This window comes from Pontiella desulfatans, assembly GCF_900890425.1.
GTDB lineage: Bacteria > Verrucomicrobiota > Kiritimatiellia > Kiritimatiellales > Pontiellaceae > Pontiella > Pontiella desulfatans.
The window spans coordinates 230687-346029 of record NZ_CAAHFG010000004.1; the positions used below are offsets into that span (position 1 = coordinate 230687).

Sequence of the window (115343 nt, forward strand, 5' to 3'; positions counted from 1 at the left end):
ATCTTTATGTCACTGTGGCTCAGTGCCAATCTTATCATTCTCCATTCCACATCCGCCCACCTAGCTCACATAGGCATCGATGCCGCATCGGCTTTATCTGTTTGCATTCCAACAACATTCCAGTTGCTTCGCCTTACGATCAAGTTTCCCGAATACTCTTGGAGATCGGTGCTGACCAGGTGCCATAAGCAAATTCTTTTCAATATTATTACCGTTGCAGTCTGCTTCACGCCCTCATTCAGCCAATCAGTCATTCTTCCCGAACCAGGCGAACCGGGGCTGGTTCAACCAGTATATGGACCAGCCTTTCTCGTTTTCCTCGTATACATGCTTTCTTCCATAGCAGTGCTTGGATGCGGGGTTTTTAAAGACAGAAAACAAATTAGGGGAACACAACGACTAGAACTGGAATTCCTCCTATTCGCCTGTCTGGCAGGTCTTAGCGTAGGCATCTTCCTAGGGACGGTTGTTTCACTGATCTCAAAATCATACAACTCAATCCCAATTGCAAATTCTGCAAGCGTTTTCACAGTATCCATCATCGTTGCGTATGGCATAGCCATGCATAAAATCCTGACCGTTTCGACGCTCTTACGCAGATTCACCGCCTATGCCCTGATCACGGTCTACCTAAGTGTGGTATATTTTATAACAGCAAGCATAATGCGATTCGCCTGTGAAGCACTTGAAATATCCATGACATTCCCCATTCATTTAACTTCGGCTCTTGCCGTAGCTTTTTCCATGCTTCCGGCCAGATCACGAATGCAGAAAGCAACAGACCTTCTATTTGGAGGAACAAACTACTTTAATGTCCAGGACACGGTTCGAAAAGCCAGCGACATCTTCCAATCCGTTACAACAATAACCTCTCTGCTTGATCATTTCTCAAACTTACTCGTTAGTGCTTTCGGAACGGAGCGCGTTATAATTCTTACCGCTACCGACGGTGGATATAAGCAACAATACCCCTACCCTCTTGATAATGCTGTTTTCTTTTCTGAAAATAGTGCCTTGGTAGGAATGCTGGAAAGAAACCGAGATCCCGTCTGTGCAGAAAGCCTGCTACGTATCCGGGAGACCTCGGAAATCCATGACACGATCAAGAATCTCAAATCTTCTGATGCAAACATAGCGACAGGTGTTTTCTCAAAATCAAAATTGAATGGCATTGTTTTATTCGGAACGCGACACAAAGGCCGTATTTACGACAAAACCGAGCAGGATGCGATTCAAATCCTCTGCAACCAATTTGCCGTGGCCTTTGAAAACGCCCAGCTTTATACCGAAATGCAGGATAGCAAAATCCGCAACGAAATCATGCTCGATCAGCTCGTGAGTGGTGTGATTGTTGCCAGCCCTGACCGGAAAATCACCCTGTTCAACCATGAAGCACAACGCATAACCGGCATCGTCGAGTCGGAAGCGATCGGCCAGAACATCGACATTCTTCCCAAAGCCATTGCCATGGCTCTGGAAGAAACGTTGGAAGACAAAACCGGGCTCCGCAATATCGATGCATCCCTCTATTCACCGGAAGTGAGGGAGGAAAGCGTAAGCATCCGGATGGGTTCCGCCTTCCTGTTCGGCCACGACGATAAACCCATGGGAGCCTTGCTCGTTTTCACCGACACTACCGAGTTGAAGGGCCTGGAAGAACAAGTCCGGCGCTCCGACCAGTTATCCAGCGTCGGTACGCTGGCCGCCGGCATGGCGCATGAAATCAAGAATCCGCTCGTCACCATCAAAACCTTCACCCAGCTGCTGCCCAAACGATACGACGACGAAGATTTCAGACAGGAGTTTTCCAGCCTGGTTGCCCACGAAGTCTCGCGTATCGACGGCATCGTGAACGAGCTGCTCAGTTTCTCCAAACCGGCCAAACCGCACCTGGTCCCGATGAAACTCCAGCATACGATCGATCAGATCCTCAAGCTGACCCATGAGCAGATGGTGCAAAGCAACATCCAGCTCAAGAACAAATGCACTGCCGAAAACGACATGATCTTCGGCGATGCCAAGTTGCTTTCCCAAGCATTGATCAACCTCAACCTGAATGCGGCAGAGGCCATTGGCGAGGGCGGGACGATCACCGTTGGAACCCTCAATTGCACCTACCGGTTTGCCAATGGCGACTCTCCGGAGCATGCCAAAACCAAGCACTGCATCCGGCTGCAGATCACCGACACCGGCAAGGGCATCGAGCGCAAGGATCTCCAAAAAATCTTCGATCCATTCTTCACTAGCAAGAGCGAGGGCACCGGCATGGGGCTTTCCGTCGCCCATGGCATCATCAACGAACATCACGGGGTGATCGAGGTGGAGAGCGAACCCGGACTTGGCACCACGTTCTACGTCTACATCCCCTTGCTTGAGGAGGGTATTGCTTCATGAAAACCCTACCGTCATGCATCCTATACAGCCGCGACGACGAACTCACCGGACGCCTGATCCGCATCTCGACCTCCGTCGTCGCCCTCCAGCTTATCGAGGAACCGGTCGACCTTGAACAGTGGATCGCCCAATTTGGCGATACGGTGCTGCTTGCCGATCTACGGGCAACCAACTGCCTCGACATGCTTGCATCCATCCGGAAGGAAAAGCCGGCAACCATCATCATTCCCATTGGAGCCGACCGGTCCGACCCAATGCTCGCGGTTGAGTGGCTCGAGCCCTTTGCCACCTTATCGCTCGAACCCGACCGCCGCGAATTCCAGACCCTGCTAAAACAGGCCGTCGAATGCCTGGCCCTCCGCCAGAAAAACAAGGTGCTCGAGGAGGAGCTGGCGACCTTGAACGCCCGCAAGGTCGAGCAACGCCCCCAACCGCGCACCCTCTTCTCCGCCCCGCTGCAGAACTTTTCCAAAGCACAGCGGAATTTCGACAACATCGACATGCTGTTCGACAGTGTTGTCGAAGGCCTTGTTGCGACGGCACGCGTATCGCGCGCGGGCATTTTCATCAAGCCCGATTCGGGCGACGCATATCTCTACAAGGCCGGAACCCGCTGCCTGGCAACCACGGAAAAACTGCGAGTCCGGCCGGACAGTCCGTTCGTGCGCTGGCTGGAAATGAACACGCATCTGGTATCGCGCAAGACGCTCGAAAACGTTGCCGACCCCCAGGAACGCGCAATGCTCAAGCAGATGCTCGACTCGCTCGGCGCGGAAATCATCATCCCCCTATACGCAACCGGATGCATCAAGGGCTGGATCTTCGTCGGCCAGCGCTCCACCGGCATCCCGTTCGATATCGCCGACCTCGAAGACATGACCGGCCTGGCCGACCACATTTCCACCACGCTCGAAAAGGCGCTCAAGTACGAGGAAACCGCACTCCAGAAAGCCCTCGCCGAAACGGTGCTGCACACCATTCCGTTCGGCATCATCGCCTGCGACGAACATGCCATCCTGCGCTGGTTCAACACCACCGCGCGCGAAATCCTCAAACCGCAAAGCGAAGTCGTCATCGGCCAGCGCGCCGAAGTGCTGGGCAGCCGGATTGCAGACATGCTCCGAAGCGCCGTCGGCGGCCAGCACATGCCCTGCACCAAGGAATGGACCGACAACCGCACCAAACTAACACTCGCCGCAGAAACACACTGCCTAACGGATGGCGGCTCCTGCGTCGGCGCCATGGTCATGCTACGCGATGTCACTGGCGTTAAGCTGCTCAAGGAAAAGGAAGAGCAGGTTGAGCGCGCCACCTTCTGGAACGAACTCGCCTCGAGCATGAGCCACGAAATCCGCAACCCCCTCGTGGCCATCAAGACCTTCTCGCAGTTGCTGCCTCAGCGATACGAAGATCCCGATTTCCGCGCCGAATTCAGCAAACAGGTCACCACCGAGGTCGACCAACTCAACCAAATCATCGACAAGATCAACGAGTTCGCCAATCCGCCCAAACCCATCTTCCAACCCCTCGATATCCGCAAGCCCATCGAGCACGCCGTCACACGGATCCAATCTGAACTCAACCACGACAATCTCAAAATCCACCTCTCGGCCGACGAAACCGCCCTCCAGATCAATGGCGACACCACATCCATGGAGGAATGCATCTACCACCTGCTCAAGAACGCGGCGGAAAACCTCGCCAACAAACCCGGCTCGCGCATCAACGTCACGGTCAAAGGGCGCTCCCCCGAGAAGGGATCCGGGAACATCTACATCATGGTCACCGACAACGGCAGCGGGATCGACCCTTCGTTGCGCGACAAGATATTCTCGCCCTTCATCACCATCAAGGCGCTCGGCTTCGGCCTCGGCCTGCCGATCGCCAAACGCGCGGTCATCGACCACAACGGACAGATGGACATCGAAAGCAGCTCCGGCGGAACCACTGTATCCATCACCCTCCCCGCCTCGGAGGAACAGGAATGAAAACGCCCAAGGATATCCAGAATGCAGAGGGCCCAATCAACCTCGAAGAAGCCGTCGGGGATTTCGAACGCAACCTGATCGAGCAGGCGCTCGAAAAATGCAACGGCATCCAAACCCGGGCCGCGGAACACCTTGGCACCACCCGCCGCATCCTCCGCTACCGCATGGACAAACTCGGCATCAGGCCCCAGCGCGGCAAACATCCATAACCCATTCTTGCCAAACGCCCGGCTTGGACTACAATAGCTTCACCGAACCAAGGAGGCCTCCATGGAAAACCTTTTAGCCGCCGTTGATTTCTCACAAACCACCGATACCGTCATTGAACAGGCCACACTCCTCGCCAATGCGCTCGGCTCAAAGCTCTGGATCCTGCACGTCACTTCCGACGAAACGCAGGCCATGGTCTACGAAGCCACCCAGGTCACCGGCTACTCCCCCGAATTCGTCAGCATGCCCGGCGATGTCCAGCTGGCCCGCGACCTCAGCGCCGAGGAAATCAAACGCGAGCACAAGGAGCTGCAGGGCATCTCCTCCAAACTCCGGGCAGAGGGCGTCGATGCCCAGGCCCTGTTGCTCAAGGGCGATGCCGCCAAAACCATCGTCGAAAAGGCGAAGGAACTCCGGTCTGGAATAATCATCCTCGGCTCGCACGGCCATGGCCTGTTGCATAAGGCCTTGCTGGGCAGCGTCTCCGAGGCCGTGATGCACCACGCCAAATGCAACGTCCTCGTCGTTCCTCGGGCCGGGAAATAGGCCTCTCTACCATGCAATTCGTATGGCGTATGGCTTGACCTCCCCTTCGGTCGAGCTACTCTCCACACGCATTACGAAATCACAAGACGAAGGCCTCCCATGTTGCAGACCATCATAGAAAAAGCCGTTGCCGGAACCGGATGCACGCCTGAAGACGCTCCTGGGCTGATCGAAGCCAACGAAGCCGACCTCTTTGCCGGCGCCACGCAAATCCGCGAAGCCCACTTCGGCAACACCATCCAGCTCTGCTGCATCATCAACGCCAAAAGCGGCAAGTGCGACATGGACTGCCGCTTCTGCTCCCAGAGCGGGCACAACTCCACCGAAATCGAAGTCTACCCCTTCATGGAAACCGTGGATCTACAAAACCAAATCCACGAAAACATCAAGAACGGCGACCGCATGTGCGGCGTCGTCACCAGCGGCGGAAAACTCTCAACCGCGGAACTCAAGCAACTCGCCGAAACCGTCAAGCGGATTGGCGGCGGCGAACAGGCTCCCATCTGCGGCTCCCTCGGACGGCTCCCCCCCGAAGACCTCTCCATGCTCAAGCAATCCGGCGTCACCCGCTTCCACCACAACCTCGAAACCTCCGAAAACCACTATCCGCAAATCTGCTCCACCCAGGAATGGTCGCAACGGCTCGAAACCGTCAAAGCCGCCCAGGCCGCCGGACTCAAGGTGTGCAGTGGCGGGCTCTTCGGCCTCGGCGAAAGCTGGCACGATCGCATCGACCTCGCCCTCACCCTGCGCGAACTCGGCGTCGATAGCGTCCCCATCAACTTCCTCTACGCCCATCCCGGCACCCCCTTGAAAGACCGGCAGCAACTCTCCCCGGCGGAAGCCCTGCGCATCATCGCCCTCTACCGCTTCCTCTTGCCAACCGTCACCCTGCGCATCTGCGGCGGACGCTCCCACATTCTCGCCCATCGCCAGGCCGACATCTTCGCCGCCGGAGCCAACGGCCTCATGACCGGCAACTACCTCACCGTCGCCGGCAGCCAATACGAATCCGACCTCCAATTGATCCAATCCCTCGGCCTCGAAATCGCCCCCCCCCAATCCCCGCCTCCGTCACGCCCGCGCTCACGATCGTGAGCACAGACGTGCCCCCCCTTTCGCCTGCCGAAATCGTTAGACACGGCTAAAAAAGCGAGTAGTCTGAAACACCATGGAATCACCATCCATAGTACCGAGCGATGTCATCCTCGAAAGCATATCCGACGGCGTGTTCACGGTTGGAAACGACTGGCGCATCGCCTCGTTCAACCGGGCGGCGGAACAGATAACCGGCGTTCCGCGCAAGGAGGCCATTGGACGGCTCTGCTCGGAAGTATTCCGCTCCAGCATGTGTGAAGGCGCCTGCGCACTGCGCAAAACCCTCGAGACCGGCCAACCGCTCATTGCCCACGCCTGCTACATCGTCAACGCCGATGGCGAGCGCATCCCCGCAAGCGTCTCGACCGCCGTGCTCAAAGATGAAGCCGGCAACATGATCGGGGGGGCCGAAACCTTCCGCGACCTCAGCGAAATCGAAACCCTGCGCAAACAAATCTCCGGCCGCTACACCCTTGGCGACCTCATCAGCCACAGCCACGCCATGCAGCCGGTCTACGAGATGACCTCCTCCGTCGCCAATTCCAACATCACCGCCCTCATCCATGGCGAAACCGGCACCGGCAAGGAGTTGCTCGCCAGAGCCATCCACGGCATGAGCCCCCGCTCCGCCAAACCCTTCGTCGCCATCAACTGTGCCGCCCTGCCCGACACCCTGCTCGAATCCGAACTCTTCGGCTATAAAAAGGGCGCCTTCACCGGCGCCGTGCAGGATCGCGAAGGCAGATTTGCCCAGGCCAGGGACGGCACGGTCTTCCTTGATGAAATCGGCGAAATCAGCCCCGCCCTGCAGGTGCGGCTGCTTCGCGTCTTGCAGGAACACACCTACGAACCGCTCGGCAGCAACGAAACCCGGCGCACCGAGGCCCGCATCATTGCCGCCACGCACCGCGATCTCTCCGCGTTGGTTGAAAGCGGCGAATTTCGCGAAGACCTCTTCTACCGCATCAATGTCATCCGCATCGACCTCCCCCCCCTGCGCAGCCGCAAGGAAGACCTTCCCCTGCTCATCGACCACTTCATTGAACGCTTCAACCGCATTCACAACAAAAACATTGCCGGGCTATCCAACGGGGCCAACTCGTTGCTCATGGCCCACGACTGGCCGGGCAATGTCCGCGAGCTCGAAAACATCGTCGAGCGCGCCTTTGTCCTATGCAATGGCACGCAGATTGAAATACGCCACCTCCCCCCGGTGGGCAGCCGAGCCCCCGCCACCCCGAACATCTACCCGACATCGGCACCGCCCGCCGTAGCGCCGAAGCCCGGACTATTTTGAAAACCCTCGAAAAAAACAACTTCAACCGCCTTGCCACCGCCCACGAACTCGGTATCCACAAAACCACCCTATACCGAAAAATTAAGGCACTCGGACTCTCCCTTCCCCACTAAGGTATATCATCCAACCACCACGATCGTGGTGGTTGGATGATATACTTTCATGCGGACTTGGGTTGCTAAAATGCAACCCTGGCCACCGATATGGTTGCATTTTAGCTACCCTCCCACCTCATCGCCCCCACACGTTGTATTACGCAAGAGGCTTTCTGTTATGGACTTGCGAATCCGATGCCCCGGCATCCGCCGCTGGCACCGTTGTTGCTATAGGGGTGGCAGATGAAAGCTGCACTCACAGATTGGCAAGGACGCATTGCCCCCGTATTCGACGTGGCGGGGAATGTTCTGATCGTCGGCCAGGATGGCCGGGAGCAATCCATGGCCCTGCCGGCTGATTATCCCGAGAGCAAGCTGGCCTTTCTTAAGGAGCAGCAGGTCGATGTCTTGATTTGCGGTGCGATCTCGCGCCGGGTGCAGAAATATGCGGAGGAACTCGGAATCCGGGTGAACCCCTTCGTCTCCGGCGAAGTCCGGGAGGTTTGGGAGGCGTGGAAAAGCGGCCAGCTCGACGAAGCCTGCTATTCGATGCCCGGCTGCCGCCGATGCCGCAGACGCAACGGACAGTGCAATTAACAAGGAGGCATAACATGCCACGAGGAAACGGAACAGGGCCGGTTGGTGCCGGCCCCATGACAGGAAAAGGCGTGGGATACTGCGCCGGCAACCATGCGCCGGGATGGCAAACATCCGGCGGCGGAGGAATGCAACGCGGATTGCGCCGAAACGGGAAGCCGCGCGGCTTTTTCCGCAACCATGCCCAGCATGCCGTCGCATCGGCCGATGCCATGCTGTTGCAGGAAGGGATCGATGCCCTGCACGCAAAGCTTGCATCGCTCGAACAACAACTCGCCGGACTCGGCGGACAACAGGAAGACTGAAATGAAAATCGCCATTACCACCGCCGGGGACAATCTGGACGCCGCGGTCGACACCCGATTCGGGCGCGCACCGCAGTTCCTGATCTACCATTCCAAAACCGGCTCATTCACCATTAGGAAAAACACGCAGAACCTGAACGCCGCGCAAGGTGCGGGCATCCAGTCGGCCGTCAACCTGACCGATGAGCAAGTCGATTGCGTCATTACCGGAAACTGCGGCCCGAAGGCCTATGCCACGCTCGATGCCGCCGGGATCAAGGTTTACACCTGCTCCGGCACCACCGTTGGCGAGGCCATCGAAATGCTCAAGCGCAACGAGTTGAAGCCGTCCGCAGAAGCCAACGTGGAAGGTCATTGGGCGTAAGTAGCAAAAGCTACCGGTCAAAAGCCGAAAGTCCCAAGGTCTAGCGTCTGACCTTCGGCCTTCGGCTTTCCGACCTCCGACCACAAAACCATCATGCAAACCTACACCGAATGCATTCCCTGTTTTGTTCGCCAGGCGCACGACGCGTTGCGGCAGGTTGCAAAGGAAGACGAGGAGCTCGTGCTCCGTACGCTTCAGCGCGTATTGCGCGAAGCCGCCGAGTTTCCGCTTTCGAGCACGCCGCCCGCCATGGCCCAGGCCACCCATCGCATTATCCGCGAGGAATCGGGCAATCCCGATCCCTATGCGGAAATCAAGGCCGAATCCACCCGGTTGGCACTCGGGCTGGCCAGCGAGGCGCGCAAGGTGATTTCCTCCGCCATCGATCCGTTCAAGATGGCGGTGCGATTCTCCATTGCCGGCAACATCATGGATTTTGCGCTAATGGCCAACTGGGATAAACTCGACCTCGACAACTTTATTGAACAGACCCGCCTGCAGCCCGTTGACGATGAGGCGCTTGAAAAACTACGGAACGCCGTGCGCCAAGCGCGTTCGATCCTGGTTCTGGGCGACAATGCCGGGGAGGCGGTCTTCGACAAGCTGTTGATCGAGCACCTTGGCGGTGCAGACATGTTCTATGCGGTCAAAGGTTCGCCGGTGATCAACGATGTCACGTTGGAGGATGCCAAAGCCTCCGGCCTTGATGAGGTTGCCACGCTGGTTGAAAACGGCTCCGATGCCCCGGGCACGATCCTCGAAGACTGCAACACCACATTCCGCGGACTGTTTCATGAAGTCGGGCTCGTGATTGCCAAGGGGCAGGCCAACTATGAAACACTGAGCCGTTGCCCCCGTCCGCTCTTTTTCTTGACGCAGGTCAAATGCCCGGTCATCGGAAGAGATCTCGACGAACCGGTCGGCACCTGGGTGGTGCGCGAACACAAAGGAACGAAACGATGAAAATTGCAATTGCATCCGGCAAAGGGGGAACGGGGAAAACCACCCTCTCCTGCGCTATGGCGCTCTCCGTGTCGGAGGAAGTGTTCCTGCTCGACTGCGATGTCGAGGAGCCGAACAGCCACTTCTTCATCCGCCCGACCATCGGGCGGACGGAAAAAACATACAGCCTCGTTCCCGAGGTCGATGCGGAAACGTGCACCGGCTGCGGGGAGTGCGGGCGTGTTTGCCAGTTCAGCGCCATTGTGTCGCTCGGGAAAAAAACCATGGTCTTCAACGAGCTGTGCCACAGCTGCGGCGCCTGCAGCCGCATCTGCCCCTCCGGGGCCATCCGGGAGACCCCGAAGAAGACCGGGCTGCTGACCATTGGGCGGAGAGACCACATCACGTTTGTATCCGGTCGTCTCGATGTTGGCCAGGCCATGTCGCCGCCGGTCATCCGCGAGACCTTGAAACACGCAAGCAAGGACGGACTGACCATCGTGGATTGCCCTCCCGGCACCTCGTGCCCGTTCGTGACGGCGGTCAAGGGGTGCGATGCCGTGCTGCTTGTCACGGAGCCGACGCCTTTCGGCCTGCACGACTTGAAGCTCGCCGTCGAGACGATCCGCGAGCTGGGCATCCCGTTCGCGGTGGTCGTCAACCGCTCAAACGGCGAGCGCAACCGCATCAGTGAATATTGCGAGATGGAAGGCATTGAGCTTCTGCTGCAGATTCCCGAAGACCGCCGCGTCGCCGAGGCCTATTCCCGCGGCGCCGCCCTCACCACCGCCCTGCCCGAACTAAAGGAAACCATTGCTTCGCTTCCGGAAAAAATGAAGGCTCTTGCATGAAAGAACTCGTGATCATCAGCGGGAAGGGTGGTACGGGGAAGACGAGCATCACCGCCTCGTTCGCGGCTTTGGCCGAGTTTGCCGTGCTGGCCGACTGCGATGTCGATGCCGCCGACCTGCATCTTGTCCTGAGCCCCAACATTCAAACCAGCACGACCTTCACCAGCGGCCACGCCGCCGAAATCCGCGCGGCCGACTGTACGCAGTGCGGTCTATGCGAAGAGCTCTGCCGTTTCGATGCCATCCGTAATTTCCAGGTCGATCCGTTGAGCTGCGAAGGGTGCGGGGCCTGCGTCGAATTCTGCCCGGTCAAGGCGATCGACTTTCCGGAGCAGGATTGCGGCGAATGGCATGTTTCGGCCACGCGCAACGGCGAGATGGTGCATGCGCGCATGCATCCCGGCGCGGAAAACTCCGGCAAGCTCGTCAGCCTCGTCCGGCAGGAGGCGCGCAAGATCGCCATCCGGCAAAACAGCGCATTTCTTCTGGTGGACGGCCCGCCCGGCATCGGTTGCCCGGTGATCGCCTCCATTACGGGCGCCGATGCCGTGCTGGTTGTCTCGGAGCCGACGCTCTCCGGCGAGCACGACCTGAAGCGCGTGCTGGAGCTGGCCAACCATTTCAAGATTCCGGCGATGGTCTGCATCAACAAGTGGGACATCAACGCAGTGATGACGCAGCGGATCGAGCAAACCGCCCGGGAACTGGGGGCGACGCCCGTCGGGCGCATTCCATATGACCCGGCGGTGACCACCGCGCAGATCAACGCCCGGGCGTTGGTCGAGGATTCCGACGGCGAGGCCGCCCGGGCCGTTCGCGAAACCTGGAGCACCGTATGTTCGACGATATGATGGCTGCCATCGAAGAGCGCGCGAAATATTTTGGCCCGATGCGGGATGCCAATGCCTATGCCAAGGTGCATGGCGAGTGCAACGACACGGCGGAGGTCTGGCTGCGCATCGACGGGGGGCGGGTCCGGAAGGGTTCGTTCATGACCGACGGATGCGGCTATTCCAAGCATTGCTGCGCGACCGCCGTCAAACTGGCCGAGGGCATGAAAACGGAGGACGCCGCGGCCATGACGCAGGAGCAAGTGCTCGAAGCCACCGGCCCGCTGCCGGAAGACCACCGGCATTGCGCCCTGCTCGCGGCCAACACGGTTCGGCAAGCCATCGACAACTTCCAAAACGCAACCCCGAAGGTTCCGTTGAGCGAACGGCTGAAACAACTTTTGGACAAGGAGCGTGGCCATGCCTGAAAACGAACACCGCAACTGCCTGCTCTGCGGCGATCTTAATCCGCGGTCGCTCGGCCTCCGGTTCGAGCCCCATGGAGACGATGGCGTTCGTGCGGAATTCCAGGGGCACGAGGATTTGCAGGGCTACGACGGTATCCTGCACGGCGGAATCATTGCCTCGTTGCTGGATTCGGCCATGACCCACTGCCTGTTCCACCGCAAGGTGCGGGCGGTGACCGGTGACCTTCAAATCCGCTACAAGCACTCCATCCCCTGCAACTCAACGGTCGATGTGCAGGCCAAGCTGGTGGAGAGCCACCCTCCGCTCCACCGCCTCAAGGCCCGAATCCTGATGGGCCGCAAAACCATGGCGCGGGGCGAGGCGCGATTCATGGAAATCGACAAGAAAGCAGCGCCATGACTACCGTCCTGAAAATCATCGTCGATAACCATGCGGCAAAGGGCCTGGCCGCTGAGCATGGGCTTTCCATGCTGATCGAATCCGGTGGCAGGAGAATCCTTTTCGATGCCGGCCAGGGGGATGCGCTGGAAAACAATTCGAGGCAGCTGGGGCTCGACCTCAAACACATCGATGCCCTGGTGCTGAGCCACGGCCACTACGACCATACCGGGGCCGTCGATTTCGTGATGCAGGAGAATCCGGAAGTGCAGGTCTACGCGCACCCGGCCATCTTTAGCGAACGCTACAGCATTTATCCGGGCAAGGATGCCAAGGATATCTCGATGCCTTCGGAAGAGCGGCTCATTGTGGGCAACCTGCCCGATTCGCAGCTCAACTGGGTCAAGGCACCGACGCAAATCGCCCCCGGCGTCTGGCTGACTGGCCCCATTCCGCGCCTGCATCCGCTCGAAGACACCGGCGGCCCCTTCTTCGAGGATCCTGAAGGGCAAATCCCCGACCCAATCGCCGACGACATGGCCATGTGGATCGAAACCAAAGCAGGCCTGGTGGTCGTTTGCGGGTGTTGCCATTCGGGAATCATCAACACGCTCGGCCATATCCTCGCCGCGAGTGGCTCAAGCCGGATCCGGGGCATCATCGGCGGGCTTCACCTGCGAAACTCTTCCGACGAGCGGTTGCATGCCACCGTTGATGTGCTCCGTGCGTATGCGCCCGAATTCATGGTGCCGTGCCACTGCACCGGCACCCTCGCCACCGATTTTTTCAAGCAAAACCTAAAAACCGAAATACACCCCGGCTACGCCGGATTTGAACTTAAGACAGGAGAACCATCATGAGCGAATGTGCAGCCCACCCCCCGGTGAATCCGGAAGAGGACCAGAAAAAAATCAATGCGCGGATGGCGCAGGTGAAACATAAGATATGCGTACTGTCCGGCAAGGGCGGCGTTGGCAAGAGCACCGTGGCCGTCAACCTCGCTACGGCACTGGCGGATGCAGGGAAGCAGGTTGGTCTGTTGGATATCGATATCCACGGCCCGAGCGTCCCGACCATGCTCGGCCTCGGCACCACCCCGCTGGTTTCGAATGCGGATTCGGTCGATCCGATCCATGTCGGCAACCTGAAGGTGATGTCGGTCGGCTTCCTTTCCCAGAACGAAGACGAAGCGTTCATCTGGCGCGGCCCGATGAAGATGGGCGTCATCAAGCAGTTCCTCGGCGACGTTGAATGGGGCGAACTGGACTACCTGATCGTCGACTGCCCTCCCGGCACGGGCGACGAACCGCTTTCGATCTGCCAGTTGATCGAAGAGCCCGACGGCGCGGTGATTGTGACCACCCCGCAGCAGGTGGCGACGGTTGACGTTCGGAAATCCCTGACCTTCTGCAACAAGCTATCGATGCCGGTGCTGGGCATTGTGGAAAACATGAGCGGCTTCGCCTGCCCGAAATGCGGCGAGGTGGTGGAGATCTTCAACACCGGCGGCGGCGAAAAGATGGCCGCCGACTTCCGCGTCCCGTTCCTCGGCAAGCTGCCGATCGATCCCGCCATTGGCAAGGCGTGCGATGCCGGCCTGCCCTTCATCCAGAGCCACGCCGCCACCGAAACCGCGCACATGCTGCGCGAGATCATCAGACCCTTTCTTGAAACCGATAAACCCCAACCCAAGGAAACCGAAACCATGAAAATCGCCATCCCAACCGCCGACGGAAAGTTAAACCTGCACTTTGGCCACTGCGCTGCATTCACCCTGCTGGACATCGATCCAGGTAGCAAAACCATCACCGCCTCCACCGAAATCGAGGCCCCGCCGCATGAACCGGGCCTGCTTCCGCCCTGGCTCGCGGAACGCGGCGTGAACCTGATTATCGCCGGGGGCATGGGCCAACGGGCGCAATCGCTGTTCACCGCGCAGAATATCGAGGTCATCGTCGGAGCCCCGTCCGAAACCCCGGAAACACTGGTGAAGGCCTACATGGCCGGTGCGCTCGAAACCGGCACCAATGCCTGCGACCACTAGGCCGCTATTTTTTACAGACCCTTGAAAAATCTTATGGGTCGACCTAGGCAGGATTGTCCAAACGCCCATTATTTGGGCGTTTCTTTGCTGTTTCCAGTCCAGAACGGCGTTAGGATTATCGCTCCTACTAAAAAGGCACTATTATGCATGAAGATATTGTGAAAATGAACGAGCGCTACCAGGCGGAGAGCGAAGTGCTCCAGCAGGTGCGCGACGAAGTGGCCAAGGTGATCATCGGCCAGGAAGACCTGATCGAGGCGCTGCTGCTCGCGCTGCTCTGCAACGGGCACGTGCTGATTGAAGGGATTCCCGGCTTGGCCAAGACGCTGGCCGTCACAACGCTCTCGCAGACGTTGCATGCCGGGTTCAACCGCATCCAGTTCACGCCCGACCTGCTGCCCGGCGACTTGATCGGCACCATGATGTACAACCCCAAGACCAACGAGTTCACTCCGCACATGGGGCCGATCTTCGCCAACATTATCCTCGCCGACGAAATCAACCGCTCGCCGGCCAAGGTGCAGAGCGCGCTGCTCGAAGCCATGCAGGAGCACCAGGTTTCCATCGGCGACACGACCTACAAGCTCGACGAACCGTTCCTGGTGCTGGCCACCCAGAACCCGGTCGAGCAGGAGGGCACCTATCACCTGCCCGAAGCGCAGGTCGACCGCTTCATGTTCAAGCTCGACGTCGTATACCCCACCAAGGAAGAGGAGCACCGCATCCTCAAGCGCATGGGCAAGACCAAGGTCGATCTCGGCGTCAACGCCGTGATGGAAGTGGCCGACATCAACCGTCTCCGCGCCATGGTGGACGATGTCTTCATGGACGAAAAGCTCGAGCACTACATCCTCGATCTCGTCCAGGCCACCCGCGATCCCAAGCGCTTCGGGCTCGATTGCGCCGATATGATCCGCTACGGCGCCTCGCCGCGCGCCACCATCTTCCTTTCCGTTGCCGCGCGCGGCCGCGCCATGCTCAACGGCCGCGGCTACGTGGTCCCGCAGGACGTCAAGGACGTTGCCCTCGACGTGCTCCGCCACCGCGTGCTGCTCACCTACGAAGCCGCCGCCGAGGAGAAGAGTTCGGAGGATATCCTGAAGCAGATCCTCGACACCGTCGAAGTCCCCTAGGAATGAAGAATTCTTAATTTCGATGCCCGATCCCAAGTCACAGAATCTCCTGAAAAAGGTCCGCGAAATCCAGATCGTCAGCCGCAAGGTGGTGAACGAGCTGCTGGGCGGGGAATATAAGAGCGCCTTCAAGGGGCGCGGCATGGAGTTCGACGAAGTGCGCGAATACATGCCCGGCGACGAGGTGCGGACGATCGACTGGAACGTGACCGCCCGCACCGGCAAGCCGTTCGTCAAGCGCTTCATCGAAGAACGCGAACAGGCGCTCTTTTTCCTGGTCGACATGTCGGCATCGGGTTCGTTCGGTTCAACCCCCAAATCGAAGAACGAAATCGCCGCCGAGTTGTGCGGGCTGCTGGCGTTTTCCGCCATCAAGAACAACGACAAGGTGGGGCTGATCATCTTCACCGACGAGATCGAACTGTTTGTTCCGCCCGACAAGGGGCAGCTGCACGTGCTGCACCTGATCCGCGAAATCCTCAGCTTCGAGCCCAAGCGAAAGGGAACCTGCATTGCCTGCGCGCTCGACTATCTCGGCAAGATGGTTAAAAAGAAGTGCGTGACATTCTTGATTTCAGATTTCCAGGACGCGGATTACGACAAGCAGCTCAAGCTTGCCGCCCTCCACTACGACCTGGTGGCCATCACCATCACCGATCCGCGCGAGCTGGAGCTGCCCAACGCCGGACTGGTGGAACTGACCGACGCCGAAACCGGCGAGCAGATCCTGGTCGATACCGCCAGCAGCACCGCCCGTAAAAAATTCAACGTGGCGGCCCGCGCGCGCCATCTCGAAATCAAGGATTCGCTCACGCGGCTCAACATCGACCAGATCGACGTGCAGACCAACCAGGACTACATGCGCAGTCTCATCCGCTTTTTCCAGACCCGCGACCGGAGGCAGACGCTGTGACGTTTTGGAAGGTCAAAGGTCGGACGGTCGAAGGTCGAAGGTCGGCGAAGGGGTCGGCCCTATATTTTAATGTTTTATGGCTGATGGCTTTGTTCCTGTTGGCGGGTTGCAAGGAGGAGGCGGTTCGGCAGGAATTCTCGGAGCCGGTCTATTCGGCGCAATACCGCCAGGCCTCGACCACCGTGATTGTTTCGTTGAGCGCGACGAATATTGCGAGCTCCGGGCAAATCCGGATGATGATCGATGTGCATGCGCCGGAGGGATCCGACGTGGTGGTTCCCGAGCTCGGCGGCCTGGTTGTACCGTTTAGCGTGGGCGATGGCTATTCCGAACCTGTCCAGTTCCTGCCGAATGGAAAGTTGCTGCACCGCCGGGTCTGGATACTGCTGCCCGGATTGCCCGGCGAGACGGTTTTCCAACCGGTCGAAATCCAGGTGGGAAGCGACGCGGTGAAAACCAAGGCGGTCAATGTTTCGGTTTCCTCGCTGCTGCCGGCGGGGATCGAAAAGCCGGAGATCAAGGATATCGTCGCGCCGGTGGAATTGTTGCCGGAGGAAAAGAAGCGGCAGCAGATTAAATATATCCTGCTTGCGTTTTCGGGAAGCGTGGCGTTTCTGGCGCTGGTTCTGCACTGGATGAGCCGTCCGAAAAGGAGGGTTGTTCTGGCACCCGACGAGGCGGCGCTGCAGGCGCTTGGCACGCTACCAGAGGATGCGCTCGCGCGGATCGACGAAACCCGGCGCATCCTAATCGAATACCTTGAACGCCAGTTCGAGATTCGGACCGCCGGGAAAACCACCGGTGAAATCATTCGCAACATTCCAAAATACCCCTTGCTCGGACGCCGCATCAGGCTGGTCAACGAGCTGACCACCAACGACCTCATCCGTTTTTCGAACCGGATTCCGGAGCGATATACGGAGGAGTTCGCGGACTATGTGCGCTGGTTCGTTGAGGAAACAACGGAGGCCTTGTGCGAATAGCACTACCATGGGCGTTGCTGTTCCTGTTGCCGGTTCTGAAAATGATAATCGATCATTTCCGGAAATCCGGGGGGGAGGGCGTGCAGTTTTCTTCGCTCTCCTCGTTCAAGAAGGTTCCGCAAACCACCCGACAGCGGTTCATGCCGCTGCTCTTCTGGCTACAGGTACTGGCCCTGGTGCTGCTCACGTTTGCCTGCGCCAAGCCGCAGGTGAAGGACATGACCCAGGGCATCCCCAAGGAGGGGGTCGCGATCGAGATGGTGGTGGACATTTCGAGCTCTATGGATATCTCGATGCCTTTCCAGGACACCACCATGAGCCGCATGGAAGTCACCAAGAAGGTCGTGGAGCAATTCGCCTCCGAGCGCCCGAACGACCTGCTCGGCCTCATCACCTTCGCGCGCTACGCCGACACCGTCTGTCCATTGACGCTCAGCCACGATTCGCTGCTCTACTTCATCCAAGACCTTGAAATCGAATCGCGCCCGAACGAGGATGGCACCGCCTTCGGCGACGCGGTCACGCTGGCCGCCGCGCGCCTGAAAACCGCGGAGGAGCGCTATGTTGCCGAAGCGAACGAGGAGGCCGGCTACGAGATCAAGAGCAAGGTGATCATCCTGCTGACCGACGGCAACAACAACTGCGGCCGACACTTGCCGATGGAGGGCGCGGCGCTGGCCGAACACTGGGGCATCCGCCTGCATACGATCGCCATCACCGATCCTCCGGAAATGAAAACCATCCAGACGCCGGAAGGCCCGGTGCAAATCGAGGAGGAGCCGCTGGTGCAGGAGCGCATCCTGGAAAAGATGGCCGAAACCACCGGCGGCATCTACCGCCGCGCCACCGACGAAGCCTCGCTGCGCGATGTCTATGAAGAGATCAACGCCATGGAAACCTCCGAGATCGAGTCGGACTGCTACCATACCTATAAGGACGTGTTCCAGCCCTTCGCCGCATTGGGGCTCTTGCTGCTGGTCGGACACTCCGTGCTGACCACCACGTGGTTGAGGAGGATTCCATGAGTGCGTATTGCATATTACGTATTTCGTATTGCTTGCAGGGAACGGAAGCAACCGAAGTCCCACGCACTTGCAATACGCAATACGCAATACGGAATAGCAAGGAGGTTTCCTCCTAATGCCGATCTATTTCTATAATCCCAACGTGCTGCTTTGGCTTTGGTTGGTTCCGGCCGCGGCCGGGCTGTTCATCTATGCCGCGGTGAAGCGGAAGCAGGCCATCCGGGCCTTCGGCGCGGGCGCCCTGTTCATTAGCCGCAAGCGCGAGGCGGCGGGCAGCTGCCTGGCCATCGCCTTGGTGGTGTTCGCGCTCGCCCAACCCGCCTGGAACCTGCAGGAGCAGGAACTGCAGGAGAGCGGGCGCGATGTGGTTTTCCTGCTCGACGTTTCGCGCAGCATGCTGGCCGAAGACATGCACCCCAACCGGCTGGAAAATGCCAAGACCGCCATCCTTGATTGTGTCGAAGGGTTGTCGGGCGACCGCGTGGGGCTGGTGCTGTTCGCCGGATCGGCCGAAATCCGCTGCCCGTTGACGGTGGACTACGACTATTTCCGCATGGCGCTGCGGCAGGCCTCGCCCAACAGCGTTTCGGCGGGCGGCACGATGATCGGGCACGCCGTGGAACGCACGCTCGAAAAGCTGCTCGATCCGGAGAAGGCCGGCATGCAGGATTTGATTTTGATTACCGACGGGGAAGACCTGGTGGATGGCCCCGATGAGGTTGAGGCGGTCAAGAAGCTGGAGGAGGCCGGCGTGCGGCTCATTGCCATCGGCATTGGCGACCGTTCGCGCGGTAGCCGCATTGCGCTGGAGGACGAAGAGAGCGGCACCCGGTCCTATATGAAGCACGGCAAGACCGAGGTCTGGACCAAGCTGCACTCGGAGACCCTCCGCCAAATGACCGCCGCCGTTGCGGACGGCATCTATTTCGATGTGGCCAACGGCCCGTTCGACCTGGCGCGCATCTACCGCCAGATCATGGAGCACGCCCAGCTCTCCTCCACCGATTCCCAGGTAATGGAACGCTACGAGGAACAGTTCCACCTCTTTCTCGGGTCCGCCGTCATCGTTCTACTCGCCTCGAACCGATGGAGGAAAAAACGATGAGGGTCAAAGGTCGAAAGGTCGAAAGTCGAAGGTCACCCCGACCGTTCGTGCGGCGGCCCGGGAGGAACCGGGCCCTCCAACTTTTCTTGCTACTCGTTGCCGCAACAGCCAACGCCAACCCGGCGAAGCTGTTCACGGCGGGGAACGCGGCGCTGGCGGAGAGCCGGTTCGAAGATGCAATCAACGCCTATCAAGAGGCGCTGGCCGAGGCGCCAGAGTCGGCCGAGATTGTGTTCAACCTCGGCACGGCGCAGTATCGGGCGGGAACGTTCGAGGAGGCGGTGGTGTCGTTCGAATATGCCGCATCGATGGCGGAAACCGACGCGATGCGCAGCCAGTGCTGGTATAACATCGGCAACTGCATGGTGAAGACCGGCGAGGGCCTGCGCGAGATGGACCCGCATGCCATGGTGGGCTATTGCCAGCAGGCGGCGTGGTTCTACCGCATGGCGCTGGGCTACGACATCAACTTTGAAAACGCGGCCTACAACCTGGAGATCTCCCAGCTGATTGCGGCGGAGATCGAGGAGGAGATCCGCGAGCAGGAAGAGAAGGAACAGCAGGAAAACGAGCTGATCACCTACATCCGCGAAAAACTGCAGGAGTTCATCGGGCGCCAAACGCAATTGCTTGAAACCCAGGATACCGGCGAACCGCAAACGCGTCTCGCAGCGGAGACGCGCGAGCTGGCGAAGGTGATGGAGGCTTCCGGCCTGCATGCGGACATCCCGATGCCGGATGGAGCAACGGTGCCGGGGCCGCTGAAGGAAACCTGGGAACATACGCTCAAGGCGGCGGGCGCCATGGCCCTGCCGGACCAGCCGACGGCGTTGGCCGAGCTGGTTGCCGCGCTCGGCGCCGCACCCGAAGACCCGAACCAGCAGGACGGCGAATCGGATGAGGAGGGCGAGGACTACGAAGACTACGACATGGAGTATGAGGAGTCGGACGAGGATGCGGACATGTATGAGGAGGCCGACCCGTTCGGCGACTTCTCGGAATACGAGGAAATCCGCGGCGTGCCGCCCCCGAACCAGACCGAGATGGACATCCTTGCGGAGGAAGTGCGCAACCAGGAACGGCGCAAGGAAAAGAAGGCCGGCGAATACAAAGCGGTCGAGAAGGATTGGTAAAATGAAGCAGAGGAAACGACGGATTGATTGCCACAAGAGAACGCAAAGACCGCAGAGCCTTTACATGCTGCTCTTTGGTGTTTTCTGTGCTCTTTCGTGGCCAACCAAAGCGGGGGCGGAAACCAATTCCTATGCCCAGGCAACGGCGACGGAAACGAACGTTTTCCTGGGGCAGGTATTCAACCTGGATGTGATCGTGAAGGCCGGGGAAAAGCCGGATGCGCCGGATGTGGGGAGCATCGCCGATTTCAATGCAACCGTACTGGATGCCGGTAAACCCACCAGCACAACCAACACCTGGCTCTACCGCTTCGCCCTGCGCGCCAAGCGCGAGGGCGAGCTCTCGGTTCCGGCGCTGCGCTTTGGCAGCGTTTATACGAAGCCTGTCGGCATTAGGGCCAACAAACCCGAAGCCACCGACCGGATGAGGCTTGAGCAACAACTCTCGGCCAAGGCCGTCTATGTGGGTGAACCGGTCCTGCTGACCACCACCTGGGACAGCACCTACCAGTTCGGAGCGATCAAGGCGGTGGATTTCCACTTCCCGATTCTGAACGACAAACGGTTCCAGACGCTGGAGCTCCACGAACCGGACAAGGAAAAGCAGGCCAACGCCACCGGCCTCCCGGTGCACGGCACGCGCGTGCTGGCCACCCGCAACAGCTATCAGGCCGAGGGCGCGCAGCACCAGGCGCTTTCGTTCAGCAAGGTTTTGATTCCGAAGAAGAGCGGCACGATGGCCATTCCCCCGGCCACCCTGCTCTGCGCGGCGGAAAAGGAGAAGGATACGAACAATCCGAAAACACGCCGCTCGGCCTTCCAATATCCGGCCTACTTCGACAACACCTTCTTCGACCAGAACGTGACGGGCCAGAGCTGGACGCGGATCTTCACCGAATCGGAGCCGCTGGAGCTGGAGGTTAAGCCGTTGCCCGCCGAGGGGCGGCCCGACCTGTTCAACGGCATGGTCGGCGAGTATGGAATCGAGGTTGAGGCGGAACCGACTGACGTGCGCGTGGGTGAGCCGATTACCCTGACGATCAAGGTGACGGCCACCCACTTCATGGAGAACATTTTCCTGCAGCCGTTGCGCTACCAGCCCTACCTCGTTAACCGCTTCGAGATTCCGACCGACCGCTCCCTGCCGCAGCTCATTGGGAAATCGAAAATCTACACGCAGACCATCCGCCCGCTTTCCACCAGCAACACCGAAATCCCGCCGATTCAACTGGCCTACTTCAGCCCCGCTTCGAACGCCTACCTGACGGCGCAGTCCGCCACGATCCCGATCCGCGTTTCGCCCGCGGAGGAGATCGGCGTGTTTGGCCGGGGCAACTTCCAAAACCGGTTGCGTGCGGTGGAAGAGGGCATCCGGCACAACTATGAAAACCCGGACATGCTGAAGAGCAAGCGGCTCCCGCTGCTGGGCTGGGCGCATGCCTATGCCGTCCTGGGGATCCTCCTCCTGCCCCCGCTGCTCCTTGGCGGAGCATCGCTGGTTTCGTTGTTTGGCGAAAAGCGGCACCACATCCACCGTACGGCCAAGGCGGCCCGCGCCTACAAGGTGTTCCGGAAAAACGCGGCGCACATCCGCACCCACAAGATGAAAACCGAAATCTACGGGGATCTCGACCGGGTGTTGCGCGCCTATCTCGGCGACCGCCTGCACCTCAACCCCGGCGCGCTCTCCTTCCGCGATGCAGAGATGCGTTTGATGGATGCCGGCGCCGATATCCAAACGCTGGAAGAGCTTAAGAACCTGTTTGCCCTTTGCGAAGCCTATCGCTTCACCAACGAGTATGACGAGCAAGGCGATAGCAAGCAGATCATCCGCGAAGCAAACCGTATTGTTAAGACGGTTGAGAGGAATTTAAAATGATATTCGAAATTGGAAATTGGAAATTTGGAGAATAGTCATGATGCCGGTCTACGAACTCGATGTTTATCAGCTTTCAGAAAAACTATCCGACATGGTCTGGTTCGATTTCGACGGGTGGGCGCCCAAGGCACAGAAAACCATCGGCTATCAAGTGATCCGGTCTTCTGACAGCATTGCGGCCAATCTGGCGGAAGGCTATGGCAGGTACACGCCGGCAGACCGGAAAAAGTTCTACCGCTATTCCAGAGGTTCACTGGAAGAGACTAAGGCATGGCTGCGCAAAGCCACTCGGAGAACGGTCATCTCGAAAGAACGAGCAAACGAGTACAAGCCCATTATTGATGAACTTGGCCCAAAATTGAACGCATTCATAAAGAGTACAAAGTAGATGAAATCCAAATTTCCAATTTCCATTTTCAAATTTCTGGCGTTGCTGACTCTTGGATCTCAAACAGCTCTTGCAATCGATTATCGCCTAACCACCCTCGAAACGGCGCAAGGCATGTTCCGCTCGGCGACGAACTCGGCGATGTATGCCGAGGCGGCCCGGCAGTTTGATTTCCTGGTCCATGAGGAGGGCATCCGCAATGGGCACCTGTTCTACACCGTGGGCAATTGCTGGTTCATGGCGAACGATGTCGGCCGGGCGATCCTGAACTATCGGCGGGCGGAACAATACATGCCGAACCATGCAGACCTGAAGCACAACCTGATGTCGGCGCTGGAGCTGCGCACCGACCTGATTCCGGAAAAGGAACCGCACCCGCTCGCGGCCAACCTGCTGGGCTGGCACATCAACACCCCGACCACGCTGCGCTGGTGGCTGTTCGCGTTTTGCTGGCTGCTGTTCTGGGGGGCGTGGTTCTGGATGGAGCGCTCCACCAAAAAGGAAGCCCGCGTGACGGCACTGGCCACCGGCCTCCTTTCGGCCATCCTGCTGGCCTCGTTGTTGACGGAAACCTTCGTGGAACGCCGGGCCAAACCGGGCGTTGTGGTGGCGAAGGAAGTGCTGGCGCGAAAGGGCGACGGCAACATGTACGCCCCCGCCTTCCTGGAGCCCTTGCATTCAGGCACCGAGTTCAAGGTGGTTGAAGACCGCCAGAAATGGTGGCACATCCAACTGGCCGACGGACAAACCTGCTGGATTCCCGCCAACGCGGCGGAGACGGTCGCGCTGAAGTAGGCTGAAACGCTCCGCACGCGCGCCTACGACAGCAGCTCGCGAACCTTGGCGACCACCTTGTCGGGCGTGAAGGGTTTTTCCAGCACGGCGGCATCCGCCGGAACGCCTTCTTCCACCAGCTGGGAGCGGGAGTAGCCGGACATGAAGAGCACTTCGATTTCCGGATAGAGTTCCTTCGCGGCAACGGCCAGCTCGGCGCCGCCGAGACCGGGCATCACGACATCGGTGAACAGCAGGTCGATCTTCCCCTTGTACTGGCGGGCCACCTTTACGCCTTCCCAGCCCTCTTCGGCCAGCAATACGGTGAAGTCCTGCATTTCCAGGGTTTGGGCAACGAGCGTGCGGATCATGGGATCGTCTTCAACGAGCAGGATGGTTGCACCGCCAACCGGTTCGGCAGAGGTCTGCGGCTCCTTTTTCTCTTTTGGAGCTTCCTCCGGGGTTCCGGTACAAAGCTTATCCTTGTGGTAAATGTCGTCGGCAAGGTTCATGACGGGGAGATAGATGAAGAAGGTGGTTCCGCTACCCACCTTGCTGGCGACTTCGATGAAGCCATCGTTTTCCTTCATGATGCTTTTGACGATGGAGAGGCCCAAGCCCGTCCCCTTGCCGGATTCCTTGGTGGTGAAGAAGGCCTCGAAGATTTTGCCGATGATTTCTTCGTCAATGCCAACGCCGGTGTCGTGCACGGAGATCTCGGCATACGGCCCGGCGGATAGCTTGCCGGGCTTGTTGCACTCGCCGTCCTCGACCTGCCGACTGCCCACCTTGATGGTGATGCGCCCGCCGTTGGGCATGGCATCGCGCGCATTGACGGCCAGGTTCATGAGCACCTGGCCCATCTGGACGGGGTCGGCCTTGACGTAGATCGGCTCATGGTAGGACTTGGTGACGAGCGTGATTCTCTCGCCAATCAGGCGGTTGAGCATTTTGTCGGTATCCTGCAAGGTGCTGTTCAAGTCCAGGGTAACGGGTTCGGTTTTTTCCTTTTGGCTGAAGCTGAGCAATTTTCGGGTGATGAAGGAGGCCTTGCGCGCGGCATCGATGACCTCCTTGGCATACTGCCCGGTTTCTTCCCCGCGGGGGTCGGCGACAATAAGGCTGGAGTAACCATCGATGATGGTGAGCAGGTTGTTGAAGTCGTGCGCAATGCTGCCAGCGAGCCGGCCAACCGCTTCCATTTTCTGGGAATGGTGCAGCTGTTCGTTGAGCATCGCGCGCTCGTTCTCGAGCATTTCGCGCTCGACGGCGGGCATGATGATGTTCTTTCCCAGCAGAATGTTGAGCAGGACTAGCAAGAACAGGACGCTCAGCATATAGAGCGCGATTGCAAAAGAAACCGATGCCGTGATTCCGGCGTCGCCAAAGGATACATGCCCCATCATCTTCAAGAGAAAGATCAGCAGGCCCCCGGTCGCGATCGCCGAAACGATTGAAGCAACAAACAGGATGAGTAGTATTTTGCTTTTCAGGCTCTTGCTGTTGAGTGGCATGTTTCCCCCGCAATAATGATGCATTGCAAGCAAGATAGCATCTCGCGTTGGCGGCACACGTCTAAAATGCGTTGAATCCAACAACGAATGGATGAATTATTGCACCTCTGCCCAGTTCCAGAAGTTCTTCAACATGCACAAGCCAACCGCCTGCGATTTTTCCGGATGGAACTGGGTGGCGAACACGTTGTCTTTCCAAACACTGGTGCAGTATTCAATGCCGTATTCGGTTTTTCCGGCAACGATCGATTCGTCTTGGGGGCAGACATAGAACGAGTGGACGAGATAGAAAAAGGAACCATTGTCGATGCCCTCGAACATGGGGCAATCCGGCTGGGTTTCTTCCATGCGGTTCCACCCGATCTGAGGAACCTTCAGCTCCTTTGGCAGGTCGAACCGCTTAACCGTGCCAGCGAAAATGCCAAGGCCTTCAACGCCTGGGGATTCCTCGGAGCTTTCGAACAAGGCTTGAAGTCCCAGGCAAATGCCCATCATGGGCTTGCCGGCCTGCACCCAGCCTTCTATGGCATCGACGAAATCGTGCTCGACCAAATGCGCCATGCAATCGCCGAACGCCCCCACCCCCGGCAGGATGAGCGCCCGGCAGTCGGCCAGCTCCTGGTTGCGTGTTACGATCTTCGCGTCGAGTTCGAGGAAACGGAAGGCGTTCGTGACGCTTCCGAGGTTTCCCATGCCATAGTCGATAATGCCAATCATATTCCGTTTCCTTTTAAAAGAGCGAACAGTGTATCCACCGCACCCGCCATGGGAACACAAAAAAGCCGGGAATTCACCGCGGCAACCGGCAAGACTTAAAATAGTATTTTTTGCTAGGAAATTTTTGTGGCGAGTTTATGTCCATGCATCTATCATTGCAGCGTTCATTAAGTGAGGACACCATGGAAGCAAACGTACCACTCGACACGCTGAACAAAGCCACCAAATGCAAACACAACTGTGTTTGCCAGACGGAGGGCGGCAAACCGTATTGCCAAATCAGCGAGACGGTCAACGGTACTGTTTTCTTTGTGAATTCCCGCCATCCAAACGGGTGCTCCTACCAGCATGCGTTCGGCAGCGTGTTCATGTGCACCTGCCCCGTGCGGCAGGAAATCTATACCAAGCTGCACATCTGATCCGGGGGGCCCGCCATCAACGCAGCGTTTTATTATTCCCCCCTTGCGGCCGATGTATTAAGACGGTAGGCGCTTTGCGCAATGAATCCGTTGCACGGACATGGTTCGGGTGTATTCGTTGCATTGCATAAAATGCATAACCATAGATAATGGATTGAAGGAGAAAACAACATGACCAAGCAAATACCTGCCATCGTACTCGCCATAGCCTGCCTCGCCCTGGTCTTCGGGCTCTACGGATCCAAGAAGGAAAACGCCAATCTCCGGCAGCAAATAGCCGAGTTGGCCACCGGTATCGAAGCGTGGGCACTCGACGATTTCGCCGCCGGGATGCCTCCCGAAACGGAACCGGCCATGGTTGTGCAAAACCCGGCACAACTTGACGTTGTGGCTCCGGAGGTTCCGGAAGCACCCGAAGAGAAGGAACCCGCCAGCCAGCGGATGATGAGCAGCCTTTCCAAGATGATGGAAAACCCCACCATGAACAAGGTGATGGTGGCCAGCCAGCGCGGGGCGGTGGGCGCGCTCTATTCCGACTTGGTCGAATATCTCGGCCTCAACAAGGAAGAGACCGACTATTTCATGGACTTGCTGATGTTCCGCCAAATGAAGCAGATGGACCTCGGAATGAAAATGATGGCCGGCGACCTGGACGAGGAGCAGAAGCAACAAATGGGGAAAGAGCTGCAGGAGGCCGGGGAAACCGTTAAAACCGAAATGGAAAAGTTCCTCAACAACCCGGACGACTTTGCCGAATTCGAATTCTATGAAAAAACCATGGGCGAACGCATGATGCTTTCGCAGATGGATCAGAAACTGTCCTCAACGGAAACCGCGCTTCCCGACGAAACCTACCGCGAGCTACTGGGCATGATGAGCGACGAAAAGAAAAACTATGATTTCAGCTCCGACCTGCACGACGAAAAGAACATGGACATGAGCCCGGAACGCTTTTCCAAGGATAACATCCAGAAGTTTTCCGCCGACATGGATGCCCTCAACGGGAACATCATCGCAAAAGCGGAAGGCATGCTGACCCCCGAACAGTTCGAAGCCTTCAAAGACGCCATCAAAACCACGGCGGAACTGCAGAAGTCGCAGTTGGAGATGGCCTCGCAAATGTTCGGCGGCGGCAAATAATCCGATCCGGCGGAAGCGAAACCATGCTGGGGTAAAATAGGCAAAATGATTGGGGCAGAATCTTGTCCCCATTTAGTTCCGGCTTTGCCGGGGCGGGGCAACATGGTGGAAAGAAAATTTGAGAAAACTATGAATATTTCCATGGGCCGGGTGTTTAGTAGGCATGAATGGAGATAGGAAATGACTGAAACAGCCCAACAGAAGTTTGTCGATCATCCTGCGCCCAGCACAGGGCTCTTCTCTATCTTTCTTTTCAGCATTGCCGCCCTTCTTGCCAGCCTTCCGCTTGTAGCCGCAGACCTACCTCCAGACGAGATAGGAAGAAACATATCCATTGGTGCATTTGCCACCATAGGCATATCAATCGCTATTCTGTGTTTCTACTTCTGGCCCCTCTTCACAACGTACTACACGATGGATGCCCATGGCATCGTGGTGAAGTATGGCCCATGGATCCGTAGGTTCCCATGGGATGAGTTTACAACTGCCTATTGGCAGAAGGGAATGTTCGCGACCCGTATCGGGTGGCCATCCACCACACCATGTGTACGGCTGTCAAATGGCGTAGTCCTGAAGAGAAAGAAGAAATGGGGATTGTACCTGACCCCAAATTCTCCCGAAGCATTCCTTCAGAAGCTCGATATGCTTGCGCCGGAATTGACCCATGAAATGATAAAAGAGCATTGTGCAAACGGCGGTTGAAAAGGGGCGGGGCGTTTCAGGCTCCGCATGCATGGCGTAAATAAGGAGAAATGCAATGGAATCAAGCCTCGCTCTTGGCATAAGCAATATAGCCGTTGGCACAATGTTCATGCTCCTGAGCATACCGCTGATCCAATGCAAGGTATCCATGAACAAGGTCTATGGTGTACGAATCAGGAAGGCCTTCGAATCGGAAGATCTTTGGTACAAGATCAATGCATATGGAGGGCGGCAGCTCATGCTATGGTCTATTCTTCTTGTCTTGATAGGGATCGCAACCTTCTTCCTATCTCTCGCCGGCAATGGTCCTCTGATCATGGTAATGGCTTGTATGCCGCTAATCATCCTCATTCCGGCACTTGTGGCCATCTTGCGATTTGCCAAGAAACTATAGGAAGCAAACTCATCGTTGAAGCATACACTGAAAACACCGGGCGATGATCAAAGCCAATCTGCACCGCCGCCCACGCTTAAGGTATAAGAACCGATGAATGAAAGCCGCGCCATAGAATTGTGCATCAAGCATCGTGATCCCGCCGGATTTGAATATCTTTTCAAACAATTCCGGAGGGAAGCCTATGGTCACGCTTTTGCGTTCCTCAACAACCATGATGAAGCGATGGATGCTTGCCAGGAATGCTTCAGTAAGGCCTATGGATCGATGCCGCGCCTAAAAGAGCTGAAGAGCTTTTATCCTTGGTTCTACAGCATCCTGCGCAACCATTGCATGAACGTTCTACGAAAACAGAAAAGGGTTCGCCAGCATCTCGATAACGAGGTGGCAGACCCCGTTAGGCAGGTCGAAACAGCGACGCCCGAATTTCTTGCGGTAAAGCATGAAGAATACCTGCAGACATGGAAAACGTTGGAACAACTGGATGTCGCTTTCCGCGAGATCCTTCAGCTCAAATATGTTGAAGACAAAAGCTACAATGAAATCGCGGCGCTCTTGGCCCTACCCCGGGGAACCGTGATGAGCCGGCTGTATCACGCCCGCAAGGCGTTTCGCGCAGAATACATTAAACGGGAGTCCGGGAAAGGAGGCTGCCATGGATCGCTGTGAAGAGTTTCATCCATTGATTGTCGGCTTGCTTGATGGGGAGCTTACGCCAGAGGAAACCCAGAGGATAAACACCCATCTTAGCCGTTGCGAACATTGCAGAAAGGAGTTCGATGAAATGAGGGAAATAACCGGGAAATTAAAAGTACCCCCGTTCCATGAAGTTGAAGACGAAGAGCTTGAACGCATCTGGAATAGTCCGCATAGCCGGTTGGTTCGGAACAGTGGTCTCGTGATGATGGTTGGCGGGTATCTTACGCTCATCCTATTCGCCCTGTACGAATTCTTCATGAGCAACGACGACGAAGTCCTTCCAAAGTTCGCTGTGGCAGCAATGATTATTGGTTTCGGCATCACGCTTGGTGCCGTGATTCTAGCGCGGCTGAAATCCTACAAACACGATAAATATACGGAGGTCGAACGATGAACGTTTTTACGAGTGAAGCCATTGCAGGCAAGAAGGTCATCAAAACCTTTGGGCTGGTTCGGGGCAATACCATCCGGGCTCGCCATATTGGCCACGATATCGTTGCTGGGTTGAAAAACCTAGTGGGCGGCGAGATTAGTGAATACACAAAGCTAATGGCTCAATCGCGCGAACAGGCGCTCGATCGCATGATTGACGAGGCGGATCGGTTGGGGTGTAAACGCCGGTTGAAAAGTGCACCGGGCGGCGGGGCGGTCTAAAAGTGTAACACTCCAACTAAAACTTCCGGATTTCCGGACGGATCGGGCAACGTGGTTGCCTAACCGTTTCGGAACCGGGAGGTAAAGGAGTGTACATAGACATGCAATGGTGGACCGATATCAGACGAAAGGTGCTTGTTGAAGGCGTCAGCAAGCGACAGGTTAAGGCCGAGTACAGGATTCACACCAAGACGCTGGAGAAGATTCTGGCGCACCCCAAGCCTCCGGGATACCGGATGGCCCAGCCGAGGCCGAAGCCCATGATCGGGCCGTTTCTCGGTCGGATCGACGAGATTCTCCGGCAGGACCGGGAGTTGCCAAAAAAGCAACGGCATACGGCCAAGCGGATTTTTGATCGCCTGAAAGAGGAAGGATACACCGGCGGGTATACGCAGGTGAAAGATGCCGTGCGCAACGCCCGGGTGCGTCTGAAGGATGTCTACATTCCGCTGGCCCATCGGCCCGGAGAGGCGCAGATGGATTTCGGCTATGCCCTCGCTAAAATAAACGGCCAGCTTCGGAAGGTCGCATTTTTTGTGATGAGCCTGCCGTATTCGGATGCGGTTTATGTGCAGGCCTACGAAAAGATCTGCACGGAGGTTTTCTGGGATGGGCATGTGAGGGCCTTCACCTTTTTCGATGGCGTACCCTGCCGTATCAGCTACGACAACGAGCGGGTGATGGTGGCCAAGGTGATGAAGCGCCACCAACGCAAGCTCACCGACGGGTTCCTCCAGCTCCAGAGCCACTATCTGTTCAAGGAACACTTCTGCAACGTGGCCCGAGGTAACGAAAAGGGCGTGGTCGAATCGATGGTGCGCTATACTCGTTCCAACTTCATGGTTCCGGTGCCGGAGGTTCGTAGCTTTGATGAGCTCAACCGCATGCTTGAAGAGCGTTGCCGGGAGGAGCTTGGGCGTAAACTGCGGGGCAAGGACGGAACGAAGGGGCAGTTGCTGGCCGATGAGCGTGGCCGTTTTATTGATCTGCCGGTCGTGCCGTTCGAGTCCTGCCGGGTGCGAACCTGCACCGCCAGCTCCTTGTCGCTCGTGCGTTTCGACGGCAACGATTATTCGGTGCCCGTGCGCTACGCCCACTACGAAACGGTGGTCAAGGGCTATATCGACCGGATTGTGGTCTGCCGGGGCGATGAATGCATCGCCGAACATCCCCGGTTGTGGGGCAAGGCCGGCGTCCATTTCAACCCCGTGCACTATCTCGCACTGCTCGAACGCAAGCCCGGCGGGCTCGACCACGCCCGGCCATTGGAAGACTGGAAACTGCCATCCTGCTTTCGGGATCTGCGCAGCAGGCTGGAGGCCGATCTCGATGGCGAAGGAACCCGGGAGTACATCAAGGTGCTGCGTCTGCTCGAAAAGCATTCACCCAAGGAACTGGCCCGGGCCGTTGAGCAGGGGCTGCGTTGCGGGGCCTCCTCCCGAGACGCCATTGCCCAGTTCCTCATTCCCCGGCCGGAATGGCGATGCACCCGGTTCAACCTGGATGGACACGAGCATCTACGCCACGTGCAGGTCGCCAGCGCAGATGTGGCCGATTACAATCGCCTGCTCGGACAGGAGGTGGGCGCATGAGTGCACAGACCTCGTCACACGTACTGCTGGAGCACTACCTCAAAACGCTCAAGCTGCCGAGTATCCTGCGGGAGCACCGCAAGATGGCCTCGGTCTGCCAGGCCGAAGGGGCCGACTACTCGACCTACCTGCTGCGGCTCATCGAACAGGAGATTCATGACCGGGAACAACGGGCCGCCGAACGCCGGCTCAAGTCCGCCCGTTTCCCCGTCGTGAAAACCCTCGATAGCTTCCGGTTCGAGGAGCAGCCATCGATCAACCAGCCGCTAGTGCGGGAGCTTGCCCACGGCGAGTTTATCAAGGAGCGGGAGAACGTATTGCTGATCGGCAACAGCGGAACCGGAAAAACCCACCTCGCCACCGCCTTGGCGTTCGCCGCCTGCCAGATGGGCTTCAAGGTGCGGTTCTTCGGCGTCACCGCCCTGGTCACGCAGTTGCTCGAACGCCGGGAGGAAAGGCAGCTTGACCGGTTCTTCAAGCAACTCGAGCGCTCCGACCTGCTCGTTCTCGATGAACTCGGCTACGTTCCGTTCTCCAAGCTGGGGGCTGAACTGCTTTTCGAAGTCGTCAGCCGGGCCTACGAACGCACCAGCCTCGTGGTGACCACGAACCTGCCCTTCGAATCATGGACGGAGGTGCTGGGCTCCCAGCGGCTTACCGGAGCCTTGCTCGACCGCCTGACCCACCGGGTCCATATCCTCGAGGCCAATGGTGAAAGCTTCAGGTTGCAGGACTCATTGCGCCGCCGGGGACAGCGGCAGAAAACAAAGAAACCGTAGGAGCAATTGACACCCGCAAGGAAGCGGGGTAATTAACGAAAAAGTGTTACACTTTTGGGCCGCCGCCCGGTGCACTTTTCAACCGGCGTTTACAGTTGGGGGCAAATGCCATCGTATCCGTGCGCTTTACCACTTCAATGCTGATGGGTGGTGCCGCCGAGCTACTGGTTTATGGTACGGCGGTCGTTGTTGAAGACGAAGAACAGCAACTCTCCTAAAGCGCCTTGAGGATCAGGGTGACCGAGGTGATCAGCAGCACGGCATAGATCAGGATCGTGTAGTGCTTCTGTTCCGTTTTATGGGTGAGCCACCAGCCCAGCGCCACCCCCAGCGGAACCACCGGCAGCAACACGCCGCCCAGCTTCAGGTTGTCGGGTTGGATTCGGCCGAGCATGGCGAACGGGATTAGCTTGATCAGGTTGAGCATCCAGAAAAAGGCACAGCTGGTTCCGGCGAACTTTTTCTTCTCCAGCTGCTGGGGCAGCAAATACATCTGCATCACCGGCCCGGCGGCATGCGCCAGGGTGGAGGTGATGCCCGCCGCGAATCCGAACACCGCCCCCTTGCCCCACGTGGGTTCCGAGGCATGGATGTGCCGCAGAATCCATTTCTTGGTCGCGAAGTAGATCACAAAAACAATGCCCAGCGCGCCGATCAGGATTTTCAGCGCCTTGTCGGATACCGCAATCATGGCGGAATCCGAAACAAACAGGTAGCTCGCCACCACCACGCCCAGAACCGTGGCAGGCATCAGGTAGACCAAACGTCCCCATTGCACCTTGCGCCAATAGAAGAATAGCGCCACGAGATCCATCAGGCACAGCATCGGAAGCATGAACCCAACGGCGGCACGCGCCGCCTGCGCCTGAGCCGGCCAAACCAGGATCAGGATCGGCAGGGCCACCGCCCCGACCGGAAACCCGCCCTTGCTCATCCCAATGAGAAAGAGACTCAGCCCGATCCAGAACAGGTCGAGGAAACTGTAGGCATTCAGGAATTCCATGGATCAAGCCCCGATGCGGCCTTTGCTCGACGGGATGAGGTCGAGGGCGCGGGGATCGGAATCGCACGCGACGCGCAGGGCGCGGGCGGCGGACTTGAAGACAGCCTCGATGCAGTGGTGCAGGTCTTCACCGAACTTGAGTTCAATGTGCAGGTTCATTTTGGCGGAGTCGCAGAACGAGCGCCAGAAATGCTTGATGATGGTAACATCGAAATCGCGGATATATTTTTGCTCGTGCTCCATCTTGTAGACGAAGAAGGGGCGTCCGCCCAGATCGAGGCAGACCTCGGCCTGGGCCTGTGCCTCATCCATCGGCAGCACCCAGAAGCCGTAGCGGTTGATGCCCTTGCGGTCGCCGAGCGCTTCGTTGAAGGCTTCGCCCAGAACAATGCCGACGTCTTCGACCAGATGGTGGTAGTCCACGTCGATGTCGCCGGTGGCCTTGATCTTGAGGTCGAGCAGGGCATGCTTGGCCAGCAGGTCGAGCATGTGGTCGAAAAACGGAACCCCGGTGGAAATGTCATAGTTCGCCTTCCCGTCGATGTTCAACGAGAGGTCGATCTGCGTTTCCTTGGTGTTGCGTTCAATGTGGGAGGTGCGGGACTGTTCCATCTTGGTTCCTTTGGTTCGCGATAACCTAAAGGTGCGCCCAAGCCCCATCAAGCCAGAAAACAAAACACCCCCATCCAAAGGATGCGGGTGCCACGCTGTTCTACGCCAGAGGCTATTCGGCAACCGGCGTGTTGATGCCTGTTGCGGAGGTGTCGGGTGCAAGAATTTCGATCGGCTCATCCAGGTTGACCGGGGCGTTCGAGGTTGAATGCCAGCCGCCGTTCTTCAGCGATTCGATCGCCGCGTTGGCGCTGTCGGCAATCGTCTGGTAGTGGGCAATCATGACGCCTTCGTAGAGCTTGTCGAATTTCATCAAGAGCTCCATAGCGGCCGCATCCGCCTCGGTGTTTTTCTGAACCTGCACGTCGAGATCCGCCACTTTCACGGTATTGGCCGCGCTCATCACCTTGGAGGCTTCGGCATACCCCTTGATAATTTTGAGCTGTGTAATGATGTCGCCAAGCTGCACCTCTAGACTCGCCAGGGCTTCTCCGTTGGTCTTGCTTTTTTCAAGGCCGGTCATGGCGGATTTCTTGAGCACCTCGATGGAGGCATCGTGCGATTCCGCCTTGGTTAAATAGTCTTGGTGGGAGGCATCGATCATCTCCTGAACCTGCGACGACGTTGCGCACCCGGCCAGCACTGCGGCCAGGCCCAAGAATAGTAGCGTATTTCCTGTTTTCATTTTCATGCCTCCTTCTGTTGGCTATTCCCATCCTCCAAGCCGGTTGAACGCTAGAACCTCCAACCAGCCCGGTCAATGCATATATCTATCAGTATTCATGCCATGAGGTTGCCATTCTCCGACAATTCGCTACCTTTTGCTTCCCCAACAGGACTGGAACCATGAACAACGAATTCAAAGTGCTGCCGAAATGGCTCATCAACCTCTTTTTATGGATCGGGCTTTGCGCCGGCATTGCCGTACGATCCCTGATGCTTCTCAACCGCGCAAATCCCGAAGCCGCCGTCTGGGTGTGGCGCTTCGCGATGTTCAGCTACTTCATCTTTTTCGCCTACCGCTACATCATCGGGCGCCGTCGCAAGGGCGTTGTTACACGCCATGGCTTGATCGAAAAAATCCAGGCCGCGGAACAACTGGACGAAACCACGCGCGATGCAACCACCTACATCCTGCGCTCCATCGTCCGCTCCAAGGAGCTGTTCAACTACGCATTCATCTGTGCGCTCAGTTTGATCGCCTTGGTCCTCGATTTTTTTGCCGACTAAAAATCGTGGTTTTACTGGGTTTTTTTAGCTTCGCCCCATTTAGGACTATTTTTGTCCTTGATTAATTCCAGTCCGTCCCTACACTCGCGGCAGTTTTTAAAACAAAGGAAAAAAAATGGCTTCAATCACTTTAAAGGGAAATCCGTTCAGCACCGTTGGCGACCTGCCTGCTGTTGGTAGCGCTGCTCCGGCCTTCACCGCAGTAAAAACCGATCTTTCCGAATGTGACCTGTCCGATCTGGCGGGCAAGAAAGTTGTTCTGAACATTTTCCCCAGCATCGATACCGGTGTATGCGCCGCCTCCACCCACCGCTTCAACAAAGAAGCCGGCGCGCTGGAAAACACGGTGGTCGTCTGCGTATCGGTCGACCTCCCCTTTGCCCTGGGGCGCTTCTGCGGAGCAGAAGGTCTTGAGGATGTTGTTCCCGTCTCCGTTTTCCGCAACCCGGAATTTGGAAGCGGCTATGGCGTAACCATAGCCGACGGCCCCTTGGCCGGCCTGCTTTCCCGCTCGGTCGTCGTCATCGACGAAGCCGGCAAAGTGGTCTACACCGAACAGGTGCCCGAAACCACCGACGAACCCAACTACGAGGCCGCACTGGCAGCGTTATAAACAGTTTCCCCTAGAAACACACCCCACCCCAACAGAACGGGCCGCCTCTTCCCCCTTGGCGGCCCGTTCACCTTTTCAAACGGCGCTCCATCCGGAGCGCCGTTTTTCTTTCCAATTGTGTTCATCCATTTAAATGCCTATGCTCTTCCCATATTTCAGGCGGGGTGATGGAAATGGAGTACTTGGATGATCTGGGCATACTGCTCTACGGGGCAACCATTCTTTTCGCACTGGCGATCTATTTCGTCAAAAGAAGAAAACCCGGTCGGACGATTCTAAAAATAAACCTCGGATTGCTTGTCATCGCCAGCGTGCTGACGATCGGCGGAAACCATTACATATATTTCGGATCTACCGATCCCTCCTCCTGGAAATACTATCTTCGGTCTTTCATCTATGAATCCGTAGATACGCTTCTCTTTTCAACAGGCATGTTGGTCTTTATCTGTACTGGGTTTCTGATCTCGAAAAGAAGGTCGCTGGCCTCGGAAACACCGGCTCGTCGTGAATTCAAGGGTTGGATTCCATCAGAAGCCGTTGATCCGGGCCCAGCGTTCAACCTTATGAGAGTATCCTGTATTTTTCTGATCAGTTGTCTGTGCATCGCTGTGATTGCCTTTGGAAAGGGTGTTACCGAGGAACGCTATTGGCACGGGCCACCCATCCAGCTGGCGGAAGCCTGGTATGGTGCAAGTGTAAGCTATTACTGTGAAAACATGATGATCACGTTGGACGAGGATGGGAGTCTATACACTAGGTCAGGAAAAGTCAGCTTATCTCAGTTAGACACAGTCATCGCCAACCGCACTGCGGATAAGCCCCGTTCCATTGAAGACCGTATTAATGCCGAAGGGCAAATATCCAAAGTGGAATTTATCCACGACATGGTCGTCCATTTACGCGTGAACGAACACTGCCGTTTTGAACAGGTGCGGGAACTTCTGCGACTGCTGGAGAAACACAAAATTCAACATGGTTATTTCAGTGTCGCGGATTATTAGCAAAACGGCGCTCCATCCGGAGCGCCGTTTTTCGTGCTTGTTTAGGAGTTGGGTGCTTAACGCCTAGTGCTCCGTATTACCTAAAACTTCGGTAAGATTTACCACAGAGGGCACGGAGGCACAGAGCACTATGACCTCTGTGTCTCTGTGCGCTCTAACGAAGTGGGTGGTTAAATATTCCTTTAGCATGCGAAGGTTTATGTTTTTCACTGTACTAGGCTTTCACCTCGATTCTTCGAGGTTCCGGTTTCTTGGCCTCGGGTTTTTTCGGCAGGGTGAGGGTCAGCACGCCGTTTTCATAACCGGCCTTGATCGCTTCCTGATCCACCGTATCCGGCAGCTTGAACTTGCGCTCGAACGAACCGTAGCGGCGCTCGCTGAAGAGATAGCTCTTTTCTTCCGTCCTCTCTTCGGCCTTCTTTTCGCCCTTGACCGTCAGGACATTCTCGTCCACCACGATCTCGACGTTTTCCTTGCCGATGCCCGGCAGCTCCGCAACCACCGTGTAGTGATCGTCCGTCTCCACAATCTCAAACTGCGGTGCAAGCCTGGCCGGCGCCGGCTTGCAGCGGTTGGCATCTCCGAAAAAGGATTCGAAGATATGGTTGAACGGATCGGCGTAGACCACGTTGTTTCTTTTAACCGGTGTGAACATTTCATACCTCCATGTGTTTGATGTTTAGTTCATTCAGTTAACGCCACCCCTTATTGCAACGACCATGCCATCGCCATAACCCGTTCATGGGCAACGAATGCAAGTTTTTCGGCCCCGGAAACTGCGCCACTCCTGCCCGATTCCGTGGCGCAGATGGGACAGATGCGCACGCTCCAATTAATCGGTGTTTATCCGTGTTGTTCCGTGGCTCATTTTCTATTTTGGGTTTTTGAAGTTGGAGAAACCCAATGACGCGATGCAAACATTGCCAGACCAAGGCGGAACCTCTGAAGGGATTGTGCCCGGTTTGCGGGATCGTGCAGGACAAACCATTTGGCAACCTGTCGCCCGCTGAAAAAAGGATACGCTTCCATGCGCACGGCATCCGGCTGGTGGCCATGTTCCACTTGATTGGCGCCGGGGCGGGGCTCGTCATGCTTCCCTACTATCCCACGCCCGCCGCCCTCGCCGTGCTGGCGCTGATCAATATCCTGCTGGCCTTCGGGCTCTCGAACTATTCGCTCATCGCCTACAAAGGGGCCACGGTCTACTATTTCCTGATCGGGATGGTGAACGTGATTTCCGTTCAGCAGGGGGTCGAGCATCTCGGGGGAATCGCCCTCGCGCTCATTGCCCTCTACCTCATCGGCAACGGCACGTCCAAGGCGATCTTTGAGCGCAGGTTGCCGGAATAAGGTTCTGGAGTGCACCGGGAACTGAAAGGCCACGGCGCCCTTCGGTTGCGACCGCACTCCATATTTTTCAAAAGCGCCGGCTGTCGTAGGCCCAGTGCAGCAGCGCCTGCCGCTGCTTCGGGCGGCAACTCAAATCCCCGCGTTCGCAATTCTTCACCACCTGCGCAATGTGGCGGGTCATGTTTTTCCAACGCTTGATCTGGCGCTCGTCGTCCGGGTGGCGCCGCCCCATGTGGTAGCGGCAATACCATTGGAACCAGCCGCGCGGGTCGTCGGGGTGGATCCAATCCTTCTCGATCCAATAGCTGAGCGGCTTGGAGGCGTTGATGCCGAAAAAATTTAGTTTCGGATCATGCCGTTCCGGACAGAGCTTGGCGTTCTTGAACCAACTGGCCGGAAACTCGTTCCGGCAATCGGTCATGTACCTGCCACCGAAGACGCCCATTTCAAGCATTTGCTTCGGCGACAGCTCCGGATCGAAATCCGGATGGAAGTTGCGACCGGACGGTTCCGTCAGCAGGTAGGTGTAGCCCTGCTGCATCCGGTCGTTAACGATGATTTCCTTCGGTTTCATTATTTAACAGAAGAGCGCAAAGGTCGCGAAGCATCTGCCCCACCTTTGCGCTCTTTGCGTCCTTCTGTTGGAATAAACTATCTCTGATCCATCGGCGTGTAGGCGCGGAGCGTTTCGCCGGTGTAGATCTGGCGCGGGCGGCTGATGCGCAGGCTCTGCTGATGCATCTCGCGCCAGTTGGCGATCCAGCCCGGCATGCGGCCAATGGCAAAAAGCACGGTGAACATGTCCACCGGAATGCCGATCGCGCGCAGCAGGATGCCGCTGTAGAAATCGACGTTGGGGTAGAGGTTGCGTTCCTTGAAGTAGTCCTCGGAACGCGCCATCTCCTCAAGTTCGTAGGCAATGTCGAGCAATGGATCGCTGACGTTCAGTGCCTTGAGCACGTTGTCGACCTGCCCCTTCAGGATCTTGGCGCGGGGGTCGAAACTCTTGTAGACGCGGTGGCCGAAACCCATCAGCTTTTCAGGCGAGTTTTTGTCCTTCGCCTTTTCCACAAAGTCGTGCGGGCTGATGCCGTCCTGATGGATATGGGTCAGCATCTTGATCACTTCGCAGTTGGCGCCGCCGTGCAGCGGGCCCCATAGCGCACCGACCCCGGCGGAAACCGCGCTGAACAGACTGGCGTGCGAGCTGCCGACCATGCGCACGGTGGAGGTGGAGCAGTTTTGCTCGTGGTCGGCGTGCAGGATCAGGAAGAGATCGAGCGCGCGCTCCACTTCGGGCAACGGCTCATACATGTCGAACGTCTGCGAAAACATCAGGTGCAGGAAGTTGCCGCTGTAGCTGAGGTCGGGGCGCGGCGGCATGAAGGGCTTGCCCTTCGACGTGCGGTAGGCCCAGGCCGCGATCGCCCGCACCTTGGAGATGATCTTCGCCGCGGGCTCGGTGAACTTCGGCCCCTCCGTGGCGGTGGTCAGCAGGTCGGTGTTGTAGCACGAAAGAATGTTGAGCATGGCCGAAAGCACGGCCATCGGCGGCGCATTGTCCGGGAACCCTTCGAAGTGGCTCTTCATGCCGTAGTGCAGATACGCCTCGCCCGAGATCTCTTTTTCGAAGGCGGACAGCTGCGCCTGGGTCGGCAACTGGCCATACAGCACGAGGTAGGCGGTTTCCATGAAGGTCGATTTCTCGGCCAGCTCCTCGATCGCATAGCCGCGGTATTGCAGAATGCCTTTTTCACCATTGATGAAGGTGATGTCGGACGTGCACGACCCGGTGTTGCCATAGCCCGGATCCAGCGTGATCATGCCGGTCTTCGCGCGCAACTGGGTGATGTCGATCCCCACTTCGCCTTCGCTACCGGTGATTGTATCCAGTTCCAGTTCCTTGCCGTTGTATTTCAGGATTGCTTTTTCATTCATAGTTCAACTCCGATTTCTATGTGTTTTAATGCGCTCTTTACGGCCCGCCCAATATCGGCCGGCGACTCGACAACATGGATTCCGCACTCGGCCATAAGTTTCTTCTTTGCGGCGGCGGATTCGTCCGCCCCCGAAACAATGGCCCCGGCATGCCCCATGCGTCGGCCCGGCGGCGCGGTCTGCCCCGCAATGAAGCCGATCACCGGCTTGCTGACATTCGACCGCGCAAACTTGGCCGCCTCGATCTCCATCGAGCCACCGATCTCCCCGATCATCACAACCGCATCGGTTTCCGGATCGTGCTCGAACATGTCCAGCAGCTCCTTCATCGTGGTTCCGATGATCGGGTCTCCGCCGATGCCGATGCAGGTCGACTGGCCGTAGCCTTCCTTCACCAGCTGGTCGACCGCCTCGTAGGTCAGCGTGCCGGATTTCGAGATGACTCCGATCCGCCCCTTCTTCGCAATGAAGCCCGGCATGATGCCCACCTTCGCCTCGCCCGGCGTGAGGATGCCCGGGCAGTTGGGGCCAATGAAACGGGAGCCGGTCTGGTCGACGAAGGCCTTCACCTCGACCATCTGCGCAACCGGAATGCCTTCCGTAATGCAGACGATCAGTTCGATGCCTGCGGCGGCGGCTTCCATGATGGCGTCGGCCGCGAACGGCGGCGGAACAAAAATGAGCGAGACGTTGGCGCCGGTCGCCTTGCGCGCCTCCGCACAGCTGTTGAATACCGGAACCTTGCCCTCGAGCGCGGTCTGGCCACCTTTCCCTGGCGTCACCCCGCCCACCACGTTGCCGCCGTATTCCAGGCACTGCCCCGCATGGAAACCCCCTTCGGAGCCCGTGATGCCCTGCACGATGATCTTCGAACCTTTATTAACCAAAATAGCCATAACCCAATCCTTTTTCTTCAACCACGAAATACACGAAGGAAATGCCCCACTTCTGGTTTTCGTGTGTTACGTGTATTTCGTGGTTCAATTTTATCCTTTTGCGGCTTCCACAACCTTGATGGCGGCATCTTCGAACGAGTCCGCCGAAATGAGATCCACCCCCGACTTCGCCAGCAACTCTTTCGCCACCTCGGCATTGGTGCCGGCGAGACGAACCACCACCGGCACATTCAGGTCGAGCTCCTTGACCGCCTCGATGATGCCGTTGGCGATGCGGTCGCAGCGGACGATGCCGCCGAAAATATTGATCAGCACGGCCTTCACATTCGGGTCGGAGAGGATGATGCGGAACCCGTTTTTCACGGTCTCGACATTCGCGCCGCCGCCGACATCCAGGAAGTTGGCCGGCGATCCGCCGCGCTGCTTGATGATGTCCATGGTCGCCATTGCAAGTCCGGCGCCGTTAACCATGCAGCCGACGTTGCCATCGAGTTTGATATAGTTGAGGTTGGATTCCGCGGCTTCCACTTCGGAAGGGTCCTCTTCGTCGAGGTCGCGCATTGCGGCAACCTCCTTGTGCAGGTAGAGCGCGTTGTCGTCGAAGTTGATCTTGGCATCGAGCGCAACCAGGTCGCCCTGCCCGGTCACCACCAGCGGATTGATTTCCACAATGGAGCAGTCGAGCTCGCGGTAAAGCTTGTAGAGTTTCTGGAACATGCCGATCGCCTGCTTGGCGGCGTTGCCTTCCAGCCCCAGCGCCATCACCAGCGCCCTGGCTTGGAATGGACGGAGGCCGAAACCGGGAACCACCCATTCCTTTACAATCTTTTCCGGCGACGTCCTGGCAACCTCTTCGATCTCCATGCCGCCCTCGGACGAAACCATGAAGACATCCATGCCCTTGGCGCGGTCGAGCGTGATCGCCGCATAGAATTCCTTGGCGATGTCGAGCGCCTGCGCAACCAACACCTTCTTGACCAACCGCCCTTCGGCGCCGGTCTGGTGGGTGATGAGCGTCATGCCCAGAATGTTCTGGATGTTTTCGAGCGCGGTCTCGCGGTTGGCCGAAAACTTGACGCCGCCACCTTTTCCGCGCCCACCCGCATGGATCTGCGCCTTGATGACAAACTGTTCGGCGCCGAGCTCGGCGCCGACTTGGTCGACCGCGGCTTCGGCCTGCGCCACATCCTCGATGGTCACGCCATCCTGAATCGGGATGCCGTAACCCTTCAGAAGCTCCTTGGCTTGGTATTCATGTATTTTCATAGTGTGTAATCCGTAATTCGCAATTTCATACTTCCTGTTCCTAATTCACCAACGAGCAATTACGCATTACTCGTCACGCGTTACGTCTTTCTTTTTTTCAACCTGTTCCACGGTATCGTGGATAAAGCGCAGGATCTGGCGGATGGTCACCAACCCAAAGCCGCCGTCCTTCAACCGGATCGGCACATGCCGGTGCCCGCTGATCGAGAGAATGTTGATGACGTCGCCGATTGAATTCGACTCGTCCATGATCTCATAGACCGGCCGCATGATCGCGGAGATCGGCATGCGGTCGCGGTCGATGGAGGTGAGCACGACGTTCTGGATGATGTCGCGTTCGGAGAGAATGCCGTAGAGACGCTTGGCATCGCCAACGAGGATGCACTCGATTCGCGCCGCCTTGAAGTGGGCGATGGCCGTGGCGATGCTGTCGCGCGGGGAAAGCATTTTCGAACGCTTGTAGTCGTAGTCGTAGAAAATCCTGCCGACGGTGGTCTTCAGGCTGGCGGTCAGCGGGTCGGTGGACTTGAGCAGCGTGTGGATCTGCTCGTCCATCACCTGCGACTCATCATTGTCCAGCGAGCTAATGCTACTGGAGCGCTTGATGGTTTTGCCCTGGCTCGAAACCGTCCAATATTCGGACCCGCGCAAGAGCGCCTGAAGGTTGCGCCGCCCCTTGAGCGCGGTCACTTCCTTGATCTGCTGCTCGAGCTCCTCTTCATAGACCGGCTTCTTGACCGCGTGGAAGATGCCGACCGGCAGCGGGAAGTCGGGATAGTCCATCTTGGTCAGCATCGAGGCATAGACCGGGTCTTCGCGGAACATGTCGTGCTTCACCAGATCCTTCTTGGTGATCCCCTGCTCGCCGATCGTGACGACAACGGGATCGGTGCCGCGCAGGACGATGCCCTTGTTGCGCTTTTCGCCGAAGATCAGCGGCTTGCCCTGCTCCAGGTAGAGCAGGCGGTCTTCGCGGGTGGATCGGTCGGAAATTTCCGCCCAGGCCTTCTTGTTGAAGATCACGCAGCTTTGCAGGATTTCCGTGAACGCCGTGCCCGAATGCTCCGCTCCGGCCTTGAGCACTTCGCTCATATGCTTCGGGTCGGTGTCGAGCGCGCGGGCAATGAAGGTCGCCTCGGAAGCCAGCGCAATGCGCAGCGGATTGATCGGCTCGTCGATCACGCCGTATGGACTGGTCTTGGTGATCTGCCCCTTCACCGACGTGGGGCTGTACTGCCCCTTGGTCAAGCCGTAGATGCGGTTGTTGAGCAGGATAATGTTCATGTCGAGATTGCGGCGCAACGCGTGGATCAGGTGGTTTCCGCCAATGCTCAGTCCATCGCCATCGCCGGTGATCACCCAGACCGACAGCTCGGGATTCGCCACCTTGATGCCGGTGGCGATGGTCGGCGCGCGGCCGTGGATCGAGTGGAAGCCGAACGTATCCATGTAGTACGGGAAGCGGCTGGAGCAGCCAATGCCGCTGACGAACACAAACTTTTCCTTCGGGATGCCCAGTTGCGGCAGAACGGTCTGCACCGAGTTGAGCACGGCATAGTCGCCACAACCGGGGCACCAGCGCACCTCGGAGGAGGAGACGAAATCCTTACGGGTCAAATATTCCTTCAAACCTTCCATCGTTCCCTCCTTCCTACAAATAGTCCGAGATGGCTTCAACGAGTTCCGCGATTTGGAACATGCGCCCCTGCACCTTGCTGATCGACTTCACATCGACCAAAAATTCGGCGCGGAGCACCAGCGAGAGTTGCCCGAGGTTCATTTCGGGGACCACGACGGTTTCAAATTGCTTCATCAGATCGCCGAGGCCGTGCGGCAACGGGTTGAGGTGGCGCAGGTGGATATAGCCCACGGCCTTCCCCTCCTTCCGGAGCCGCTCGACCGCCATGCTGATGGCGCCGCGCGTACTGCCCCAGCCAACCACGAGCACCTTGCCACGTTGTTCGCCGAGCACGTCCGGCAACGCAATGTCGTTGGCGATGCCCTTCACCTTTTGCGCGCGCAGGCGGCACATCTTTTCATGGTTTTCGGCATCGTAGCTAACGAGGCCCACCTCGGTTTTTTCCAGTCCGCCGATGCGGTGCTCGAAGCCGGGGCGGCCCGGCACGGCCAGCCGGCGGGCGAGCGTTTTGGGATCGCGCTGGTAGGGAACATAGTTCTCGCCATGCTTGATCGGCTCCACGGAAATATCGGGGATATCGGTCACTTCCGGAACCTTCCACGGTTCGGAGCCGTTGGCCAGGTAGGTGTCGGTGAGCATGACGACCGGGGTGCGGTATTTCAGCGCAATGCGCGCCGCCTCGATGGCGCAGTTGAAACAATCTGAAGGCGAGTCCGCGGCGATGGCCACCACCGGCGATTCCCCGTTGCGGCCATAGAGGGTTTGCAGCAGGTCGGCCTGTTCGGTCTTGGTCGGCAGGCCGGTGCTCGGCCCGGCGCGCTGCACGTTCACCACCACCAGCGGAAGCTCGGTGATGACCGCCAGCCCGAGCGCCTCGGATTTGAGGCAAAGGCCGGGGCCGCTGGTGGTTGTTACGGCCAGCGCCCCGGCGAAGGCCGCTCCGATCGCGACGCCGATCGCCGCAATCTCATCCTCGGCCTGCACCGTCTTGACGTTGAAGTTGCGGTGCTTGGAAAGCGTTTCCAGGATGGGCGTGGCCGGGGTGATGGGATAGCTGCCCAGCACGAGATCGCGCCAGCTGTTTTCCGCGGCGGCGATCAGCCCCAGCGCCGTGGCTTCGTTGCCGGTGATCTTGCGGTAGATGCCGTCTTCGAGCATGCGCTTGTGAACGGTGTACTGCGGTATGTCGACGTCCTTGTTTTCGCCGACGATGTAGCCGGTCTTCAGCGCCAGGCTGTTGGCATCGGCCATCATCGGCAGGTGCTCGCGCCACTTGGTTTCGATCCACTCCAGCGTCATGTCGAGCGGGCGCGAAAAGACCCAGTAGGTGATGCCCAGCGCAAAGAAGTTCTTGCAGCGGGCGCGCAGGGCCGGCTTGAGCGGCATCTCCTTGAGCGCCTCGTTGGTCAGGGCGTTGATGTCGACCTTGATCAGGCGGAACTCCTCTTCCAGCGCGGGATCGTCGAGTGGATTGGTTTCGTAGTTCGCCTTTTTCAGGTTGGCCGCCGTGAACGAACCGGTGTTGACGATCAGCAGCCCCTTGGGTTCGAGCTCGCGCAGGTTGACCTTCAGCGCGGCGGGATTCATCACCACCAGGGCATCGGCCTTGTCGCCGGGCGTCATCACGCTGGTTGCCCCGAAATGAACCTGGAACCCCGACACGCCCGGCAATGAACCGGCCGGCGCGCGAATTTCGGAGGGGTAGTCCGGGAAGGTGACGATCGCATCGCCCAGCAGGGCGCTCGCATCGGCAAACAACTCGCCGACCGTCTGCATGCCATCGCCGGAGTCGCCCGCAAAACGCACGACGACCGAGTCTTTTTCCATGAGGGTGTTGGTGGATTCGGCCATGGCTTATTCCCCCGAAGCCCTGGATGCAATCAAGCTGCTGTCCGGCGGAAGATTCATGACTTCCAGCGGCAGGTGCTCGCTGATGAAGGTCATGAGCCCGCGGATCGAAAGAATGCCATCCACTTTGCCGGCGTTGAGAATCGGCATGTGGCGGAACGGGTTGGAGTGAAAGATTTCCAGCGCTTCCTTCACGGTCAGCTCGGGCGAACCCGTGAAAGGATTCTGGGTCATGATGACATCGACGGTGGTATCGCCGGGCAGCGTCGAGCCGACAAACTCGTGCATCAGGTCGCCGTTGCTGAGGATGCCGATGAGCTCGCGCTGGGCGTTTTCCACCAATACGCAACCGATCTGGTTGTATTTCATCTCCTTGACCGCATCGATGATCGCGGTGCCCGAGGGAACCACCGCCACACGCTGCAGATCGACCTTGCCGATCGGCTCAGACCAGAACGATTCAACTTTCCTTGCTGCTGCCATGGGGGGCTCCCTTCGTATTGCGTACTACGTATTTCGTATTGCCTGTTCTGGAATACGCAATACGCAGTACGTAGTACGCATCACTTTTCACTCATCATGCTCGCTTTAATGAACTCCCGGTTCAGCCGTGCGATATTCTTCACGTCGATGCCCTTGGGGCAGGCGACGGCGCATTCGTATTCGTTGGAGCAATTGCCGAAGCCGAGCTCGTCCATCTTCGAAACCATGTTCTTGACGCGCTGGGCGCGTTCGGGGTGGCCTTGCGGCAACAGCGCATATTGCGAAACCTTGGCGGAGGTGAAGAGCATCGCCGCGCCGTTCGGGCAGGCCGCCACGCAGGCGCCGCAGCCGATGCACTCGGCCGCATCCATGGCCGCTTCGGCCATTTCCTTTTTGATCGGCGTGGTCGAGGCTTCCGGCGCATTGCCGGTCTTAACGGAAACATAGCCGCCTTCGGCAATGATGGCGTCGAGGCCGGAGCGGTCGACGATCAGGTCCTTGATGACCGGGAAGGCCGTGGCGCGGAAGGGCTCGATCACCACCGTTTGGCCATTTTCGAAGTGGCGCATGTGCAGCTGGCAAAGCGTGGTGCGTTCGTGCGAGCCGTGGGTCTTGCCGTTCACCGTGGAGCCGCAGCACCCGCAGATGCCCTCGCGGCAGTCGTGCTCGAACGCGATGGGTTCAACGCCCTTGAGCGTCAGCTCGTCGTTGACGATGTCGAGCATTTCGAGGAACGACGCATCGGTGTCGATGTTGTTCGCCTCGTAGTCCTCGAAGCGCCCCGCTTCGCCCCGGTTCTGGCGCCATACTTTCAACGTTAGATTGATCTGCTTCGACATGCCTGTTTTCCTTTTTTAACAGGACTATTGATGACAGGACTATTTTCCTTCCGACGGTAAAACAAGTGTCCTGTTATAAATCGTCCTGTGAATCCTATTTGTATGACCGTTGTGAAAGGTGGACTTCCTCGAACTCGAGCTCTTCCTTGTGGAGCACCGGCTCGTTTTCCAACCCCGTGAATTCCCAGGCGGCGACATGGCAGAACGCGTCGTCCTTGCGCAGGGCTTCGCCCTCCTCCGTCTGGCTCTCCTCGCGGAAATGGCCGCCGCAGGATTCCGCGCGCTCGAGCGCGTCCTTCACCATCAGCTCGGCGAACTCCATGAAGTCGGCCACGCGGTTGGCCTTTTCGAGCGCCTGGTTCAAGTCGTCGGCGGAGCCGGGCACATTCACATCGCGCCAGAATTCCTCGCGGATTTTCGGAATCGTTTCGAGCGCTTCCTTTAGGCCCTTCTCGTTGCGCGCCATGCCGCAGTTTTCCCACAGCAGGTGGCCGAGCTCCTTGTGGAAGTCGTCGACGGTGCGGCTGCCGTTGACGGCGAGCAGGCGGTCGAGCTTGTCCTTGGCGGCGTTCTCCGCTTCGGCAAACGCTTCGTGGTCGGTCGAGACCTTCTCCAGCTTGTTGGAGGCGAGGTAGTCGTTGATGGTGTTGGGGATGACGAAGTAGCCATCGGCCAACCCCTGCATGAGGGCGGAGGCGCCAAGGCGGTTGGCGCCGTGGTCGGAAAAGTTGCACTCGCCGATGGCGTAGAGGCCGGGCAGCGTGGTCATCAGGTTATAGTCCACCCAAAGGCCGCCCATGGTGTAGTGGACGGCGGGATAGATCATCATGGGCGTCGTGTAGGGATCTTCGTCGGTGATGCGGTTGTACATCTCGAACAGGTTGCCATATTTCGCTTCGATGTTGTCGCGCCCGAGGCGCCCGATGGCTTCGGCAAAGTCGAGGTAGACGGCGTTGCCGGTCGGGCCGACGCCGCGTCCTTCGTCGCAGACCTGCTTGGCGTTGCGTGAGGCGAGGTCGCGCGGGACGAGGTTGCCGAAGCTCGGATATTTGCGCTCGAGATAATAGTCGCGCTCGTCTTCCGGAATGTCGTTGGCGGGTCGTTTGTCGCCCACCTTCTTGGGCACCCAGATGCGGCCGTCGTTGCGGAGCGATTCGGACATGAGGGTGAGCTTGGATTGGTATTCGCCGTGCACCGGGATGCAGGTCGGGTGGATCTGCGTGTAGCAGGGGTTGGCGAAGGCCGCACCCTTTTTATAGGCGCGCCATGCGGCGCTGGCGTTGCAGTTCATGGCGTTGGTGGAGAGGAAAAAGACGTTGCCGTAGCCGCCGGTGGCGAGCACGACGGCATCGGCCTCGTGGCGGGTCAGCTCGCCTGTGACGAGGTTGCGGGAAATGATGCCGCGCGCCTGGCCTTCGATCACGACGACATCGATGACCTCCTCGCGGGTGTACATCTTGACTCCGCCCGTTTTGATCTCTTTGGAGAGTGCGCCATAGGCGCCGAGCAGCAGCTGCTGGCCGGTTTGGCCGCGGGCGTAGAAGGTGCGCGAAACCTGGGCGCCGCCGAACGAGCGGTTGTCGAGGTAGCCGCCGTATTCGCGGGCGAAGGGAATGCCCTGCGCAACGCAGTGGTCGATGATCAGGTTGGAGCATTCCGCCAAGCGATGCACGTTGGCCTCGCGGGAACGGAAGTCGCCGCCCTTGACGGTATCGTAGAAGAGGCGGTAGACGGAGTCGCCGTCGTTGGGATAGTTCTTGGCGGCGTTGATGCCGCCCTGCGCGGCGATGGAGTGCGCGCGGCGCGGGGAATCGGAATAGGTGAAGCAGTGCACCTTGTAGCCGAGCTCCGACATCGTTGCGGCGGCGGAGGCGCCGGCGAGACCGGAACCGACCACGATCACCTTGTGTTTGCGTTTGTTGGCCGGATTGACCAGCTTGACCTTGAACTTGTGGTTCGTCCACTTTTCGGCCATCGGGCCTTCGGGAATCTTGGCGTCGAGTTTCATTTTTCTATTCCTTAAAGGCGGTTAACGGATGAAGGCAACGATGGGAATAATGGCGAAGGTGGCGGCCATGCCCCAGCCCACCACGGCGGAGACCCGCTTGATCCGGCTGCCTTCGCGCGGAACATGGAGACCGTAGGTCTGCAGCGAGCTTTGCAGCGCGTGGCTGAGGTGCAGGCCGACGGCAAGCATGAAGCCGACATAGAAGAGGAGATGGACGGGATCGCCCTGGAAACGCGCGAGCACCATGGCGTAGACATCGTAGGTTTCCACGCCGTGCAGCGTGGTGGTCGACTTTTCATAAAACTTGAAATCGAGCAGGTGCTTGACGATGAAGAGGAAGATCATGGCGCCAGAAACGGGCATCAGCTTGGCCGCCAGCGTGCGCTCTTTCGACGATTTCAGCGTATGGCGCTTGTCGGCCGCCTTTTTATTCTCCAGCACGACCTTGAAGGCCATGGCCATGTGGACCGTGATGGAGGCCAGCATCAATAGCTCGATGCCGATCACGACCGGAACCAGCTGGTGCAGATGGTGGGCGTAGGAGTTAAAGAGGTCGGGGCCGAATAAAAAAAGCACATTCCCGCCCATGTGCGGGATCAGGAACAGCAAAAACATGATCAGTCCTGACGTAGCCAGCAGTAGTTTTTTGCCGATTGAAGACAACAGTGTTTGCTTAATACTCATAAACCATTCACCTAATATAGGACTAATTTAATACTCTATGCTAAGTACACCTATAATATTTTCAGCTATTTGAAAACAGGTTTGTTTGTTTTTCTTGGGTGTCTTTCCCGGAATCCACCGTGCCCGATGCGGGTTTTGTACCATTGCGGGCGGAAACAGTGCTAGACGCCCCACGGTGCCCCCTGTAGCATTTCGGGCTTCAAATCGAGAAAGGGTGTACAGATGAAAAAGATTGTTTCGATACTGGTGGTTGGCGTTCTGGCCGCAGCGGGCTCCAAGGCGGCAGACCCGAAAAAACCCAATTGGGGCTATACCGATACCCCAAAACTGCCCTCCGGATGGTGCGTGCACGACATCGACCGTCCGCAACCCGAGGTGGTCACGCCCGGCGACACCCCGTGTGCGCCGCCATCCGATGCCATTGTGCTCTTCGACGGCACGGATCTATCCAATTGGGTCGGCAGCAAGCAAGACGACCCCAAGAAGAAAAAATACAATCCGAAGGGTGAGGCGCTATGGAAGGTCGAGAACGGCTATATGGAATGCACCCCGACCGGCACCATCAAGACCAAGCAAAAGTTCGGCGACTGCCAGTTCCATATCGAATGGCAGACGGCCAACCCGCGCCAGGGCGATTCCCAGGGAGCGGGCAACAGCGGCGTCTTCATGCAAGGCCGCTATGAAACGCAGGTGCTCGACAACTTTGAAAACCGCACCTATGCCGACGGCATGGCCGGCTGTGTCTATGGCCAAAAACCCCCGATGGTCAACGCCTGCAAGAAGCCGGGCGAGTGGCAGAAATACGACATCATCTTCCAGGCCCCGCGCTTTGAAGGCGAAAAGCTGGTTTCCCCCGCCTATGTGACGGTCTTCCTCAACGGCGTGCTGGTGCAGCACAAAACCGAAATCCTGGGGCCAACCACGCACAAGAAGCTACCGGTCTACAAGCCGCACGGCAACGATTCCATCGCCCTGCAGGATCACAACAACAACACCCGCTTCCGCAACATCTGGATCCGCGAACTCGACCTGATGAAGGACGACAGCCGGAAATAGCCGGATGGCGGCGGGGCTTGCGAAAGACTATTCGCCGGCGTATTTCAAGCCCCACTGCTCGCGCAGGGCGTCCATGGTCTGCATGATGGCGAGGGTTTTGGAGAGCGGCAGCACATCGCTTTCCAGCTGGCCGGCCGCGATGCATTCCATGGCGTGGGCGATCTCGAACTTAAAGTTTTCCCCTTCGCCATAAGGCGCGGAAACGTGGCGAGGCTGCTCCTCGCCATTGAGCTTGATCTCGAAGCCGTGCGCTCCCCAGAACTCGGATACACGAATGAAGCCTTTGGAGCCGAAAAGAACACCTTCGTTCGGTGCCGTATCCGAAAGCGACGAGGAGAGGAGGGCGCGGCATCCATCCGCGTATTCGAGCAGGTAGAACGAACTTTCGTCCACGTCGGTATCCGTCATGACGACGCTGCTCTGGATGCGCTCGGGGGTTTTGTTGAACACGATGTCGGCGAAGGTGATGGGGTAGATGCCCAGATCGAGCAGGGCGCCGCCTGCCAGCGCCTTGTTTTTCAGGCGGTGCGCATTGGCGAACGCATCCCCGGTAAAACCGAGGCAAAAGTTTGCGGTAACGGTTTTCACTTCCCCAATCATTCCCTCGGCCAACAGCTCCTGCAGTTTAACGATGGCCGGCAGGAAGCGCGTCCAAACCGCCTCCATCATGAAAAGCTTCCTTTCGCGCGCGAGCTCCATCACCTCCGCCGTCTGCGCGGCATTGATGGTGAAGGGCTTTTCGCAAAGCACATGCTTGCCGTGTTCCAGGCAGAGCTTGATGTTTTCGTAGTGGAAGTTGTGCGTGGTGGCAATGTAGACCGCATCGATTTCAGGATCGGCCACGAGCGACTCATAGTCGGTGTAGGCCCGTTCCATTCCATGTTTGTCGGCAAACTCCCGCCCCCGTCCCGGCGTACGCGACGCGACCGCCCAAAGGCTACCGGTCTCCAACGCATTCAAACTGGTTGCAAACACGTGCGCAATGCCGCCACACCCGATGATTCCCCACTTAAGATCCTTCATGATCCGCTCCTTTCAATGAAATGCGAGAATGGCTGGTTTCCCCCGGATTGGCAAGAAAAGGTCAGTGGCAGGCCTTAAATCAGCTTTCATCCATTTTTTTTTGCTCATGAACAACCGCTTAAAACACCTACCTTCAAGCACTTCCGCAACTTAATACACAAACATCCCGCTTCCGCGCATTTTTTTTTGCATGAAAATCCGATTGGGAGGCGTTTAGTATTCAGAACCTACAGGTTTGGGGTTCACTTGGGCTGCGTGAGGTTTCCCTCCTCTTTTCCTCACGCAGTCCTCTTTTTTTGTCTGAACCATTGCCTTGAGCCACCCAACGCGTAAAGTGATTCCCTTTTGGAGGTTTCATGGACAACAGCAAGCACAAGCAAGAGAATCCGCTGATCAGCATTCTGGTGAACGTCGTAATACCCGTCGCCATTCTCAGCCTACTGAGCGACAAGGAAAAATCATTGGGTCCGATCCCGGGGCTGGGTCCGGTCTGGGCCCTGGTGGTCGGGCTGGCTTTCCCCATCACCTTCGGCTTGCGTACGCTCATCCGGAGCCGAAAACCCGACTTCATGTCGATCATCGGCATTGTCAGTGTCTCGCTCACGGGGATCTTCGGGATTCTGGAACTTCCGAGAATGGCCCTGGCCATCAAAGAAGCCGCCATTCCCCTACTCCTTGGGTTGGCGATTGTTGTGTCGCTCAAGACCCCGTTTCCGCTCATCAAGAAAATCCTGATGACCGAATCGCTGTTCGATGTCGAGCGGTTGACTTCCGCGCTTAAGGAGAAGGGGAATGAAGCGGTGTTCGAAAAACGGCTGGTGGGCCTCACCTGGGGATTTGCTTCTTCCATGTTTCTCTCGTCCGTTTTAAATTTTTTCATGGTGATGACCCTGGTCCACAGCGACCCCGTCACAGAAAAGTCGGCCTATGTTGCTGAAATCGGCAAGATGACCGGCTGGAGCCATGTCGTCATACTGGTTCCCTGCCTGGTCATCATGTTTTTTGTCATGAACAAACTCTTCAACACGCTCACCGAGCTCACCGGCTGCAAGCTCGACGACCTCCTCGCCGCCCACCATCGGGAAAAGGAAGCGCTTGCCGCAGACCCCTCCTCGGAATAGTCTCTCTGGGCAATGGGATACCGAAGCACCAGGGAATGCATCGAGGCGCTCGAAAAGCACGGGCAGTTGCTGCGTATTGCCGACGAGGTCGATCCGCATCTCGAAATGGCCGAAATCCAGCGCCGGGTCTATGCGGCCAAGGGGCCGGCCCTCCTTTTTGAAAACGTCAAAGGCTGCAAATTCCCGTGCGTCTCCAACCTCTTCGGCACCCCCGAACGAACGCGGCTCATCTTTGCCGACACCTACGACCAGGTTGCGGCACTCGTTGCCTCCAAGGCCGACCCACTCAACCTGCTGAAGAAGCCGGGGCACGCCCTGCGCGCCGGGCTGTCGGCGCTCCATGCCTTGCCGAAGCGGGTTTCGGCGAGCAGCGCGCCGGTGTTCGAATGCCGGGGCACGATCAGCGACCTGCCGCCCATTGTCAGCTGGCCGGACGACGGCGGCGCATTCATCACCCTGCCGCAGGTCTATAGCGAACATCCCGACCATCCCGGCAAGCCGCTCAAGAGCAACCTCGGCATGTACCGCATCCAGTTGAACGGAAACGAATATGTGACCGACAAAGAGGTTGGCCTGCACTACCAAATCCACCGCGGCATCGGCGTCCACCAAAAGCTGCACCAGGATCAGGGCAAGCCCTTCCGCGTCGCCATCTTTATCGGCGGCCCGCCGGCCATGAGCTTTTCCGCCGTCATGCCATTGCCCGAGGGCATGCCCGAAGTGGCCTTTGCCGGGCTGCTGGCCGGCCGGCGCTTCCGCTACGCGCGCCACAAGGAATGGACGGTCGCCGCCGAGGCCGACTTTTGCATCATCGGCACCATCAAGCAGGAACTGAAGCGCGAAGGGCCGTTCGGCGACCACCTCGGCTACTATAGCCTCGCCCACCCCTTCCCCTGCCTCGAAGTCGAAGAGTTATTCCACCGCAAGGATGCCGTCTGGCCGTTCACGGTCGTCGGCCGCCCGCCGCAGGAGGACACCACCTTTGGCGAAGTGATCCACGATATGACCGGCGCCGTGATCCCCACCGAAATCCCCGGCCTGAAGGCGGTGCATGCCGTCGATGCCGCCGGCGTGCACCCGTTGCTGCTCGCCATCGGGCAGGAGCGCTACACGCCCTATGTGAAAACCATCCGCCCCTCCGAAATGCTCACCATGGCCAACGCCGTGCTCGGCAAGGGCCAGCTTTCGCTTGCCAAATACCTCTTCATCACGAACGAAGCCGATGCGCCCGGGCTCGACATCCACGACATCCCGGCCTTTTTCAAGCATGTGCTCGAACGCATCCGCTGGGAGCGCGACCTCCATTTCCAGACCGAAACCAGCATCGACACGCTCGACTATTCCGGCGACGCCCTCAACCACGGCTCCAAGGTGGTCTTCGCCGCCAATGGCGATGCCATTCGCGGACTCGGAACCGAAAAACCGGATCTCGACTGCACCGTGGTGGCGCCCGGCATCCTGGCCCTTGCCTCCACCTTCGAACTCGAAACCTTCGCCAAACAATTGGAAGGCCTCGTGCCGGTTGAGCGGTTCCCCCTGGTGGTGCTCTGCGACGATCCCGAATTCCTGGCCGCCGATTTCAGCAACTTCCTGTGGGTCACCTTCACCCGCTCGAATCCGGCGCGCGACATCCACGGGGTCGGGGCCAAGACCGAGTTCAAGCATTGGGGCTGCACCGGCCCGCTCATCATCGATGCCCGCCTCAAGCCGCACCACGCCCCGCCGCTGATCGAAGACCCCGCCGTCACTGAAAAGGTCGACGCCCTCTTCGTAACCGATGGATCGCTCGCCATGCTTTAACGTCGAACGCTTGCGGGAAAGTCATTTCAAGGAGAAGGGTCTTCACTTTTCAAAAGAATCTTCGGCAGAACAGTTGCAAGATATCGCCAAAGCCATTACAACGCTTAAAAGAATGAATTAGAATGGCTAATTCAGTAATTGATGTTCGAAACAATGGTGGGGGAACATACATGAAAGTAAATAAATGGTCGGAGTTTTCACGACGGGCTCTGCTGTTGCTCTTGGCTGGATGCACGGTGGTTGCGTTGACTGGTTGCGGTGGCGACGATAGTGGCGACGGCGATAATTCAGATGGTAGCTCCACAGGTGCATGGACGTCCTACATCGGGGTTTGGAAAGGCTCAGGAACGAGTGATGATGGCTATGCAACCGAGGTCATCATCACCATTCAAACCGATGGCTTCGTTATTCGGGAGGTCATCAACACGGTCGGACATTCCTATGCCGAAAATCCCGGGGATTCCACAAAGTGGTCGGATGACACCTTGTCCTTCGATATCGGCTACGCATCGACAACCGTCACGTTTACGAGCGATAACAAAGCCTGGTTTAAGAATGTAAACCGATCCTATGCATTCTATACCTTGGAATGCGAGCTGACTCGCCAGTAGAAGACCATACCGTCCGCACAAACCCGCCTTCAGCCGCACCGCGGAATGATTCCGTCATTCGATCATTCCGCTCTATTCCAACTATGTGATCGATTTGAAGCGCGACTCGCCCTGGCTTTCCGATGGCTTAGATTTGGGAGTAGTCCGTGGCTTTCAGGAAGGTCTTGGTGATGTTCGAAACGGTGCCTTTGTATTGCGGGAGCGCCTTGATGCGGTTCCATTCGGGATGTTGCTTGAACGCATCCCAGTTGGCATCGTGGGCGGCCATGTCGTCGAACGAAAGCATATAGGTGAGATTGGGCAGCCGGGCCCCGGAGAGGCTTCTTCCAAAAAAAACGGGATCGAGCCCGGTCTCCAGGAAAATGTCGATTTCGCCGCCGCTGTTGAACATTTCCACCTTGCTTTGCGCGTGGGTGAAGCTGGCGCTTTCATACTGGCGGAGTTCGTAGATCCGGCCGTCCTTCTTTTGCGGAACCCGCAGCGTCGGCAAGCGGTCGAACGCTTCCATCAGGGTGCTTTCCATCCGCAGGAAGGGTGCGTTCTTCTTTCCGGCGTCCAGGATCGCCGCGCCATCGGTGCGGTATGTGGTATCGGCCGCCAGCCGCCCGGAGAGCGAGGCAAACGCATCCAGCGAATCGAAGGGCAGCAGCAGGTAAAGATCAAGCCCCTCGCCTTCCAGCTCCTTGAACACGCCGACCGACCGGATGCCCGCCCGGTTGAACGCGGGAATCCCAACATCCTTGAAAAAGGTTTCGAGGGCCTTCTGCCCATCGGCGCTATCGAGCAAATAGCGCCTGAGTTCATAGAATTGCCTGTGGGCCTTGGGCCCGGCGCCGGCGGTTGCGGCGATGCAGGCCAGCAGGCTGGTTGCGGAAAAACTTCTTCTTTTCATAATCAGTCCAATACGTTCACCATGATAGTGCGGCAGTCTACAGGTCCTGGATGCACGAAGGCAAGATCCGATACAAGAGCGCCCGAACCCCCAAGGGAAGCCTCCGGCAGATGCAATGGAAAAAGGAAGCATCGCATCTCGCAGGTCTCCGCAGCCAGGTGACATCCATTTGCACGATCGTCAATTTGGATGTCACCTTCCAGCCACAGCCGACGGCGCCGATTCTCTGGAGTTCCCCATTCTACGGGGCCGCAAAAATGACAAACAATTCATTCCAGCCCCTGCCGACTTGTCATTTTCCTCGGTTTAAGTTGTTGGCCTCATCAGGAACAACCCAAGAAAGGAATGAGAATGAAAATTGAATGGTGGAAATGGGCAAGGCGTGGAGCCCTTGCAGCGATCGCGGCTTTTTGCGTTATTGGCTTAACGGGATGCGATGAAGACAGCGAAGATAGCGACGACTCCGAGGTGGAGGTGGTTGGCACGTGGTACATCACGACCGATGGCTCGTCCTCGCAATCAATCGTTTTCAACTATGACGGCAGTATTTCAATGCCGGGCGACGACGAGTTTGTTTCGGGAACCTATCTATTCACAGAAGATGACGATGAATATTCCATAACCATCTTTTGGACGCGCCAGGAGGAGGATGACGATGGGGATGTCGAGGCCACCTATACCATGACCTGCATCGGAGCGGTGACCGACGGTTACATGTACGGCTCCTGGTCTGAACTCGAAGACGACGGCAGCACCTCGAGCGGTAGCTGGGAGGCTACGGAGGCATAAGCCTGTAACCGGGAATGCAATTCAAGACTCGTGCTTGAACTTGTCCCAACGCGCTTGCTCGCGGTGCAGCAATGCGCCGAATTTGTGCGGGATCTCCATGGCGATCTTCATTTCCTGCTGCGTTGCGGGGTGCGGGAAGCGCAGCTCGACCGCGGCGAGGAACAGCCCTTTGCCTTTGAGGATGTTGCCGGCCTCCCCATATTTTTGGTCGCCGACGATCGGGTGCCCGATGGAGGCCATGTGGATGCGAAGCTGGTGGGTGCGGCCTGTCTCGGGAAACAGGTTCACCCGTGTGAGGTGGCCGCTTTGCAGGGAGGAGACGGTTTCGAGCGGCTCGTATCGGCTCTCGGCCGGCAGGCCGTTGATGGGTTCCGCGATCCGCCCGGGCGACGGCAGCGGCCCCATCACCACGGCGCAATAGCATTTGTGGATGCGGCGTTGCTCGAAGCAGTGCCCGAGGAAGCATTGCGCGCCGGCGGTTTTTGCCACGAGCAGGAGTCCGCTGGTGGAATAGTCGAGCCGGTGTACCGGCCGCGGCCACGGGAGGGCGTCGGCGCGGGGCGAAGGCGCCAGGTTTGCGGCCAGGGCGTTTTCGATGGTCTTGAATTTGTTCCCGCTCACTTCGATGCCCGGCGGCTTGTTGATGACCGCGAGATGGTCGTCCTCGCAAACCACCTCCAACGGCATCCGGTAGGTTTTGGGGATTCGTTGCTGGAGATCCACCAGCTCCAGGGTCTGCCCGGCCTGGATCCAGTCGCCGCTTTGCCCGGGCGCGCCGTCGATATGGATTTCGCCGCGCTTGATCGCCTTGGCGATGCCCTTGCGCGACGGGATGGCTTGGAAGGCGGTCCGCGCATAGTCGGACAAGCGCATGGCCTGCACGCCTTGGGGAACGAGATGGGTTTCGCGGACGATCATCCAATCAGCTTAATCAGCACCTTGGAGATGATGATCATGAAGATGAGGGCCACGGGATAGGCGGAGACATAGCTGATGACCGGGGTCTGGGAATCGGTCTTGGCCGTGATGGCGCCGAGCGCCGGGGTGGAGGTCATGCCGCCGCAGATGCCGCCGAGGGCCTGCAGCGGATTCATCTTGAAATGGCGGATGGCCACCGGCCAGGCGACGATCAGCGGCAAAACGGATACGCCGACGCCCAGGGCAAAGAGCATGAAGCCGTGCTCCTGCAGGGTGCTCACGAGCGCGCCGCCGCCGCGCACGCCGGCGTTGGCCAAAAAGAAGACGAGGCCCAGCTCCTGCAGCAGCAAGCGCGTCTGGCGCGGAATGAAGCCGACGATGGGGCCGATCTTGCCGAAGTGGCCGAGGATGAGCGCCACGAACAAGGGGCCGCCCGCCAGGCCGAGGGTGACCGGCGTTCCCCCCGGCAGCCCGAAGGGCAGCATGCCAAGGAGGATGCCGAAGGTGAGGCCGACGGAAAGCGACAGCAGGCAGGTGGCATCGACGGCGCTGCTCCGGTGCCCGGCGGCAACGGAAAACTTTTTCAGGTCGTCGGCGCGCCCGACGCAGGTGAAATGGTCGTGCCGCTCGATCACCGTGTTGGCGTTGGGCACAAAGGTGAGCCCGAGGCGGGTGATGCGGGCGATCACCACGCCATAGTTGCGCAACGGGGCAACATCGCCGAGTTTCTGGCCAATGAAGGCGGTGGAGGTGACCACCAGCTGTTGCCGTTCGTTCTCGATATCCTGCGGGAGTTTGCGGTCGCTGCGTTTGCCGATCATGTCGATGGCAATCTTCAGTTCGCAGCTTCGGCCGACGAGCAGCAGGATCTGGTTTTCTTCGAACTGGTCGTCGTATTTCAAGGGAACGAGGCTGCCGCCGGAATAGATGCGGCAGATCTGGCAGGCGTTGAAGTTGGTGACGCCGGATTCGGAGATGCGCTGGCCGTAGAGGTTGGGGTTGTTGACCTCCACCAAAACATTTTCCACGCGGTTGCCGCAGGTGGTGTCGGGTTTGTCGGCGATGGAGTCGAGGTCGAGCTTCAGGATGCGCGGCAGGATCTGCACGAAGAGCACGACGCCGATGACGCCGAAGGGATAGGCGATGCCGTAGCCGATGCTGACGGCATCGGCGCCGCCCTTGGCGGCCATGGCCATGCCTTCGGTCGCGGCGGCCAGCGCGGGGGTGCTGGTGAGCGAACCGGCGAAGATGCCCGCCGCCAGACCGGTTGGAATATCGAGCAGGGTTGCCCCGGCCCAGGTCATGGCCGCACCGAGCGCCACGATCAAGACCGCCAGCTTGGCCAGTGCGGTCCCCTCGCGAACGAGCGAGGCAAAGAAGCGGTCGCCCGCGCCAATGCCGACGCAATAGACGAATAGCACCAGGCCGAGGGTGCCGACGCCCGAGGGAATGGAATAGCCCAGGTGGCCTGCCAGCAGGGCGGAGAACAGCACGCCCGAGCTACCGAGGTTGATGCCTTTGAACTTCACGCCACCCAACAGCAGCCCGGTCGCGATCAGTGCAAACAGCACGATCAGCGGCTGGTTCAGCAATAGGTTGTGCAGCGCTTCCAAACTCATGGCGTCGGTTTTACGGGTTAAATGGTGAAGGCGGGGACTATACCCGCGAATACCCATGTTTCAACCCCTGTTTTTCGCTCGAAGCAAACCAGGCAACCCTTGACGAAGCCCGAAATGCGCGACCTCTCGTTCGTCACGGTGCTATAACCGCTTAAGGACGCTTCCCCGTAAAATGTCCCGGTGTCAAAAATCCGGAACGGGAAACGTCCTTTGCCCAAGGAGATTGAACTATGGATAAAAAACCGGGTTTATGGACGATGGGCGCCGTGGCACTGGCGGGCATGTTGACGACGTTGATGGCAGAAGGGAACGACTGGACGCAGTTCCGGGGCCCGGGCGGTCTGGGCATTGCGGAAGCGGCCTCGGGCCTGCCCGCAACGTGGGGTTCGAAGGAAAACATCGTGTGGAAGCGCGACCTTCCAGGGCCGGGCACCTCCAGCCCCATTGTCGTCGGCAACAAAATCTTCGTCACCTGCTATTCCGGCTACGGTGAATCGATCGACGAGCCCGGCGAAATGGAAGACCTCAAGCGGCACTTGGTTTGCGCCGACCGCTCCTCCGGGAAAATCCTCTGGCAAAAGGAGTTCAAGGCGGAACAGCCGGAATCCAAATATTCCGGCGCAAACAATACCCGCCATGGCTATGCCTCGAGCACGCCCGTCACCGATGGCAAGCAGGTCTATGTCTTTTTCGGCATCTCGGGGGTCTATGCCTTCGATCTCAACGGCAAGCAGCTTTGGAAAACCAACGTCGGCTCCAAAACCCACGGGTGGGGTTGCGCAACCTCGCTGCTTCTGCACGAAAGGCGGCTGATTGTGAATGCCAGCACGGAAAGCGAGTCGGTCGTGGCGCTCGATGTGAAAACCGGCAAACAGGCCTGGAAGATCGATGGGGTTCCCAAGTGCTGGAGCTCCCCCATGCTGGTGGATGTTGGCGGCAAAAAGGAACTGGTCATGAGCATTCCCGATGGCGGGAAAGCAAAAACCTCGAAAATCAAGGGCTTCGACCCGGCGACGGGCCAGGAGCTTTGGCAGTGCGACGGCCCGCCGGACAGCTATCTCTGCCCCAGCGTGGTTTCGCACGACGGGGTCGTCTACTCCATTGGGGCCCGCAAAAACACGGCCGTTGCCGTACGCGCCGGCGGCAAGGGGAACGTCACCGACAGCCACCTGGTCTGGACGGTGGGCGAGGGATCGAATGTCACCTCGCCGGTTTATCTGGACGGACACCTCTATATCTTCCACGAAAAAGGGAAAGTCGTCTGCCTCGATGCCAAGAGCGGCGAAACCGTGTTCGAGGAATCGCTCAGCCCCTCCCCCGGCCTGGTCTACGCCTCGCCGCTGGCCGCCGACGGCAAACTCTATGCCTCCTCGCAGGACAACGGCACCTACGTCATCGAAGCCAAGCCCAAGTTCAAGCAGCTGGCCGTGAACACCTTCAAGGACGACCCCTCCCGCGTCAACGCCTGCATCGCCGTCTCAAAAAACCAGCTCATCTTGCGCACCGACAAAGCCCTCTACTGCATCGGGAAATAACGCGCCGCAAAAGTGCTTATAATTTAACCCGACGCATCGCGCATGTTTTCCATCTCAACCGCGTTCATGTGGCCGGCACCGGCGGTATAATCCCGGACTTCCATTTCGTGAGGGCCAAATAGTACAAACCACCCATGCAACTAAAACTTCAGGGAAAAATCACGGCATGGAACGATGAAAAGGGCTTCGGCTTCATCACCCCCGTATCGGGAGGCGACCGGATCTTCGTCCACATCAAAGCCTTCCAAAAACGGCATCGGCGTCCGCAGGTAAACCAGCAAATATCCTACACCCTTTCAACCGACAAGCAGGGGCGTGCCTGCGCGGCCGACGTGACCTGTGTCGGCAAAGGGCACGTCGATCCAAAACGCCTGATGCAGCAAAGCGCGGCCGTAGTTGCAATGGCCCTTTTTTTTGCCGCGCTCGGCGTTTTGACCTTGGCCATCCCGATCATCCCGAAATACATCATCGGTTGGTACGCCATCGCCAGTGCCATTACCTTCATGGCGTATGCGGCCGACAAATCCGCCGCCCAAAACGGACAATGGCGCATTTCGGAAGCGACGCTGCATACCCTGGCGCTCGCCGGTGGCTGGCCCGGGGCACTCCTCGCCCAACAGATGCTCCGCCACAAATCCCGTAAACCGGGATTCCAGTGGACCTACAAATTCACCGTTGTTTTAAATATCGTCGTCACGGCTTGGTTGCTCACCCCCCGCGGCTCCAAACTCACGATGGAATGGCTGCATGAGGCCTTCAAATAATATGAAATAAGCACAACCCCTACCTTCTGGGTCTTCGTGCATTTTGGGCCTCTTTGTGGCACTGAAGTCCAGTCGGGTTAAGTTCGTATAATTACCGAAAAAACCGCCCAAACATTATTTCATGGGACTCACCGCGGCCCCCATCAGATCCGCGAGTTTTACCGCAAACGGAACCTTCGAGGCATAGCCGGTTTTCCAACCGGGAATGTCTGATAGCGCCCACTCATAAGCGTTCAGCGGATTTTTGACTCCAATTTCTGAAATCTCATAAATCAGGTAATATGGGCGGCTGGGTTCCGACGGATATCCCCAGCCCACCAACGTTTCTTTCGAATACACTTTCGGCCCTTTGCTGACGATGCGGAACATCCGGCCCGACCGTTCATCGCCTTTCGTATGCAGGAGCAGATAGGAGGCTCCAACAACGTCCTGCTCCAGCAACAGAGAGCCGGATCCTTTATCTGCACGGCAGTTATACAGGCTGTTGCGGAAAATCCAGTCGAGATGATCCTGATCGCGGAAAGACGCGACCAGCACCGACGCTTCGGAAGGAGATGCCTGCCTTTCCGACGATCCATCATGTTGCTCGGGCAACGCTTCGCGCACGGCATCCGGCGGCTCATCCTTGTAGATGCGATAGGTATGATAGGTATGCTGTTCCCGCTGGGTCGCCCGGTTGCAGACGTGAGCCACCACCTCGTTCAGAAACCGCTCCAGTGCCGCCGATCCATCGTCCGAATCGTTGGGCCGCAGCGGAAACGCGCCGAGGCCGGGCAGTAGCTCATGGAAACCGCGAAACGGCATCTGTTCCTTTTCATTTCCAGGATAAAGCACATAGGCGCCCGCCGACCGGCGGATCGCATCGCGATAGGCATGCATTTTTAGCAAGTCGGCGCGTTTATAGTTTCCGGTGCGTTGGGCGGCCTTTTCCTCGTCGAGGTTTTCGTCCACGGCACCGAAGAGTTTAACGAGACGGTCCACCTTGTATTTCGCATCGAAATGAACATGCGTGATCAGTTCCTGCTCTTCGGCCTGTGCCTGGGAAAAGCCCTCCGGCCAGAGCGACAGCGTATAATCCGGGCGCATCTGACGACTCCACGAACCCTGAGCCGGATATTGACTCGCACTGTTGAACGTCCGGTTATAGCTGAACTCGACCGAAAGCGGGCGGCCTGCGCCTCGGTAAATCCCTTCGATGGGCAGCTGCTTTCCTGCCTTCAGCTTCAGCACCAGATCCTTGTCGTTAATCAAATCTTCAACCGTTGGGTTTTTGAGCTCAAACAAACCAGACACCAGATCCAACAGCTTGAAAAACACCCAATATTCATAAAGCGCCGCCACATCGCGCTTGCCGCCTTCATACACATCGTCGCCGCCGTCCCAGCTCAGCCGAGCCGCCAGCTCGAACAACATCCAGGCCCGCAGTACCTGGCGGTATCCCTCCTTGCGCTGAAGCACCGGACTGTTAAGCGGCAGCAGCTCGGGTTGCGAAACCTGCTTGAACACATCGTGGGAAAGCGTTTCCTCCAGATCATCCATCAGCCCGTTGATTTCAGAACGGAGCCCCGGATATTTCTCGTCGCCCGCCGCGGAAAGCCTCGCGAGCAATTCTTCCAAGGTCTGGAGAAACAGGTTCAGTGCGTGTTTCACGAATCGGTTTTCCGGCGTATCCACCGTATCGCGCTTATCGCGGATTTCAATCCGCTCGGGAATCGTTTTCAGCGTATCGCGCAACGGATGCCCTGCGGGTACTTCCATGCGCCGCCCGTCCGCAGCAAACTGCCTCACCTCGTAACGACCGAGCCGACGGCTTTGCCGCACATCGATGGTCCGGAACTCCTCGCGCCACTGCGTATTCGGCTGGGAAACGATCCGCTGAACCGCCTGCTGGAAATCTTCGCCGCCCAGCAGGCTCTTCAGGAAATAGAGCCGTTGCGCCAGCGTGGCCTCCGTCAGGCCATCGGGAATCAGCGGCTGGTCCACCGGCGATTCCAGCTGCAGCAGAAAATCGGCGCAACGATCCGCAATGTTCTCCAGCATCGAGCGATATTCATCTTCATAGCCCAGCTTCGTCGAGCGGACATCGATGTGCATTCCGGAAACGGTTTCGCCGGTTGCCTGTTCTTCCAGCTCCAGCTTCAGCAAGCCGACATAATTGCCCGGCTCAATCAGACCGCGCTCGCTATCGTGCGCAATGCGGCTGTGAGACAAAACTCCGGCGATTTCTTTCACTGAATAGGAGGCCGAATCCAACTCATATTCGTATCGCCCGTTTTCGGTTAGCGATACAACCGGTTCGCCCGTTCGCGCCGAAACGATCCTCAGCCCAACGGGGGTGCCTGGAAAAACAACTGCCGCTTTATTCACCATCCGTCAACGCACCCTTCATTTTTGCTGTTCGGCATAGATTCACGCTTTGATTTTCTCCCACACACTCAACTCGTGGATCAAACGATCCAGCATTCCGCCCGGCGTCACATGCGGTAGCCAAAGTTCATCCGCAGACTCCATCACAAACCGGTTCCGTTGCTCTGCCGCCGCCAAATCGCCATCCTGGTTGCGCATTTCCAGAATCAGCAGCCGATTCTCTTCCAGCGCCTCCCGCACCGCCGGCCGCTGTGCCGCCCGCTCCAAACCCCACGCCGGGCACCAGATAACCCGTTTTTTGCACGCCAGAAGCTTTTCAAACATCTCCTGCTCAAGCGGAGAATGGAATCCACTGAAATAGGTACTTGCCCCGGGGATGCTTTCCGGGCGCAGCGCACTCCGGCTGCACAAAACCCCCAGCTTCTTCGCATTCCACAGCACCGGATTCCCCAGCCCGCGCAAGCCGTTTCCAAAATCTGTGACACAACACCACGGATTCATACGGATATACCCGGCAATCGCCTGCTCCGCCTCCGGCGTGCGCACGATCATCTCATAATAGTTGCGATGCCAGATGCGCATTTTTTCCGGCGCACGCTCTCCATTCCGGGCGACAAGAATATCGCCCCTAGCCCGCAATGTGCGGGATACCCCCGCCTTAAACCCAGTGATCACATCCCCCAAACGGCCATAACCACCCTCGATACGTATGATGGCATGAAAATGATCCGGCATAATCGCTCGCTCGCCCCACTCCATCCACGGCAAAAGACGTGCCGTCTTTTGCATTTCCTCTTCCATAATTTCCCGCACGGGCGGCATTATTGCCGCCCCGGTCGCCCCAAAAGGAAGCCTATTGGCCCACTCGACAAACTCCCGATGCGCGCATAGCGTCACGAAATACACCCCGCCGCCGGCATAATCATGCCCCTTCAGCCGGATTGATCGCCGGTGATGAATTTCAGGATCGTAGCCCACGCCGTTCCTCAGTCCTCTGTCTTCCGACCTCCGCCCCTACGCCTCCGCAAAGCTGGTGAAACCGTGCTCGGCCAGCCGCCTGCGCATGCGGGCCAGTTTTTCCAGCGAGCCCGGATAGAGGGCGTTTTCTGCCACCAGCACTTCATCCTTGATCGGATCGTTTTCCGGACGGGCGTCCTCCTTCAAGCAAAGCCGGATCAGGGCCGCCAAGACCGGACCGAGCTTCTTTTTAGAGCCGTGCAACTTGGGCAGCAGCTTCTGCATGATCGCCGCATCCATGGCGGATTCCATTTTCCAATCCTTGGAAGAAAGCTCTTTGTGGAAATAGACTAAGCGGCAGATTTCATGCGCCGTGCGGTAACCGAATTCCGCGCCGGCTTCTTTCAGCTGCGGGAAAAACTCCATCAGCACCTTCGACACCGCCTCACGGGTAGCGTCATCTAAAGGAACATCCTTCTGCTTCGCCGCCGCCACAAATGCTTTGGCATATTGCGCACCCTGCCCCTCTAGTTCTTTCAGATTGGGCTTCACCGGATTTTCAAGGAACGACTTCATTTCGTCGTCCGAAACCCGAAACTCAATCACATTGGCGCGATCCAGCACCTTCGGGCTGAACATGTAGGTCGTTTCATCGACGTTAACCGTACCGATCACAAACAGGTTTTTCGGAATCTTCAGCTTCGCCGGAACCCCGTTCCAATCCTCGCCGGTATCATCATGCAGACTAATCGCCTCGCCCGACTCCATCGCCGACAGAAAGTCCGCGAAATACCGTTCGACGTGCGACAGGTTCATCTCATCCAGAATCAGGAAATAAGGATGCTCCGGATCGGCCTGCGCCCGCAGAATCAAATCCAGCGCCCCGTTGTCCGGCTTGCGATAATGCCCGGGATTCAGCGCATCCGGATAGCCCAGCAGATTTTCATTGCTCGTCCAGTCCGCGCCGACAGAGATCAGTTCATATTTAGATTCTATTTTTTCCAGTGTTGCGTTTTCAATCCAGTGACATGCCAGCGCTTTTAGCGGAGCATGAAACGAATTAAGGGTTGGGCTATATTCCAAGCCTGTCTCTATAACCTTCCGCTGAATCTCTTGTGATGGTGTTGCAAGGTCAAAGCCATTTTCCTTAATGGACTCAACCCACTTCTCAACCAAATCAAAGGGTAAAAATGTATTGGAACTACTGCCGCTCTGCCCGACCTTAACCCCTAAACGATCAACATCTAAAACTGTATATATTGATCTGGCGGCATTCACCTCCATTCCTTTAAGAAAAGGGTTACGCACACCTCTCCTTCCAGTAATCCATTTTGAAAGTGCCTGCGCCAACTGCGTTTTCCCTGAACCCGACAGGCCGGTGAGAATAAGAAACGGTTTTGCGTGAAGAGCCGAACAAACCATCGTCGGCAACGAGGCATTTACCGCTAGCCCCGCACCATCGAGTGCAGTAGAAAATGCATCCATAGAAAACGGCATTGATTTAATGGAGGTAGATAATGCCTTTCCCTGTTGTATGCTCATTTTATTCTGCTGATGTTCCATGTATTCAAAAAGCAACCATGGGAAAAGACTAAGCCATCCTTCGGGGAGACCTCCCCGGTCAATATTATACAGCTCTTTCATTAAAAAGATGTTGCGTGACAGCCAAGAATCCCCCGAGTGCGGCGGCTCATACTTCGCTATTATCTGTTCACTCTGGAGCCATGCAAAAAGCCTATTAAACTTTCCTTCGTCCACCACCGTAGACAGCTCTGCGGGGGCACATGCGGCAAAAATTCGATTAATCAGAACCCGGTTATGCTTCACACTTGGCTGATTTACCCACCATTCATTGAATCTGAAAAACAGCTCATTATTCAGTGGGTTAACTATGATTTCCCTGAGAAACTTTTCAAACTGTGGAGCTTCCCTAAATTGAGCTAAATGCTCTCGGCTGATAACAGACTGCCCCCGAGAGGCTATTCCATTTAGAAGTTCTCCAACTAGCTTCCAAACGAAGCCCTCGAATGACTGGTCAGACAAAGATTCCAATCCGGCATACAAGCGATAGTCTGACAACTTGCCCGCCTTAAGCTGGAGCCTTTCCCTAATTTCCTGAATGTCTTTAGTAAAGTGATTGTAATTCTCAAACCACTCCGACACCCGGTCTTCAGGAGTAGCCAACAGTTCATCAAACAGCTTTTGACGCATCTCTTTCATAATCATTTTGCCACCAATTTTCCCCGTTGTTTTCTAAAAGCCCTTCCCCGATCCAGAATTTTACTTCCAGAACTGCTTCCCGCTCTTTCCTGCAATTGAAATCAATGACCCTGACATCAACGAATACTTCTGCGGGTTCAACACCGCTATACCCACGCTCCTATACTCTGAATTTGAATCCCGCCTGATCGGCCTTTCCCCGGCTTGAACCGAGCTTCGAGGCCCCTGTATTTTTTTTCAGTAACCTATTGCTTCAGCCAAACGATCGCCTTCAACGAGACTTCCAACGGCTGGAACTCCGGATCGCCGGTAACCAGCTCGGCTTTTTTTATTTGGGTTAGTGACGCGGCGTAGGCATCGGCCAATGACATTCTGTATGCCGCCTTGAATTCGGCCGCCTGCTCGGTAAGCACCGGATCGGTTTCAACAATTTCAATGGGGAAATCCTTTAGCGACGTCTGAACCTGCTTCCATGCGGCAAGGTTCCGTTTACGGATCACCTTGTATCCCACCTCAGCCCAATTCACAGAACAGATGAAGAGCCGTTTTTTATCTTCGAGTGATTTCGCAAAATAGTCCCGGACGATATCCGCACCGGCTTCATTCCGAAGAAATGAGATGATTGCAAAACTGTCGAGCACTGCATTCTTCATCCTACCCCTCCTTCGCAACTTCCTCTGCGTGCTCCTGCACAATCTCTTCCGACCAGTTTTCACCGTCATCTCCGGAAAGCATGCCCTGGAGCGATCCGATATAGGCTTCTGTGATCGGGCGGATAACAATCGTGTTGTTCTTTTCATCAAACACCAGACGGGTACCCGGCTTGATCCCTAGCTTCCTCCGGAGTTTAGCAGGAATAACCACCTGCCCTTTTGTCGTTACGATTCCAGTATCCATTTTCGCCTCCTTGAACCACTTAAACCTACTATGTATTTATGGTGCGTCAATTTAAATTTGGCTTACTTTTTATTTTTGCCTTACATTAGTATTTTTTACTACTGATGGAAGGCGATGCACGGATGCCTTTCAATCTCGCCCCGAGGCCTGTGGTTATTGCGAAACCCAGGGTTATGGATCCGGCCGCTAAATGGGGGGAGGATAGCCACGAAGAGGCGCACGCGAAGCGGGACGAAGTCAACCAACACAAAGCCCCGAACCTCTGGGGTTTCGTGCCTCTTTGTGGCCATTAATCAGTCGCATGGGATGCTCAATATGTAATCGCCGGAGCCATAATACCCCGCTGCTTGCAGCGATTTGTGGAGGGTCGACGGCCTCGGCGACTTCCGAGGGCAAGGCTTGGCTCGGCGGCCCGAGCTCCCGCGCGCCACCATGGAAGCGGCCAACCTAGCCGAAAACAAGAAAACCCCCGCCAGCATTGACTGGAACGGGGGTTATTTTGAAAATGGTAGAAGCGCAGGGGCTCGAACCCTGGACCCGCTGATTAAGAGTCAGAGCACCTACATTTGGAACACTGTTCTAAACACGATACTTACGATATTTTAGGCAACTATATATGCAACCATTATGCAACGGATCTTGATTTTCAACTGACACCCCTATACGTTGGTTGGACTTTTCAAGGAGCATTATTATGAGTAAAGAGAAGCCGAATATCAAAAATGATGGATATGAAATCCATGCCGGATATCGTATCAGGTTACTGAACTCCAAATCCGGAAAAAGGTACCAGGTAGACCTCGGTCGCTCCACAGGTAAACACATTCGCCTTTCCTTCGAAACACTGAAGGCAGCCCGCAACTGCGCCTTTGAAAAGAGCAATGAGAAGAAAAATCATGGGGTCAAAGTTCTGGGGTTCACGGACAAACAGAGGAATGATGCTGTTACCGCCCTTAAGATTTTGAACTCTTTTGGCATAAACCTTCGCGAGGCTGCCAACTTCTATGCAAAGCACAACCAGATTGTAGACCATACGAACGGCACAGGACAGCTTGTTAAACGTTACCTTGAATCCCAGAAACAGCGGATGCAGGCTAATGAGTTACGTGAGCGCTCCTACAACGAGTGTGAAAAACATCTTAAGAAGTTTCGGGGTTCAATGGAGACAATGGCGGTAGACACCATCACAGCCGACGATATCGATGAATGGCTCGACAGACAGAACTTCGGTGCTACCAGCCGGAATAATCACCGGCGTTATATCAGTGGCTTCTTTAACTGGTGCCTGGAGCAGAGCAAAATTGCCGCCAACCCCGTTCTACGCACTCGGAAGGTTAAGAAGGCCAGCCACACACCAGAAATTTATACAACGAAAGATACTGAGACCATCATGAAGGCGTGCGAACAGTTCGTGGCATCAACCGTGAGGGCTGCTGACGGGAAAAAACTCGCTATCCGGAAAGTCAAAGTAGAGGGAAAAATGGTCGTGCCAGACAAGAAAACCCTTATTCCATATATGGCTCTAGCCTTCTTTGCGGGTATACGCCCCAACGAAATCACTCGACTAAAATGGAAGGATATCGACCTGCAGATGGATGAGATCCATGTAAATGCTGACACCTCTAAGACTTCAACGGCCCGCATTGTTCATATATCGGCCAATCTCAAGAAGTGGCTCATCCCATATCGGGGTGATAGCTCCATGCTGATATACCCCTATTCCGACACCGTGCTCCGAAGCTGGCGCCGGGCCATCTTTAAAGAACTCGATATTAAATACATCCAGGATGGTGCCCGGCACTCGTTCGCCACCTACTATCTGGCCTTAAACTCGATGGACGACACGATTCAGGAGTTGGGACACACGGATACCAAGATGCTGTTTAAGCATTATCGTGGCTTAGCGAAAAACCGGAAAAATCAGGCCAAGGAATACTTCAAGATTGCACCCGCGAAGAACGCGAAGGTCATCCAGATCTCAAAAGCGGTCTAGATACCCGCCACATACGGCAATACAAAACTAAGCGGCCAACTCCCTCAACCATTCCCGCTCAGCCCGTTGCTTTACTCTTTCCGCCTCCGCTCGCCGCTTATCCATATCCACTTCATAAGGATTTTCGGGAGGATCTTCAGGCAGCTCGAACTCCTTCTTGTTGAAGACGCTATCGATTAGCTTGTCGTACCAATACCTTACAGCGGACATGGACAGATCCAGACCATGCCTTTCCCTCAGCCACACCTGTATATTTTCACTACCGTTGACCAAGCCAAATGAGAGATGGCCCAGCAGGTCTTCGACAACCTCGGGGGTGAGTGCGGGTTTGCGGTCGCGCTTGTAGTTATTCTGCACCAGCTCTAGGGGGCCGCCCTCGTTCCATTGCCTAACCCAATTCGTCACACTCGATGCACTACAGCCAACCAGCTTGGAAATTTCATGGGTTGAGTACTTCCCAGAGAAGGCATACAGGATAACCTGAAGCCTTCGGCGGGCCTTCTTATCCTTCAGGTGATTGGCGTCGTCAATCATGTCCAGAATGTCTTCACGGGAATAGATAGTGGAGGTAATTTTAAGTCTCGGTCTCATAATGGTAAATTATAACAAACCGCAGCTTAAAAAACACTGTTTATCCCAGATAATATTAAGTTCTTATCACTTTATCACCAACAGGTTATCTTGCAATAGGCTGGCCGTCGACAACCCCGTAGTTATCGACAATGATGCTCCAGTGAGATTGGAGTTAACGGAACCAGTTCAAGCTTGCCTTGAAAAGTTAACCTACACACATATATCCTGTGCGCGGCTAGCCGGATACTCACACGATTCTGCCGGTGTACGTGCATTGGAAGCCGAACGCTGGCCGCACATCAGGCTGATGCTCACTCGATGCGAATGGAAGCCGCGTGACATTGATGAAGAGGCGCTTAAGAAAGATATGACCCGCGATGATATCACCCTTTGGCTTTCACGTATGATTCAGGATCCGGCCATTCCGATACGCCAGCAGCTCTCAGCAGCACGACAGCTTACGAATCTCAATGGATGGGATGATCCGAAGAAACGGAAGCCGGATGAGAAGTCTATATTCGCAGACATCATGAAATCGATTGACGGTACAAGCACAGGCTTACCGGGCAGCGGATCCAATAATTGGGTCAACGACTGAGTTTATTTCACAGCCAACTCCTGAAATGGACTCAAAAGAGTTGGGTACAGAAATGGGTTCGACTGAGATGCACCTGCTCCAAACGGAGATCTTTTCAGACCAATCCTCCGGTTACGGTCATTTTTTACAGGTATTTGTACTGCGGATTGGTTTTCGTAGGGACAGGGTTGATGTAACCGAACTGGCATAATCTACCGCCGCTTCAAGTCACATACCGGAGTTTCCTCTAACGAGGCTCTCCGGTTTTTTTCGCATACCATCTTCGGGATTCCCCTCTCCTCACGACCCTTCCCGATATTCGAGCGGCGCAAGGCCGGTCTTCTTTTTGAAAGCCCGGTAAAAATTTGAAAGGTCACTAAAGCCACATTCATACGCAATGGCTGTTGGACTGTGGTCCGATTTCTTTAACAACCTGCATGCATGCTCAATGCGTAGCGCACGAAGATGATTCAACCACGAAGTGCCATTCACATGCCTGAACAACTGAGAAAACCTTCGTTCCCTGCCATGGCCGGCCTCCCCTCCTTCATCGGTGATCATGGCAACGTACAAAACCCTACGATGATCTTCCGCCTCATGGGCGTGGACAGTAATACCTTCTGGAACACCTATGGTCCAAATTCAATCATGAATATGCAGATCAGCCAGATGATCGCCGAAAGCCATGCCAACGGCTCCTATTATCTTCCCCGCAGCAAAGTCTTCCTGTTCCCGGGAACTCATCCGGGAGAAGTTCTCTGCAATTGCACCCGCGTCATCGGCAAAGATGGGCGAGAGCTTAATCCGCTGATAAACAAAGACTTCACCGAAGCCGAAACGGAAGGTCGTCGGCAGGCGCGCGAATACGAGCGCTTTTTCAGGGATCACCTCAAAGGTTTCGAGCATGCACATATCATTGATACCGGCGTACAGGTAGGCGTTCGTCAGACCCGTCAGGGCGTCGGAACCTCGATGCTGAAAAATGATGATGTTGTTAAAGGAGCAAAATTCAATGACGGCATCGCCCGCTCCGCATGGCCAATCGAACTGCATAGCGGCAGTAAGCCCAAAGTGGAATGGTTATTTAACGACTATTACGAAGTTCCATACGGTTGCTTCGTTCCTGAACAGGGAGAAAACCTTTTGTTTGCCGGCCGCTGCCTTTCCGCCGAACACGAAGCCGTCGCCTCAGCCCGGGTCACCGCTCAATGCTTCTCCTACGGTCATGCAGTCGGCCATGCCGCCGCCCTATGCATCAAGGAAAAACTTACACCTCGGAACATTGATGGCGAATCACTTCGGGAGATTCTAAACAAGGACAATGCTCGACTGGACTGAAACATGATTAAGCAGACAACAACATCTGATGGCGTCATAATACTCACGTTGAACCGTCCGGAACGACGCAATTGGCTATTGCGAACTGCCACGCGAGAGCGATGGCTAGGCTAAGAATGCAACAGGGCCGATCCGCCCCCCTTCCAGGGAGGCACTGCTCAAAGGTACTCTGACACGGTTGCGCCTGCGTGCAAAATCGATGTCTCGTCAAACCAGTCTACAGCGGGCGGATCAAAAGAGCCCGGGATGTCACCACCTGTTTCCAGTCGTTAAAATCCACTCCAAACCCAAAGCCGGAATCCCGCCAAATCCAATCTCGCGAAAAACCGCTTTTCAGCGGAGCCCGTCCTCTATGCCAAAAACAAAACTCAAAAATCAGGGTTGACAAAAGCTGGTACTCTCAGCCCATTCTCCATCCCCAGTCGCCGAAACATCATTTCGAATCTCTTCCTCCGGATTTTTCCGGCTCCAGACCCCGCTTTGGGATGGCTCGATAAGCCCGGTTTCGATAGATTTGCGAACTCTTTTACTTCCCGGGGGGCACGGAAACATATCAGCGCATTTAACGTGTTGATTTTGAGCAGGATTTGATTGATGGGGTTACAAGATATATGAGCGAATTTTTGAGGGTGTTTCAGGTGTTTGAGAAGCTTTTTGAGGCGAGGTATCGCAGAAGATATGATGCCCGCCTCCAACTGATGGCCTATCAGATCAGAATGCTTCAGTCCCGAACCGATGCGGACCGAATTAACACTCGTCCAGAGGAGCGTGCGGAACTTACCCGCCTTGGAGCCGAACTTGACCATGATATCGATGATGTATTGCTTGTGGTAAAACGGGACACCTATCGAGGTTGGTTGAGGCCCAAGAAAGGTCCCGAGCCGAAGAAGCCGGGCCGCCCAAGAACGCCACAAGCCACCGTGAATCTGGTCATGCGGTTTGCTCTTGAAAACCTTACGTGGGGATGCGACCGAATACAGGGAGAGTTGATGAAGCTCGGCATCAGCATCGGAGCCACGACCATCAGTGATATCCTCAAACGGGCGGGACACCACCCCATTCCAGACAAAGGTAGCGGACGTCCACCAAGCAACTGGAAGCTGTTTGTCAGTTCCCATATGGACACCTTGGCAGCAACCGACTTCTTTTCCAAACCCGTCCTTACCTGGCGCGGATGGGTTGATGCCTACGTACTGGTGTTTATCCACCTCGGAAGCCGTCGGGTTTTCATGAGTCCGGCGACGTTTAATCCCGATGAGGAATGGGTTCTTCAACAATCCAGAAATGCATCCATGTGGTTTCAGAATTTGGGTATTCAGGTCAGGCACTTGATCCATGACCGGGACACCAAATACAGCAGACGGTTCAGGGCGTTCTGGAAGAGTGATAAGGTGAAATGCCTCCGCACACCCGTGCGCTCGCCCATGGCGAATTCTTTTGCGGAAAATTACATCGGGAAGATAAAACGGGAGTATCTGAACCATTTCTTTTGCGTGAGCCTTGACCAGCTTGACTACATCAACCGGCAGTGGCTGGCGTACTATCATGAGCAGAGGCCGCATCAGGGAATGGACATCGGAAACAAGGTTCTCCGTCCGGATTTCACGCCGACAACTGAAGGCGAAATCAAGCGGGAGCAACGGCTGGGCGGAGTCATTTCGTACTACTACCGAGATGCCGCTTAATCCTGCCCCGACAAATATCATCAGCACACGCCTCCCCGTTCAGCATGAACGGTTGCTCCATTATGCCCTGACTTCAAATCTTCGACTGTTATTCGGGTCTCCATCGTTCATTTCTATCACTTTGCTAACGCTATCCGGATATCTTTTCCACCGAATTCACTCACTTCGTCCTTTATTTTCAGACCTATTCGCCCCGGACGACTTTCCGTACCGACCAGCCGCGCTACTTTGTAAAAACGTTCCTTAACAAAAAACGCCGGAAGCACGCCACTGACAATGAACAGCAACGCCAGCCCCAGCGAAACCCAGCGCATACCTCCGATAGGATCGCGGAACTGCTCCGTGAAAAAAAACAACCAGCCCACCAGAATAAACGATGATTTTGCCGCAAACTCGCGCCATGCCGCGATACGCGTCTTCTCATGGTAGTCCGGCGACAATTCCAGGGCCAGGGTATGGAACGGGACCGAAAAGAGCGTGTGTGCGGTATAAAACAGCAGGCTGCCCAATAGGAACCAGGTAAAAATACCGTACTCACTCCATCCCCGTTGAAACATCCAGATTAATGGAAAACTGAGGCCGCACAACACCGCGCCAATCAAGATAAAGGGCCGCCGCCGACCCATTCGGGAACGGCTGTTGTCGGACCAGTTCCCGATGAGCGGATCCAGGCAGGCACCCCACAGCCGCGACAGGGTTCCCGCCAATCCCACCAGCGATGGACGAACGAACAGGTTGACATTCAGAATGATGCCGGCCATCTCCATGACCACGTGGTCACCGATAACGGCCAGGATCGCCCCCTGCGAATACAGCCACTTCTGCAACACCGGCACCTTGTCGGCTTCCGCAGTCTGGTAATGTTCTTTTGGCATTTAAGCCATGTTGTAAAACATTAGGTGCCGATTTCCAATGCGTAACCCATACCGGTTACCTTCAACTCGGGCAGCTGAATTTCGATGGCGCCTCCCTTTTCCGTCCAGTTCACCTTGCCCGATTCGCCAAGCACCTTGATCGCAGTAATGGGGTATCCTTTAAGCGCCTTAATCGAAACCGTGTTGCCTTCAGGGCGAACGATAGTGCTGACGTATAGCTTATCGCCCTTCTTAGTGAACCAGAAATCCTGCGCGGTATATTCGGCTTTCTTTCCATGCTTGCTGCGGTGTTCCGTGCCCTTCATCGCAATCTTGGTAGGCCCTTCATGCGTTACCGTCCAGGGCTTCGTGCCATAAATGGCATCGCCGTTCACCTTGAGCCATTGTCCGACCGCCACGAGGTTTTCAACCGATTTCGGCGGAATGGTTCCGGTCCCGTCGGGGCCGACGTTGAGCAGGAAATTTCCGCCTTTACTGACATTTTCGAGCAGCCAGAAAAGGGTCTCTTCCGGAGATTTCCAATCCTCATCGTACGATTTATACCCCCACGAATTATTGGTGGTGGCGATGCCTTCCCAGGTATTTTCGCTGGCTTCATCCGGTATAACATTGTCGCCCGGAGTCCCGATATCACCAAACCCATTCCCGATCCGCTGACTCACGAGGGTTTCAGGATTCGCGGCATAGATCGTTTTATAGAATTCAATACTGTGTTTCGGCGGAATATAAATCGGCGTATCCAGCCAGATTTCCTTGAGATCATAGTTGGCCACCAGTTCGCGCACCTGCGGGAGCGATTTGTTGGCAATGTAGTCATCGAACTTAACCGGCGCGGGATCAAATTTGTTCACAAACATGTCCTGCTTCGGCTTGTCGTGGTAGCAGTAATCTTTCATGCCGGAATCGCCGCCATCGCGCCAGTCGAGCGCATGGGAATAGTAGACGCCGAATGCAATACCACCCCGTTTACATGCCTGTTCCAGTTCCCGGATAATATCGCGTTTAAACGGCGTTCCGGCCACGGCGTTATAATCGCTCACCTTGGAATCGAACAGCGCAAAACCGTCGTGGTGCTTGGAGGTGATGACCATGTATTTCATGCCGGCGGCCTTGGCGATACCCACCCACTCATCGGCATCAAATTGAACGGGATTAAAGGTGTCCGCTAATTTTGCATATTCAGCGCGCGGAATCTCTTTTCTCCGCATAATCCATTCGGCGACCCGCGGGCCGGTTCCGCCGTCTTCCATTTTTTCGCCCTTCCAGATCCCTCCGCACTGCGAATAGAGTCCCCAATGAATAAACATCCCGTATTTGTTATCATTAAAGCGGTCGCGACCACGCTGTTTGGCAGCGGACGAATTCATGGCTTTCCATTTTTTTCCCAGCTCAATCATTTCCGGGGAACCGGGAATCCCGGATCCGTTCACCCCGGCCGCCCGGCCTTTTCCAACGAGCGCCACGGTCGAAACCGCCAGACTCGAAAGCATAAAATTACGTCGTGAATTTTTCATTGTCTTTTTCTCCATGGTTACATTCATTCCACCGTAAATTTCCAAACTGCTCCCGGTTCAACAGAACCGTCTTCACTCAATGCATCCACCCGCCAATAATAGGTTTTCCCTTCAAGCAGGCGGGGCGGTGAAAAAATATTCCTGGAGAGTTCGGCCATTGGTTTCAGATCATGCGGTGACCGGCCAACCCAGATCCGATGAGCTGTTGCCGTATACCCACCGAGAAACATCAGGTCCGCATCAGGTTTCACCGTCATGGCCCCGTCAGGAGGAACCGGCGTTGAGGCGTGCGGGTGCTGGAAGCCCGGGATCCAATAGCTGCTGTCGCCAAACTCATACGCCCCGATATCAGGTGCACGTCCAACATAGTGCGGCTTCCTGTAATAGGTAAACCGGTTCATATCGGCGAGCGTGCCCGCATCCACGAGCGGTGAACCCTGTTTCGGGCGGAAGTCCCGGTTTTCCGGATCGCGCAAATGCTGCCCGGCATCCGGTTCAAAAAAGTTATGGTGTTTAATGCCTGGAAATGGAGGTTCCTTCCCCCACCAGCGGGTCATATACCGCGGGGACAGATTATTGACGACGATGGTTTCCAAATGAAATCCATTCATTTTTTCCCACAGCAGCGTGCACATGCCCGGCGTTTCCCAGAGCGTGTTGTTGTGAATGAGTTGTTTATCGCCCTTGATCTGCATCTGTCCGCACTTCCATCCCACATTATGATGCATGGTGCCATTCTGGCTGGGTTTGGCGGGCGGGCCGCCCCCGCCATCAAAGCGATAGGAAAGTTTGCCGTGATCGTGTGACCAATTGTGATCAAACTCCACCTGATCAAATTCACCGACCTGAATGGCCGTGCCGTCGGACTGGAATGCGCAGATATCGAAAAAGTGCCCCTGCGTAATTCGTGTGTGCGTCCCCACCTTTACGCACTGGCCGGAGCCGGTGTTGAAAATGGTGGCGCGTTTCAGCAGAATTTCGCTGGAGCGTTCAAGGTCAACCGTGAGGCCGCGACCCATGCAGCTGTAATCTGCATCATGAATCAACACGTTATCCAGCACATCGCCCTTTTCATGTTCAAGCCGCAATGCAGGCCCATCCAGCGTGTGAAACATGCAGTTGATGAGCCGGTTATTACTTGCGGCTTCGTTTTTGGCGCGGCGTGTAAAAAGCGTCGGGGAAACGCGCCCCAGTTCACCGAGCATACGGCGCGACCAGGTCGGATAATCGAACCGCGCGTTCTTTATAGTAATTTCACTGCACTCCTGCCCTTTAAAGGTGCCGCCGAAAAACCCGATTCCATCAAAGGTCAGCCTCGAACAGTTCTCCAGTTCGAGTACATAGGTCAGCACCTTGCCCCGCAGGTTCATTTCGCCGGGAGTGCTCCCTTGGGGTGGAATCAGGTATAGCGTCTTCGTTGCCTTTTCATACCAGTATTCGCCGGGACGGTTGAGACAGGGCAGGCCTTCCAGCATGTAGTGCGCCTGTCCCAGTGCATAATTCTTTTTGATCATGGCCGGATCCTGCGCTGTACGCTGAATGCCTTTATTCCAGTGCGCGGGCTCACCCTGGTTTGAAAAGTCGGTGGAATAGGTAAAGCGGTTTGAACCGGCTTCGTGGGATTCTACTGTCTGCGCCCAGGTCATCCAGGAACCGATATTGAGGATGGCGATGGCCCCGTTCATACTGATACCGGTTTCCGCCAGCGTCTGCGTATTCACATCGTCAGGAATGATTCGGCCCTGAGAAAGTGCGCCTTCATCCTGCACCAGCTTACCCTGCTCATTCACCCCGGAAAGCGGACGTTCATCGACGACGACTCCGAATGAAGAACCGTCCGCCATTTTGCGGTAACTCGCCTTCTGGTTCCAGAAGTGTTCATCCCCGATAAACCGGTCCGGCCATCGCGCGGTCTGCAGCATTTCGCGGCCATCGAACAACTGCCAGATATCCTGCGAAAGCTTCACTGTCCATATTCCGTTTTCTCCTTTTTTCCAGCCACCTTCCACGGGCAACGGAACCGTTCCATCCAAAATCGGCTGTTCGCCCTCAGCCGCGCGGATGGTCAGTGGCCCCTTGATACCCTCCAGTTTTATCGAACCGGAGTAAACACCGTCTTTCAGAGTTACCACATCGCCCGGCGACGCCTGTTGAATAATGGTCCCCAGATCCTCTCCAGGCTCAACAACCACCTCCCCCGCAAAGCAGTTTATCCCCACGGAAAGCCCGACCAATATGGCTGTTTTTTTATACATGAGAGACATAAAGTAGATTGGCCTGCCGACCGTTTGCAAGCGCTTGTTTAGGGTTTTAAACATAAAGTTCTCATTTAACTATAATCCTGCACCCGGAAATGGAACCGCTGATGCACTTGAACAAACGTTAATCATGACAAGGATGTGAATCATCGCCGAGAAGCGGAACGCAACTCCCGCAATCTAAAGTGAGCGAATTCCAAGGGAGACCCCGCAGTTATTTCCATATTTGGTTTTTCAGGCGGAATGAAATCCGGATGGAACCGGGGGTGAGGAAAAAGGGCGTTTCCACCTTCATAGCCGTCATTGGTGTAATAACTGACCATCCCGCGATCACAGATAAGGCGCACCCGGTTCATTCCATTAACAGGCTCGATCGCTTTATAGCCTAGGTCGGCAATCTCGTATGTGCTGTTTTTTGCACGGAATGAAAATATGTCTTGCCCCCAGACTGCCAAGTTGAAATCGCGACTGCTTTTAGCATCCCATTCAAACTCGATATCGTAGAGGCCCGGTTTGATTTCTGACAGTCCGGCATTCAGGCTGTCCGATTGAATATTCCTGAAACTGTGCTGCGCCGTTACCAGCCCATCGATCTCCCTGACTGGATTCAGGTATAATCTGGGTGCCCCGCGGAACGAGCGCAAAGTCGCTTCTATGGGTATGTTCAAACCGCCGCTGACGGGCATGGAGGGATCGTGCTCAAAATAATCGCACGTTGGCGTTGCCCCCATCATGATGCACCGGCCACCGGGCGCATTATTGAAGGTTTGCGGCGCCAGATACATACCTTTGAAGGTCTGGATTTTCTGCTTGGTTTCGGGAACAAACTCACGGCCGTCAAATTTTCCGATGCGGTAGCTGCGGGATACATCCTGAACGATCCATTTCATATTTTCCGGGTTCCCGTCGAGCGGCAGGCAGAACAAATCGGGGGTTTCAAACCAGTCGGGCGATGAGCTCAACCAATTCCAGTCAACCAGGTTTTTTGAATCGTAGAAATCAAACGTCCATGGTCCTTTATTGCGGCGGTCATGGATAATCATGACCCATTTCTTTTGGGGGGGATACCAGACCACCTTCGGGTCATGCCCAGCAGGGTCATTGGTCAAAAACAGAGGATTATTTTTATATTGTAGATAGGTTTTACCACCATCCGTGCTGTAAGCCAATGCGGTAGCCGACCGCCTGTTCTGGGAATAAAAGAGCAATATGGGAGGCACATCCCCCTCCTGCAACCCGCTATCGTTATTCCGATCCACCACGCCGCTTCCAGAAAAGGCATCCCAACGCAATCCTTTCGGAATGCCGAAATCCTGCTGGACCCAATCAAAGAGATTCGTGCTCGTTGCATGGCCCCAGTGCTGATTGCCGCCATCGACACCCACCGGATTATACTGGAAAAAGAGATGCCAGAGACCGTTGTAATAGTATAACCCGTTGGGATCCCAGCTCCTGCCCTGATCCGGTGTGAAGCGTAACTGCGGCCGGGCCGGTTCGGAATAGACCCTATCCCTGCCTGTGACAGCGGGAACCAGTTTGATTTCGTCTTCCATCGCTTCCAGATGATCTTTGTATATGGCGGCCCCTTCACTGTACATACGCAGTTCAACTCCCGGCTTGAGATGTTTCAACGGATACATAGCGCAGAAATCCACGGGGCGGTTTGCCGCCAACCGGAGTTCAATGTCCAGCTTGGCTGCGCCATCCACTTCCAAAACATACCGAATCCGGGGGGCATCGAAATTGATAGGGAGTTCCAGGAAGTTATTTTCCGCCATCTCCATGCGCTTATCAAGCGGCACGGTCTGGGAGACCGGATAGAGAGGATATACATTTTCACGAAGCGAATCGCTGGCGACAATATGGTCCACGAGCACAAACTGCCACCCCCCGGAATCGCGTATAATCAACTGGGCCCGCTTACCCTGAAAACTGGAAACATCGAACGTCATTAATGAAAGCGTATTCCTGGACTCCACCTGCGCCAGGTATTCGGCTTTCCCGTCCACCAGCAGTTCCAACCCCGAATGCTTCCCTACGCTCCGTCCACCCATGAGAAAATGGATATACGGCCGCTCAATAATAAACTCTTCTGAACTCAAAGATCCTGAATATAGATCACGGACACCACCGTCGCTGTTGGCCAGCCCACCGCCCATGAACCCCTTGATTCGATCCTTTGCTTTATTCAGGTCCGCAAAAGCTTCACCCTCGGCTTTCCAACCGGCCATATCGCCTTCAAAATCTTCAATGACAATATCCGGACGCTGTGCCGCGTTGCATGGAGCCAAGCCCAAAATAAAGCCCAGGATGCTCAATGGTATAGCTGTTTTCATAATACGACTCCTTCCCAATTGTGTCTACGGCTTCGAAGACTTCCAGATCGACTGAAGGCGGTAGGCCTTGAACGACTTTATCTTTCCTGTTTTCACCGCCGTTTCGGTGGACTCGAAGTTTATCGGGTCGCGGCGACGGACTTCATAGTAAAGCCCGCCATCAGCATAGACCTCATTAAACGTCCGGTCGGTAAAAATGCGTGCGCTGCGCCCTTCAAAGGAAGCCTCAATGCCGTTGATCATGATTTCATGAAATCCATCCTCTTCAAATTCGATCAGGACTTCCGTCAATTCACCTTCGCACGCCTCCAACGTCTGGAGCATTTCCCCGCGCAGCTTTTCAACCTCCTTGACCGGGTTGAACGCCATACGCAAACCGTCGGCTGCCTTGACCAACGTCAGCTCATGCGGCAGCGTGAAAGACTGGTTAACGATCTGGGCGGGGAACTGTTTCGGATAGGCGTCGGTGCGCACCCAGCCGATCTGGATGCGGCGTCCATCGGGCACATCGCTGAAAGTTTGCGCGGCATAAAACGCCCCATGGCGTGAACCATGCGGCCCGGATTCCTTCACAAAGGTGCGGCCATTAAACTGCCCAATAAAATAGCGATTCTGCGCACCATAGAAAATCCACTTTGCTTCATTCCCGCACGACAATGGAAAGAGCTCCGGGCATTCATGAATGGAAGCGCGGTCCGTATCGGTGAATGCGCCCGTACGCTTCCATTCACGCAAGTTCCTGGATTCATAAAACGCGCAGTTGGCAAAAACATGCTTCTGCTTTCCACCCAGTGGAACCGCCTTTGTTTCGTCACACTCTTCCGTATTGTATACCGCCATCACCCATTTCTGCTCCGGCTCGTACCAGATGATTTTCGGATCGCGCCCCTTGTGCACAACCACCGGGTTTTCCGGCAGCTCGGCAAAAGAGATTCCCCCGTCCGTACTGTAGGCAAGGCACTCGCCACGCCCTGTGCTGGTGAACGCGGCAAACTGCATGTTTTCGCCCAGTCCGGCCGAGTTGTTGAAATCAACGAAGCCGCCACCGGAAAACATCATATCCTTCACGGTCTTCTGGAACAGCGCGATCGGCTTTTCCTCCCAATGGATCAGGTCAGTGCTTTCAAAATGGCCCCAGTGCATGTTGCCCCAGCCGATGCCGAATGGATTGTGCTGATAGTAGAGGTGATACTTGCCATCATGATAAACCATGCCGTTGGGATCGTTGTTCCAACCGCGCCGCGTGGATGGGTGGAACTGGTTGCGGTAGGGTTTGGCATAATCAGCCGCCTTTCCGGCAGGCAAACCGTCATGGCAGCGAATGCGCGCAAAGGCATCCCGGTATGCCTCGTTCACCAGCCCACCCTCAATCGGCTTGACGGTGATCTGCCGACCCAGCAGTCCAAAATGGTCCAACGGGTACGCTGCCTCCCAGTATGCATCGTCTTTGCGGGGCAATGTGATCTTAAACGTCTGAATCAGCGTATTGCCGTCGTAAATCCCCAGGGGGATGGCATCGTTTCCGGCATTCACCACCGGCACCAGCAGGTGGGAATCGGTAACCGCAATGGAGGCCTCCAACGCCACCAGGCTCGGCGGGGGAGCGTTCTGCCCAACCGCGCCTTCCACGGGATGGTCCGACTGCACAATCTGATCCACATTGATATGCCCCCATCCACCGGTATGGTTATCGACAATCTGCAGTACGGCTTTCCCTCCAGCATATTCTTCAACATCCCAAAATGCCCATTCCATAACTTCCCGTCCGGCATCCTTCCGGGCCGAACCGACCGCCGTGCGGACGGGTTTCCCATCCACCAGCAAGTTTATGCAGGTTTGGCCTTTGTGATTGCCGCCACCGATCAGGAAATTGATATACCTGCGCTCGATGGTGAATTCCGGCGAGGTCAGCGAACCGGAGGACGTATCTCCTTTGAGAAAGGTATTCACCAACCCGTCGCCCAGATGCCCCGTCACCTTGTTGGGGGGCGAAACATTCGCCTTCGCCGGAGCGGCCCCGAACGCCTTGCCCTCCACCCTCCAGGCGCCATAGGAGTCGCCCTCGAAATCCGCAATCGAAATATCGTCCGCATGCGCGGCACAGGCCACCAGTAATCCCGCTGCAATCCATTTTCCATCCATGCTGCTTCTCCATTTCAACCTTCGAGTTTTCCCTGCATCTCTTCGAGTGAAACCCCCATCGTCTCCGGCACCATGACTTTGACCCATACCAGCTGCAGCACCATCATAAAGCAGAAAAACCCAAACACGGTTACGGGCGCAAAAGCTTCGACCATCTTCGGGAAGAAGAGCGTCAGCAGCGCGGCGAAAATCCAATGCGTAAAACTACCGAGCGCCTGGCCGGACGCGCGGTTACGGTTGGGAAATATTTCAGAAATAAACACCCAGATCACCGCGCCCTGCCCCACCGCATGCGCAGCGATAAAAGCAAAGATGCAAGCGGGCACAATCGCATAGGTTTCCGTGTGGAACGCCCAGGCGCAAAGACCGAGCGAAGCGATGTATCCGAACGAACCGATATAAAGCAGCGTCCGCCGACCCAACCGGTCGATCAGCCAGAGCCCCACAAAGGTAAAGATCAGGTTGGTGACCCCGATACCGACCGACTGCAGTAACGCGGCGGATTCTTCGAGCCCGGTCATTTTAAAGATACGCGGGGCAAAGTAGAGAATCGCATTGATGCCGGACAGTTGATTGAAAAAGGCAATCAGGAAGGCCAGCGTGATCGGCTTCGCCAGCCGCCGGGTGAAAAATGTTGAGGCATGTTCAACATCCGTCACCGACGCCTCCACCTCGTCCGCCAAATCATTCAGGTCGCTTTCGGATGCATCCGGGTTGATGCGCCGGAATACCTCGATGCCTCCTTCACGATCTTTTCCGTGTGTAATCAGCCAGCGCGGACTTTCGGGCAGACCGAAGCAGAGCACGGAATAGACCAACGCCGGGAAAGCCTCCACGCCGAGCATCCAGCGCCACGCATTCTCGCCGACTCCGCTGAGCAGCGCATTGGAAAGAAAGGCGACCAGGATACCGAAGACGATATTAAACTGGAACATGCCCGCCAGCTTGCCGCGATCCTTCGCCGGAGCAATCTCCGAAATATAGAGAGGTGCCGCCACGGTGGAAATACCGACGCCAAGTCCTCCGATAAACCGCGCAATCATGAAGGAATAGACTTCCGGCGCATAGGCTGAGCCGACCGCCGAAACAAAATAGAGGACTCCGATCGAGAGCAGCGTTTTTCGGCGGCCCAGCTTTTCCGTCGGCCATCCTCCGGCCAGCGAACCGATCACCGTACCCCACAGCGCCATACTGATCGCCAGCCCGTGCAGTGTGACGTTCAATTCCCACAAGGTTTGAATGGTCTGTTCCGCACCGGAAATCACCACCGTATCGAAACCGAAAAGAAAACCGGCCAAGGCGGAGGTCAACGCCCAGAAAAACAGTTTTTTATTATGCATAGTGAGCTTCGTTCAGATTATCAGTTAATTCAGGTGTAGCACTGTCCTGTCGACAGACGAATGAAGCAACCCGGTTGGCATACTCATTAATTTCATTAAGCGGCCTGCAAGACAGCAACCCCATGCAGAGCGTTGCAGTAAAGGCATCCCCCGCGCCCACACTATTAATCGCCTCGCCCGGACATCCGGGATGATCATCGCTTTCATCCGGCGTCACCAACAGACTCCCATCAGCGCCGCGAGTGTAGGCAATCAATTGCAGATCAAAACGCTCAAGCAACCCATGGAGCTGAGCCTGAACCGGACCGGAGATCCCGAACATTCCGGCAACCAACGGTAGTTCCTCATCGCTTAATTTAAGGACATTGCTCAGCCTCAGCGATTCCTCGATGATTTCTTTTGAGAAGAAGGTTTGCCGCAGATTTACATCAAATATCTTCAGGGCATCCGTCGGCGTTGCCCGCACAAAAGTTAAAATGGTTTTGCGCGACACACCGTTGCGCTGTGCCAGAGAACCAAAACATAAGGCATCGGTTGTCTGCGCCAGTGTTTTAAGATTTCCAGACATTGGAATATAGTCCCATGCCACTTGTTCTTTGATTTTATATTTTGGTTTCCCGCAATCATCCAGTTCCACCTGTACAGCTCCGGTTGGACGGGTTGCATCTTCTGCCACAAACCGATCAGTCAACTGCCTGGAACCTATCACCTCGCGGATTTCTACACCGAATTCATCCCCACCAACGGCACTGACCGGATAGGCCTCCGCTCCCAGCTGACGGCAGTGATAACAAAAATTTAAAGGAGCACCGCCGAGCCGTAACCCTGAAGGGAAAATATCCCACAGCAGCTCACCAATCCCCACTACGCGTTTTATTTCTTTACTCATACATTACTCATACACTATTAAAACGCACCTTCGCACGCTGACATGCACACCCATAAAACCGCTTGTTTTAATCCGTTCATTTTACTTTTTCCGGAACAGGATGCACGACAGGAGGCCACCCTTTTGAGTCGATGAGCTGCGTTAATTCAACCAATCCCTGTTCTTCCTCAGGGTGGATAGAACCGTCGGGTCGCGGAGCAATACTCATCAGCAGATTAGCCCCGCAATAACGTGAGTAGGTCAGCCAGAAGTAGGCATCCTCTCCTGAGATATATTTTGCTTCCGTATCCGTAATCCAGCCCAGGCACTCCGTATCCCAGTCGCGCCATTTTGCGTTCTGCATTGTGTTGCAGACTTCACGCAGCTTGAACTGATTGCACTCCTCCCACACATGTTGTTCCTGGGTTTCCCAGCGCTTGCGCCTTGCCTTAAAACGAACCTCCTGCCCTTCCGTCTGCATTTTGTAATCGAAGGGAAAAAAGAAAAACTCCGGCGAAAGGTAATCTTCAGAACATCCATGCTTCCCCAACTTAAAGGAAACCAGACAATGCGGCTGCAACTCTTTTATAAAGCGGTTGGTCTCCTCTTTCCCCCGGTCGCCATCAAACCAGATTCCCGCGATATCGCCATAATTGGTCAGCACCTCTTTGATTGCCGCCAGATATTGTTCCCTGCCCTCCGATGCGGGGTCAGCATAATTCGGATTGAGGTACAGAAAAGGTGCCAGGTTGTACTTTCTGCAAGCCGCCACCATCTCAGCCACTAAATCCCGTCCGCACGGGGAACGGACGCTGTTGACCGTGAATACCTTGGAATCAAACAGGCAGTTGAAATGATGCGCAGTAAACGTCACATATTTCATTTTTGACTGCACAGCCAGTTGGCAGATTTTATCGGCATCAAAATTACCGGCTTCAAACTTGGTGAACAACAAGGCCTCTTTATCTTCAGCCGCTTCGTATGCTTCCCGCGAAATACCGGCATAAGCCAGAATGCGATCATCGGCGTTACCGTGTCGCCATAGTTTGTAATCCCGCGAGCCGTGCTCCAGAACACTGACCGCATTATAATGCACAAACATCCCCATCTTCGCATCTTTGAACCACAGGCGGGATGCTTCAATGGGGCTCTCCCTGTAAACCTCGCTGTACTCCTTCAACCAGTAAGGCGCTTCGCCAGCTTTAGCAAAACAGCTGAGAAACAGCGCTGTAAAAATCAGTACCACAGAAGGACAACTTGATTTCATAAACGGGTCTCCTTCACCCCGGGTACTGCGGTAATCTGCGGAACTTTCTTTGCAATGGGATTTTCCTGAATCAGCGTAGCTGTTTCCCTTAGAATGGCGATGGCTTCGGGCTGAATCTCGCCGTTTCCATCGGGTCCGACATTCAGCAGCAGGTTGCCGCCCTTCTCATTGATATCCTTCAGCTTGTTGTAAACCGTCGGAGCATCCTTCCATTCGTGATCATGTTTTTTGTAGCCCCACGATTTGTTCATGGTGTAGCACCCTTCCCAATGCTTCGGAAATGCCGCTTCAAAGTGCTTCTGCTCCTGGGTCACAAAATCGAGTTCGAACTGGTCGCGCTTGGCCACGCGGTTATTGACGATGATGTCGGGGGCGGCCTCGCGTATGGCATCATAAAGCTGGAGGCCGTCTTCCATCGTCCACCAGTCAACCCAGTCACCATCAAACCACAACATGGCCGGTTCATACTTGCTGATCAGTTCCATGATCTGGCTGGTCTGATAGTCGATATATTCCTGTTTCCGACCGTCGTGCATCACCGTCTGCCCCCAGCGTTTAAATGGATGCTTCCCGTTCATCGATGGTTGTTGCGCCGGATGGTTCCAGTCGATGATGCTGTAGTAGAGGCCAAAGCGGATGCCGTGCTTTTTGCACGCCTTGCTCAATTCGGCGAGCAGGTCCCGCCCCTTCAAGGCGCTGCCTGCAACATCGAATTCGGTGTAGGCACTGTCCCACAGGCAAAAGCCTTCATGGTGCTTGGAGGTGATGACCAGATAGGTCATGCCCGCATCCTTTGCCGTGCGGGCGATGAAATCAGCGTTGAATCCGGCCGGGTTGAAGGCGTCGATGATTTTAGCGTACTCGTCGCGCGGGATGTCGGCACTCGCCTGGATCCATTCGGCATACCAGTCCACCTGTTCGCCCTTCCATTCGCCGCCCAAATGGGAATAGAGACCGAAGTGGATAAACATGCCGTACTGCGACTGCGCAAACCACTCCATGCGGGCGTTATACGCTTCAAGCGGAGTTTTCGGGGAGGGCTCCATATGAACGCAGGCTGAAAGCAGACAGGCAACAAGGGAGAGAGTCAGTATGTGATGGTATGTTTTCATTTCATTTTACCTTTTGTTATCTATGTCCAATTTCATCTCCAGACAGAGTACCGTGGCGAGATCATCCAGCGGCTCCGGCGGAAGATCGACGACGAGCGTTCCGTTTTTTAGATCGAAGGAAATTTCGGTCTCGCGGTCGGCCAGCAGATAGGCCTTCCCGATGCCGCCCTCGAACCCGTCTATTTTGAAATCGCCTTCCGGCCAGTTGAACAGGTGGATATACATTGTTCCGGCCTTTTGCGTCGCCAGCCAATGGTAGTCCATTTCCAGCTCAACCTTTCTGGCCCGGGCGCCGGTCTTCCGGGCTTTTTCCTCCTGTGCGCGCTGGCGAGCAAGGGAAGCAGGATCCACTTCGCCATAGCCACTCAGCGCGCTTGGTTCCGCGCCGTAAATCGCTTCACCGTTGATGCCCAGCCATTCACCCACACGGGTCAGAATATCCACCGTCTCTTCCGGAATAGTGCCATCGGGCCGCGGGCCGACATTGAGCAGATAGGTGCCGCCCTTGCCGACAATATCCACCAGTTGCTGAACCACTTTTTCCGGCGTCTTCCAGGCCGTATCCTTACTGTTATAGCCCCAGGATTGATTCAGGGTCATCGCGGTTTCCCAATACGGCCACGGGCTGGCGGCAGGAATCGTCCGGTCCCGATAGGAAAGATAGTCGACCCCCATTTCCCGCAGCTCATCGCGCTGTTCGCGGGAGAGCCCTTCAATCTCCATGCCATGATACATCAGGCGGCTGTTGATGAGGGTTTCCGGTTTGCGCACCCGCACGAAGCGAACAATTTCATGGCCCAACGGCGCATCCATCTGCCACGGGGTATCGAACCATAAAATCGCCGGCTCATACCGCTCCAGCAATTTCCCGATCTGCGGTAACGCAACGGTGTCGAGATAGGTGCGGAAATCGCCCGCCTGCGCGGCATCCCAGCTTTCCCCTTTGTGGATTGCTCCGCCGGGATGTGTCCAATCCTGCACGTGGGAATAATAGATGCCCAGCTTGAGGCCGTGCTTGTTGCAGGCGGCTTTGAGTTCGGCCAGCACATCCCGCCCGAACGGTGTGGAGTCCACCACATTAAAATCGCTGGCCTCCGTCCTGAACAGAGCAAAGCCGTCATGGTGTTTGCCGGTGAAAACGACATATTTCATGCCCGCCGCTTTCGCCAGTCCCATCCATTCATCGGCGTTAAAACCAACGGGATTGAAGGTATCCACCAGCTTTTTGTATTCCGCGACCGGCATTTTATCCCGGAACAAAACCCACTCGCCGCGTTCCAGCTGCGAGCTGATGCCCCAATGAATGAACATGGCAAATTTGGCCTCATCGAGCCAGGCGCCCCGGTCGGTTTCCAAGGGTTGGAAATCCGGGCGCAGATCATTCGTCCTGGCCAGCGGGCTTAATGCACATAGGCCGCAGGCCAACAAAACAGATCCGAGATTAGGCTTCATGCTCACAGCTTTCTACCTTTCCCTCAAGCTCAGTTCAATCCGGTGCGTCCCGGGCCGGGCGGCGGCATAGATTTTTTCCACCATGGATTCCACCTTTTCAAGCTGCTCGTCATATCCCTCAATCCAGTCGGCATATTCCTGTAGTGCGCGCTGCTGATAGATCGCCTTTTCCCCCGCAATCACGTCATCAATCACCGCCTTGCAGGCCACAATATCATCGGAGTCATATCCTTTTCGCTTGAGGTATTTGCAACTGAACATGACCCCCCGCAATGTGTTCGCCAGCTCGGCGCGCTCTTCGCAAAGCCGCAGCACCTCATGAGCCTGCAGCATCTGCGGAGCCTGTTCCAGCAGAGCCATGTTAATTCCGGCCTCCAGTTCAGCCGCCGAATATTCACCGACGGAAACCCCGTCCATGTTTAAAACGTAGGCTCCTGTTTTCAGGCCGCGCACAGCCAGCCGTTCCCGGTTAAATTCCGACTCAAACTCAATCAGGTGCGCCGCCGCCTGATAGGCCGAACGCGGAAACGGAAGTGCATTCGCTTTGTAATCGAACGAAATCTGATCGCCTGATGTTTTCAGGTTCGAAGCCGTGCAGTTATTCGCATCAACAACCTGAGGCGACCGGGCATCAACCGTCAGCTCCGCAACCGAGCTTTCCAAACCCTGGAACTTTAGAAAGAGCCAGGCCATCACCATGTGCCCCTCCTCCTGCGGGTGGACCCGATCTTTTCCGCAGATGGAAAACGCGGGATCATCCTTTTGCTGTCGGGCATTAAGCTCCAGCATCGGCGTGTTAAAGTCGCAAACGGAAAAACCGCGCACGGCGGCTTCGACATCCACGACACCGCGCCCCATCGCAACAATCGCATCGTTCTTTCCAATGCCGAACTGCAGCAATGCCGGCTTCTTCGGGTTCACCTGCGTCTGGTCGTAGGGTGAAGATTTGATCGGCGTAATCCGGTCAACTCCCAGAGCTTCCAGATTGTCGAGCATCTGTCCGTAACTGTTTTTATAGTACCCGAAGCGTTTGGCATTTTCCGCCTCCAGCTCGTCCTTCGTTTTTGCCGAAAGGAAGTGCCCGGTGCCGGCATCGTTCATCCCCAGCATGATGGTTGCCGCCGTCGGGCGGACGCTCCGCACATCACGTGCCCATATCGCAGACCCACTTGGGTCGGAGCGCTCGGCGCCGCCCTTTGCGATATCCCCGCTGATGCCGAGATTAAAGCACTGCACATTTCGGTCCGGGAAGCGGGTGGCATAAAACGCCTGAATCAGAGTGTGATAACTCCCCTCATGCGTAATGCTGTCGCCGATAAACGCCACGCGCTCGTTCGGCCTGAATGCTTCCGCACAGGCCACCCCTTGCAGCAGCCACAGGGCGATAAACCCTAAAATCCATTTTTTCATAATCTACTCTGCTCCAATTACCAGCTTTGCGCCGATAATGTCATTGTTATTCACGTCCTTGCGGTAGCCCTCTGACTGGTACGCCCACCGGGAACTCACACCCCACAGCTCTGTTGCATCGGGTCTGGACGGATCTCCGCCATAAAGGGGATTGTTGGGCAGCCAGAAACTCGACCAGTTCATGTCTTCGGCCATTCCGGATCCTCTCCCAAACTTCTTGATGAGCGTGAACGTGAATCCGTCTTCGGTCCAATAGAACGCATGCTTGTGGTAATTCATGTAGATCAAGCCGTTCTTGTATTTCACCAGATTGGCGGAATGGCCACCCATCAGGGGATTGCCCTTATATTTGGTATAGGGCCCAAGCAGGTTGTCCGAAGTGGCCACCCCGTTCAGGGTCTTGGTGCTGGCGAGCCCTTTGCCCTTGTAGTACATGAACCATTTTCCATTGAAATACTCGATGCGGGGATTGGCAACAAACAGATGATCCCAGGCCTCGGGATCGTCTATCTCCGGAACCAGCAGCAGCCCTTCGTGGGCATACGTCCACGGACCTTCCGGTTGCTCTGCAACCAGCGCAGCAATCCCGCAACGCCGCTGGCGATAATCTTTTGCGTTCGAAGTCATGGGTTCATAGAAGAGATAAAACCTGCCGTCATGTTTAATGACATCCGGGGCGAGCCGTTCCGCGTCGTCGATCGTTCCCGCCTTACCCAATGGAAGCTTACCTCGATCAAACCACAGTTTGCCGTTCTTCGAGTTCATATAGGTGGTAACACTCTCTACCTTTTTGGTTTTTCCGGTTCCGGCCGTCGGAACAGATCCTTGCGGAATATCGATGATCCACATGTGGTACATGCCGTTATGAAAGATAATTTTTGAAGGACTCTCCTGCCAGTCCCCCATCTCATAATCATCGCTCATGACCTCGATATAATCATGCTCCAACCTGATGTTCTTGAGTTCCGGCGGCATTCGCTCAGCAACCTCCGGATCCGCCTTGGAAAGCAAGGGGGCCACTTTGTTCTTCGAATTCAGCCCGTCATTATCGCCCCCACCTACGTCCTCATCCACCCCATATGCCCCCAGACCCGAGAGGATAAGGGCTGCCATTAGATAGTTCTGCATACTTTTCATAGTGTCTCTTCTGTAATGTTTTCGGAATATATCTCAGAAAAATAATTCATACAAGCGTTTGCATTTTAATTTATTCGTGCTACTCTGTAGCACTATGAAAAATCACCCCTACACCACCTGTATTCTCTCCGTACTGCTGCTTTCCTCCGCTCAGGCGGCCGATTTCTACGTTGATGCTTCCGTATCGCCCGGCGGCGATGGAAGTTTTGCCCTGCCCTTTCAAACCATCCAGGCCGCGGCCGATACGATGGATCCGGGCGACACCTGCCATATCCGCGCCGGCACTTACCGCGAAACCGTCACGCCGCCTTTACGATCCACCACCGCGGCCCTTCCGATCCGCTATCAGGCCTATTCCAATGAATCGGTCACGGTTACCGGGCTGGATGTGGTTTCCGGCTGGGCACTGCAGAGCGGCTCGGTCTACACCTGCTCCGTTCCGGCGGAAGTCAGCCAGCTGTTTATCGACGGCCAACTGATGATGGAAGCCCGCTGGCCGAACAGCGGAATAAACCACCTTACCCCCACGAACGCCGCCGTTGAAACCGCCACCAGCATGGTGCCGGGCGGAATCTCCACCTTTTCCGATAGCGCGATCGGCGCATTTACTAACGGCCACTGGAACGGCGCAAAAATGTGGTATATGCCCGGCTCGGAATGGACGTCCACCTCCACCCTCATTACCGACCACACCGGAAACCAGCTCACCTTCACCAACACCAGCACCTCATCCGCGCTCCAGCTTGAAGCGGGGGATTCCTACTTTCTCTACGGAACCCTCAACGCACTGGATTCCGCAACGGAATGGTTCCACGACGCCGCATCGGGCATCCTCTACCTCTGGGCACCCGGCGGCATTGACCCGAATACCTTAACCGTAGAGGCGCGCACGCGCCGCTATGCCTTCGACCTCCTGTGGGAGCGCGATCATATTCAGATCAGCGGCCTGAATTTCCATGCTTCATCCTTAACCGACCAGGGCACCTGCAACGACACCCTCATCGAAAACTCCACCTTCATGTATCCCACCCCGCTCTGGGACACCAAAATCTGGGGCTGGAGCGGCGGTATCTATATCCGGGGCTCCCACGCCACCGTCCGCAACTGTGAAGTGGCCTATTCCTGGGGCGACGGCATCACCTTCCACTATGGCTCGGCCAGCAACACCGTTGAAAACTGCCTCGTCCACGACTGCAACTGGATCGGCGGCCTTTCCGGCGGCATCCGCGCGGCGGGCATCGGGCATTTGATCCGCCGGAATACGGTTTACAACACCGGCCGAACCGGTATCGTTTTCCGCGGCTGCGAACAGACCCGGATTGAACACAACCATATTTCCCATGTCGGCTGGATCACCAAGGACCAGGGCGGCATGATGACCGGCGGAATCGACGGCGGCGGCACCGTGATCGCCCGGAACTGGGTGCGCGACCATAACTCTTCGGCCTGGTGCACCGGGATCTATCTCGATAACGACAGCCGCAATTATATCGTGCACCACAATGTCGTCTGGAACTACAACAACGGCATGCGGATGAATAAAACCGGCATTGATAATCAGGTTTACAACAACACCTTTTTCAACGCCTCCCACGAAGCCATGGGGCACTACGCCCCCGATGGCGAGACCTATACCAACATCAAAACCTACAACAACCTGGCCACCGACGCGCCGTTCCGCGGAACCGACCTGCAGAACAACCTGCTCGATTCCGAAGCCAACATGGCCTTTGCCGGAACCACCCACGGCGATTTCCGAATATTGGAAAACTCGACCGCCATTGATTACGGGCGCGTTATTGCGGGCTATACGGATGGGCACGCGGGCGCGGCCCCCGATGCCGGTGCCTATGAATTCGGCGGCACTGACTGGATCGCCGGAATTGAATGGACGCCGGACTGGAACAGCCTGCCTGTCCCCGCCTTTACAAACATTGGAAATGCGTTCGATGCCTCCGCCTCCACCGATGCGGACGGTTTCATTATACGTTACGACTGGGATTTCGGCGACGGAAACACCGGCTATGGGAAAACCGTCTCCCACACCTACACCGCAACCGGAAGCTATGCGGTCGTACTGACCGTCCTCGATGAGTTAAGCGGAACCGCCCAGACCACCAACTGGATAACCGCCGCAACCAACATTCCTCCACCGACCCCCCTGGTCGATATCTTCGAATCCGGCACCGACCTGTTTATTGAATCCGACGGCACCAAGCACGACACCGATACGCTGCTGGCCGGAAAACCGGTAAGCGGAACCAATGTGCTCGATGCCCGCCGCGTCTTCATTAAGTTCGACCTTTCCGCCCTGCTTAATGCCCCCATCTCCAGCGCGGTTCTGCGCCTCTACAACATCGAAGGCCTGAATGACACGTGGGGCAATGCCTACCTCAATCTGATCTCCTCCAACTGGAACTTCGGAACCGTCACATGGGACCATCCCATCGGCACATCGCTCGGCGTACTCGTCGGTAAAGACGGCCCGTTTAACCAATACCATGAAAAAGACATCACCGCCCACGTGCAAAACTGGCAGGCCGACCCCTCATCCAACCACGGCATTCGCATTCGAGGCGACGAAGCCCACAGCATCAACGCAAAATATTTCCAATCATTGGAAGGCGCGAATGCTCCACAACTCGTTGTGAACTACAGCACCACTACAGCCGACATCCCGATAGCGGCCGCCGAAATTAACACCGAATTACAACCCTCGCTCACCTGGAATTCCACGGCTGGCGCCACCTACACCGTCGAAAGCAGCACCAACCTGATTGAAGGTTCCTGGCTGCCCGTTCAGACCGGTATTTCCGGCACACCGCCTGCCAATAATTTTACGGATGCTCCGGTCTCCAACCTGCCGCCCGCCCGCTTTTATCGCATTGTACGCCCCTGAAACACCCGTTTTCCCCTTTATTAAAGGCAATAAACCGCACTTAAATTATTTTCTAAATACAAACGCTTGCATTCTGCAGAAACAGCTCTATTATATTCACCCTGAAGAGAGTTTTTTCACATCTAACTGAAACTGGAGGACCGAGATGAAAACACGACAAACCACAACAATCCTACTCACGACCTTGCTTCTGGCAGGTACAAGCCAGGCCGCACAACGGTTCTGGAACGGCGCTGGAAGCGAAGAAGTCCCGCCCAATTATGATTTTTCCGCAGCCACAAACTGGTTTAACGGACTCGTACCCATAGCCGGAGAGGATGCTGTCATTCGGGGACATTCGACCCCCGCATACGCTTCCCATGCTATCATGACCAACAGCTGGAACCTGACTAATATCCGCATTGGAGGCGAAGGAAGCGGAAGCACAGAGGGCGTTCCTACCCTGACCCTGAACGCCGGGGCCGATTTAACCTGGTCCAATGCTCTTGATATTGGATATTCGCTCGTCAACGACACCAACGCCCCGGCGGCCTATGGCATTCTCGAAATCAACGCCGGCGATCATGACGGTGTAACGATGAACATCGGCAAAGCGGCCGGCACCAGCCCCTGGGCGACGACAGGCGAGGTGACCATCGCAAACGCCACCTTGAATTTGACCGGCGCCACAAAAATTGCAACTCGGGATGGCAGTGCCACCGGAGCGACCGTCGGCACCCTGACGCTCAATACCGGAGCTGTTGTGAATGCTTCGAATAGCGCCGGATCTTACACCGTTACAGTCGGCGACTTCGGTAGCGGAAAGCTTATCATCAATGGAGGCACCCTTAACTTTGCCGCCGGAAAAGCCCTGAGACTTGGCGAGAACGGAGGCGACGGCACCGTTGAGTTAAACTCCGGACTGCTGAATTTAGGCGTGCATCCGGGGGTTGGCAGCGGTACAGGCCTAATTGATATCAAAGAAGGACTCTTTATGATTTCAGACGGAGCCTGGCGAAAAGCCCAGATGGAAGCATTGGTCAACGATGGCACCATCACGGCAAGCGGCGGTGGTTCTCTTGCCCAGGATGCGATATACTCAGCTCTATACACCGCAGGAACAGGCTCCACAAACATTTCGACATACATCACCCTCAAATGGGGCATTACAGGTTCGGACCCACGCACCAATGCCATGTGGGCGGTCGACACCACACCGCCGCCCGGCACCCGACTGACCATTGGGTTTGAAGGCGACGGCTGGCCCGGTGGATACATCCCGACCCTCACCACCGAAATCAGCATTGACGGTGCCGGCACCGTAAGTTCTGCAAACAGCAACATAACCGTTACACTTAGCGGCAATCCCCTGCCCACAAACCTCTACAACACATCCTTCATCTACGACGTGAACGGACAAAGCGATCTCAATGAGGTCACAGGTTTGGGCGCCTCCGCCGCAGGTCTGTCCATCACTACAGCCAACGACTCGATTGTTACCGGTTCAGGCATCCGCAACGCTGCCGGGGACACCGCCCTTATAACCCATGAGCTTGATCCCGGCGGCTTGCCATCAGGCTTCGACATCGAGTTGTGGGAAATTGAAACCCGCATTCTGGGTGCCTCGGAGGTGGCCACATTCATCGATCTCGTCAATCCCACCAACCGACTCAGCGTTGCGGGCGACGGTAACACACTCCAACCCAATGATGTAACCGGACTGGATATCGCGATCGATTCTTCCAGTTCGGAAACGGCGTTCGTCAGCATGTGCGCCCTCACCAACGATGCGGCCACCAGCTACCGCCTGCAGACCCTCACCCTTAATCTCGTTGAGCAAGGAGATGAGCCGGCGGCCGAAGGAACCTACGAATTCTGGATGGAACCGTATACCGGCGTACTGACCAATTCCGCCCTGCAGGCCAAGGATGCCGACCCGGATGAAGACGATCTGGATAACCTGATGGAATTTGCACTCGGCGGAAACCCGACCACCAACGATGCGGCGGCCATTCTGCCGACAAGCTCCGTGGAAGGTTCTTCTCTGCAGTACCTGTATAACCGTCGCACCAATCATGTGGAAATCGGCCTCTCCTACTATCTGGAGTTGACCCCCGATCTGGTGAACACGGCCTTCACCAATGACACTGCCGCCTACACGGTGGATGGTGTTTCCGCAGCAGTGGGCGGTTTTGAGATGGTGACCAACAGCATCAACACAGTCACTGATGCTAAGTTCGTGACCCTGACGGTTGAAGAGTAAAAAATGAGGGTGACAAAAACAACCGCCATGCTCGCCACACTGTTTATTATCGGATCGTCCACAGCCCAGGTTCAGCGCTACTGGAATGGAACCGACAGTGCAGACAATGACTTTTCCACTGCCGGAAACTGGAATGCCTTACCGGTCACCGGCGATGATATAGCCTTGCGGGGACAAACCGGAGCGGCAGCGAATGCCGGCGCCATTATGACCGACACCTGGTCCTTGCGGCACATTCGCATCGGCGGCAATGGGGCTGCAAGCACACAGGGAACCCCGTCCTTAACGCTGTCCTCGGGCTCCGATTTAACCTGGTCAGGCTATAACCAGGTCGGTTATTCGTTGTCGAGTGATTCCAGCGCGGCCAACGGCATCTTAAACATCACCAGCGGATCGCATGACGGGACATTCCTCAATGTAGGTAATGCCGGCGGCGACAGCACGTATGCAACGACCGGATCCGTGACGATTGCGAATGCCAGCCTCCACCTGACGGATGTTGCCAGGCTTGCAACCAGCGGAGGGGCAGCCACATCGCACGGAACCTTGACGATCTCCTCTGGAGGTACCCTGACCATGGAAGCGCCGGGGTCGCACAGTTTTTATGTGGGCGACACCGGTGAAGGCCGGTTGATCATTGACGGCGGACTGCTTTCGATGGAAGACGGCACGGTTATGCGGCTGGGCCATGCCGGGGGCAATGGTGTCGTTGAACTCCGATCCGGAATACTCGACCTAGGAAATCAGCCCCAGATCGGCACAGGAACGGGAGTGATAGAGATCGGAGAAGGGCTGCTGAAAAATACGGATGGCATCTGGAGAAGCGGCGCCTATGAAACGTTGGTAAACAACGGAAATATTGTTGCCACCGGCGGCCTCGTTGACGACTCGGCCTATGCAAACCTTTATACGCAGGCCACCGGTTCAAAAACCAATGGTCTCTTTGTTCTGAAATGGGGTACAACAGGATCTGCAGGAAATTATGAACTGGGCATGTGGTCTGAAGCCATTCCTGAACCGGCCACACTCGGACTCTTAAGTCTTTTCGGCGGAGGGATACTGTTTGTTCGTCGTCTGATGATCTAACGTTATCACCTCCACTCCGTACGAAGCCACTCTTTTAAAAGGGTGGCTTTTATGTAAATCATAGTCACAAATATACCTTATAACGGTTTTATGAAATCATATTTATTCCCCTTTAGCTTCGTCATTAGCATGCTCTGTGCCCCCCTGGCTTATAGCGCTGATTTTTTTATTAGTCCGGAAGGAAATAACGCCCACCTCGGAACCATCGATCAGCCCTTCGCCACGATCCAAAAAGCAGCCACCATCATGAAGGCGGGAGACCGCTGTCTGATCCGCGAAGGGATCTACCGCGAAACCGTCACTCCCCGGCACACTGGAACTCCGGAAGCTCCGCTTATTTTTGAAGCCTACCAAAATGAACGGGTCGTGATCAGCGGACTCGATACGCTGGAACTTCCGCCGGACACCGACGAAAAACCGGTTGCCCTATCTCTGACGACCGATCTGAAAATACACAATCAGGTCTTTTTCGATGGCCGCCCCGGCTGGGAGGCCCGCTGGCCCAATGCCGCCGGAAACGACTTCATGAATCCCTATGCGCACCCCATAGGTGAAAATGCAACGACCTCGGCACTCACGGGCAGGTTCCCTGAATCGTTTTCTGCGGAATCGCTGGAAGGCGCTTCCGTATGGTGCCTTGCCGGCAGCAAGTGGTCGGCATGGACCGCCCCAATCACGGGTTTCAGCGAAGGCCGCCTGCATATTAATCCGGACACGAAAGGCCCCTGGGTTACCAAAAACCACAACCCGGCCCATGGCGGAATATTTTATGTGCATGGCGCGAAATCCTTATTGGATGCCCCCGGTGAATGGTTCGTTGATTCCGCAGCAAAACAAGTGCTGGCCATTCCGCCTAAGGGCACCAAAGTCATTGAGACCAAGGCTCGGCTCTGGGGATTCAACCTCGACCGCAAGCAGCATATCCAGATCTCGAATATCGAACTGTTCGGCTGTTCAATCACACTGAATCAGGCGGAACACTGTATACTCGACGGACTCAGAGTGAACTACCCATCCTGGGAAATGCCGGAACGCCAGAATATATTTTTCAGCAGCAAGACCGGCATCTACATGTCCGGCAGCGGCAACCGCCTGCTCAACAGTACGATTGCCTATTCCGTGGGAAATGGGGTCGAGGTGAAAGGCACCGGCAATATCGTCGCCAACAATTTTATCCATGACTGCAATGCCATGAGTATATATGCCTCGCCCATCCGGGCCTACGGCGACCGTATGCTGATCACCCACAACACCCTGAAACGATGTTCGCGCGATGGGCTCTATTGCAAAGGGGCCACCCGTTCCCGGCTTGAATACAATGATATTTCAGAATACGGCATGAATTGTCATGATCTCGGCGGCATCTACGGCGGCGGGCATGATTTTGAAAACAGCGTATTTGCCTATAACCACGTCCACAGCGCAACCGGACATATTTTCAACGGCATCTACTTCGATAACTTTGCGCAGAACTACATCGTCCACCACAACGTGATCTGGGATATCAACGGAACCTGCATCCGGCTTAACACCCCTGCCCACTATGGCCTGGTCTACAACAACACCTGCCTTGGCGCCCCCGCCCAACACGACATCAACAATGCCTATGGCCCCTGGAAAGGGAACAAACGAACCCATGGCAGCATGGTCTACAGCAACCTGGTCTACCGCGGCGTGACCCTCCGGCAGGAAAGCAACGGAGTCGACACCGGCGGCATTCTTTTCGACAATATTGTGTACCCTCTGGAAACCCCGCACGCTACGTCAGCTGCGGAAACCCGCCGGGCCGGAGCTCATCAACACGGCACCTGGCAAGCGGGCCAACGAGAAACTTTCTCTCTTGATTCCATAAAGACCGCGCCCCTGCCTGCCTATCGAAACCAGCTAAAGAACGCCTCCTTTAATAACTATAGGAGAGAGGAATGTTTTAAAATCTGGCACCCCGCCGGTGATGGGCAGGTGGAGCTGATCCGGAACCACGGGTTTAACTTCCCCGGCCCTGAATCCCGAAATGCCATCCATGGACAATCGATTGCCCTGAACGGAAAGGACTGCGGTATCAAGCAGGCGGTTCAACTTGAAAGGGCTGACACCTATCGGGCGGCCTGTTACGTGCGGAACGACGGGAACGCGCAGGTTGGCCTGATCATCCGGGACCATCAGGGAAAGAAACTGGCTTCATGCCGATTTACCCCAGTTCCCCAGGAAGATCCCTGGCACATCCTGCAAGCCGATTTTTCACTGCAGAACGATGGCCTGATTAGCTTTGAAGTCATTAAACGCGGGGATTCCCAGGTCTTTGTTGATGACACCGGGCTTGCTCTCCTATGGGAGGGAGAGCCGGACGATGATAATTTTAATTACCGAACAGCAAGAGAACTATAGGAGAGCGTACGATGAAAAATCGTAGACACATCATTCAGGCCGGAGCACTCGCAACTGGCGCAACCCTGACGGGCTGCATGAACACTCGAACCAATACAACCAAGGTGCCGTCCTATCTCACGGGCTATGAGGATCTCTATGCGGTCAATCCACGCCAGGCGGCACTGCAGTATTTCCGCGAAGCCAAATTCGGCCTGTTCATCCATTATGGCCTATACTCCCTGCTCGAAGGTCACTGGAAAGGTGAACACTCTAAACCGGCCGAGTGGGTTCAGTTCCGCGGAAAAATCCGCCTCAATGAATATGCAAAACTGACCGATCAGTTCACTGCCGAAAAGTTCGATCCGGATTTCATCACCGACATGGCACTCGGGGCCGGCATGAAATACATTAACCTCACCACCCGACACCACGACAGCTTCTGCCTGTTTGACTCGAAATATACCGACTTTAAAAGCGTCAACAGCGCGGCCAAACGCGACCTCGTCGGCGAACTGGCCGAACAGTGCCAGCAGAAAGGGCTCGGCTTTTACCTCTACTATTCACACGGGCGCGACTGGAAACACCCGCACGCCCCGAACAACGATAAATGGGGCGGCGCGGCACGGCCGAAATATGATCCGCCGGAACCCAGCTATGCCACCGGCGACGACCACGACCTCCAGGTCTACATTGAGTTCATGAAAAATCAGATTACCGAACTGCTGACGAACTATGGTCCCGTCGGCGCCATCTGGCTCGATGGTATCGGAACTCCGCAATCCCGCCCGGAAAATATCGATCAGTTCCAATGTCAGGAACTTTACGACCATATTCATTCCCTGCAGCCGCAGGTTCTCGTTTCCTATAAACAGGGTCTGCTGGGCACCGAGGATTTCAAAGCCCCGGAACGCCACTTCGACGGCGAATCCAATATCCCGCTCGAAATCTGCGATACCCTCCAGCCCTATTCCTGGGGTTACGACAGCCGTGATGATCAGGGGCATAAAACCGCCGACCAGGTCATGGAAATGCTCGAACGCGCGAAGGCGATGAATGCCAACCTGCTGCTCAACACCGGCCCACTTCCCGACGGCTCCATTCACCCGGATGATCTCAAGACGCTAAGAGAAGTCGGCCAACAGATAAAAAAGGGATAATACAGTTTGAACAAAATTAAGTACCTCATCATTGTCGGGCTCGCTACCGCGTCTATCGCCCGGGCGGTCGATTATTATGTCGATGCGTCTTCATCTGCAGGCGGAGACGGCAGTTTTTCCTCGCCTTTCCAGACCATCCAGTCGGCGGCAGATGCCATGGGTGCGGGCGACACCTGCCATATCCGCGGCGGAACATACCACGAACCCGTTTCGGCCAACGGACTGAATGGAACAACCGGCTCGCCCATTACCTTTAAAAACTACAGCAACGAAGTGGTTATACTGGATGGATCGCGCCCGCTAACGGATCTTGGGTCTACCGGATGGACGCAACACAGCGGCACCATTTACAAAACCACGCTGAACACCGATATCTGGCAGCTTTACGTGGATGGTGAAGTGATGATTTCCGCCCGCTGGCCCAATGCAAACTTTGACGACGGGTCGATCTGGGATAAATCGAGCTGGGCCGAAGGGGATGAATCGGCATCGTCCAACGGCCTTGCGGTGGACGACCCGCACGACGGCATCGACCTAGCCGCCAGTGGGCTGGATATGACCGGCGCCATGGCCATTCTGAATATCGGAAGCTGGAAGACCTGGACACGCGAAGTGGCCACCCACACCGCAGGTTCGAACAGCTTCACTTATGCACCGGCCACAACCTACCTGACCTACAGCCACTACTATTATCTGGAAGGCAAACTCAACCTGCTCGATGCCGAAAAGGAGTGGTTTTTCGATACCGCCACTAAGACCCTCTACCTATGGGTTCCCGGGGGAGGAAGCCCTTCCGGGGATATCCGCGGAAAGACCCAGACCTATGCCTTCAATATCACCAATTCACAGCATATCAATCTGGAGGGCCTCGATTTTTTCGGCACCACCTTCCGCTTCTACCGATCGCCGTTCATCACCGTCAGGGATTGCGACCTGCTCTACCCCAGCTGTTCCAAACGCATGCTGGGCATCGTTGCCGAACCCGAAACCTCCACCATCGAGGAGCGCCAGCGTTATACCCAGACGGAATCTGCAGTCATCAACTGCACCTTCAGGTATGCCGAAAGCCATGCACTGCACATGAAGGGAAAAAACAACCTCGTGGAAAACTGTCTTTTTGAATACACCGACTGGAGTTCCTCCGAACTCCCATACTTGATGTCCACCATCCTGATGGATGGAGACGACGCCCTTTTCCGGCGTAACACCTCCCATACGTCCGGTGCATCCGAATTTTTCAGCGTCGGTAACGGCCTGCGTCAGATCATGGAATACAACGATATTTCCCAACATGGATTATTGCAAACCGACGGCGCCGCAGCGCAGGTCACCATCCAGGCTCAGCCCGGAAGCGTAATTCGCTATAACTGGTTCCACGACACGCCGCAACATGGTGCCCGCTTCGACGCCCCCATCCCTCCGGTCACGTGGGGTTCCAACGGCCTGATGCACCACAACGTGGGCTGGAATTGCGGTGCAGATGTGGTGATGATCAAGGGCGAAGACCATTTCTGTTACAACCACACCGCCCTGGACAGTGGTGCAAATGATGTGATCATCCTCGACGATCCCGGCTTTGGCGGAACCCTGACGCGCAACAATGCCGCGGGCAAGCTCTCAGGCCACCGGACCATTTATGCCGGTATCCCCGGCTCTACCGACCACAACTGGAACGGGTATGTGACCGGAACCGACGTCAAAGGCCAACTACTGGAACCGGAGTTCCGGGATTTCCGACCCCGGGCCGGCTCTGACCTCATTGATGCCGGAACGAATGTGGCAGGCATTACCACTGGTACTCTGGGGATGGCGCCCGATATAGGCGCCTATGAATATGGCGCCGACAACTACTGGATACCGGGCTATCAATCCTCTGCCGCCTCCCATCCCATTCCACCAAACAATGCAAGCGTGCAGGACAAGAACCGGGACCTGATCTGGCTGGGCGGATATAAGGGAGCTTCTTTCGATGTATACTTCGGCACCAATGCCTCAATGGTTGCAGCCGCCTCGACGGCCTCGCCCGAATTTCAGGGCAACCAGACCAACAATATTTTTGCGCCAACCTACCCTCCCGGCAACAACACCTGGTTCTGGCGCATCGATACCATTGCTCCAACCGGCACCGTGAAAGGTTCCACCTGGCAATACACCATTCCGGACGGACTTCAGACCGGAGACGTGGTCTCCAGCCCGCTGGACGATTCCTGGGTCTTTCATGGAGATACAAATAACTTCGGATCATCGACTCAGCTGCGGATGCGCGACTATCAGGGTTTCGGGTCGCGTATTTCCTTTCTTAAATTTTCCGTCGCCCTTCCCTCGAACAGTGTAATGTCATCCGCTGTACTCCGAATCCGCACACGCGATAATCCGATTTCCGATACGACGGTTCGGTCAGTCCCTGACAACAACTGGGAAGAGGCAACGATTACGGGTATCAACTATCCCGCCGTTGGCGGCGCGTTGGATACCCGAACCAATCTTTTCTCCCAGACCTGGTACCAATTTGATGTCGGCGGATTTGTAAACAGCACCGGCATCTGGTCGCTTGCGCTCACGTCCCCCCACAATGACAGCGCTCGGGATTTCAACAGTAAGGAAGCCCCCTATGCACCGGAGCTGATAGTCAGCTACACCCTCACTGATTCAGATGGTGACGGCTTGTCTGACCTATGGGAAATCAAGTATTTCTCGAGCCTCTCTTATTCGGATGGCACCGGCGACGCGGACCTGGACGGCCTAAGTGATTATGGTGAATTCATTGCCGGAACAGATCCGACCGCATCGGCTTCAGTACTGGCTGTATCTGTCGTCGGAACAGATGGAACCAACCATTTGATCCTCGATTGGCCCAGCGTATCCAATCGGACCTATGCGGTGTCCGGTACCACTAACCAGACGGTGCCTATATGGCATCCGGTAATAACGAACATTGCCGCAATACCGCCTATGAACTCAGAAACAGTTACCACCGAAAATGCATCCGGTGAATTCTTCCGAATCGAGGTTAAACACAATGCCATCCATGAGCATCCCGAGGCGTAAACGTCTCAGAAAGGCTGCCTTGATTCTTCGGAGCTCTACCGCCGGACGGTTACCGGATTATTCCGGTGCCGGTGCCGTTGATTCACGTTCTACAATGTGAGCGGTAACGCGGATTTCGCGTGGCGCGGACTTCTTTTCCGTATCGCTGATGCGTTCCAGATAGAGTTCAACCGCTCTTCTCCCGATCTCCTCGGGATGCTGGTCAAATGTTGTCAGCGCTGGATTCGTAGCCTGGCTCCACGCCAGGTTTCCACAACTGAGCACAGAAATGTCTGAGGGAATGTTCAGCCTTGCAGTCTTAATAGCCTGATATACTGAAGGGACCAGGCCTTCACTGTAACAGAATACGGCCGTTGGATACTCCTCTTCCTGTAGCGTGGCGATCAGCTCACCGGTGTCTGTGGTATTAAGCGCTAAATCAACCTTCTTGCAGACGGCTCCATCGGCTTCGCGAACCGCTTCAACGAAACCCTGCTCCCTCAGCCGGGCTGTACTCACATTCTCTTTTTCCCCGATAAACAAGAGCCGACGGTGTCCCAGCTCCAGAAAATGGAGCGCTGCATCCCGGCCAATAGAGACATCGTCGCTGCCCACAAAATCGGTTTTGAATTGTGCCATTTCACGGTCGATGACGATCATTGGAATACCGCGTTGATAGATTTCCTGGAAGTAGGCTTGCTCAAACTCCTCAGAACCAACCCTGAGAATAACGCCCTCGACCTGCCGCTCGACTAACTCATGAATAATTTTCTTCTGAATAGGATTCTCAGGCGACACATAGGTTTCCGGGTTCCACGCATGCAGCATAAGGTGTCCATGCTCAATCAGGGCTTCATTAATGCCCTCAACAACCCGACCTAGAAAACCGCTTCCGGATACGGTCACCCCGACCATACGGGTGGATCCTGTTGCCATGCTGCGCGCTGCCGTGTTCGGACGGTAGTTCAGTTTTTCAGCCGCTTCACGAACCTTTAAACAGGTAGTATCGGAATAGAGCGCCTCACTACCGCCGAGAATACGCGAAACCGTACTGACATCCACCCCGGCTTCCTGCGCAACATCTTTAAGGCCAATTCGCCGGGGACGCCCGTTTTTCTTTTCTTTATCGTTTTTAAGCATGCCCTATTATTTCAATAGAAACGGCCAAAAGACGAGCAGTAAAAACAACCGCTTGCACCGTTTATAATGCACTGCATTTGTTCTTTATGCATCCTCCGGTCTGTTCAGAAGAAGACCCTTCTCCTGCCTGCAGTTTAGGTCGTCTGGAAAAGGCTTCGTAGGGAACACCGAACCGATCCGGATCGCGCATAACGTCGCGAGGCCGGACACCTCTCTTGACTGCCTTCTCATCCTATCTACACCCACTCCTTGATGCAGCTCACGTTTACCCACTGCGGAGCATGGGAAACGTGCATTCCATCAAAGCCTCTCCCGGAAATGGGACATGAATCGAATGGCACTCTTATGAGAAGTCCTGTCAATATACAATAATCCGGCGAGACGGATTCCAAACCATTGCCACTTCATTCCTGTCGTGCTCTTATCCGCACTCTTCAATGGATCTGCTTTTGATCCGGTACACTTTAGGATCCGTCATGGGGCGCTGCCATCTTCCTTCCGAGCTATTAAACAAGCCCAAGCATAGGCTTTTGCTCCAGTGCCATGTCGCAGTCTCCCGGCCGGGACATCTATGATGTGACTGGTTTTTCTTCCGACTTATTCTCCTGTTTTTTCCTATCTCTATACGGCCACTAAACTAAGCGGCACGAAGCTGTTCCTTGAGTGTTTGTCGATGACTTGGGTCATAGGCCGCTTGGTCGGCCCATAAGCGATGCAGCATAACTGCAAGCTTGCGGGCCACAGCAACCACTGCGCGTTTTTTAGCGTTCTTTCCGCCCCGTTCAGCGAGCTTGAACCCGAACTCTCTGAGCTCACACTCCGGCCCGAATGCTCCCAAAATATAGTGAGCACACCCGACAAGAAGGCGGCGCAACTCCGCATTTCCAGCCTTGGTTATGGGGAGCTGTCTGTCCGTCTCCCCGGACTGGTCCCGCCGCGGCACCAACCCGAGGAACGGTCCGACATCACGACTTTTCTTGAACCGCTGAGGATCCTCAAGTGTCAGCACGTAGGCCAGCCCCACTCCCTGCACTGCCCTCAAGAGAGCGGTTTCAGGATACTTTTGCGTGCTGATGGCCTTAATTCGTTTATCATATTCCGCGATCTTGCCCGTCTGCCATTCAATGCTTTCGAGCACAAGTTCAAGCTCCTCCCTCAGCTCGCTCGATAGTTCTTCGCGAGCCCGCGTATGAAAACACGTTGCGCTGCATTTTGAAATGCGCTCACCAAAACCCTTGACCACACACCTTACATGAGCGACCTGCATCTTCCGGCTCTTCACCAGCAGTTCCCTTGCCTTAATGTTGATCAGATCGACCTGGGATTCACGGCTACGATGTTGAATTGGATGCAGCAGTTTCCGGTCAAGCCGGGCAATACGCGCAAGCATTTCTGCATCGCGCACATCGCTCTTTTCATTGCTGTCCCAGATCGCCCTCAGCTTGCGAGGATTGCCCACTAAAACCTCATGTCCGAACTGCTTGAGTTCATGGCTTACCCATTGCCGAATGGGTTCCCGCCTCAATGACAATCAGCGCCGGAGCCTGCCTCTTAAAGGCTTTTCGAATCGCTGAGGCCGTGTTGCCTACTGTATTGCGGGATATAACCTGACCCTCATGATCGAGAATGCAGATGCAATGTTTCCGGTCTCCCATATCTATTCCGATTGTGTTACGTTCTTTCATGTCCGGTCTCCTTTTGCACCTTGAGTGCGTTTATTGGTTGAGCGTGATTTTATCACAGCTCGTATGGAGGCCGGACACCTCTATTTACTGACTTCTCATCCTATCTTCCTTAAGCATAACTACCGCCCATTAAGGGAGCAGGCGAGCCGCCTGCGGTACAACTCGTTCCGCTGTCCCTAGTGGCTTTGGGACCCGCTAGAAGCGGGCGATACGGAAAAACGTACCGCAGGCGGCTCGCCTGCCCGAAACAAAGCCAGAAACTGAGATACCCATGCAAACAGTCCTTAAGGAAGTGCTATTCGGACATGAATCTTTTATTTGTCCCTCAGATAAAAAAAAGCGGCCCAACTGGTGAGCCGCTTTTCATCCACTATTTCGTGAACGCTATTTAACGCCGGTGATTTTCAGCGTAAAGACGTGGTTGCAGGGTAACTTGCTTGGGTTGAGGCGAGGAAGTTCCACTTCAATTCCACCATCTTCCTTTTCCCATTCCAGTTCGCCATCAACGCCCAGCATGGTGACTTTGGATCCTTTGCTGAGTTCAATATCTTTAATCTCAAACTCATCCTCATCCGGCAGTTCCGTGATCATGGCGTAGACCGTATCGCCCTTGGCGGTGAAGTAACACTCTTTGCGCGCCTGGCCTTCTTTCGGATATTTAGCCATTTCAATGATCGGATCCGGCACGCCGTGATGGAATTCCTCTTTGGTGTATTCCTTAATTTCACCCGCACTCCACTGGCAGTCCTTTTTCCAACGGCGCGTTTCGAAGATCGCTTCGCCGTTCACTTCGAGCCATTCACCGATCTGGATCAGGCGGTCTTCCATCACAATCGGAATACGGCCGTCGGCGGTCGGGCCGATATCGAGCAGAAAGTTGCCGCCGCGCGATACAATATCGCAGAGCATATAGATCAGCAGCTCTCCGGTATTATAATCATCGAAGGTTTCTACCCGGCTGAAACCGAAGGATTTCCCAATGCCGCGGTTTTCTTCCCAGAGAATGCTAGGATCTGCAAAGCCGGATCCGTATTCCGTAGTAAAATAACCGCCGTGTTTCTTGCGCACCTTGCCCCAACGGTCGTTGATGACGACTTCATCTTTGTTAGGCGCGTGATTATAGAGCCAGGCTAACGCCGGCTTTGTGCCCCACTTCTCATCATCCATCCACCAATCGCCGTCGGAAAAAATGACCGCCGGTTGATATCGATTCACAATATCCTTAATCTGAGGAACCATGACTTCATCAATATATTTTTTACGACCCTCTTCCGGCAGGTTCATCTTGCGCTTAGGACCGGTGGTCGGCTGTTCCGCTTCCGGCCAATAGGGATTAAACCAATCCCAGATGGAATAATAGAGTCCCATCTTAATGCCGCCTTCATCGCGTACCGCTTTGGTCAGGTCGCCGACCAAATCGCGTTTCGGCCCCGAATCAACGGAGTTCCAGGCCATACCGAAACTTGTGGAGGCTTCCTTGCTCGGCCAGAGGCAGTAGCCGTCGTGGTGTTTGGAGGTCAGTACCACATATTTTGCACCGCTGCGCTTGAAGACTTTCGCCCAATGCTCCGGCTCAAACATTTCGCAGGTAAACTGATCGCGAAAATCGGAATATTCAAAATCCTCACCATACACCCGGTTATGAAATTGCTGTGTGGCATCCGCCCGGCCGACAGCGGCAGCATGCTTACCGGACTGATCGCCATCCTTGGCATGCCAATACCATTCGGCATAGGTACCGCGCGGCGCAAACGCCGGAACAGAATAAAGCCCCCAGTGAATAAAGATGCCGAACTTGGCATCCGGAAACCATTGCGGGGTTTCGCGGGAATCGAGCGATTCCCAGGTCGGCTCATAGGTTTTCTCTGCAAAAGAGGCCGTAACGGCCGTCAGAGCCCATGCAGTAATCATCATTTTTTTCATTATTTTCTCTCCGTAAATCATTCTATTGGTTTTTGCCGGGCTTCGGCTCCCAGTTCCGGGTCGGATGATCCTGATCCAGTCTTTGCGGGGGGACGCGTCCATAGGATGGATCATAAATCGGAATCCCCATGCCTTCGGGCGTCTGCCATCCGGCTTTCGGCTGATGGGTGATATATACATAATACGGCGTAGCTTCGCGGCCACCGCCGATGAATAAAGGCGACAGTTCCACCAGCCCCTTTTTCAACTTCACGTTAAAGGTCACCTCTTTGGCGCCCTCAGGGATTTCCCTGGTTTTATCCACATCGGCAACACGCATGCGCGCCTGCTTAAAATCAAATCCTTTATACCCATTGGCCGCATTGATCGGCTTATCGGCTTCGACCGGCCAGCGGCGCAGTGAAATTTCATATTCCCCATCACGGACCACCTCCACCGCCCAGTGGGCCGGCTTGGCCATGGCGCCATGCATGACGTGCGGCTGATACCACGGCACATTCGCCGTCAACCAATCGTGTGAGGACAGGGCTACCACCGGCGATTCGTCCGAACCGATTTTCATATAGCTGGTCAGATGATGTTCACTGGACACCTCTTTCCAGAAGGTTTCATAGTTCCCGCGCAGCTGCTCAAAAACTTCGGGATGCTGGTCTTTCAGATCGGTCAGCTGACCGGGATCGTTCCGGATATCAAAAAGTTCTTCGCCGTTCACCAACCGCCATTGATCGGTCATTACAGCACTCTTGCGCCATTTTATCGGATCCACAACGCGCTGAGATTCCACTACCAATGAACGGTCGGGCCACTGACTTCCATCGGAATAGAGCAGGTCACGAATAGTGGTCCCGTCGAATTCGAGCTCCGGTGCTTCCAATCCGCAGAGATCAATAAAGGTGGGCAGCATATCAAGGTGGGCCGTCAGTTGTTTTACGCTTTTACCCGCAGGAATTTTTCCATCGGGCCAGCGCATGATAAACGGCACCCGATGACCGCCGTCATACTCCGAATTTTTCTGACCGCGCATCCCGGCATTAAAACCGACGCCTTTATACAGTCCGCCGGATGTGCCGTTATCCGTGGTGAAGATCAGAATGGTATTATCGGCAACACCCAGCTCATCCAGCCGCGTCATCAGTTTCGCCATATTGTCATCAATATTGGTCACCATGCCGTAGAATTCAGTCTTGGAAACCCCCTCTTTCCCTTCGTAGGGTTTGGTATACTCCTCCGGACAATAAAACGGGCCATGGGGTGCATTCGGCGCAATATAGGCAAAGAACGGCTGATCCTTTTTAACGTGATCCTCGATGAAGGCGATGCCCTCCTCAAACCAGACATCGGTGCAGAACCCTTCAAACGTTTGCCAGGTTCCATTTTTCATGTAGCTGTCATCAAAATAGTCATTCCCCCAATAATCCGGAGCCTGACCGACCCCGCCGGCGCCATGATAAACCGTATAGGTAAACCCACGATCTTCCGGACGGTACGGATAGCAGTCGCCCAAATGCCACTTCCCGAAAATACCGGTTGCATAGCCGTTATCTTTAAAAATGTCGGCCATGGTCACTTCGCGTTCCCGCAGCATGTTCCGGCCCTGCACCGTATGCCACACCCCGACCCGGGCGGAATACCGGCCGGTCATCAGCGCTGAACGCGTCGGCGCACAGGTGGGATCCACATGATAGTTATCCAACTGAAGGCCCTGAGTGCGCAGGCGGTCAATGTTCGGCGTCTGGATGACGGTGTTGCCATTGCAACCAAGATCGCCATAGCCCTGATCGTCCGTAATCACGATCACCACATTCGGCTTTTCAGCGGATGCAGCCACCGCGCCGAAAACAAGCCCTGTAACAACACATAGTTTCAGTATGTTCATCCTATCCCTATTTTTACTTTTTCGGCGTACGCTTCACATTATGCGTCCAGGTGCCGTCTTTATGCTTCTGCACCATCTGGTTGGAAATTTCGATCGCGCGGGTCCGTTCGGCTTCGCCATATTCCCAGAATTCATTGATCACCTTGTTATACGCAAATTCAGATCCATCCACTTTGTACTGTTTCCGCAACGCCTTCAAATCATCTTTCAGCTCCTGAACCACTTCAGCATATTCCGGATTGTCGTATACATTGTTGTTTTCAGATGGATCCTGCTTCAGATCATACAACTCCCAGGCAGGCGGGGTGTCGGGCTCAGACTCGCCCTTCCATCCGGTTCCATAAAACAGGATCAGTTTATAGCGCTTGGTGCGGATGGCGATATGCGCCGGATTATCATGGGCCGACTTATGCATCTGATAATGATAGTACGCGGCCTTTTTCCAATCATTGGACTCTTTGCCCGATTCAACGATCGATTTAAAACTGCGCCCCTGCATATAGTCCGGCGTATCCACCCCGGCAAACTCCAGCATCGTCGGTGCATAGTCCACATTTTCGACCATGGCGTCGGTACGGCTGCCCGCAGGAATGGATTTCGGATAGCGTACAATAAACGGCATGCGCATGGATTCTTCATAAGCCCAGCGCTTGTCAATATAGTCATGCTCGCCGAGATAGAACCCCTGATCGCCGGTATACATAATGACGGTATTATCATAGAGCCCTTCCGCCTTCAGGTAATCAACAACACGCTTGAGGTTGTCATCCACCCCCTTTACACAGCGAAGGTAGGCTTTCAGATAAAGTTGGTAGGCCTGACGTTTGATATCTTCATCATTCAGGCTGTGATCCATCTTGTCGGCCCACGGCGTTTTTTCGTCCTCGGCATAATTCCGGCGCAGGTTGCGGCGACCGACCGACGTTCCAATGTAGGGCAGCAGTTCATCGTTGTGACCGCGCGTGGCAATCGATCCGTTGCTTTCCCGTTTCCAAAGATTGGAAGGTTCCGGAATTTCCACATCTTCGAGATAGGATTCATACCGCGGGGCATATTCAAAATAATCGTGCGGGGCTTTAAAATGCAGCTTCAGGAAAAACGGCTGATCCGGATCGCGTTTTTCTTTAAACCATTCCAGCGCGGAATCCGCAATGCAGTCGGTAGAGTGGCCTTTCATCTCCACGGCACCTTCAAAGGTTTTCCAGGGTTTATTGCCCCAGGTCATCTGCCGTTTGATCACACCGGTCGCTCCGGTTTCAAAAAAGAATGGATCAAAGTAGTCCCCCTGCCCCTGCAGGACTTTGTAGTAATCGAATGCGGTCGGAAGCGCCTTGAGATGCCACTTACCGATGACCGCTGTCTGATACCCCGCCTTTTTCATTTCATGGGCCAGGTACTGCTTTTCCTCCGGCAGCGGATCGTTCAGCGTCGGACATCCATTAATGGAGCTGTATTGCCCGGTCATGATGCAGGCGCGGCTTGGTGTACAGATGGCATTATGGCAGAAGGCATTTTCCATCACCACGCCCTCTTCGGCCAGTTTATCGATCGTCGGCGTCGGATTCAGCTTCGCCAACCGGCTGCCGTAGGCCCCGATGGCCTGCGAGGTATGGTCGTCCGACATAATAAAGAGAATATTCGGTTTTGATGCCAGGGCCCTCCCACCGAGCATTGCAATGACCCAAACTGCTAAAAGATATTTAATCGTATTCATTCTGATCCCTTATTCAATATTGGATGCCTTTTTACCGCATCTATTCAAAAGACGCCCCCAAAACGGAGTTTTCTCAATAAAATTAACTGCGCACAACCCCTTCAGTTTGATGAAAAAAGCTCCCTCCGGGAATCAAAACCTTTTGACGTCGGTCTGGGTAGAGAACATTTACGAGAGTGAAACGTTGCCTGCAGCGTCCGGTAAACGCTTTCCTCTTCGAGGTTAAGCGTTAACTCTTATGAGAAGGCATGTCAAATTTCAATAATCCGGCGAGGCAGATTCCGATGCTCTGCTTCCCCATTTCTGTCTTGCTCTTATTCGCACTCTTAATGGATCTGCTTATGATCCGGTGCACGGTAGGGTCCGTCATTGGGCGCTGCTATCTACAGAACGAGCTTTTTCGGTGAACCTAAGCATTCGGTTCTGGCTCAAGAACGCTTTCGCAGTTACCCGGACGGGACATTAAATGGTTAGCTGATTTCGATACCCTGCCGTTGTCTCCTTTAAATGATCTCTGTTAGTTGAACTTCCGTTGGGTAAAAATTAAACCGCGTGACTCAACTGCTTTCGTGATAGTTGATAGAAGGGATCGTAGCTCGCTTCATCCAACCAGAGTCGGTGCAGCACCACAGCGAGCTTCCGCGCCACGGCAACAACCGCACGCTTCTTGGCATTCTTCCCGCCGCGCTCGGCCAGCTTCAGCCCGAACTCTCGCAGCTCACACTCCGGACCGAATGCGCCGAGAATGTATTGGGCGCAACCGACCAGCAACCGACGTAGTGCAAAGTTACCCGCCTTGGTAATGGATAATTGCTTATCCGTATCCCCCGATTGATCCCGTTTGGGAACCAGTCCGAGGAAAGGCCCTACATCCCGACTCTTCCAAAACCGCTTTGGGTCTTCAAGCGTGAGTACATAGGCCAGAGCGGTGATCGGCCCCACTCCAACGACCGCTTGCAGCGTTGCGGTTTCGGGATACTTTTCTCTGCTGATCTCTCGAATACCCTTTTCATACTCGGTGATTTAAGCACTCAGCTCCTTAATGCTTTCGAGCACGGGTGCTAGAACTTCGAGCACTTCCGCGGAGAGCTCTTCATCGGCATGGTTATGAAAACTTTTGGTAGAACATTTAGACACGCGCTCCCCTAATCCCTTGGCCACGCACCCGACATGGGCGATCTGCATCTTCCTGGTCTTCACCAGTAGATCACGGGCTTTGATATTGAGTAGGTCAAACTGGGACTCTCTTCCGCGGTGCGTTATTGGATATAGAAGCTTCGGATCAACGCGGGCGATGCGAGCAAGCATTTCGGCGTTGCGCTCATCACATTTTTCATTGCTGCTCCAGATTGCGCGTAACTTACGCGGATTCCCCACCAGCACCTCGTGGCCCATCTGCTCAAGTACCCGGCTTACCCAGGCCGAGTGCGTACCCGCCTCAATGGCAAACAAAGCAGGCGCTTGGTTCTTGAAGCATTTACGAATCGCCGCCGCGGTGTTGCCAACCGAGTTGCGCGAAACCACCTCGCCCTCAGGGTCAAGTATGCAAATGCGATGTTTACGATCTCCCATATCCATTCCGATTGTGTTACGTTTTTTCATGTCCGGTCTCCTGTTGCACCTTGAGTGCGTTTTTTGGTTGAGCGTGATTTTATCACAGCTCGTATGGAGGCCGGACACCTCTCTTGACTGCCTTCTCATCCTATCTACAGCTGCAGCAACTTAAAAAAGTGCTCATTGAACAATTGGAAGATCAGCCCGGTACATTTGCCGAATTTAAACCAACGGCTCAACTTTCAGGAAAATAGTTTCCAGAGATTGGAAGACACAAAGGACAGCCTCCTCACGAAGCTGTCCTTTTTTGGTTCTTCGTGAGATTTTAGTGGCAACGAATGAATGGACACGAAGTGAGGCTGGCGCAACGCGACGGCAGCGAAGCGGCAACCAACGAATGTAGGAAAAGCAACTAATGCTCCCTTCATGGTTCCGTCGCGATGAAGCGTGCCTGGGTTGTGGCTGCCTCTTTTTGAAGCCTCCTGTTCTTGCAGATCTCTCAATTA

General features: G+C 55.8%; 102 protein-coding genes, 1 tRNA gene and 3 pseudogenes (1 of these 106 cut by a window edge). 58 read left to right on the forward strand and 48 right to left on the reverse strand.

Features of this window, described 5'->3' with window-relative positions:
* The 26 genes from E9954_RS26530 to E9954_RS26650 all read left to right on the forward strand — a co-directional run.
* Window positions 1–2394: the 3' portion of an ATP-binding protein gene (locus E9954_RS26530; protein ID WP_136082325.1), read on the forward strand. Its footprint begins 117 nt before the window's first position; only the last 2394 of its 2511 coding nucleotides appear in the window; its start codon lies off the left edge, out of view; it ends in the stop codon at window positions 2392–2394.
* Window positions 2391–4382 (forward strand): ATP-binding protein, encoded by a 1992-nt coding sequence (locus tag E9954_RS26535; RefSeq protein ID WP_136082326.1) that lies wholly within the window; start codon window positions 2391–2393, stop codon window positions 4380–4382. Before E9954_RS26530 ends, E9954_RS26535 begins: the two co-directional genes overlap by 4 nt.
* On the forward strand, window positions 4379–4591 hold the full coding sequence (locus E9954_RS26540; protein WP_136082327.1) for a helix-turn-helix domain-containing protein: 213 nt from the start codon (window positions 4379–4381) through the stop codon (window positions 4589–4591). The genes E9954_RS26535 and E9954_RS26540 overlap by 4 nt, the downstream gene beginning before the upstream one ends.
* Before the next feature lie 61 nt (window positions 4592–4652).
* Window positions 4653–5138: a universal stress protein gene (locus E9954_RS26545; protein WP_136082328.1), complete on the forward strand. Its 486-nt coding sequence runs from the start codon at window positions 4653–4655 to the stop codon at window positions 5136–5138.
* A 99-nt stretch (window positions 5139–5237) separates the two neighbouring features.
* Window positions 5238–6236: a biotin synthase BioB gene (gene bioB, locus E9954_RS26550; RefSeq protein ID WP_136082329.1), complete on the forward strand. Its 999-nt coding sequence runs from the start codon at window positions 5238–5240 to the stop codon at window positions 6234–6236.
* Window positions 6237–6309: 73 nt separating this feature from the next.
* The gene (locus E9954_RS26555) at window positions 6310–7533 is read left to right on the forward strand and encodes a sigma-54 interaction domain-containing protein (RefSeq protein ID WP_222847329.1); all 1224 of its coding nucleotides are present in this window, start codon (window positions 6310–6312) and stop codon (window positions 7531–7533) included.
* On the forward strand, window positions 7530–7646 hold the full coding sequence (locus E9954_RS33730; RefSeq protein ID WP_222847330.1) for a helix-turn-helix domain-containing protein: 117 nt from the start codon (window positions 7530–7532) through the stop codon (window positions 7644–7646). The genes E9954_RS26555 and E9954_RS33730 overlap by 4 nt, the downstream gene beginning before the upstream one ends.
* A 225-nt stretch (window positions 7647–7871) precedes the next feature.
* Complete coding sequence (locus E9954_RS26560; protein ID WP_136082330.1) at window positions 7872–8225, forward strand: NifB/NifX family molybdenum-iron cluster-binding protein; 354 nt, start codon at window positions 7872–7874, stop codon at window positions 8223–8225.
* A 14-nt stretch (window positions 8226–8239) separates the two neighbouring features.
* Window positions 8240–8530: a DUF5320 domain-containing protein gene (locus E9954_RS26565; RefSeq protein WP_136082331.1), complete on the forward strand. Its 291-nt coding sequence runs from the start codon at window positions 8240–8242 to the stop codon at window positions 8528–8530.
* A gap of 1 nt (window position 8531) precedes the next feature.
* Entirely contained in the window at window positions 8532–8894 is a 363-nt protein-coding gene (locus tag E9954_RS26570; protein ID WP_136082332.1) for a NifB/NifX family molybdenum-iron cluster-binding protein, read from the forward strand.
* Between the two features lie 93 nt (window positions 8895–8987).
* Window positions 8988–9857, forward strand: a complete 870-nt coding sequence (locus E9954_RS26575; protein ID WP_136082333.1) for a damage-control phosphatase ARMT1 family protein — start codon at window positions 8988–8990, stop codon at window positions 9855–9857.
* Window positions 9854–10687 (forward strand): ATP-binding protein, encoded by an 834-nt coding sequence (locus E9954_RS26580; protein ID WP_136082334.1) that lies wholly within the window; start codon window positions 9854–9856, stop codon window positions 10685–10687. Before E9954_RS26575 ends, E9954_RS26580 begins: the two co-directional genes overlap by 4 nt.
* Window positions 10684–11538, forward strand: coding sequence for an ATP-binding protein (locus tag E9954_RS26585; protein WP_136082335.1), 855 nt, complete (start codon window positions 10684–10686; stop codon window positions 11536–11538). Before E9954_RS26580 ends, E9954_RS26585 begins: the two co-directional genes overlap by 4 nt.
* Window positions 11523–11945, forward strand: a complete 423-nt coding sequence (locus E9954_RS26590; RefSeq protein WP_136082336.1) for an iron-sulfur cluster assembly scaffold protein — start codon at window positions 11523–11525, stop codon at window positions 11943–11945. Before E9954_RS26585 ends, E9954_RS26590 begins: the two co-directional genes overlap by 16 nt.
* Complete coding sequence (locus tag E9954_RS26595; RefSeq protein WP_136082337.1) at window positions 11938–12345, forward strand: PaaI family thioesterase; 408 nt, start codon at window positions 11938–11940, stop codon at window positions 12343–12345. Before E9954_RS26590 ends, E9954_RS26595 begins: the two co-directional genes overlap by 8 nt.
* A complete protein-coding gene (locus E9954_RS26600; RefSeq protein ID WP_136082338.1) occupies window positions 12342–13184 on the forward strand; it encodes an MBL fold metallo-hydrolase in 843 nt (280 codons plus the stop codon). The genes E9954_RS26595 and E9954_RS26600 overlap by 4 nt, the downstream gene beginning before the upstream one ends.
* Entirely contained in the window at window positions 13181–14368 is a 1188-nt protein-coding gene (locus E9954_RS26605) for an iron-sulfur cluster carrier protein MrpORP (RefSeq protein ID WP_136082339.1), read from the forward strand. Before E9954_RS26600 ends, E9954_RS26605 begins: the two co-directional genes overlap by 4 nt.
* Before the next feature lie 143 nt (window positions 14369–14511).
* Window positions 14512–15501: an AAA family ATPase gene (locus E9954_RS26610; RefSeq protein ID WP_136082340.1), complete on the forward strand. Its 990-nt coding sequence runs from the start codon at window positions 14512–14514 to the stop codon at window positions 15499–15501.
* Between the two features lie 22 nt (window positions 15502–15523).
* Entirely contained in the window at window positions 15524–16414 is an 891-nt protein-coding gene (locus E9954_RS26615; RefSeq protein ID WP_136082341.1) for a DUF58 domain-containing protein, read from the forward strand.
* Window positions 16411–17397, forward strand: coding sequence for a hypothetical protein (locus tag E9954_RS26620; RefSeq protein ID WP_136082342.1), 987 nt, complete (start codon window positions 16411–16413; stop codon window positions 17395–17397). Before E9954_RS26615 ends, E9954_RS26620 begins: the two co-directional genes overlap by 4 nt.
* Window positions 17388–18422, forward strand: a complete 1035-nt coding sequence (locus tag E9954_RS26625) for a vWA domain-containing protein (RefSeq protein ID WP_136082343.1) — start codon at window positions 17388–17390, stop codon at window positions 18420–18422. Before E9954_RS26620 ends, E9954_RS26625 begins: the two co-directional genes overlap by 10 nt.
* A gap of 115 nt (window positions 18423–18537) precedes the next feature.
* The gene (locus E9954_RS26630; RefSeq protein WP_136082344.1) at window positions 18538–19527 is read left to right on the forward strand and encodes a vWA domain-containing protein; all 990 of its coding nucleotides are present in this window, start codon (window positions 18538–18540) and stop codon (window positions 19525–19527) included.
* A complete protein-coding gene (locus tag E9954_RS26635; protein ID WP_168442623.1) occupies window positions 19524–20660 on the forward strand; it encodes a tetratricopeptide repeat protein in 1137 nt (378 codons plus the stop codon). Before E9954_RS26630 ends, E9954_RS26635 begins: the two co-directional genes overlap by 4 nt.
* A 1-nt stretch (window position 20661) precedes the next feature.
* Window positions 20662–22539 carry a BatD family protein gene (locus tag E9954_RS26640; RefSeq protein WP_168442624.1) on the forward strand — a complete coding sequence of 626 codons (1878 nt, stop codon included), beginning with the start codon at window positions 20662–20664 and terminating at the stop codon, window positions 22537–22539.
* Between the two features lie 37 nt (window positions 22540–22576).
* Entirely contained in the window at window positions 22577–22927 is a 351-nt protein-coding gene (locus E9954_RS26645; RefSeq protein WP_136082347.1) for a four helix bundle protein, read from the forward strand.
* The gene (locus tag E9954_RS26650) at window positions 22928–23722 is read left to right on the forward strand and encodes an SH3 domain-containing protein (protein ID WP_136082348.1); all 795 of its coding nucleotides are present in this window, start codon (window positions 22928–22930) and stop codon (window positions 23720–23722) included.
* A gap of 23 nt (window positions 23723–23745) precedes the next feature.
* Here the strand turns inward: E9954_RS26650 and E9954_RS26655 are convergent, their stop codons facing one another.
* Together E9954_RS26655 and hisH are read right to left on the reverse strand one after the other, a co-directional pair.
* Window positions 23746–25215: an ATP-binding protein gene (locus E9954_RS26655; RefSeq protein ID WP_168442625.1), complete on the reverse strand. Its 1470-nt coding sequence runs from the start codon at window positions 25213–25215 to the stop codon at window positions 23746–23748.
* A gap of 96 nt (window positions 25216–25311) precedes the next feature.
* Entirely contained in the window at window positions 25312–25932 is a 621-nt protein-coding gene (hisH, locus tag E9954_RS26660; RefSeq protein ID WP_136082350.1) for an imidazole glycerol phosphate synthase subunit HisH, read from the reverse strand.
* Between the two features lie 182 nt (window positions 25933–26114).
* Between hisH and E9954_RS26665 the strand changes: the two genes are divergently transcribed.
* The 11 genes and pseudogenes from E9954_RS26665 to E9954_RS26710 all read left to right on the forward strand — a co-directional run.
* Entirely contained in the window at window positions 26115–26351 is a 237-nt protein-coding gene (locus tag E9954_RS26665) for a hypothetical protein (protein ID WP_136082351.1), read from the forward strand.
* 171 nt (window positions 26352–26522) lie between these two features.
* Window positions 26523–27491, forward strand: a complete 969-nt coding sequence (locus E9954_RS26670; RefSeq protein WP_136082352.1) for a hypothetical protein — start codon at window positions 26523–26525, stop codon at window positions 27489–27491.
* A 180-nt stretch (window positions 27492–27671) separates the two neighbouring features.
* Complete coding sequence (locus E9954_RS26675) at window positions 27672–28193, forward strand: hypothetical protein (RefSeq protein WP_136082353.1); 522 nt, start codon at window positions 27672–27674, stop codon at window positions 28191–28193.
* A 55-nt stretch (window positions 28194–28248) separates the two neighbouring features.
* Window positions 28249–28587, forward strand: coding sequence for an SdpI family protein (locus E9954_RS26680; RefSeq protein ID WP_136082354.1), 339 nt, complete (start codon window positions 28249–28251; stop codon window positions 28585–28587).
* Between the two features lie 93 nt (window positions 28588–28680).
* Window positions 28681–29256 carry an RNA polymerase sigma factor gene (locus tag E9954_RS26685; RefSeq protein ID WP_136082355.1) on the forward strand — a complete coding sequence of 192 codons (576 nt, stop codon included), beginning with the start codon at window positions 28681–28683 and terminating at the stop codon, window positions 29254–29256.
* Window positions 29243–29308 (forward strand): annotated as a pseudogene (locus tag E9954_RS33965) (hypothetical protein); the annotation flags it as partial. The gene E9954_RS26685 and the pseudogene E9954_RS33965, both read left to right, overlap by 14 nt.
* A gap of 63 nt (window positions 29309–29371) precedes the next feature.
* Window positions 29372–29680 carry a hypothetical protein gene (locus tag E9954_RS26690; protein WP_246046748.1) on the forward strand — a complete coding sequence of 103 codons (309 nt, stop codon included), beginning with the start codon at window positions 29372–29374 and terminating at the stop codon, window positions 29678–29680.
* Window positions 29677–29940: a YbjQ family protein gene (locus E9954_RS26695; protein WP_136082357.1), complete on the forward strand. Its 264-nt coding sequence runs from the start codon at window positions 29677–29679 to the stop codon at window positions 29938–29940. The genes E9954_RS26690 and E9954_RS26695 overlap by 4 nt, the downstream gene beginning before the upstream one ends.
* A gap of 101 nt (window positions 29941–30041) precedes the next feature.
* Window positions 30042–31532: an IS21 family transposase gene (gene istA / locus E9954_RS26700; RefSeq protein WP_136078865.1), complete on the forward strand. Its 1491-nt coding sequence runs from the start codon at window positions 30042–30044 to the stop codon at window positions 31530–31532.
* Window positions 31529–32311, forward strand: coding sequence for an IS21-like element helper ATPase IstB (gene istB / locus E9954_RS26705; RefSeq protein WP_136078866.1), 783 nt, complete (start codon window positions 31529–31531; stop codon window positions 32309–32311). The genes istA and istB overlap by 4 nt, the downstream gene beginning before the upstream one ends.
* Window positions 32312–32403: 92 nt before the next feature.
* Window positions 32404–32529: pseudogene (locus tag E9954_RS26710) on the forward strand (heavy metal-binding domain-containing protein); the annotation flags it as partial.
* Here the strand turns inward: E9954_RS26710 and E9954_RS26715 are convergent.
* From E9954_RS26715 to E9954_RS26725, 3 genes are all read right to left on the reverse strand, one after another.
* Window positions 32526–33314: a sulfite exporter TauE/SafE family protein gene (locus tag E9954_RS26715; protein ID WP_136082359.1), complete on the reverse strand. Its 789-nt coding sequence runs from the start codon at window positions 33312–33314 to the stop codon at window positions 32526–32528. The pseudogene E9954_RS26710 and the gene E9954_RS26715 overlap by 4 nt on opposite strands.
* A 3-nt stretch (window positions 33315–33317) precedes the next feature.
* Window positions 33318–33926, reverse strand: coding sequence for an imidazoleglycerol-phosphate dehydratase HisB (gene hisB / locus E9954_RS26720; protein ID WP_136082360.1), 609 nt, complete (start codon window positions 33924–33926; stop codon window positions 33318–33320).
* A gap of 112 nt (window positions 33927–34038) precedes the next feature.
* Complete coding sequence (locus tag E9954_RS26725) at window positions 34039–34611, reverse strand: hypothetical protein (protein ID WP_136082361.1); 573 nt, start codon at window positions 34609–34611, stop codon at window positions 34039–34041.
* Between the two features lie 161 nt (window positions 34612–34772).
* Between E9954_RS26725 and E9954_RS26730 the strand changes: the two genes are divergently transcribed.
* The 3 genes from E9954_RS26730 (at window position 34773) to E9954_RS26740 (ending at window position 36770) form a co-directional block, all read left to right on the forward strand.
* Window positions 34773–35156 carry a hypothetical protein gene (locus E9954_RS26730; RefSeq protein WP_136082362.1) on the forward strand — a complete coding sequence of 128 codons (384 nt, stop codon included), beginning with the start codon at window positions 34773–34775 and terminating at the stop codon, window positions 35154–35156.
* A gap of 115 nt (window positions 35157–35271) precedes the next feature.
* Window positions 35272–35769, forward strand: coding sequence for a thiol peroxidase (tpx, locus tag E9954_RS26735; protein WP_136082363.1), 498 nt, complete (start codon window positions 35272–35274; stop codon window positions 35767–35769).
* A gap of 167 nt (window positions 35770–35936) precedes the next feature.
* Window positions 35937–36770 (forward strand): hypothetical protein, encoded by an 834-nt coding sequence (locus E9954_RS26740; RefSeq protein WP_136082364.1) that lies wholly within the window; start codon window positions 35937–35939, stop codon window positions 36768–36770.
* A 214-nt stretch (window positions 36771–36984) separates the two neighbouring features.
* Here the strand turns inward: E9954_RS26740 and E9954_RS26745 are convergent, their stop codons facing one another.
* Complete coding sequence (locus E9954_RS26745) at window positions 36985–37425, reverse strand: Hsp20/alpha crystallin family protein (protein WP_136082365.1); 441 nt, start codon at window positions 37423–37425, stop codon at window positions 36985–36987.
* Window positions 37426–37673: 248 nt separating this feature from the next.
* On the opposite strand from E9954_RS26745, the gene E9954_RS26750 reads away from it, so the two are divergent.
* Entirely contained in the window at window positions 37674–38120 is a 447-nt protein-coding gene (locus E9954_RS26750; RefSeq protein ID WP_136082366.1) for a hypothetical protein, read from the forward strand.
* 67 nt (window positions 38121–38187) lie between these two features.
* Here E9954_RS26750 and E9954_RS26755 read toward each other — a convergent pair whose 3' ends face one another.
* The 10 genes from E9954_RS26755 to E9954_RS26800 all read right to left on the reverse strand — a co-directional run bounded on the left by E9954_RS26755 (window position 38188) and on the right by E9954_RS26800 (window position 49721).
* On the reverse strand, window positions 38188–38694 hold the full coding sequence (locus E9954_RS26755; protein WP_136082367.1) for a hypothetical protein: 507 nt from the start codon (window positions 38692–38694) through the stop codon (window positions 38188–38190).
* 77 nt (window positions 38695–38771) lie between these two features.
* A complete protein-coding gene (locus E9954_RS26760; RefSeq protein ID WP_136082368.1) occupies window positions 38772–40058 on the reverse strand; it encodes a citrate synthase in 1287 nt (428 codons plus the stop codon).
* Window positions 40055–40954 (reverse strand): succinate--CoA ligase subunit alpha, encoded by a 900-nt coding sequence (gene sucD, locus E9954_RS26765; protein WP_136082369.1) that lies wholly within the window; start codon window positions 40952–40954, stop codon window positions 40055–40057. The genes E9954_RS26760 and sucD overlap by 4 nt, the downstream gene beginning before the upstream one ends.
* Window positions 40955–41044: 90 nt before the next feature.
* On the reverse strand, window positions 41045–42220 hold the full coding sequence (gene sucC, locus E9954_RS26770; protein WP_136082370.1) for an ADP-forming succinate--CoA ligase subunit beta: 1176 nt from the start codon (window positions 42218–42220) through the stop codon (window positions 41045–41047).
* A 66-nt stretch (window positions 42221–42286) separates the two neighbouring features.
* Window positions 42287–43858, reverse strand: a complete 1572-nt coding sequence (locus E9954_RS26775) for a thiamine pyrophosphate-dependent enzyme (RefSeq protein WP_136082371.1) — start codon at window positions 43856–43858, stop codon at window positions 42287–42289.
* Window positions 43859–43871: 13 nt separating this feature from the next.
* Entirely contained in the window at window positions 43872–45710 is a 1839-nt protein-coding gene (locus E9954_RS26780) for a 2-oxoacid:acceptor oxidoreductase subunit alpha (RefSeq protein ID WP_136082372.1), read from the reverse strand.
* 3 nt (window positions 45711–45713) lie between these two features.
* Window positions 45714–46190, reverse strand: coding sequence for a CBS domain-containing protein (locus tag E9954_RS26785; protein ID WP_136082373.1), 477 nt, complete (start codon window positions 46188–46190; stop codon window positions 45714–45716).
* An 80-nt stretch (window positions 46191–46270) separates the two neighbouring features.
* The gene (locus tag E9954_RS26790; protein WP_136082374.1) at window positions 46271–47029 is read right to left on the reverse strand and encodes a succinate dehydrogenase/fumarate reductase iron-sulfur subunit; all 759 of its coding nucleotides are present in this window, start codon (window positions 47027–47029) and stop codon (window positions 46271–46273) included.
* Between the two features lie 94 nt (window positions 47030–47123).
* Window positions 47124–49037, reverse strand: a complete 1914-nt coding sequence (locus tag E9954_RS26795; RefSeq protein WP_136082375.1) for a fumarate reductase/succinate dehydrogenase flavoprotein subunit — start codon at window positions 49035–49037, stop codon at window positions 47124–47126.
* A 21-nt stretch (window positions 49038–49058) separates the two neighbouring features.
* Window positions 49059–49721 (reverse strand): succinate dehydrogenase cytochrome b subunit, encoded by a 663-nt coding sequence (locus tag E9954_RS26800; RefSeq protein ID WP_136082376.1) that lies wholly within the window; start codon window positions 49719–49721, stop codon window positions 49059–49061.
* A gap of 222 nt (window positions 49722–49943) precedes the next feature.
* Here E9954_RS26800 and E9954_RS26805 point away from each other — a divergent pair, with 222 nt between their 5' ends.
* Window positions 49944–50777 (forward strand): 3-keto-disaccharide hydrolase, encoded by an 834-nt coding sequence (locus tag E9954_RS26805; RefSeq protein WP_136082377.1) that lies wholly within the window; start codon window positions 49944–49946, stop codon window positions 50775–50777.
* 27 nt (window positions 50778–50804) lie between these two features.
* Here E9954_RS26805 and E9954_RS26810 read toward each other — a convergent pair whose 3' ends face one another.
* A complete protein-coding gene (locus E9954_RS26810; RefSeq protein WP_136082378.1) occupies window positions 50805–51800 on the reverse strand; it encodes a Gfo/Idh/MocA family protein in 996 nt (331 codons plus the stop codon).
* 356 nt (window positions 51801–52156) lie between these two features.
* On the opposite strand from E9954_RS26810, the gene E9954_RS26815 reads away from it, so the two are divergent.
* From E9954_RS26815 to E9954_RS26825, 3 genes are all read left to right on the forward strand, one after another.
* Window positions 52157–52921, forward strand: a complete 765-nt coding sequence (locus E9954_RS26815) for a VC0807 family protein (RefSeq protein ID WP_136082379.1) — start codon at window positions 52157–52159, stop codon at window positions 52919–52921.
* Between the two features lie 12 nt (window positions 52922–52933).
* On the forward strand, window positions 52934–54721 hold the full coding sequence (locus E9954_RS26820) for a UbiD family decarboxylase (protein WP_136082380.1): 1788 nt from the start codon (window positions 52934–52936) through the stop codon (window positions 54719–54721).
* A gap of 170 nt (window positions 54722–54891) precedes the next feature.
* Window positions 54892–55332: a hypothetical protein gene (locus E9954_RS26825; RefSeq protein ID WP_136082381.1), complete on the forward strand. Its 441-nt coding sequence runs from the start codon at window positions 54892–54894 to the stop codon at window positions 55330–55332.
* Window positions 55333–55459: 127 nt separating this feature from the next.
* On the opposite strand, the gene E9954_RS26830 is transcribed toward E9954_RS26825, so the two are convergent.
* Window positions 55460–56224 carry an NIPSNAP family protein gene (locus E9954_RS26830; protein ID WP_168442626.1) on the reverse strand — a complete coding sequence of 255 codons (765 nt, stop codon included), beginning with the start codon at window positions 56222–56224 and terminating at the stop codon, window positions 55460–55462.
* Between the two features lie 351 nt (window positions 56225–56575).
* On the opposite strand from E9954_RS26830, the gene E9954_RS26835 reads away from it, so the two are divergent.
* Window positions 56576–57013 (forward strand): hypothetical protein, encoded by a 438-nt coding sequence (locus E9954_RS26835; RefSeq protein ID WP_136082383.1) that lies wholly within the window; start codon window positions 56576–56578, stop codon window positions 57011–57013.
* A 21-nt stretch (window positions 57014–57034) separates the two neighbouring features.
* Here E9954_RS26835 and E9954_RS26840 read toward each other — a convergent pair whose 3' ends face one another.
* Together E9954_RS26840 and E9954_RS26845 are read right to left on the reverse strand one after the other, a co-directional pair.
* The gene (locus E9954_RS26840; protein ID WP_136082384.1) at window positions 57035–57931 is read right to left on the reverse strand and encodes an RluA family pseudouridine synthase; all 897 of its coding nucleotides are present in this window, start codon (window positions 57929–57931) and stop codon (window positions 57035–57037) included.
* Window positions 57928–59550 (reverse strand): aspartate:alanine exchanger family transporter, encoded by a 1623-nt coding sequence (locus E9954_RS26845; protein WP_222847331.1) that lies wholly within the window; start codon window positions 59548–59550, stop codon window positions 57928–57930. The genes E9954_RS26840 and E9954_RS26845 overlap by 4 nt, the downstream gene beginning before the upstream one ends.
* A gap of 230 nt (window positions 59551–59780) precedes the next feature.
* Between E9954_RS26845 and E9954_RS26850 the strand changes: the two genes are divergently transcribed.
* Together E9954_RS26850 and E9954_RS26855 are read left to right on the forward strand one after the other, a co-directional pair.
* The gene (locus E9954_RS26850) at window positions 59781–61085 is read left to right on the forward strand and encodes a PQQ-binding-like beta-propeller repeat protein (protein WP_136082385.1); all 1305 of its coding nucleotides are present in this window, start codon (window positions 59781–59783) and stop codon (window positions 61083–61085) included.
* A 134-nt stretch (window positions 61086–61219) separates the two neighbouring features.
* Complete coding sequence (locus E9954_RS26855) at window positions 61220–61849, forward strand: DUF1294 domain-containing protein (RefSeq protein ID WP_136082386.1); 630 nt, start codon at window positions 61220–61222, stop codon at window positions 61847–61849.
* A 114-nt stretch (window positions 61850–61963) separates the two neighbouring features.
* On the opposite strand, the gene E9954_RS26860 is transcribed toward E9954_RS26855, so the two are convergent.
* The 6 genes from E9954_RS26860 to E9954_RS26885 all read right to left on the reverse strand — a co-directional run bounded on the left by E9954_RS26860 (window position 61964) and on the right by E9954_RS26885 (window position 68871).
* Window positions 61964–64219, reverse strand: coding sequence for a DUF2357 domain-containing protein (locus E9954_RS26860; RefSeq protein ID WP_136082387.1), 2256 nt, complete (start codon window positions 64217–64219; stop codon window positions 61964–61966).
* A gap of 39 nt (window positions 64220–64258) precedes the next feature.
* Window positions 64259–65005 carry a transposase gene (locus tag E9954_RS26865; protein ID WP_136082388.1) on the reverse strand — a complete coding sequence of 249 codons (747 nt, stop codon included), beginning with the start codon at window positions 65003–65005 and terminating at the stop codon, window positions 64259–64261.
* Between the two features lie 225 nt (window positions 65006–65230).
* Window positions 65231–67399 (reverse strand): McrB family protein, encoded by a 2169-nt coding sequence (locus E9954_RS26870; protein WP_136082389.1) that lies wholly within the window; start codon window positions 67397–67399, stop codon window positions 65231–65233.
* Between the two features lie 239 nt (window positions 67400–67638).
* Window positions 67639–68046 (reverse strand): type II toxin-antitoxin system VapC family toxin, encoded by a 408-nt coding sequence (locus tag E9954_RS26875; protein WP_168442627.1) that lies wholly within the window; start codon window positions 68044–68046, stop codon window positions 67639–67641.
* A 1-nt stretch (window position 68047) separates the two neighbouring features.
* Window positions 68048–68290 (reverse strand): AbrB/MazE/SpoVT family DNA-binding domain-containing protein, encoded by a 243-nt coding sequence (locus tag E9954_RS26880; RefSeq protein ID WP_136082391.1) that lies wholly within the window; start codon window positions 68288–68290, stop codon window positions 68048–68050.
* A 506-nt stretch (window positions 68291–68796) separates the two neighbouring features.
* Window positions 68797–68871, reverse strand: a tRNA-Lys gene (locus tag E9954_RS26885).
* Between the two features lie 113 nt (window positions 68872–68984).
* Between E9954_RS26885 and E9954_RS26890 the strand changes: the two genes are divergently transcribed.
* The gene (locus E9954_RS26890; protein ID WP_136082392.1) at window positions 68985–70283 is read left to right on the forward strand and encodes a tyrosine-type recombinase/integrase; all 1299 of its coding nucleotides are present in this window, start codon (window positions 68985–68987) and stop codon (window positions 70281–70283) included.
* 27 nt (window positions 70284–70310) lie between these two features.
* Here E9954_RS26890 and E9954_RS26895 read toward each other — a convergent pair whose 3' ends face one another.
* Window positions 70311–70874, reverse strand: a complete 564-nt coding sequence (locus E9954_RS26895) for a helix-turn-helix domain-containing protein (RefSeq protein ID WP_136082393.1) — start codon at window positions 70872–70874, stop codon at window positions 70311–70313.
* Between the two features lie 256 nt (window positions 70875–71130).
* Between E9954_RS26895 and E9954_RS26900 the strand changes: the two genes are divergently transcribed.
* A complete protein-coding gene (locus E9954_RS26900) occupies window positions 71131–71454 on the forward strand; it encodes a hypothetical protein (protein ID WP_136082394.1) in 324 nt (107 codons plus the stop codon).
* A 279-nt stretch (window positions 71455–71733) separates the two neighbouring features.
* On the opposite strand, the gene E9954_RS33735 is transcribed toward E9954_RS26900, so the two are convergent.
* Entirely contained in the window at window positions 71734–71994 is a 261-nt protein-coding gene (locus E9954_RS33735) for a helix-turn-helix domain-containing protein (RefSeq protein ID WP_136082395.1), read from the reverse strand.
* Here E9954_RS33735 and E9954_RS26910 point away from each other — a divergent pair.
* Both E9954_RS26910 and E9954_RS26915 read left to right on the forward strand, forming a co-directional pair.
* Window positions 71959–72771, forward strand: a pseudogene (locus tag E9954_RS26910) (FAD-dependent oxidoreductase); the annotation flags it as partial. The gene E9954_RS33735 and the pseudogene E9954_RS26910 overlap by 36 nt on opposite strands.
* 611 nt (window positions 72772–73382) lie before the next feature.
* Window positions 73383–74456, forward strand: a complete 1074-nt coding sequence (locus E9954_RS26915; protein WP_136082397.1) for an integrase core domain-containing protein — start codon at window positions 73383–73385, stop codon at window positions 74454–74456.
* Window positions 74457–74572: 116 nt separating this feature from the next.
* On the opposite strand, the gene E9954_RS26920 is transcribed toward E9954_RS26915, so the two are convergent.
* From E9954_RS26920 to E9954_RS26975, 12 genes are all read right to left on the reverse strand, one after another.
* Window positions 74573–75331 (reverse strand): MFS transporter, encoded by a 759-nt coding sequence (locus E9954_RS26920; RefSeq protein WP_136082398.1) that lies wholly within the window; start codon window positions 75329–75331, stop codon window positions 74573–74575.
* A gap of 20 nt (window positions 75332–75351) precedes the next feature.
* Complete coding sequence (locus E9954_RS26925; RefSeq protein ID WP_168442628.1) at window positions 75352–76845, reverse strand: alpha-L-fucosidase; 1494 nt, start codon at window positions 76843–76845, stop codon at window positions 75352–75354.
* 23 nt (window positions 76846–76868) lie between these two features.
* The gene (locus tag E9954_RS26930; protein ID WP_136082400.1) at window positions 76869–79163 is read right to left on the reverse strand and encodes a hypothetical protein; all 2295 of its coding nucleotides are present in this window, start codon (window positions 79161–79163) and stop codon (window positions 76869–76871) included.
* A gap of 86 nt (window positions 79164–79249) precedes the next feature.
* On the reverse strand, window positions 79250–81439 hold the full coding sequence (locus E9954_RS26935; protein WP_136082401.1) for a glycoside hydrolase family 32 protein: 2190 nt from the start codon (window positions 81437–81439) through the stop codon (window positions 79250–79252).
* A 24-nt stretch (window positions 81440–81463) separates the two neighbouring features.
* A complete protein-coding gene (locus E9954_RS26940; protein ID WP_136082402.1) occupies window positions 81464–83581 on the reverse strand; it encodes a glycoside hydrolase family 32 protein in 2118 nt (705 codons plus the stop codon).
* Between the two features lie 14 nt (window positions 83582–83595).
* Window positions 83596–84921, reverse strand: coding sequence for a sugar porter family MFS transporter (locus tag E9954_RS26945; protein WP_136082403.1), 1326 nt, complete (start codon window positions 84919–84921; stop codon window positions 83596–83598).
* Entirely contained in the window at window positions 84914–85810 is an 897-nt protein-coding gene (locus E9954_RS26950) for a carbohydrate kinase family protein (RefSeq protein ID WP_136082404.1), read from the reverse strand. Before E9954_RS26950 ends, E9954_RS26945 begins: the two co-directional genes overlap by 8 nt.
* Before the next feature lie 76 nt (window positions 85811–85886).
* A complete protein-coding gene (locus tag E9954_RS26955) occupies window positions 85887–87056 on the reverse strand; it encodes an alpha-L-fucosidase (protein WP_136082405.1) in 1170 nt (389 codons plus the stop codon).
* Window positions 87053–88168 (reverse strand): alpha-L-fucosidase, encoded by a 1116-nt coding sequence (locus E9954_RS26960; protein ID WP_136082406.1) that lies wholly within the window; start codon window positions 88166–88168, stop codon window positions 87053–87055. The genes E9954_RS26955 and E9954_RS26960 overlap by 4 nt, the downstream gene beginning before the upstream one ends.
* Before the next feature lie 6 nt (window positions 88169–88174).
* A complete protein-coding gene (locus E9954_RS26965; RefSeq protein WP_136082407.1) occupies window positions 88175–89620 on the reverse strand; it encodes an alpha-L-fucosidase in 1446 nt (481 codons plus the stop codon).
* 12 nt (window positions 89621–89632) lie between these two features.
* Window positions 89633–91030: an SGNH/GDSL hydrolase family protein gene (locus tag E9954_RS26970; protein WP_136082408.1), complete on the reverse strand. Its 1398-nt coding sequence runs from the start codon at window positions 91028–91030 to the stop codon at window positions 89633–89635.
* 3 nt (window positions 91031–91033) lie between these two features.
* A complete protein-coding gene (locus E9954_RS26975; RefSeq protein WP_136082409.1) occupies window positions 91034–92167 on the reverse strand; it encodes a glycoside hydrolase family protein in 1134 nt (377 codons plus the stop codon).
* 94 nt (window positions 92168–92261) lie between these two features.
* Between E9954_RS26975 and E9954_RS26980 the strand changes: the two genes are divergently transcribed.
* The 6 genes from E9954_RS26980 (at window position 92262) to E9954_RS27005 (ending at window position 104966) form a co-directional block, all read left to right on the forward strand.
* Entirely contained in the window at window positions 92262–95066 is a 2805-nt protein-coding gene (locus tag E9954_RS26980; protein ID WP_136082410.1) for a DNRLRE domain-containing protein, read from the forward strand.
* Window positions 95067–95211: 145 nt separating this feature from the next.
* On the forward strand, window positions 95212–97308 hold the full coding sequence (locus tag E9954_RS26985; protein WP_136082411.1) for an autotransporter outer membrane beta-barrel domain-containing protein: 2097 nt from the start codon (window positions 95212–95214) through the stop codon (window positions 97306–97308).
* Window positions 97309–97311: 3 nt separating this feature from the next.
* Entirely contained in the window at window positions 97312–98394 is a 1083-nt protein-coding gene (locus tag E9954_RS26990) for a PEP-CTERM sorting domain-containing protein (RefSeq protein WP_136082412.1), read from the forward strand.
* 90 nt (window positions 98395–98484) lie between these two features.
* Complete coding sequence (locus E9954_RS26995; RefSeq protein ID WP_136082413.1) at window positions 98485–100779, forward strand: right-handed parallel beta-helix repeat-containing protein; 2295 nt, start codon at window positions 98485–98487, stop codon at window positions 100777–100779.
* 11 nt (window positions 100780–100790) lie between these two features.
* The gene (locus E9954_RS27000; RefSeq protein WP_136082414.1) at window positions 100791–101918 is read left to right on the forward strand and encodes an alpha-L-fucosidase; all 1128 of its coding nucleotides are present in this window, start codon (window positions 100791–100793) and stop codon (window positions 101916–101918) included.
* 6 nt (window positions 101919–101924) lie between these two features.
* Window positions 101925–104966 (forward strand): CBM96 family carbohydrate-binding protein, encoded by a 3042-nt coding sequence (locus E9954_RS27005; RefSeq protein ID WP_136082415.1) that lies wholly within the window; start codon window positions 101925–101927, stop codon window positions 104964–104966.
* 57 nt (window positions 104967–105023) lie between these two features.
* On the opposite strand, the gene E9954_RS27010 is transcribed toward E9954_RS27005, so the two are convergent.
* From E9954_RS27010 to E9954_RS33155, 8 genes are all read right to left on the reverse strand, one after another.
* Complete coding sequence (locus E9954_RS27010; RefSeq protein ID WP_136082416.1) at window positions 105024–106085, reverse strand: LacI family DNA-binding transcriptional regulator; 1062 nt, start codon at window positions 106083–106085, stop codon at window positions 105024–105026.
* 637 nt (window positions 106086–106722) lie between these two features.
* Window positions 106723–107544 carry an IS110 family RNA-guided transposase gene (locus E9954_RS27015; protein WP_246046749.1) on the reverse strand — a complete coding sequence of 274 codons (822 nt, stop codon included), beginning with the start codon at window positions 107542–107544 and terminating at the stop codon, window positions 106723–106725.
* 28 nt (window positions 107545–107572) lie between these two features.
* A complete protein-coding gene (locus E9954_RS33145) occupies window positions 107573–107770 on the reverse strand; it encodes an IS110 family transposase (RefSeq protein WP_222847335.1) in 198 nt (65 codons plus the stop codon).
* 384 nt (window positions 107771–108154) lie between these two features.
* Entirely contained in the window at window positions 108155–109693 is a 1539-nt protein-coding gene (locus E9954_RS27020) for an alpha-L-fucosidase (RefSeq protein WP_136082417.1), read from the reverse strand.
* A gap of 22 nt (window positions 109694–109715) precedes the next feature.
* Window positions 109716–111569 (reverse strand): arylsulfatase, encoded by a 1854-nt coding sequence (locus E9954_RS27025; RefSeq protein ID WP_136082418.1) that lies wholly within the window; start codon window positions 111567–111569, stop codon window positions 109716–109718.
* Between the two features lie 13 nt (window positions 111570–111582).
* Window positions 111583–113283 (reverse strand): sulfatase family protein, encoded by a 1701-nt coding sequence (locus tag E9954_RS27030; protein ID WP_136082419.1) that lies wholly within the window; start codon window positions 113281–113283, stop codon window positions 111583–111585.
* Window positions 113284–113826: 543 nt separating this feature from the next.
* Window positions 113827–114306, reverse strand: coding sequence for a transposase (locus E9954_RS33150; RefSeq protein ID WP_342793906.1), 480 nt, complete (start codon window positions 114304–114306; stop codon window positions 113827–113829).
* On the reverse strand, window positions 114307–114885 hold the full coding sequence (locus E9954_RS33155) for an IS110 family transposase (protein WP_222847337.1): 579 nt from the start codon (window positions 114883–114885) through the stop codon (window positions 114307–114309). It lies immediately after the preceding gene.
* Window positions 114886–115343: the final 458 nt, after the last annotated feature.

What these genes read in the sequence shown, in the direction of transcription:
- E9954_RS26535 (WP_136082326.1), top strand. Translation starts at nt 2,391, where the DNA reads ATGAAAACCCTACCGTCATGCATCCTATACAGCCGCGACGACGAACTC.
- E9954_RS26540 (WP_136082327.1), top strand. Translation starts at nt 4,379, where the DNA reads ATGAAAACGCCCAAGGATATCCAGAATGCAGAGGGCCCAATCAACCTC.
- E9954_RS26545 (WP_136082328.1), top strand. Translation starts at nt 4,653, where the DNA reads ATGGAAAACCTTTTAGCCGCCGTTGATTTCTCACAAACCACCGATACC.
- bioB (WP_136082329.1), top strand. Translation starts at nt 5,238, where the DNA reads ATGTTGCAGACCATCATAGAAAAAGCCGTTGCCGGAACCGGATGCACG.
- E9954_RS26555 (WP_222847329.1), top strand. Translation starts at nt 6,310, where the DNA reads ATGGAATCACCATCCATAGTACCGAGCGATGTCATCCTCGAAAGCATA.
- E9954_RS26560 (WP_136082330.1), top strand. Translation starts at nt 7,872, where the DNA reads ATGAAAGCTGCACTCACAGATTGGCAAGGACGCATTGCCCCCGTATTC.
- E9954_RS26565 (WP_136082331.1), top strand. Translation starts at nt 8,240, where the DNA reads ATGCCACGAGGAAACGGAACAGGGCCGGTTGGTGCCGGCCCCATGACA.
- E9954_RS26570 (WP_136082332.1), top strand. Translation starts at nt 8,532, where the DNA reads ATGAAAATCGCCATTACCACCGCCGGGGACAATCTGGACGCCGCGGTC.
- E9954_RS26575 (WP_136082333.1), top strand. Translation starts at nt 8,988, where the DNA reads ATGCAAACCTACACCGAATGCATTCCCTGTTTTGTTCGCCAGGCGCAC.
- E9954_RS26580 (WP_136082334.1), top strand. Translation starts at nt 9,854, where the DNA reads ATGAAAATTGCAATTGCATCCGGCAAAGGGGGAACGGGGAAAACCACC.
- E9954_RS26585 (WP_136082335.1), top strand. Translation starts at nt 10,684, where the DNA reads ATGAAAGAACTCGTGATCATCAGCGGGAAGGGTGGTACGGGGAAGACG.
- E9954_RS26590 (WP_136082336.1), top strand. Translation starts at nt 11,523, where the DNA reads ATGTTCGACGATATGATGGCTGCCATCGAAGAGCGCGCGAAATATTTT.
- E9954_RS26595 (WP_136082337.1), top strand. Translation starts at nt 11,938, where the DNA reads ATGCCTGAAAACGAACACCGCAACTGCCTGCTCTGCGGCGATCTTAAT.
- E9954_RS26600 (WP_136082338.1), top strand. Translation starts at nt 12,342, where the DNA reads ATGACTACCGTCCTGAAAATCATCGTCGATAACCATGCGGCAAAGGGC.
- E9954_RS26605 (WP_136082339.1), top strand. Translation starts at nt 13,181, where the DNA reads ATGAGCGAATGTGCAGCCCACCCCCCGGTGAATCCGGAAGAGGACCAG.
- E9954_RS26610 (WP_136082340.1), top strand. Translation starts at nt 14,512, where the DNA reads ATGCATGAAGATATTGTGAAAATGAACGAGCGCTACCAGGCGGAGAGC.
- E9954_RS26615 (WP_136082341.1), top strand. Translation starts at nt 15,524, where the DNA reads ATGCCCGATCCCAAGTCACAGAATCTCCTGAAAAAGGTCCGCGAAATC.
- E9954_RS26630 (WP_136082344.1), top strand. Translation starts at nt 18,538, where the DNA reads ATGCCGATCTATTTCTATAATCCCAACGTGCTGCTTTGGCTTTGGTTG.
- E9954_RS26635 (WP_168442623.1), top strand. Translation starts at nt 19,524, where the DNA reads ATGAGGGTCAAAGGTCGAAAGGTCGAAAGTCGAAGGTCACCCCGACCG.
- E9954_RS26640 (WP_168442624.1), top strand. Translation starts at nt 20,662, where the DNA reads ATGAAGCAGAGGAAACGACGGATTGATTGCCACAAGAGAACGCAAAGA.
- E9954_RS26645 (WP_136082347.1), top strand. Translation starts at nt 22,577, where the DNA reads ATGATGCCGGTCTACGAACTCGATGTTTATCAGCTTTCAGAAAAACTA.
- E9954_RS26650 (WP_136082348.1), top strand. Translation starts at nt 22,928, where the DNA reads ATGAAATCCAAATTTCCAATTTCCATTTTCAAATTTCTGGCGTTGCTG.
- E9954_RS26655 (WP_168442625.1), bottom strand. Translation starts at nt 25,215, where the DNA reads ATGCCACTCAACAGCAAGAGCCTGAAAAGCAAAATACTACTCATCCTG.
- hisH (WP_136082350.1), bottom strand. Translation starts at nt 25,932, where the DNA reads ATGATTGGCATTATCGACTATGGCATGGGAAACCTCGGAAGCGTCACG.
- E9954_RS26665 (WP_136082351.1), top strand. Translation starts at nt 26,115, where the DNA reads ATGGAAGCAAACGTACCACTCGACACGCTGAACAAAGCCACCAAATGC.
- E9954_RS26670 (WP_136082352.1), top strand. Translation starts at nt 26,523, where the DNA reads ATGACCAAGCAAATACCTGCCATCGTACTCGCCATAGCCTGCCTCGCC.
- E9954_RS26675 (WP_136082353.1), top strand. Translation starts at nt 27,672, where the DNA reads ATGACTGAAACAGCCCAACAGAAGTTTGTCGATCATCCTGCGCCCAGC.
- E9954_RS26680 (WP_136082354.1), top strand. Translation starts at nt 28,249, where the DNA reads ATGGAATCAAGCCTCGCTCTTGGCATAAGCAATATAGCCGTTGGCACA.
- E9954_RS26685 (WP_136082355.1), top strand. Translation starts at nt 28,681, where the DNA reads ATGAATGAAAGCCGCGCCATAGAATTGTGCATCAAGCATCGTGATCCC.
- E9954_RS26690 (WP_246046748.1), top strand. Translation starts at nt 29,372, where the DNA reads ATGAGGGAAATAACCGGGAAATTAAAAGTACCCCCGTTCCATGAAGTT.
- E9954_RS26695 (WP_136082357.1), top strand. Translation starts at nt 29,677, where the DNA reads ATGAACGTTTTTACGAGTGAAGCCATTGCAGGCAAGAAGGTCATCAAA.
- istA (WP_136078865.1), top strand. Translation starts at nt 30,042, where the DNA reads ATGCAATGGTGGACCGATATCAGACGAAAGGTGCTTGTTGAAGGCGTC.
- istB (WP_136078866.1), top strand. Translation starts at nt 31,529, where the DNA reads ATGAGTGCACAGACCTCGTCACACGTACTGCTGGAGCACTACCTCAAA.
- E9954_RS26715 (WP_136082359.1), bottom strand. Translation starts at nt 33,314, where the DNA reads ATGGAATTCCTGAATGCCTACAGTTTCCTCGACCTGTTCTGGATCGGG.
- hisB (WP_136082360.1), bottom strand. Translation starts at nt 33,926, where the DNA reads ATGGAACAGTCCCGCACCTCCCACATTGAACGCAACACCAAGGAAACG.
- E9954_RS26725 (WP_136082361.1), bottom strand. Translation starts at nt 34,611, where the DNA reads ATGAAAACAGGAAATACGCTACTATTCTTGGGCCTGGCCGCAGTGCTG.
- E9954_RS26730 (WP_136082362.1), top strand. Translation starts at nt 34,773, where the DNA reads ATGAACAACGAATTCAAAGTGCTGCCGAAATGGCTCATCAACCTCTTT.
- tpx (WP_136082363.1), top strand. Translation starts at nt 35,272, where the DNA reads ATGGCTTCAATCACTTTAAAGGGAAATCCGTTCAGCACCGTTGGCGAC.
- E9954_RS26740 (WP_136082364.1), top strand. Translation starts at nt 35,937, where the DNA reads ATGGAAATGGAGTACTTGGATGATCTGGGCATACTGCTCTACGGGGCA.
- E9954_RS26745 (WP_136082365.1), bottom strand. Translation starts at nt 37,425, where the DNA reads ATGTTCACACCGGTTAAAAGAAACAACGTGGTCTACGCCGATCCGTTC.
- E9954_RS26750 (WP_136082366.1), top strand. Translation starts at nt 37,674, where the DNA reads ATGACGCGATGCAAACATTGCCAGACCAAGGCGGAACCTCTGAAGGGA.
- E9954_RS26755 (WP_136082367.1), bottom strand. Translation starts at nt 38,694, where the DNA reads ATGAAACCGAAGGAAATCATCGTTAACGACCGGATGCAGCAGGGCTAC.
- E9954_RS26760 (WP_136082368.1), bottom strand. Translation starts at nt 40,058, where the DNA reads ATGAATGAAAAAGCAATCCTGAAATACAACGGCAAGGAACTGGAACTG.
- sucD (WP_136082369.1), bottom strand. Translation starts at nt 40,954, where the DNA reads ATGGCTATTTTGGTTAATAAAGGTTCGAAGATCATCGTGCAGGGCATC.
- sucC (WP_136082370.1), bottom strand. Translation starts at nt 42,220, where the DNA reads ATGAAAATACATGAATACCAAGCCAAGGAGCTTCTGAAGGGTTACGGC.
- E9954_RS26775 (WP_136082371.1), bottom strand. Translation starts at nt 43,858, where the DNA reads ATGGAAGGTTTGAAGGAATATTTGACCCGTAAGGATTTCGTCTCCTCC.
- E9954_RS26780 (WP_136082372.1), bottom strand. Translation starts at nt 45,710, where the DNA reads ATGGCCGAATCCACCAACACCCTCATGGAAAAAGACTCGGTCGTCGTG.
- E9954_RS26785 (WP_136082373.1), bottom strand. Translation starts at nt 46,190, where the DNA reads ATGGCAGCAGCAAGGAAAGTTGAATCGTTCTGGTCTGAGCCGATCGGC.
- E9954_RS26790 (WP_136082374.1), bottom strand. Translation starts at nt 47,029, where the DNA reads ATGTCGAAGCAGATCAATCTAACGTTGAAAGTATGGCGCCAGAACCGG.
- E9954_RS26795 (WP_136082375.1), bottom strand. Translation starts at nt 49,037, where the DNA reads ATGAAACTCGACGCCAAGATTCCCGAAGGCCCGATGGCCGAAAAGTGG.
- E9954_RS26800 (WP_136082376.1), bottom strand. Translation starts at nt 49,721, where the DNA reads ATGAGTATTAAGCAAACACTGTTGTCTTCAATCGGCAAAAAACTACTG.
- E9954_RS26805 (WP_136082377.1), top strand. Translation starts at nt 49,944, where the DNA reads ATGAAAAAGATTGTTTCGATACTGGTGGTTGGCGTTCTGGCCGCAGCG.
- E9954_RS26810 (WP_136082378.1), bottom strand. Translation starts at nt 51,800, where the DNA reads ATGAAGGATCTTAAGTGGGGAATCATCGGGTGTGGCGGCATTGCGCAC.
- E9954_RS26815 (WP_136082379.1), top strand. Translation starts at nt 52,157, where the DNA reads ATGGACAACAGCAAGCACAAGCAAGAGAATCCGCTGATCAGCATTCTG.
- E9954_RS26820 (WP_136082380.1), top strand. Translation starts at nt 52,934, where the DNA reads ATGGGATACCGAAGCACCAGGGAATGCATCGAGGCGCTCGAAAAGCAC.
- E9954_RS26825 (WP_136082381.1), top strand. Translation starts at nt 54,892, where the DNA reads ATGAAAGTAAATAAATGGTCGGAGTTTTCACGACGGGCTCTGCTGTTG.
- E9954_RS26830 (WP_168442626.1), bottom strand. Translation starts at nt 56,224, where the DNA reads ATGAAAAGAAGAAGTTTTTCCGCAACCAGCCTGCTGGCCTGCATCGCC.
- E9954_RS26835 (WP_136082383.1), top strand. Translation starts at nt 56,576, where the DNA reads ATGAAAATTGAATGGTGGAAATGGGCAAGGCGTGGAGCCCTTGCAGCG.
- E9954_RS26840 (WP_136082384.1), bottom strand. Translation starts at nt 57,931, where the DNA reads ATGATCGTCCGCGAAACCCATCTCGTTCCCCAAGGCGTGCAGGCCATG.
- E9954_RS26845 (WP_222847331.1), bottom strand. Translation starts at nt 59,550, where the DNA reads ATGAGTTTGGAAGCGCTGCACAACCTATTGCTGAACCAGCCGCTGATC.
- E9954_RS26850 (WP_136082385.1), top strand. Translation starts at nt 59,781, where the DNA reads ATGGATAAAAAACCGGGTTTATGGACGATGGGCGCCGTGGCACTGGCG.
- E9954_RS26855 (WP_136082386.1), top strand. Translation starts at nt 61,220, where the DNA reads ATGCAACTAAAACTTCAGGGAAAAATCACGGCATGGAACGATGAAAAG.
- E9954_RS26860 (WP_136082387.1), bottom strand. Translation starts at nt 64,219, where the DNA reads ATGGTGAATAAAGCGGCAGTTGTTTTTCCAGGCACCCCCGTTGGGCTG.
- E9954_RS26865 (WP_136082388.1), bottom strand. Translation starts at nt 65,005, where the DNA reads ATGCAAAAGACGGCACGTCTTTTGCCGTGGATGGAGTGGGGCGAGCGA.
- E9954_RS26870 (WP_136082389.1), bottom strand. Translation starts at nt 67,399, where the DNA reads ATGATTATGAAAGAGATGCGTCAAAAGCTGTTTGATGAACTGTTGGCT.
- E9954_RS26875 (WP_168442627.1), bottom strand. Translation starts at nt 68,046, where the DNA reads ATGAAGAATGCAGTGCTCGACAGTTTTGCAATCATCTCATTTCTTCGG.
- E9954_RS26880 (WP_136082391.1), bottom strand. Translation starts at nt 68,290, where the DNA reads ATGGATACTGGAATCGTAACGACAAAAGGGCAGGTGGTTATTCCTGCT.
- E9954_RS26890 (WP_136082392.1), top strand. Translation starts at nt 68,985, where the DNA reads ATGAGTAAAGAGAAGCCGAATATCAAAAATGATGGATATGAAATCCAT.
- E9954_RS26895 (WP_136082393.1), bottom strand. Translation starts at nt 70,874, where the DNA reads ATGAGACCGAGACTTAAAATTACCTCCACTATCTATTCCCGTGAAGAC.
- E9954_RS33735 (WP_136082395.1), bottom strand. Translation starts at nt 71,994, where the DNA reads ATGATCACCGATGAAGGAGGGGAGGCCGGCCATGGCAGGGAACGAAGG.
- E9954_RS26915 (WP_136082397.1), top strand. Translation starts at nt 73,383, where the DNA reads ATGAGCGAATTTTTGAGGGTGTTTCAGGTGTTTGAGAAGCTTTTTGAG.
- E9954_RS26920 (WP_136082398.1), bottom strand. Translation starts at nt 75,331, where the DNA reads ATGCCAAAAGAACATTACCAGACTGCGGAAGCCGACAAGGTGCCGGTG.
- E9954_RS26925 (WP_168442628.1), bottom strand. Translation starts at nt 76,845, where the DNA reads ATGAAAAATTCACGACGTAATTTTATGCTTTCGAGTCTGGCGGTTTCG.
- E9954_RS26930 (WP_136082400.1), bottom strand. Translation starts at nt 79,163, where the DNA reads ATGTTTAAAACCCTAAACAAGCGCTTGCAAACGGTCGGCAGGCCAATC.
- E9954_RS26935 (WP_136082401.1), bottom strand. Translation starts at nt 81,439, where the DNA reads ATGAAAACAGCTATACCATTGAGCATCCTGGGCTTTATTTTGGGCTTG.
- E9954_RS26940 (WP_136082402.1), bottom strand. Translation starts at nt 83,581, where the DNA reads ATGGATGGAAAATGGATTGCAGCGGGATTACTGGTGGCCTGTGCCGCG.
- E9954_RS26945 (WP_136082403.1), bottom strand. Translation starts at nt 84,921, where the DNA reads ATGCATAATAAAAAACTGTTTTTCTGGGCGTTGACCTCCGCCTTGGCC.
- E9954_RS26950 (WP_136082404.1), bottom strand. Translation starts at nt 85,810, where the DNA reads ATGAGTAAAGAAATAAAACGCGTAGTGGGGATTGGTGAGCTGCTGTGG.
- E9954_RS26955 (WP_136082405.1), bottom strand. Translation starts at nt 87,056, where the DNA reads ATGAAATCAAGTTGTCCTTCTGTGGTACTGATTTTTACAGCGCTGTTT.
- E9954_RS26960 (WP_136082406.1), bottom strand. Translation starts at nt 88,168, where the DNA reads ATGAAAACATACCATCACATACTGACTCTCTCCCTTGTTGCCTGTCTG.
- E9954_RS26965 (WP_136082407.1), bottom strand. Translation starts at nt 89,620, where the DNA reads ATGAAGCCTAATCTCGGATCTGTTTTGTTGGCCTGCGGCCTATGTGCA.
- E9954_RS26970 (WP_136082408.1), bottom strand. Translation starts at nt 91,030, where the DNA reads ATGAAAAAATGGATTTTAGGGTTTATCGCCCTGTGGCTGCTGCAAGGG.
- E9954_RS26975 (WP_136082409.1), bottom strand. Translation starts at nt 92,167, where the DNA reads ATGAAAAGTATGCAGAACTATCTAATGGCAGCCCTTATCCTCTCGGGT.
- E9954_RS26980 (WP_136082410.1), top strand. Translation starts at nt 92,262, where the DNA reads ATGAAAAATCACCCCTACACCACCTGTATTCTCTCCGTACTGCTGCTT.
- E9954_RS26985 (WP_136082411.1), top strand. Translation starts at nt 95,212, where the DNA reads ATGAAAACACGACAAACCACAACAATCCTACTCACGACCTTGCTTCTG.
- E9954_RS26990 (WP_136082412.1), top strand. Translation starts at nt 97,312, where the DNA reads ATGAGGGTGACAAAAACAACCGCCATGCTCGCCACACTGTTTATTATC.
- E9954_RS26995 (WP_136082413.1), top strand. Translation starts at nt 98,485, where the DNA reads ATGAAATCATATTTATTCCCCTTTAGCTTCGTCATTAGCATGCTCTGT.
- E9954_RS27000 (WP_136082414.1), top strand. Translation starts at nt 100,791, where the DNA reads ATGAAAAATCGTAGACACATCATTCAGGCCGGAGCACTCGCAACTGGC.
- E9954_RS27010 (WP_136082416.1), bottom strand. Translation starts at nt 106,085, where the DNA reads ATGCTTAAAAACGATAAAGAAAAGAAAAACGGGCGTCCCCGGCGAATT.
- E9954_RS33145 (WP_222847335.1), bottom strand. Translation starts at nt 107,770, where the DNA reads ATGAAAGAACGTAACACAATCGGAATAGATATGGGAGACCGGAAACAT.
- E9954_RS27020 (WP_136082417.1), bottom strand. Translation starts at nt 109,693, where the DNA reads ATGAAAAAAATGATGATTACTGCATGGGCTCTGACGGCCGTTACGGCC.
- E9954_RS27025 (WP_136082418.1), bottom strand. Translation starts at nt 111,569, where the DNA reads ATGAACATACTGAAACTATGTGTTGTTACAGGGCTTGTTTTCGGCGCG.
- E9954_RS27030 (WP_136082419.1), bottom strand. Translation starts at nt 113,283, where the DNA reads ATGAATACGATTAAATATCTTTTAGCAGTTTGGGTCATTGCAATGCTC.
- E9954_RS33155 (WP_222847337.1), bottom strand. Translation starts at nt 114,885, where the DNA reads ATGAAAAAACGTAACACAATCGGAATGGATATGGGAGATCGTAAACAT.